The sequence below is a fragment of the Legionella resiliens genome, assembly GCF_021344005.1.
Taxonomy (GTDB): Bacteria; Pseudomonadota; Gammaproteobacteria; order Legionellales; family Legionellaceae; genus Legionella; species Legionella resiliens.
Genome location: NZ_JAJTND010000004.1, coordinates 1,498,623 through 1,613,965, shown reverse-complemented (window position 1 = coordinate 1,613,965; position 115,343 = coordinate 1,498,623). Strand labels below are relative to the sequence as shown.

Genomic DNA, 115,343 nt, shown 5'->3' with positions numbered 1-115,343 from the left:
TCGGCAAATTGTCGGTCAGTTTCTCGGTCTCCAATAACCCAGGTACATGAATTATTAATTGCTCTTTCTTTTAGGAATTGATTCACTAAGCCCGTGTTAGGCTTTCGGCACAAACAATTATCTTCGGGCATGTGCGGGCAAATAAAAACTTCATCAAAAAATATTCCTTGTGACGAGAAAATATCTAAGATGAATTCATGGCAAATCATAAAATCATCTTCAGGAAAAGCAGCGGTACCTATACCGTTTTGATTGCTCACCATAACAATGTGAAAGCCTTCCTTTTGCAATTGCAGTAATGCGGGAATAACACAAGGTGTGAGCTTAATTTTATCTAAAGAATCTACTTGATAATCAAAAGGTTCTTCAATTAAGGTTCCGTCACGATCGATAAATAAGATTTTTTGCATTTTAATATCCTGAAACATTATTTTGGAAAGAAGATAAAGCGTGCAGCAAAAGTTGATTTTGTTGATCATCACCTACTGTAATTCGTAAATGATCATGTAACGATGAATTAGGTGAAAAACTTTTGATTACTATGCCATGATGAGCAAGCCAAGAAACCAATTCGGATGTGTATTTGGTTTTAACAAGAATAAAGTTGGCTTCAGTCGGATAGACTTTCTTGATAAGAGGACATAATTGCAATTCCTTCATTAACTTGGCTCGAGACGCTTTAATTGTATTGATTGCCTGCAAAAACCACTCATTTTTTTCTAATGCACGGAGAGCTAAATCAATCACTACACTGGAAATGGGGAAGGGCGGCATAATTTTATTCAAGGCTTGAATTACATTTGCTTGAGCTAAAATGATTCCTAACCGAAGATTGGCTAAGCCATAAGCTTTAGATAGAGTACGTAACACAATTAAATTATCAAATTGAGAAATGAGGTGTGTTGCACTTTGAGTTTGAGCAAATTCAATATAAGCCTCATCAACAACGATAACAGAGCGATTTTTATACTCATTACACAGTGTTGCAATAAAGTCTAGATCAATTAAGTTACCTGTAGGATTATTGGGATTACACAAAAAAATGATCTTACAGTTGTTTTGCCAACTACTACGAATGTCGTGTAGAGAAAGTTGAAAATTATTTTGAGCATCTAGAGGACATTCAATAAGCTTGGCATGTTGTAAATAGATATAAAAAGAATACATAGAAAAAGTGGGCGGAAATTGTAGGCATGCATCTTGCCCTGCACTGAGAAATAAGCGTGTAATTAAATCAATTCCATCATCTGATCCCCGAGTGAGCACAATTTGCTTTTCTTCAACTTGATAGTACTTTGCCAATTGTTCTTGCAGTTGCTTCTGCAGGTATTTTTCTGGATAAAAGTTTAAATTAATATTCGTATTTAATGCAGACCAAGGAAGTTCGTTAGCATGCAAACGATGTCTTATGGGAGCACTACCTACACTATAAGGTTGATTGTCTAATAATTCAGGGCGTATTAAGTTAAGTACTGACATTTAAAGCTCCAGTGAGTTCAACCTGATTTCTACAGCGCGTGCATGAGCATCCAATCCTTCAATTTGAGCCAGAGCAATTGCTGCAGGCCCTAAAGCTTTGATTCCTTCTTTGCAAATTGATTGAATATTAAAGTGAGTGAGAAAATCGAGTGTTCCAAGGCCGCTGTGATTTTTGGCAAAACCATTGGTTGGTAGAACGTGGTTTGATCCAGTTACATAATCACCAAGTGTTTCAGCTGCCCAGGCGCCAAGAAATACTGTACCTACTGCATGTATTTCATCTACAAAAGTGTCTGCATCTTCACGGTTTATGATCAAATGCTCAGGAGCATAGGAATTAATCATATGTAATTGTTCGTTTTTTTCAGCACATACAATAATCAAGCTGTTTGCCAGTGATTGTTTGATTATTTGTGTTCTTGATAGACTATTATATTGTGCGTACAGCTGTTGGTTTACCTGTTCTGCGGTTTGAAGTGAGTCGCAAATCAGAATGACTTGTGAGTCAACTCCATGCTCAGCCTGTGCTAGTAAATCAGCAGCGATAAATGCTGGATTTGCTTGATTATCAGCAATGACCATGACTTCGGAAGGTCCCGCGGGCATATCAATTGCTGCGCCATAAGGATCTGAAGCAACTAGAGTTTTTGCTTCCGTAACATAACTGTTTCCCGGCCCAAAAATTTTGTCTACCTTAGTAACGGTTTCAGTACCATAAGCCATAGCCGCAATTGCTTGTGCTCCCCCAAGCGCATAAATGGTATCTATGCCGCATAATCTTGCTGCAACCAATAAATGTTCGTTAATTGAACCGGATGCATCAGGAGGGGTACAAAATATTTTTATAGGACATCCCGCGACACGGGCAGGGATGGCCTGCATTAATAATGAAGAAATTAGAGGAGTTCTATTGCCACCTGGGACATACAAACCAACTCGTTGAATGGGTTTGTAGATACTGTTAATAGTTACACCATCGGCTGTACCTATATTTTTATTTTCTGGTAAAAGAGCTTGGTGGTAGGTAGTAATCGTTTTAATTGCTTCAGTAAGGGCAGCAAGAGACGATTTACTAATGCACGCATTTTCAATTTTTTGTTTAGGGATTTGCAGACTGCTCAATCGAGCCCCATCAAATTGCTCTGTAAAGGTAAATAATGCTTGATCTCCAAGAGTCCGCACCTGTTTGATAATTTCTTGTACCTTGCCTTTTACCGAGGATGTTTGCATTGGGCGTGTTAGGCAGATTTCTTTTTCAGCTTGGGATAGGGATTGCCAATTTTTAATCGATAACATCATACTACTCCAACATTTTTTCTATAGGTAAAACCAATATAGAACTGGCTCCGAGGGTTTGAATGGTTTCTAAAGTATTCCAAAATACACGTTCACTGGAGACAACATGCACCGCAACTTTATTCATATTGCCAGGTAAAGGCAGAATTGTGGGTGACTCAGCGCCAGGCAATTTTTCTGCAATTGCATCAAGAGCTGATTTCGGAGCGTGAAAAACAATGTATTTTCTTTCCTGCGCTTGTTGTACTGCCTGAATTCTTCGTGCGAGCATGTCAAATAACTCCTGAAACATGTTAGAAAAGCTCCGATCGCTTTGGATCAATACGGCTTGACTGAGCAGTACTGTATCTACTTCATAGAGTTTGTTGTCTTCCAAAGTTTGACCACTTGAAACGAGGTCACAAATTGCATCCGCCATACCCATTCGTGGTGCAACTTCAATTGAGCCGGATAATACAAGACGTTCTGCACATATTTTTTTGTCACGTAAATATTGGTTTAGTAAATTAGGATAACTGGTAGCAATTCGTTTGCCATCCAGGCTTCCAGGACCTTGATACTCTGTGGATTCTGGAATAGCTATGGATAAACGGCAAGTGCACGTGCCTAATGCTGCTGTTGTTTTATATAATTTTTGTGGATTGGCAAGAGAAGCCTCGAGTAAGACATTCTCACCAACGATTCCGCCATCACATAAGCCATCAAATACCAAAGTAGGTATGTCATCATCACGGACAAAAAGTAAATCAATAGGAAAGTTATCAACATGAGTAAGTAAGCTATTCGTCTTAATACGAAATTTCAAACCACATTGCTGCAAAAGTCTCAAAGATTCTTCAGATAAACGCCCCTTCTTTTGTAAGGCCAAACGTAAACGATTTTTCACGACATCTCCAATCTCTTCGCGATTAGCTCATAACCGCCGGTACCAAAACTTAAACAGCGTGCTACACGAGTTATTGTGGTTACGCTGACCTCAGTTTGTTCATGAATAGTGCGATAGGGAATACCTTGTCGCAATAAAGGAACAACCTGCCAACGATCTGCCATTGCTTCGAGTTCTGCTGGGGTGCATAAATCGGTAAAAAATTGCAAGGCTTCTTCTTTGTTTTTAAGCAAACTAATGGCGTGCATTAAATCAGACAGAGCAGAATGTTTTGCTGTTGTATGTGTTTTCATATTAATGTATTAGCGTAATAGAACATTAACTCAATAGTACTGAATGTTTTTAAAACTGTCAACACCATGTACAAACACTGAAGATTGATAAATCTTGTACAATTTGCATCCCACCTCTCACTCTCACATCGCTGTCTACGTCCCGTGGCTTGCCGGCTGGGCTCAGTGTTTTAGGGCAGATCTTCTGGAAACGCCTCGGAAGGTCGAAGTAGCGATGTTTTTCAGGGATGTGTATCAGATTCACGTAGACAGGTTTGTTGGGTAATTTTGCTCTGTGGAATCGTCAGTTTTTCATTTTAAATTTCACTACGAACCACTTAAATTTCACTACGAACCGCTTAAACTCCTCTACGTACCGCGCTTTATGCGCGGTATCCAGAACAATATTTTAAGATGCCGCTGAGAGCATTTATATAGCAAGATCCCCTGGATACCGCGCATAAAGCGCGGTACGTAGGCGAAAAACTAAGAGGGGTACGTAGGCGAAGAAATTAAGGGGGTACGTAGGCGAAAAAATTAGCGGGGGTTTCTCATCAAAAAACTGACGATACTTCAGGTCATTCTGAACCAACCTACTCACTAAGCCACGATGTGCATTGAAAATGGATCCCTTGCCTGCGCAAGGATGACGGCTTTTTAAGCGGTATGTAGGGCGCAAAAAATTTGTGGAACATGAAATTCTGAAACCTGGGTCCGCTTCGCTTTCCCCAGGCTACAGTTCAGGGCGTTGTGGAATTAACACCCATATAATGCTTGATACGCTTCAAGCTTTTTTACTTGCTCGTTTTGATTTGTACTTTTCAAGTAATCGATTAAATCAAATAAAGTGATAATTGAATAAACATTGATACCTTGCGCCTTAATTTCTGCCAGTGCTGACTCCTGAGTTAATCCTCGCTCACATCGATCAAGAGCGATAATAACTCCAGTTAATTGACCGCCATTTTCCTTAATTAAGATCTGTGACTCTCGAAAAGCGGTACCTGCAGTAATGACATCATCAATGACAATTGTTTTCCCAGTTAAGGGGGCGCCAATTAATTGGCCTCCTTCACCATGATTTTTTACTTCTTTACGATTAAAAGTAACCGTGGTTTCCTGACCTAATTCAGCTAAGGCAATAGCTGTAGCTGTAGCAAGAGGCAAACCTTTATAAGCTGGGCCAAATAAGTGGTCGAATTCAGCTTGGTGCTCAAGTAATGTTTTGGCATAAAATTGGCCCAATTGCCGCAACGCGTTGCCTTGATAAAATAATCCTGCGTTAAAAAAATAAGGGCTGATGCGGCCAGATTTTAAAGTAAACTCACCAAATTTTAATACTTGGCAATCAAGTGCTAATTTTATAAAAGCTGATTTCATCTGATTCATTATGTATTTCCAATAGAAAAAAAAATTATAAAGATATCGATTTTTTTAAAAAATCCTTAACAATCAATAAAAAACTGCTATGCTAATCTATATGCAGGGAATTTTTTCTTGCATAAGTGTATGTTTATAGATACTCAGCGCTTTAATAGTAAATATTTTTGTGTTGAAAATAAACATCTGTAACAGTTGGATAGTAAAGCTTAAGACAAAGGGGATAGCTAATGTCGCAAAGAGAAACGGGCCATGTAAAGTGGTTCAATGAGAAAAAAGGATTTGGATTTATCATTAATGAAAATGGTGACGATATTTTTGTTCATTATAAAGATATCCAAGGTGTTGGATTTAAAACCCTTCATGAGAATGATCCAGTATCCTTTGTGCTTGATAAAGGACCTAAAGGACTAAAAGCACAAGACGTTACAATTATTACTGAATAAGTAAAGTAACGAATCAATATTCTCAGCTATCGCTGCGTGTTAAGTTTAGCCTGGGCTAGGGATTTGCCATAACCCGGGTTACTTTTCATGCAATGGACTTTTGGTTATGGTTGCAATCTAGATTTTGTTCCCGTAGGCTCTTTGCTGAGCGCGAGAAACCTTTTAAATCATAAGGATGTGACAATTAATCAATGTTCTCTTTTTGTATCTAAAATATTCCAAAAGAAAAAATAAAACCTCTTGAATTTCTCTAAAGCATCTTCATATATCTTCTTCTTGTTTATTTATTTTTACTTTAAGAGGTGGGGTATGAAAAGCTTATCTATGTATCAGGTGGATGCATTTGCATCTGCTCTTTTTGAAGGTAATCCTGCAGCAGTTTGTCCGCTAGAACATTGGTTAACCGATCAGGAAATGCAACGTATCGCTACAGAAAATAATTTATCAGAAACAGCTTTCTTTGTTCCTGAGGGAGATGGATTTTATATAAGATGGTTTACACCAAATGAAGAAGTCGCTTTATGTGGTCATGCTACGCTTGCGAGTGCGTATGTTATTTTTGAAAAATTAGGATTTAAGGGTAAGAAAATAACATTTAATTCTAAAAGCGGGGCGCTTATTGTTTATAAAAATGAGAATGGTTTAATGATGGATTTTCCAGAATTACCTTATCACCCAATTGAATTATCACCTGAGTTGCACCATTTAAATTTAAAAAAACCTCAAAAAGTCTTAAAAAGCCAGTTTGATTTAATGTTTGTTTATGAGGATGAAAACGACGTGAGGACAGCAGATCCAGATTTAGATGCAGTCGCACGTTTGGAATATAGAGGTTTGATCTTAACTGCTCCAGGTAAAAATACTGATGTTTATTCGCGGTGTTTTTATCCAGGATGCAATGTTCCAGAAGATCCAGTGACTGGTTCAGCGCATTGTGTGATTGCACCTTATTGGTGTGAACAATTGGGTAAATCTCGTATTGATGCGATACAAGGTGGAAACCGCCAAGGCAAATTGCAATGTGAGGTAAAAGAGGGGAGAGTTCTTCTTTATGGAACGAGTCATCTTTATTTAGATGGTACAATTTACTTGCCATAGACTTTAGAACTTCTACGCTCTTGGAGCGATCATATCGCTCCATTTGAATAATTTACCTGTCAATTCTTTGGCGAAATATTATTTATTTAAAGTAATAACTTATTTGATTCATTATGAGATGCCGTACATGATTTATTAGATGACATTATTCGTGGTTGTATTTATCATGTGTTATTTGGAACGCTCGTATTAGAAAAGGAGTATCTTATGACTATCTATATGTTTCCTGGACAAGGATCTCAGATAAAGGGGATGGGAATTGAATTATTTTCACATTTCCCTGAGCAAATAAAACAAGCTGATGAGATTTTAGGATATTCTATTAAAGAATTATGCTTGGATGATCCAAAGCAGCAATTGAGTAATACCGAGTATACGCAACCCGCATTATACGTTATTGAAGCGCTTTCTTTTTTAGTCAGGGCTGCTGAAGAACCGTCACCTCATTATCTCATAGGGCACAGTTTAGGAGAGTATGCTGCTTTATTTGCAGCAGGGGCTTTTGACTTTGTTACAGGGTTAAAACTTGTGCAGAAACGAGGTGAATTGATGGCTCAAGCAAGTGGCGGGGGAATGCTGGCAGTAATTAATTTACCTGAAGAGCGAATTAAATTTTTACTGAGGGTCAATGGATTGGATTCTGTAGATTTTGCCAATTTTAATTCATCGAAACAAATTGTTCTTTCTGGACTTGCTGCAGATATTGCCAAAGCTAATGAGTTACTTGCCAATGAAGCGCTGATGTGCGTACCTTTGAAAGTAAGTGGTGCATTTCATTCTCGTTATATGCAAGCAGCTGCCGACGAGTTTGCAAAATTTATCGCTCCATTTGAATTCTCCACACTTAAGACCAAAGTGATCGCTAATGTTACTGCAGAGCTTTATAGCAACAACATGATTAAGGAAAATTTAGTAAAGCAAATTACTCATCCAGTTCGTTGGACCGAAACGATTCGTTATTTGAAAAACCAAGGGGAAACGGTTTTTATAGAAGTAGGACCGGGAAATGTGCTGACTCGCTTAGTAACGCAAATTTAATTATTTCGAGCAAGGATTTACTGCATCTGTAGTGACAAATCAGAAAGATGAATTGCAAATTTGAAAATATCCCCCTGTTAGCTATTTTGTGTACCGTACTTTATGCCTGAAGAGTCCCCACAGAATTTTTTACTTTTCTACGTACCGCGCGCTTTATGCGCGGTATCCAGCAGTAGTTGTTTTTGAAATAGAACTCAAAGAACATCAAACATCGTTCTGGATACCGCGCATAAAGCGCGGTACGTAGAAGGGTGGAGTTTTGTGAGGGATATAAGTAATCCCCTTTCCTTTTTTAAAGAAAATCTTATAAGTCATTACATTCAAAAGAAAAATATCATCTACACTTAAATAGTGATTCAATTTACAGAGGGTGCAATATGACAATTCGACTGAAACATGACCATGGAAAGTTAGAAGAAATAGAGCTTTTTCAGTTACAACACCACTTGGCGCTTCCCCATCTTAAGAAATATTTACAATCAAAAGGTTCAAAGCAATGTAAATCAATAAAAAAAATTAGGGTTGATCATTCCAACTTGGATGACAAAGATTATCATGCATTACATGACATTTTTAAATTATCATCTAAAGTTGACGAAATTTCATTTTACTCAAATCATATTGATACTGAGCAAGTTACTTATTTATTTGAATCTTTACCCAGTAAAAAACTGAATAAAATCAAGTTTGTAGATAATTGGATAGGGGAAAAAATTCCTTCTGGTTTTTTCTCTTTTTTACAAAAGAAAAAATTGAAGGTTTTGGATTTATCATTAAATTGGTTGCGTGATGCTGGAGTGCAGCATTTGTTAGAAGCAATAGAAGCGAATACTGAATTGAATGAGTTGGTATTAAGCTGTAATGATTTCGGTTTGGGTGGAATGAAGGCATTACATCATTTTGTGTTGAAGCATTCAACATTAAAAACTTTGGATATCTCCTATAATAATTTGGATGAAAAATGTGCCAAAGAAATTTCCACCATGATCACTGAATCAAATTCTTTGACTCATCTGAATCTTAGAAGTAATAAAATAGGGGATGCTGGAGCCGAGCTTATCGCCCACGCATTAAAATCAAATAAAAATTTAAAATATGTTGATTTATCAGATAATAGAATTTCAGAAACAGGTTTGTCTCAACTCGTACGTGAGGCAGTTGCACATGATAAACTTGCAGGATTGATTTTAAAGCATAATCAGTTTCTTCCTCCAACATTAAAATCAAATCAATCAGACTTACACGTTTTTTATTGATAGCAAGTGCAGAATTATATAGCCGTTCAGTGTAGTATTCATCTTTTAGTGAATACATATGAACGGTTATATTAATCAATGGAGTTTTGCCAATGGGCACTGGTGCTTTTTACCTTTTAAAAGAACGTCGATTTTTGCCTTTTTTCCTTACTCAATTCTTTGGTGCCTTCAATGATAATGCATTCAAATTAGCGATGCTCACATTGATTAGTTACCATTTGACACATGACCAAGCTCAGTCAGAATTCTACCAAGCAATAGCGGGTGCTTTATTTATAACCCCTTTTTTTCTACTTTCTGCGACTGCCGGACAATTAGCGGATAAATACGATAAAGCTTTTATGACTCGGCTCATTAAAATATTAGAATTACTTTTAATGATTATTGGTAGTTTTTCTTTATATTGGGGCAACATTTTTCTGATGATGCTTACTTTAACTGGTTTAGGAGTGCATTCAACTTTTTTTGGACCAATAAAATATGCCATTTTACCTGATCATTTGCCTAAGAACGATTTACTAGGTGCAACTGGGTTAATTGATGGGAGTACTTTTATCGCTATTTTGCTGGGAACTACTATGGGTTCTTTATCCATAGGCATGAACAATCCTAAACCTTATATGGCGGTTTTCTTAACAGTGATTATTGCGCTAGCTGGTTTAACTTCAAGTCTATTTATCCCAAGCGCACCACCTAGCTCCGAAAAGATAAAAGTCGATATGCAGATTTGGCGAGTGACATATAAAATGTTGAAGCAAGTTACAGAACATTTTGGTATTTTATTGTCTATTTTAATTTTATCTTGGTTTTGGTTGCTAGGAACAGTAATACTGACAAAGCTTCCTGATTATACAAACTATGTTTTAGGAGCAAATAATGCTGTTTTTGCATTATTTCTTGCTTTATTTTCCATAGGAATTGCATGCGGTTCAGTGACAGTGAATTTTATTTTTCAAGGGCGGATTAGTTTGCCTATGGTTCCTTGGGCTATGTTTGCTTTTAGCTGCTTTGCTATGGATTTATATTGGGCTACCCCTTTTACCCCTTTAACAGATCAAGGTTCACTACTTACTTTAAATACCTTTTTTACACGGTTTAACTATTGGCGTATTGCTTTTGATTTATTTATGTTAGCGTTTAGCTCAGGCTTATTTGTAGTTCCTTTGTATACCTATTTACAGGTTGCCAGTCCCCCTCGATCTAGAGCCAGGGTCATTGCGGCCAATAATATTTATAATGCCCTATTTATGGTGATAGGGACGTTTATGATTATTGGTTTATTACACTTTAGTGCCGCAATTCCGAAAATTTTTTTAATTTTGAGTTTATTAAATGTTGGTGCTGCATGGCTGGCCAGGATTTATCTCAAGAGGGTGGTTGTGCCAGAAAAATAATAAATAAGTATAGCCTGGTGAAGTCAGCGGTACTGCCATTAAATTAAGAATAACTAAGTGTCTTGTCTACGTCCCGTGGTTTGTCCGCGGGATCCAGTGATAGTGCGTGATTTATGGATCCCGCGGACAAGCCGCGGGAAGTAGGATAAGGTAAGGACCAATAGCCTGATGAAGTCCGCTGCACTTCATCAGACTTAAACATTTGAGTTATGTTAACCAATCGCGTGGCGGTAGAAAATCAGTATAAAGTTTTGCTTCTGCACTATTGGCATCAGGCTGCCAATTGTATTCCCAGGTGACTTCAGGTGGTAAGGACATTAAAATCGATTCTGTTCTGCCATTTGATTGTAAGCCAAATAAGGTTCCACGATCATATACCAAATTGAACTCTACATAGCGTCCTCTTCGATAATGTTGAAACGCTTTTTCTCTTTCACCAAAAGGATGTGACTTACGACGCGACACTATTGGAGCATAAGCTTCAATATAATGATCACCGATGCTCTGCATCAGAGCGAAACTGTGATCGAAACTGATTTCATTATAATCATCGAAAAATAAGCCCCCAATTCCACGTGCTTCGTTCCGATGCTTGATAAAAAAATAATTATCACACCATTGTTTAAATTTAGGGTAAATCGATTGGCCAAAAGGTTGGCAGGCGCGTAAGGCGGTTTGATGCCAATGCGTGCAATCTTCTTCAAATCCATAATAGGGTGTTAAATCAAATCCACCACCAAACCACCAAACTGGCTCAGAACCATCTTTTTCTGCAAGAAAAAAGCGAACATTAGCATGCGATGTTGGCACATAGGGATTATCAGGATGAATAACCAATGATACACCGAGTGCATTAAAATTTCTGCCTGCTAATTCGGGGCGATGTGCACTTGCTGAGGCAGGAAGATGAGTTCCATAGACATGAGAAAAATTGACACCGGCTTTTGCAAAGACTGAGCCTTGTGTTAAAACTCGAGTAATTCCGCCGCCACCTGAAGGACGTTTCCAGGTATCTTCAATAAATTGAGCTTGGTTATCAAGTCGCTCAAGTCTCGAGCAAATTTTATTTTGTAATTCTAATAGGTAAGTTTTTACTTGTTCAATCGTATTTTCTGGAAGAGTATGATTCTTTGACATGTGGCTGATCTCCCCAATTTATAACACGCTTATTTTCTCACTTATTTGAAATTGGCACAATGTTTGCTTTTCTTGTTGTACTTACTTTAAGGGGGAAAATATGGCGTTAGATCTGGATTCGTATTTTGGAGTACATGCTAAAGCTTTAGTAGCACGTGACCATAGGGCATCACAATTAGCGAACAACTTAGCCAATGTCAATACACCCAACTATAAAGCTCAAGATATCGATTTCAACGAATTTTTAGCAGCCAGTATGGCTGGCGGTTCGCAAAAGATGGAGGTAACTTCGCCTAATCATATTAATGCAAACGCCGATTTTTCGGCGAATTTGAAATACAGAGTGACATCGCAAATGTCTTTAGACGGGAACACCGTGGATAAAGATTTGGAAACCACTGAATTTGCACGTAACTCCCTTAACTACCAGGCCAGTTTGAGTTTTCTTGATAGTAAAATCAAATCCATGATGCTTGCGCTGAAAGGAGAATAAGAATGACATTAAGTGCAATTTTTAATATTGCAGGCTCAGCATTGACCGCTGAAACAGCACGTTTGACCACTAGCGCCGAGAATATGAGTAATGCTAATGTAGAATCAGGGAGTGTTGATGAGGTGTACAAGGCGAAGTATCCGATATTTAAAGCAGTACAGGAACATGCAAATCAATGGATGGGGGAACACGTATCAGGAGGGGTACAACTTAAAGGAACTTATGAGAGTACTTTAGATCCTCAAAGACGTTATGCGCCTGATAACCCCTTGGCAGATAAAGATGGGTTTGTTTATACACCGAATGTGAACTATGTTGAAGAAATGGCAAACGTTATTTCTGCTTCCAGGTCATATCAAATGGATGTTGAATTGCTTAATACAACAAAACAACTATTACTACGGACTTTAAAGTTGGGTGAATAAGGGAGAAAAGTGAATGTCGACAAATTCAGTTAACGGAACTAACGCGTCTAACCCATCATTTAATAATCAAATGGATTCCACAGCGAAGAACAGTTTGGGGCAACAGGATTTTCTACGTTTAATGGTTGCTCAAATTCAAAACCAGGATCCGATGCAACCGCAGGTAAATGGTGAGTTTTTATCGCAACTAGCACAGTTTAGTACGAATGATGGGGTTGCCAAAATGCAAGAGTCGTTACAACAAATGGCAACTTCCCTGCAATCAAATCAGGCTTTGCAAGCCTCGGCTTTAGTGGGTCGTAAAGTTTTGGTCAACAGTCAGACCCTTCAGCTGAATAATGAGGGTGATGCAAAGGCAGCAGTTGATATTCCACCTGGTCTAAGTAATTTAAGTGCATCAATTTATTCGGAATCTGGGGAGCTGATAAAGACAATTCCTTTAGGACAGCCTGCTCCTGGATTTTTTCAATTTAGTTGGGATGGTACTGGCAGCGACAATAATCGGATGAAAGAGGGTAAATATAAAATTGAAGTACATGCTGTTTATGGAGGAAAAGAAGTATCTTTAAAAACAATGACTTCTGCCAATGTCGATAGCGTAAGCCTTGGCCAAAATGGAGAAGGTTTAAAATTGAATGTAGCAGGGATTGGACCAGTATCATTGGATCAGGTAAGACAAATATCAGTTTAAAAGCAGGAGGCTAAAATGATTTTTGACGCGGCACTAAGTGGACTTCAAGCAGCAACAAGTAATCTGGATGTTATAGGGAATAATATTGCAAACTCTTCAACTGTAGGGTTTAAGGGTTCTCGCGCTAATTTTGGTGATATTTATGCTTTTGGCGGTTACGGAAGCTTTGGTGCAGGCAGTACTTCTATAGGGAGCGGGGTGATGCTGACTCAAGTTCAGCAGTCGTTCGCATCTGGAAATTTATCCAGTAGTACAAACAGCCTGGATCTCGCAGTGAATGGTTCTGGTTTTTTTATTTTAAATAATCCAGGTGGCGGTGCAGTGTACACACGCGCAGGCCAGTTTAATTTGGATAACCAAAATTATATTACCAATGCGAATGGGCAATATCTTACTGGACTCCTTTCTGATGGCAATGGAAATATTACAGGAACTTCTGGAAAATTGCAGATAAATACAGAGAACATAAGTCCGCAGGCAAGTACCACGGTGACAACTGGCGTCAATTTGAATTCACAAAGTACTCCTCCAGCCATTGATTGGATAGGTGGAGCTGCGCCACTTAGCAGCTCTTACAATAATCCAACATCATTGACTATTTACGATAGCTTAGGAAATTCGCATGTGCTTAGCATGTATTTTATCAAAGCGGATTCTGCTGCTGCAGCGGGACAACCCAATGCATCAACTCCTCCAGGTACAGAGAATCAATGGTATGTTGCTTTTCAAATTGATAACCAAAATGTTCCAGCTAATGTTGGAACAGATAATACAACGAATTTGTTCGAAGTGAATTTTAATTCAGATGGATCATTTGTCGGAGTTGCGAGTCCAGGAGGAGCTCCCATAGGTAATAATCTGATCCCATTGTCACTTAATTTGAATAATGGTGCCAATCCTTTAAACTTAAATATTGATTTATCAAACAGTACGCAGTTTGGTAGTCCCTTTGGTGTCCAATCTACCGCCTCAAATGGTTATACAACAGGAAGCCTGGCAAGCCTGAGTATTGATGATACCGGACTTATTTTAGGAATTTATACCAACGGCCAATCTATGGCTATGGGACAGATTCAATTAGCTAATTTTGCTGATCCTACAGGCCTACAAAATATGGGGAATGTATGTTGGGCTGAAACTTCTGCTTCAGGACAACCTTTAATTGGTACTGCTGCATCCGGAGGATTTGGCGCCATTAAATCAGGTATGTTAGAGCAATCTAATGTTGATTTAACCAGTGAATTAGTAGACTTGATCAGTGCACAACGCGATTTTCAAGCCAATGCTCAGTCAATTCGTGCTGGTGATGCGATCACACAAACAATAATTAATATGCGTTAGGAGGTAACCCTATGGATCCTATCTTATATAATGCTGCTGGTGGGGGGCGGATCGGCTTTAAACGCCAGGAGATAATCGCCAATAATTTGGCGAATTTGAGTACTCCAGGTTTTAAAGCGGACATGTATCAAGCACAAACTATGTATGCAAGTACAGATGGATCCGGCAAAGGGCCATCCTTTCCAATACAAAATCAAAGTGCAGTTAATTTGAGTCCTGGGGAGATTATGACAACAGGGCGTAATTTAGATATAGCAATTGAGGGTAATGGTTGGTTTGCGGTAGGTAGTCAAGGTAAAGAGGCCTATACTAAGGCTGGAAACTTGCGTTTGGATATTAACGGCTTATTAACAACTGCTTCCGGACTTCCTGTTCTGGGAAATGGCGGCCCAATTTCGATTCCCCCAGCCCAATCTGTAAACATAGGAACTGATGGAACAATTACAGTTGTTCCATTGGGTGGCGATCCTAAAAGTGCAGCCATATTGGATAGAATTAAGCTAGTTACGCTCGATAAAAATAATATTGTTAAAAATTCAGAAGGTTTATTCCAATTAAAGAATGGTGGAACTCCAGCTGCTGCTGATGGGAGTGTCAAGATTAGAAGCGGAGCCATTGAAGGCTCTAATGTGAATGCTATTGATCAGATGGTAGAAATGATTACCTCAGGACGCGAATATGATGCGCATATGAAGGTGATATCCACAGTTGAAGACAATTTCCAAAAGCTGGCACAAGTATTGCAGGAATGATAACCAATTTAGTTGAAAAACAAGAATAATTGCGGAGGGGGCTCCATGGAACCAGCATTATGGGTAAGTAAATCAGGCTTGGAAGCACAAGAAAAAAATATCGCTACTATTGCTAATAATTTGGCAAACGTTAATACAACTGGATTTAAAAAGGATAGAGCAATATTTCAGGATTTGCTTTATCAGAACTCAAGCCAGGCTGGAGCCCAATCTTCAGAGAACTCTTTAATTCCAACGGGAATAAACTCAGGTGCAGGAGTCCATTTAGCTGCTACAGAAAAAATATTCGAACAGGGAAGTGTACAAAATACACGTAATCCTTATGATTTGATGATCCAGGGGCAAGGATTTTTTACGATTTTAATGCCTGATGGTACCCAAGCTTATACACGTGATGGTACTTTTACAGTGGATAACACAGGCCAGCTTGTTGATATCAATGGATATCCATTGCAACCTGCAATAAATATTCCTACTCAAACATTAGGGGTAACCATTAGTACTGATGGAGTAGTGAGTGCTACCGTGGTTGGAAGCAATACGCCAACGGTACTTGGAACCATCCAACTCGCTAATTTTACTAACCCTACAGGGCTTCAACCTATAGGACAAAACCTTTTTATAGAAACGGCTTCGAGTGGTGCTGCAACACTGAATAATCCAGGAAATTCGGGTGTAGGTACCTTGTTGCAAGGCTCTCTGGAGGCATCGAATGTGAATGTAGTTGAAGAGTTAGTCAATATGATTCAGGCTCAAAGAAGCTATGAAATTACAGCAAAGAGCATCCAGACAGTGGATAACATGTTGCAATACTTGAATCAAACGGTTTAAGAAGATTTCATTAATGAAATTATTTAATTTGCTTGTTGTAAGCTCGGTTGTCATTCTTATGAGTGGGTGCGAACTGTTTAATCCTCCCCAGCGCGGGAATGATCCTGAGTATGCACCTACATATCCTACGACACCTGATCCAAAGGAGTTGAGGAAGGAGTCTGGAGCTATTTATAGCGCTGAAACGGCATTGCCTCTTTTCGAAACACCAAGAGCTAGGCATGCTGGCGATATCATTACCGTTTTTTTGGTTGAAAGCACCAATGCATCAAAAAATGCAACGCTGCAACAGATGAAAACAGATACTAACGTAGTCAAAAACAATCTCTTTTTAGGCCGGCCAATATCCTTTGGTAGCGGTTACAGTATGGATTTTGACTTGAACAACCGGCGACAGTTCAATGGTTCTGCGCAGGCAGTACAGAATAATAAGTTAGCAGGAAGCATTTCTGTTACTGTGGCTCAAGTGTTGGCAAATGGTAACATGGTCGTTCAGGGAGAAAAATGGGTTAAAATAGACCAAGGTGAGGAGTATGTACGTGTTTCGGGTATTATTCGTCCTCAGGATGTTCGGGCTGATAATTCCATCACCTCGGATCGTCTGGCAAATGCTCGTATTGCTTATGGCGGCACAGGACAAGTGAATAACACGAATGCCCAGGGATGGTTAGCGCGAATTATGTGGGGGCCATTATTCCCAACCTAACCCTAACCTGTAGTCTTAGTAATGGTAAATATAATTTGCAATGAAGTATCTGCCTGACTCTACTTTGTCTTATCAGTTCGAAAGGGATTTGTATTTATAAAAGTGCTTAATTAAGGAATTGTAATGCGGCGATTGCTGATAATTACATGGATGTTTGCAATAAACTTGATATCAAATCATGTTTATGCCGAACGCATTAAAGACATTGCTACTTTGGCTGGTGTTCGCACAAACCAGTTGGTTGGTTATGGTTTGGTGGTTGGTTTAAATGGTACTGGAGATAAAACCGGAACTCGATATACCGAAGATACCTTTGCAAACATGCTCACTCAATTAGGTGTTAACATACAACCAGGAACCAAGCTTAATTCGAAAAATATGGCTGCAGTCATGGTGACAGCAAGTTTGTCTTCTTTTATGAAAAAGGGCCAGTCCCTGGATGTCAATATTTCGTCGATTGGCGATTCAAAAAGTTTATTAGGCGGCACCTTGTTAATGACCCCATTAAAAGGAGCGGATGGGCGAGTTTATGCAATATCTCAGGGAAATGTTATCGTATCCGGCGTTAGTGCTGCAGGAAGTGATGGTTCAAGTGTTACGGTAAATGTTCCCAGTGGAGGGCGAATTCCGAACGGTGCAACCATTGAGGCAGATATACCTAATCCTTTCTATTTTACAAAAGATTTGACCTTTAATTTGCATACTCCGGATTTTACAACTGCGAAGCGCATGAGCGATGCCATTAATGAAATGATGGGACCAGGAACTGCCAGAGCACTGGATGCCGCTTCAGTAGTTGTTACCGCGCCTAAAAAAAAGTCACAACGTGTGGATTATGTTTCAGTGTTGGAGAATATAGAATTTAAACCCGCTGAGGCTATGGCTAAAATTATTATTAACGCACGTACTGGAACCGTTGTTATTTCCTCTAATGTTATTGTTAAATCTGCGGCGGTTTCGCATGGTAATTTGGTAGTTAGTGTGACTGAGACTCCAGTGATAAGCCAACCTAACGCCTTTGCAGATGGAAGAACCGTTTCAACACAGCAGTCGCAAGTATCGATTGACCAAAAAAATAACCATGCTTTTGTCTTACCTCGTGGCGTGACATTAAAAGATATCGTTCGAGGTATTAATGCTGTTGGCGCAACTCCAGCTGATGTGATTGCGATCCTTGAAGCATTACAACAAGCTGGTGCGTTAAATGCCACATTAATTGTGATATAGGTGTGTATTTTGATGAACAATGAAGCATCATCGATTAAGATAAAGGATTAATATGACCGTACATGGAATTGCAACCAGTGATTTTAATGCATTAACTGAATTAAAAGTTCAAGCTCAAAATAATGCAAAAGAAGCGCTGCCTGATGCAGCGAAGCAATTTGAAGGAATATTCTTACAATCCATGTTAAAAAGTATGCGTATGGGGCAACATTTTCTTGATGAATCTAGTCCCTTTAGAGGTAAAGATCGGGAAACTTTTCAGGATATGTTAGATGCTCAATATGCGAGTACCATTGCAAATTCCAAGAGTATTGGTTTGGCTGACATGCTTGCAAAACAAATGGAACATAATCTGCCTACCGTGGAACAACCAGCAAAGAGTATTCCAGCTAAGTCGGAGATTTCTTCTTTCCCTGCTATTCCAGTCAAGGCAGCAAAACAGGAGATACCCGTAACTACTACAATTGATGAGTTCGTCAAATCAATTTGGCCCCAGGCAAAACAGGCTGCGTCACTTATTGGTTTGGATCCTAAAGTTTTAATGGCACAAGCAGCATTGGAAACAGGATGGGGAAAATTTGTCACTAAGGATGTTGATGGCACCAGCAGTAATAACTTGTTCAATATCAAGTCGAGTAGTGGTAACGAGCTTGATTCAGTTAATGTAAAAACAACAGAATATATCGCCGATACGCCGATTAAAATAAATGCATCGTTTAGAAAATATTCATCAATTGAACATAGCTTTAGTGATTATATTTCTTTAATCAAGGGTAGCGAACGCTATCAAAGTGCTTTAGCCAGTACCGGGAATCCAGAGGTTTATGTCAATGAGTTACATAAAGCAGGATATGCCACTGATCCTGAGTACGGTACAAAAATTTTATCAATTTATCGTGGCGAGGAATTAAACCAGGCAATTCAACGCTGTGAGTTATTGGAGCAAGTTTGATGGAACATTTGACTATTAGGTCAGGGAGTGAGTAACTATGTCAATACTAAGTATTGCTTATTCGGGGATGAATGCTTTTCAAAACGCATTGAGTGTTACTGGAAATAATATTGCAAATATCAAAACTCGAGGTTATTCAAGACAAAGTATTCAATTTACTGCGACCCCATCGCGCAAGTTTGCGGGTTCTTTTATTGGGACCGGAGTAGCAGTTAATAATGTTTCCCGTAACGTGGATCAATTTGCTAACGCTCAAGTGAGAAGCACTCTAAGCATTAAATCTCAATACGACACTTTTTACCAACAAGCGTTGCAAATTAATAAATTACTTTCTCAAGATGGCAGTAGCCTTTCCTCATCTTTGCAATCCTTTTTTGATTCACTAGGTCAACTAAATAATGCGCCAGACAGTGTTGCGTCGCGAAATGTTGTTATGAGTCAAAGTCAATTATTAGCGAGTCAATTTTTATTCTTACAGCAAAATCTCGATCAATATCAAGAAAACTCCACCGCTCAGATAAAAGAAATAGCAAATAAAATCAATCAATTGACATCAGATCTTGCTGCCGTTAACGGACAAATAATGAACTCGCCCAACTCACCTGAATTGTTGGATCAACGGGATGAATTACTCAAGCAACTGTCCGAATTCTCCGATTTAACTGTTGTGGAGCAGAATAATGGGATGGTAAATGTGGGTATTGGCAGTGGTCAAATGCTGGTGATTGGAGCAACGCAGCGCGCTTTATCTGTGAGTTATGATCAATTAACAGCACAAGGAACTCATATTTCATTGGATACAGGTGCAGGACAAACAGATATTACAAATCAATTAGCAAGCGGAACTTTAGGTGGTTTACTGGATTATGAAAGAAATATTTTATCTAAAACCAGTCAAATAATAGGTCAAATGGCGATTGGTTTAGCACAGACATTCAATGCTCAAAATCGTTTGGGTATGGATTTGAACAATCAATTAGGACAGAACATTTTTACTGATTATAACAGTCAAGCGTTACAGCTGAATCGCTCGATAGCCGCAGCAACAAATGCGGGGTCTGGAGTATTGTCGGTGAATATTTCTGATATTTCACAAACCCAAATAAGTGATTATCAATTAGTTGTTACCAATGCAGGAGCAAATCAGGTAACCCTCATTCGTGATTCGGATGGCTCTGCTGTAACATTAAATTGGAGTAGCAACCCGCCAGCCCCTCCTGCAGGACAAATTGTAGTTGATGGGATGATCATTACTGTAGATAACCTGGCTAATTTGGTAAATAATGATTCTTTTACACTGATGCCTACACGTGGTGCTGCCTCGAATTTTGCTCTATTGATGAGTGATCCTCGTCAATTGGCGCTTGCATCACCTGTACAAACCAGTGCATCACTAAATAATACGGGGCAGGGAAAAATCGATTTGGGAGCTGTTTTAAATACTACTGAGGTTACAAAACGATATACTATTGATTTTATTTCTCCAACACAATTCAATTTGATTAACGTTACTGATGGCATTACAACTGGCCCAATTCCGTTTGTTCCCAATACAGACAATGTGATCGAGATTCCGGATAATATCAATCCCTCTTATTCTATTACTTTATCTGGAGCTCCCAATACCGGTGATCAGTTTACAGCTCAGTACAACCAGGGGGGGTATGGTGATAACCGTAATGGATTACTTTTAGCTGGAATTCAACAACAAGATATTTTTTCTAACGGTACAGAAACGCTTTTTGACGTTTATTCTGATTTACTTTCTGATTCAGGCAGCCTAACTAATGAGGCTAAAAATCGCAGTGATGCATTTCAAGTTTTATATAAACAATCTGTAGACTATCAGGAAAGTATCAGTGGCGTTAACCTGGATGAAGAAGCGGAAAATTTATTGCAATTCAAGCAAGCATATGAAGCTGCAGGAAAGCTGATGGAAATAGCCAATCAAATGATGGAAATACTTTTTCAAATAATGAGGTGATAAATGCGCATTTCAACAAATCAAATTTATCAGAACAGTTTGAACAGTTTATTACTTAAGCAAGAACGCGTAGCGAAACTGCAAGAGCAACTAAGCGAAAATTTTCTAAAGGTGCGTTATTCATCCGATGATCCTATCGCTTTTGCGCAAATCGAACTAATGAATCAGCGTATAAACATCACGGAGCTTCTGCAAAAAAATCGTGAAAGTGCTGATAGTGCGCTGAGTATGGAGGAATCGATCTTAAATGATTGCACAACCAGTTTACAACGCTTGCGGGAAATTCAAGTTAAAGCAGGTAATGCTACATTGTCTGAACAAGATCGTAAGGCATTAGCTATCGAAGCGAATATCATTTTGAATGAATTGCTTGATTATGCAAATACAAAAGATATTAATGGTGATTATATGTTCAGTGGTGGGCAAACTACCACCTTGCCTTTTTCAATTAGTTCCTCGGGGCAATATGTATATAATGGAGACAGTACCCAGCGTTTTCAGCTTGTTGCAAGTAGTTTACAAATGGCTGTCAACGATCCAGGCGATGCTCTTTTTATGCGTATACCGAATGGAAATGGCAGTTTTACGATTAAACAAACAGGTACCCCTAATACTGGAACTGCATCAATTAATACGGGTTCGGTAACTACTCCTTCAGCTTATGTGCCTGATAATTACACCATGAGTTTTGCATTAAATTCACAGGGGCAGCTGGTCGTCATGGTCAGTGGAGCAGTAAGTGGGAATGTTATTCCTCCTACAGGGTTACCTGATGACGCCCCTTTATATGAAGAGGGGATGAGTATTAGTTTTAATGGTATGGAAATGAAAGTCTCAGGAATGCCAAATCCTGGTGATGCATTTTCAATTGCTCCATCACAAAATGAGTCGGTTTTTGCAACGATCCAGAACATGATTAATAATTTGAATCAACCCTATTCAAGTGCCACCGAAAAGGCAGCAGCAACCACCGTAAATAATCAAATATTAGCCCAAATAGATAGTTCTTTAACTACGATTTTGGATGCCCGGGCTAACTTGGGCGCTCGCCTCAATCAGTTGGAGCATGCTGAAACAGCGAACTCTGATTTAATTGAACAAAGCCAAATTATTTTAAAACGGCTACAAGAAGTTGACCCATTAGCCGCTGCCACTGAATTCAAACAGGAGTTGTATAATTTAGAGGTTGCCCAGCAAAGTTTTGTACTGATTCAGGGATTATCTGTGTTTAATTTTATTTGATTTTTTAGGCGCATGATAAATTCATATCGCGCCTACAAATCGCGATATGCTCCTGAGAGTTCTTCACAAAATCGGAATCAGGGCATTCATTATGGTCGGACGTGTAGGCTGGGCCTTGGCCCAACAACTTGATACAATTAAAATAATTTTTTAATAATTCTTATCTTAAGTATTGAAGAGAAGTTGGGCCAAGGCCCAAACCCACCTATCTGTCGTGCCTATATGGAAAAAAGCAAGCATTCGCTCGTTATTCAGGAGGCGATTTTTCCAACCAAAATTGAGCTATATCAATACGCCTTGCTATCCAGACATCTCGATACTGTGTTACATGTTCTAAAAACTGTTTTAACATAAGGCAACGATCGGGCTTTCCACCCAGACGGGGATGCAAGCCTACAGTCATTAGTGCGAGACGTTTTTCTTGATAAAGATAATGAAATGTATTCATTAATCGCTCGTAAAATGCTTTAGCGTCGGCAAAACCGGGTGTCGTTGTAAATCGGAAATCATTGCAGTCAAGAGAGTAGGGGATTATTAAATGCTTCTCACTATAATAAGGCAATTCATCTGCATAGCTGTCTGAATCATAAAGAAATCCCCCGATTTCAAGCAATAACTCTCGAGTGCTTTTACTTCGTCGTCCTGTGTACCATCCTCTGGGTCTATGTCCGGTTAATTTTTCCAGCGTTTCAATACATAAAAGAATATGTTTCTTTTCAACGTTCCTCGAGATGTTGGTGTAATTTATCCAGCGCCATCCATGCCCTGCTATTTCATGGCTTTGTTGTGCCAGATAATCGGCAAATAAAGGATTTAATATCAATGCTTGTCCAGTAATAAAAAATGTAAGCGGTATTTTATAATGCTCAAATAAACGCAGCAGCCGCCATATACCTACGCGGCTCCCATATTCATAAAATGATTCCATGCTCAGATGTCGTTGTCCTTTGGCTTTGGGTATAAAAGGAAAATCGGCGCCACTAGTCTCTGCTTGTGAATCACCATGGATAGGGCTTAACTCTGCCCCTTCTTCATAGTTAATCACAAAATTAATAGCAATTTTTGCTTTATTGGGCCAAAAAAATTTTTTTCCTTCTGATCCATAACCCACTAAATCACGCATGTTTATCCTAGTTCAAAGGTTGTAATACCATAAATGCCTTCAATAGATAGTTTAGGTGTTCCTTTTAAATACATTCGAGCAGTTGCAAATACTTTAGACATCTTATATTTGTTTACCAGATTAAGAGCTAAGGGATTATTTTCAGGAATATCGAGATAAACTGTTTCACCTTGAGCATATTCGACCAATTGCTCAAACAATTTTTCAGCGATGAAAGGGGTATCTGCAAATAGAGGGCCTATTTTATATCCTTCAAAACATTTTCTGATTACTCCATAACCTTTTAATTGTTTTTCCTGCACATAACCAAGAGCTAAAGCAGTATTTTGTTTTATCCACACTGAGAGAAATTTCGGTCTTGGTGCAGGAAAATAGTGACGATCATATTGTGTTAATTGCTCAAAAGGGACCGTTTTTAATTCAACCAGATTGGGATCAGGTTTAGGAGTCAGTCGAGTATGTCCTAAAGCATAGCGGGCGTTACTGTGTGCAAACTGATAACCAATACGCGCATAATTATCGACCATGTCGAGTACCCCATCAATTCCCGCATTACGCTCACCAACATACAGCAGACGAGCACGTGTTAATTGCATCCCATATCCTTGGGCCCGATATTTTTTATCTACCATATAAAATCCACAAAAGGCAAACTGTTGGTCATAAACTACTGCAGAACCAACAGCAATAACTTGGCCATTTAATTTGCCGGCGAAGAAACCATGCGGATCAGTATGATAAAAACATTCAGCATCATTTAATCCTGGATTCCAACCTTCCTTTCGTGCCCATTCTACAGCAATTGAAACCTCATCCTGTGTCATACGCTCGATACGGTATTGGGACATGATATTCACTTTTTTACGGGTTTATACAATAAATTAAATATTAAAGTAATCACTAAAGCAAATAGGTACTTCATTAGACTTCTTCGGAAAATCTCTACTGCAGAGGAGAATTACTTCGTCGATATAGGGTTCGAATCCTTCATGTGACTTTGTGTACACTGCGGTTCTGTGTTCCGATTCGAGTCTTCACATACTTTTCTTTATGGCGCAAATTTCCGAATAAGTTTATTTTATTATAGGGATAGCCTTCGTTATTCCTTGTTTCTGCTTTTCATCTTTTTATCAACTCTTAAAAGGATACTAAATGAAAAAAATTCCTGTATTATGATCTTCTTTAGACATTTTAAAAATGTAAGGAAGCATTTATGAATTTCAATATTAGGAATACCTTAGGCCCCTTATTTCTTATCCTTTCATGCCCTATTTTTGTAATGTTAATGTGGTATGCCAATACTCAACTTCAGGGGTCTTTATCTGCTTTATGGGATTTAATAACCCAAAACGGTTTTTTGCAAACAATAGTTACAGTATGGAAGCCTTACTTTTGGGGAACTTCTCTTGCTTGGAAAATTATTTTAGTTTTTGCTGTATTTGAACTGGCTTTAATGCGTATTCTGCCAGGAAAACCATTTAATGGTCCTATTACGCCTAAAGGAAATGTTCCGGTATATAAAGATAACGGTGTTTTAGCATTTATTGTCACTATGGCAACCTTTTGTATTGCATCGTTTGGCTTCAATTTATTCTCAGCCTCTATTCTTTATGACAATCTGGGGGGGCTTTTCGGAGCATTGAATTTGTTGAGCCTTATCTTCTGCATATTTTTGTATCTCAAAGGACGTTTTTTTCCTTCAACAACCGATTCAGGAATAACTAAGAATATATTATTTGATTATTATTGGGGAACAGAACTCTATCCTCAGGTTCTGGGATGGAGTATTAAAAAATTTATTACATGCCGCTTTGGCATGATGAGCTGGGGGCTATTTCTTATTTCCTATTGTGCCAAACAAGCAGAATTAGGTGGTTTATCCAACTCAATGTTAATTTCTGTTCTATTGCAATTTGTCTATCTGAGTAAATTTTACATGTGGGAAAAGGGCTATTTACGCTCCCTGGACATCATGCATGATCGCGCCGGTTTTTATATTTGCTGGGGGTGCATGGTATGGGTTCCTTGTGTTTATACTTCACCGAGTATGTACCTTGTGCTCCATCCGATTCATTTATCCTTTGTATGGGCAATTCTCATTTTGGGCTTAGGATTAGCAAGTATTATTATTAATTATCTTGCTGACAAACAGAGACTTGTTGCACGAGCGACTCAAGGAGAATGTAAAATCTGGGGTAAAAAACCGGTTACAGTATTGGCGGGATATGAAACTACTGAAGGAGATAAAAAACAAACCATATTGCTTGCTTCAGGTTGGTGGGGAATTGCCAGACATTTCCACTATATTCCAGAACTTGCAGGCACATTTTTTTGGTCTGTGCCTGCTTTATTTGATAATTTTTCCCCGTATTTTTATCTTTGCTTTTTAACTGTTCTGTTATTTGACAGAGCATTTCGTGATGATAAACGATGCTCTGCTAAGTATGGCAATGATTGGAAAAAATATTGTGAACTGGTTCCCTATAAAATTGTCCCACTTGTGGTTTGATTAAAAAGATATATCTAGTTCTCACCTACGATAGCGTTCTATGCGTGAGTATGCATACGACACTCTACCTACCTACCTACCGCGCTTTATGCGCGGTATCCAGAAGATCTTAAAGCGACCTTAACTTATTTTTAAGAGTGAAAGAAAATGGCTCACTAAAAATTAGGGATTGACGCATAACATGCCAATAAAATACCCCATAGATGAATATAATCCCCAATTAATATATTTTTAAGATACCATTTGGGTAAACGTTCATTTCTAATGTTGCTTTGTAAGCATTTGATTATGGGTACAAATGCAACAACAAAAAATAACATAAACACATGATAGAGAAACACCAGCTCTTGGGTATTACTGTATAAATAGGTTTTATATCGCATTTGCCAAGGTGTAATACAGATAACAATGAATGAAAAGAAAAATACTTTGATGGTACTGTTTAAATCAGTCATAAAAGGAAGTTTCTTTCTATTCGATACAATTTTTTGTTCCGCTAGGTCGAGTGCATTAAATGACATCGATTCAATCAGGGCACTTATTAAAAAAAACACGCAATAAATGTAAATGCTGGTTGTTGTTAACGAGGGCATGTGCAGTACGTATGTAAGAGTCTAAAAGCCAAAAAAATATGTATATAATTTTATCATAATACCTATTGGGCGTCGATCCAGAAACGTTATCTGTTTCTTAGTGTAAAAATTTCACCATTAAAATCTAAATAAAAAGAAAATTATATCAGTCAAGACTGTTTTTTTATTCTTTATTTGTTAAGATAACTATGTCTCATTTCTTTTTTCAAATAGCCTGTATCTGTGGATATTTATTTCAACTTCATGTCAAATCACCATCGTTCGACTATGAGAAAGTCTTTACCGCACTTATCTTCTTTTCTTTTAAAAACATCATAATTCTTTTAAGTTATTCACATTTTCTGTGGATAAGTCTGTTTATAGTCTGTCAAACCCTTGTAGACTTTTGATGTGAACGTGATGGTACATTTTATTCAATGTGCTTTTTTAGTATTTTTATAAGGATAGACGAAATCATTTTTCTTATTTAGGAAATATTTTTATTTATAAGCTCCCAATATTTGTTGAAAAGAGACAAGTAAAAACAACAAAATTTAAGTCTTCTCCTGTACAGGTAAATAAAACTCCTGTTGGTTCATTTGAATGTTCTGATATTAAGATTTTATGCATTAACTTCATCCCGCCAACAGAATGGCAGGTACTTGATAAAGTGCTAAAAACATTATTTATGGTTTTAATCTGGCCAGAGCTTTCATAAGCTTGCTCGCATTGAGGAGCTTGTCCGCTTGGCGGGGAAAGTGGTTTTTCAGCATAAGCGTTTTGATAAATTAACGAAAAGAGCAGCAATAATCCACGAAAAATTTTCATAAGAATCGTCCATGTAATATTAATTTCTTTTAGTATAGGTTTGAATTGAAAAAATGAGAAATACGTTTTTTCGGGATTGAATTGAAATGGATTTAGAAATATGAGGGGAAAGCCCATAGTTCGCTATGCAAAATACGGGCTATGTCTCGTTATAGAATCTGACTTCCTAGATAAATACTTGCAGCAGTTACGCCTGTTGTAACGATTACTTTTGTAAAGAAACCACACCATGATACTGTGGTTTGTTCTTTTTTTACTTCGTAATCTTTTGGCTGATGAGGATTTTCAATAGGTTTGCTTCCTAACTTACCACTTAGGAAAGGGCAGGCATCCATTGTTTCCAGTTCACAACTTGCTTTTTCCACCTTGGATTTTATTGGCAATACAGGAGGCGGAGGACTCTGGCTGGAAAGTCCATAATATAATGAAGGGGCAAGTTTTTGGATGACTAAACCTAATCCTCCATTAATTCCTCTAGAATTTGCTTTGACTCCTGAAATTCCTTCAAGTCGCTGTAGGGTTTCACCAATGGTAAATAATTTCTGAAGAGCGATCGTGGCATCAGAATTAATATCCATGGACTCATCGTTCTCTAATTGACGTATGACTTCAATAAGATGATTCGTACCGAGTTTTTCTCTGAGTTGAGCAACGATTTTTTCGCAGTAAGCAAATTGTAATCCTAAAATTGGCCCATTTTCATTAGTGGGTAAATGCAAGGCATCTTCTCTTAGGTTTAAAAAAAATTCGTCATCATTTAATATCGCTTTAAGTGCCCGTGCATTAGGATGTTCTTCTCCATAATGAAGTGTATCGCGTAGCAATTGTTCAAGTATCATTTGTTCTGAAACAAGAACTGCAATGGATAATAATGCGGCTGCATTTTTAGGATTTGTTAAATCAGGATCGGTCAATTGCCCATTAATTCGTACATCAATTAATCCTTCATCTGTGGTAATAGGCATCTCTCTATCTAAATAGAGAGCAGGACTACCATCTTTTTTTTGTAAATCAAAAGCATAAATAATTGCTTTCAGCGTGTTTTGATTTGTTGTGTAGGAATTAGTCAAATGTTTTAATAAAGGATGTCTTACACTTTGTTCTAAAGTTGTCTTTAAAGGTTGAACCATTTCAAATGCAAGATTCAATGTTAATAGATCTTCTACGATATCTTTTTCTTTTGCATCTCTTTGCATTTGATTATATACACGTTTTATGACGGTAGAGTCCATTAATTGTGAAGGATCAAAGCCATATTCCTTTTCTAAAATTTCAAGAAGAATATCCATCGCATTGAATGAGCGGTTTTGTGTATGCAGGATATGCTCATTACCTTTCATTAAACCAAGCATTAATAATTTTCCCTGGTTCTCAGGTAAGCGGCGAAAACCGCTTTTTGAAATTCGTATTACTCGAAGTATATCTTCTGCATGCTCTGGTTTGACTAATTTTTTATTATTTTCATTAATAATCCAACCCATGGGTGCAGGATGATCGTTTACATTAACTACAAAACCATTGTCTTGATATGTTTGAGTATGTTCAGGATCAAGATCGATTCTGGTGTTTGAGGGAATAGCAGATGTCTCTATTTCTATTCCGGAGTAAGTTTTAACAATTTTTTTATCATGTTGAGTGATAATTTCAAATTCGCCTTTATCTAACTCTTGAGTAATTAATTCATATTGCTGTGCATCAATTCTTTGAGGGTGACAAAGATATAGAAATCCTTGTTTCGATAGTTGGCTACTAAGACAGATTCCTGTTTGCCAAACTGAAAAATGAATGGTATCCCAAATTGATTCGCCACCACGAAGACCCTCTGTGTTGGGATATTTAAGTGCCTGGTTACGCTCATTTAATATTTTCCCTTTCCCAATACTATAATGGCTGGATTTTTCCAATAATTTCGTATTTTGTGAAACTGTTGAGCCTTCCTTGCAAAGACCAAACACATCAGACTGATTTTTTCCTTCGGCAGTATGCTCAATAGAGTTTTCCTCATAGTTTTCTTCGCATGCTGGCTCAATCAAAGCAGAAAACTGGGCTAAACTTAATTGGAATCGAATGGCCAATGCGCCCATTTCGGAAAAATTTTTTCGCAATGCTTCCATTCCATAAACAGAAACATCTTCATCTTTAAATTTTGTTCCCGTATATTTAAGTGTGAAACCTTTTATTGATTCTTGCTTTTGGAACATTATTCACCCGTTTTTAATTTAAACCAAAAGGCATTAAATTATACATATAGATTATTAACGAATTATTAAGTTCTTATTAAGAACACAAACTTTCTTTCTTTATTATTTTGAATATTTATTAAACAAATATAAAAGATTGTGAGGTTGTTCTAAAAATATAAAAATTGGGTATTCACAGCGGTTTCTTCCACCTCTTTGGAGAGGCGATTAGATTTGGTATTCTCCTGAGCTTTTTGGGGGGGCGTTTGTAGATTCTAGAAGTTTTGTTGATTCTATAGAGGGTGGTTCTGATATTTCCGCCAAATCATTTTCTGTTGTATTTGTAGGCTTCTCAGAAGTTGTGTCTTTTGAATCGAGTATGGGACGCATTGCGTTTGAGTAACTGCATCCATGGTCATATTCATATAATGCTTCTTCGAGGATTATTCCTTCATTCTCTTTTTCAAGTTTCCGCTTGAATTTCTCGTCTTGACTCGTCGCATAAAGTTCTATTCCCCATTTAACTACTCCAAATATTGCCAGCCCAATACCAAATCCAAATAAAATAGGGCCCATTATAGGAGGAGCGGCTACTGCACTTAGCAAAATCATTAAACCAATAGTTGACAAAATCACACCAGCCCCACCTAAAGCAAAGTTAGTAAAGGATTTGGGGATGGCTTCATTGGCTAAGAGATCATTTCGTTGCAATTCATGCAATGGTTCCGTTATGCTTTCAATCTCTTTATCAATTTGGGCAATTTGGTGTTGAAGCTCAGTTACTTGATCAATAAGTATTGAATGGCTTGTCTGATCGTCTTTGTCAATTATTTCTGTGATCTTCGCCAAATAACTTACCGCTATTTTACGCTCATCATATAAATTTGAAAGTTTGGTTATGGGAGGGTCATCAGAGGGTAATTTTTCCCATCCTATTTTACTGCGCATCGCATTGATAAACCGCAAAAGAGTGTTATCCATTTGGGGAGGCACATAAGGTTTTTTATTGCGAATCGTATTGATAAACTGCAATTCTTCGTTTTCTTTTTCAAGTGACGAACTGGTTGAGTGTTCAAGCAAGTGTTCTAGTTCTAAAGCTCGAATTTCCAATCGTTCACGATACTTATTATTTTCTAAAGCATCTGAATCAAGGGAATCTAATAAATGGTTAAACTCCTCTTTTTCTTTATAAGCGCTCCACGTTTTATATTTATTAAAAAGTGAGCCTATAAATGACATCCCTTCTATAACCGTAACCAAAGAAGCCAAAGCCAATCCAATTTTCGCAGCAACTAATCCCCCCATAACAAAGGCGGTGATACCTAAAGCGGTTAAGCCCAAAAGAAAACTTACTGCTAAAATTTTACCCAATATCGAACTGTTTTTGTCCGTTATCATGGCAATCGAAGCGGGAATAATGGCGACAATTTGAAACACAAATCCAATGTATGGGAGTTCTTTTGCCGATGAAAAAGCGGTGGCAGCCAGGCCAAAAAATTTTTGTGCACCTTCAAGTAGACGTTGGGATAACTTCCCCTTTTTGTGGGCAATTTCAATATATGACTTCTGTTCTTTCTTCCTTTGGTTTATTCTTTTTTTTAAATCATCCATTTCATCTGAAAGAACGACATGATTTTTGCGTGAATATGTCATAGTTGCTTTTCAAAATGGCATACATTAAGTATAGGGTAGCATTTATTATGTACACATTAAGTGCAATTCGCTATTTATTATCCATGTTGCTCTCATAAAAAACAATAGAGTAATGAAAATGACCAGGGGAGACATCGATGGTAAAAATAAGAAATTTATTTATAGTGCTCCTTTTCGGGTTCCAAGCTTCACTTTATGCATCTACGATTGAGCAACCTTGGCTTGATAATAAAATTCGATCATTTATAAAAGGCAAGCCTGTAAAAGCTATAGTTTATGGCCTGTGGATCGATGGAAAACCAATTAGTATTCAGGCTATTGGAAACTCCATGACTGCTGTACCCGCCACAAAAGACATGTATTTTCGTATAGGTGGAGTAACAGAAACATTACTAACAACTGCTTTGATGTTGTTAGTAGAAAAAAAAGATCTAAGTCTTGAGAATAAAGTGGCACGCTGGTATCCCGATTTGCCCAACGCAGATCAGGTTGATTTAAAAATGCTTGCTAATGGTACCAGTGGTTTTCCTGATTATGTTTATAATGAAGGATTTATTAAAGCAGTCATTGAACAACCCTTTAAACAGTGGTCTGATAAAGAGTTAATTGATTATGCGTTTATGAAAGAACCTTTATTTAAGCCAGGTACCAATCAACACTATTCTCATACTGACTACGTTATATTAGGGAGTATTTTAGCTCAGGCAAGTAATCAGCCGCTTAATCAATTATTTCGTTCATTAATTTTAAAAAAATTGGGCATGGAAAAGACCCGGTTTGATCGCACAGCAACGATACCCTGTCCTGTGTTACATTCATTTAGTCAAGACAGAGGGGTTTATGAAGATGCAACTTTTTGGGATCCATCCTGGACTGCAAGCTCGGGTGCCACGACTTCAACCATAGAAGATTTAGGAAAATGGGCGAATGCCTGGATGAATGGTAATTTGCTAACAGCCAAATCGACACAACAATTAAGAACTCCAGATACTGTTGGAAAGGGGAAAAATACAAATGAACTTTATTTTGCAATGGGGTTTGGCGTAGCCAATCATTGGCTTATGCAAAATCCTAGATTTGGTGGTTATAGTGGGGTTTTTGCTGTATTACCGGAAAAGCAAATCGTGTTTATTGCATTTAATACCTTAAAGCCCATAACGAATGAAACCAATAATTTAAGCATAGACTTATGGAAAGAACTAGCATCTGTTTTAGCACCTGATTATCCTGTTCCTGATTTCAATTAGGGATTTATCCAAAGAGCAAAAGAAGTGAAACTCGAATTATTGATGGTATGCGCTATGCTAATTAAAGAACCTTATCAATTGTGAGTTATCGTATGGAGTTTTATACGCCTTCAGGATTATTGCCTTTGATCCAAGAGCTTAAGCAATTAAATATTCTAGAACATGCTAATCATGAAAATATGGAAAAGGTTTCATTAATTTTAAGAAATTGGGTTAAAAAAACAGATTGGCTTGAGGAGCATTTTTATACTGTTGACCCAGTGAACGGATTTACTTCTTGGCTAATTTTTGAAGAGCCAGATCACTCCTTGGCTGTTAATATAGTTGCTTGGGAGCCTGGGCGAGAAATTACGCCACACGATCATAAAACCTGGGGTGTAGTAGGTTGTGTTGTAGGTGCAGAAAAAAATTTTTTTTGGATTCGTAGGGATGATGGTTCCCAACCTGAGTATGCGGATATTCAAAAACAAAATAAAGCCATTACCTGTTTTCCTGGTGATGTTATTGCTTTTAATCCCGATGACATTCATAGCGTAGTTAATGTCTCCGACTCAGTAGCAATTTCGTTGCATGTGTATGGGAAAAATTTAAATTATACCAATCGTTTTCAATATAACCCTCTGACCCACACTGCTGAACCTTTTATTGTTGATTTCAATTAATGCTCTATGAGTTGTGCAGGTTAAGTATTAAGAATTCGTTATGTACCCTTGTGGTGTGGTTTTCATGAATTTGACTATATTTTCTTATTTTTTGTAATAAAACTTATCTTTCCTGTACGTTCCAGGTAGGCTTCCTTTATTTGATCTAAATTATCAGTCTTTAACTTATCTCTTATGATTTCTAATAAATCCTCTTTAGATATCTGATTTTCTTCCAGCACCGCCCAAATAATTTTTCCATCTTTAATTAGAGTTCTTGGTTTGCCTTTTATTAATTTACCAAATGTATGATATTTAAAAGAAAGTTTAGCAAATGCCCAATGTAAAAAAATAAGTAAAGCACTACCTGCCATTGCTTGTATCAATGTCGAAGGACCGTTAATTGTTCTGCTTAGTACGGCTCCAATAATAATGATCAGTACGAAATCGATGGGTGTATCAAAATGAAATCGCTTGTTGCCTGTTCGGATTAAAAAAATAGCGTAAATATAAATTATAAACGTTCTTATAAGAATATAAGAAAGGTCCATACTTGAATTAATTTTCTCGAGATAAGAAAGCCACATTTATATCTCCCTAATACTCATTTGTCTGAGCGTTAATTAGAGGTATCCATATTATTTTTCAAATCAAATATGGATCGCTTCTTAATGAAATTAAGAAGCGATCCTGGTTCCGACCATCTAAACTGGCGGAGGAGGACCTCTGCGGCCAAGAACAATAAAAACTATAAATAGTACCAAAAATATAAAAAATAGTATTTGTGCAATACTCGCAGCGGCTCCGGCAATTCCTCCGAAACCAAAAGCTGCTGCAATAATCGCAATAATAAAGAAAAGAATAGCCCAACCCAACATACATCTTCCTTAGGAATATTTCCACTGGACTCATGATGAGTGTGTTTTGAGTATAGATTGCGTAAATTTAAATTCAAGATATATCAGAATAAAAATCCCCTTCTCGCTCTTGAAAAAGATTTTTTGTTTTTTTATAGCCCTAGTTTAGTGCAAGTATTGATTAGATTGACTAAAAAACGCTTACTTCTCCAGTTAAGCGTTCCCAGCTTATGATGCAACACTATCCCCCTTTTAAGGAAAATAGGGTGGTTATAGCAATCTACATGATAAAATTAAAGGAAAACCTTAGGTTGCCATGTTAAAAAGAAGGCTATAATTGATTCATCATGTGTAATTAGAGACTTGGTAAAGATCCACGCCATGCAAAGGTGATATTTTTAAATCAAAACCAGAGAAAAAGTTCCTGAAAAAGATAAACCAACAAAGCACAACAACATGCTAGAAAAGAAAATATTAAAAAAGCGCAAGAAGTCAAACATCATTAAAAGAGATCTATGATTTATTTGTTCATTTCTGTTTTCTGAAAAGCAAATTTAAAACAAGGAGAAAATCATGAAAGGAATAATGAAAATGATTGTTTTAAGCAGTATGTTTGCAGTGTCAAGTTATGTAATGGCTGATAATGCTTCTTCTACTCCAGCAAATACGACTACTACCACCCAGCCAGCAGCTTCAAGTGCCAATCAGCCAGCAGCAAATACGCATCCAGGCATGTGGATATGTACTACCAATGCGAGCAGCCCAACTTCAGGTTCTCCTGATGAGCAGGCCGATCAGACAATGGCTAAAAATGAGGCTCCTGGAGGTTCTGCATTTGATTTTGCCTTAAAAAATTGCCGTGACTGCACAAAGATTACCTGCGAGTTGCAAACAAAACCTGCGCAATAAGAAAGAGTATTCACTAAAAAACCCCAGTGTTTTCATGCACTGGATTTTTTCGCATGAACTTATATTTACAGGAGGTTATTATGCCATGGAGCAAATCGGATTATCCAGATGCAATGAAAAATTTGAGTTCATCTACTCGAGAAAAAGCGATTGAAATAGCAAATGCGCTTCTTAAAGAAGGATATGAAGAAGGCAGGGCCATTTCAATTGCAATCGATAGAGCAAAGAAAAAGAAATCCAATAATTAAAAAATACCTGCGAGAAAAGGAGCGTCCTATCTTAGCTGTTCGACAAGAGAATGGATTAGTTGAACAATTAATTCTGGCTGCTCCTTTTGTATATAATGTTCACTATCTTTTACATCAATACGTTTTGCTTTGGGTACAAAAGTATCAGCTACCAGATCATTGGCGTGAGCAATACCATGTATTATAGAATCCGCCATATCCTGGGTCACATAACTTGGCCAAAACCCACTTTTGACTACTTCGCTGGCCTTTGGAATCTTACCAGCGGTGAGTACAATAGCAGGCATATTTAATTTTTGGGTACGATAAGCATTTAATTGTTTGAAGCTTTCCTTAAAGTTAATTATTTCACCATTTTTATAATGGGAGCTTAGTGATTTAGAGCTGTTGTCTACACCAAAGTAAAATACTTCAATTTCTTTTTTTGTCCATGCCTCAAGTAGTTTTTCATTGGTTACATCTATAAGGATCATTCCTGCTACATCATTGGGGTATTTCAACGCATAGAGTCTTGCAGCCAATCCTCCTGCAGAATGTGCGACAATAATAAAAGGTTTATGAATTTTTGCGGCTTTAACCAGTTGATGTAAATCATCCACTATATCTGCAGCTGAAACGGGCTGCTGCACAGGATCGCTACGACTTTTTAAAAAACGCTCGTCCCCGATTATTTTGATTGTTCCTGGGCGATCATAATCGCATACTTTTGTGAATTTACTGACTCCAGTAAATACAGTTATCTTTTTTCCGGTTAGGGGCGTTTCCCAGCCCGCATCACCCCGATCAGGATAACCGGCAATGAATAATACGGTGGGTGATCCTGAGCCTTCACAATGCATAAATATTTTTCTTTCTTTTCCGATTGTAATGGAATTGTTTTCATCCAATGCGGCGGAGTCAGGTACCATTGATACATAGGTAAGGAGGCTTAAATAAAGCCATTTCACTATTTTCATAATCTGATTTTCTAACATTAGATATGCCCTATTTAGAGTATAACTGACTTTTTTCAGTCCACAGGATGAGGATGAGTTAAGGTAACACGATGACAGTTTAAGTATTTAGTGAAATTGTTACTTTATCTTGTTTTCAATTCGTTTATCAGGAATAAACCAGATTATCGCGACAATTACATAAAGTATTTGAGCGATCCATGTGTAAACATAAGCCAGGGGAATTGCTAGGACATATAAGAAGATAAAGATATTTCCTTTAAAGTCGTTTCCAATCGCTTTTGAAACTAACGACTCTTTTCCTTCATGTGAAATAAGAGTATGCACGAGTATCGAATAGGAAATAGCAGCCATTAAAAGCACTATCCCATAAAAGGAAGTCGATATCGCAGTTTAGTGATTTTCTCCCATCCATCCTGTTGCAAATGGGAATAGGGAAATCCAGAATAAAAGATTGAGATTTGCCCAAAGTATCTTACCTGAAATAGACTCTACGGCGGTAAATAAATGGTGATGATTATTCCAATAAATACCAATATAAATAAAGCTTAATAGATAACTCAAAAAAATGGGTCCAAGAGGGGAAAGGCTGGCGAAGGTATCTCCATGTGGAATTTTAATCTCTAGTACCATAATTGTAATAATGATTGCGAGCACATCATCGCTAAATGCTTCTAATTGCGTCGTTTTCATTTTTCTTCCTAATTGAATCCATAAATCCATTTAGAAACAAGCAATTGCCGCTTGAATAGAAGTAAGTTTAGTAAAAACAATAAGTTGCTTGCTTTATGATGGTGCATGTTTCTTCCTATTTTAGGGAGCAATTTTTTCTCACTATCTTTTTAGATGGATTTTGTATTTGGACCTATTGACGTTGATTGAAAAATATGCAAAATTTATATTTTATTTTCACATTATTCTAAAATGAGTATCTTTCTAAGGTAATTGATTATGGGTTCAAGATCTAAGCATGCTAAAATTTCATTATTTAGTGCAACAGCACTATCTGCTACTGCTATGGTTGGTTCAGGATGGCTCTTTAGTGCTCAGTTAAATGCTAAAATTGCAGGCAATTACTCCTTCCTTGCATGGGTTCTGGCAGCATTATTGGTCATGGCGGTGGGATTATGTCTTGCACAAGTTGCATCAATCTACCCAGTGCGTGGGGCAACTGCCCGGTCTAGCGCGTTGTCACACAATAGTATTTTTGGCATGCCTTTTGCCTTTGCCAATTGGTTTGGATTAATGGTTACGATTGGTACAGAAGCTCAAGCGACTACACAATATTTAGCGGCTGCAATTAAGAGTGATGTTCTAATCGCGAACAATGTGCTGACGATTTACGGCAAATTATTTGCATTGAGTATCTTGGTCATTTATTTATTTATTAATTATTTTGGTATTAAATTATTAGCCAAAATTAATAATACAGTGACGGTAATAAAAATTCTTAGTCCGATTTTTACTATCGTTATTTTCTTGATTATGCGTTTTGACACCAGTAATTTTACCCTGGATACAAATTCTCAATACGGAATTGGCTCAGCAATCACTGCAATCATTTCTGCTGGATTAATTTATTCTTACAATGGATTTCAATTAGCAGTGGCCTTTGCCAGCGAGATTGAAAATCCAAAACGAAATATTCCTCTATCAATCATTCTTTCAATTGTAATTGTGATGTTTGTTTACATGCTGTTGCAATTATCCTTTATGGGCTCTGTGCCCCATAGTATGTTAGCAAGTGGTTGGAGCAGTCTTAATTTTCATTCACCTTTAATTAACTTAGCCATGTTGCTTGGAGTAAATTTCTTAGCAATGATCTTGATTGCTGATAGTATCGTCAGCCCATCAGGCACAGGATATTCTTATTTAGGTGGTGCTTCACGAATGTTTTACGCCATGGCTAAAGAAGGCCAAATGCCAAAGAAAACCATTGGTAAATTACATCCTGAATATAATCTGTGTCGCCGCTCCTTGCTCATTAACTTCACGCTCACTGCGATATTTCTCTGGAATTCCGATAGTTGGGCCTCATTAATGGTCATAGTAACGGGGTATCATTTAATTGGATATATGGCAGCGCCGATTAGTATGGGAGCGATTAAGCCGAACACCAAATTATTTGGGTTAATCATCTTTTGTATTCTTGGACTCATGATGAGTACTTTACCTGCCAGTGATTTTCTAAAGATGAATTTGTCGATTTCTATGTTGATGGTAATTTATGGAGCAATACAGATTGCACGTCGAATGAAAGTAACAACATTATTAGTATTATCAACGCCTTTTCTAACTTATTTGTGGTTAATTTATTTCTATCAAAATATTTATTACATTCTGCTCGTGTCCGCTCTTTTCTATGCATTAATTACACATAAAGAATACGTCAAATTATGTAAAGAAACTCGATTCATTGCTGATGATGCAGCTGATATTGCCGTAAATGTCAATCAAGCTCAGCGAGCATAATATGCCCCGTCCGTATTAACCAGTTTAATACGGACGGTATGGATTAACATTTTTCTGCTACAACAAAGTACTTGTGCCAATGTTTCATAGAGTACTCTAATGCATCTGCTTCATCACGTTCTTCTTCTTCAAGCAATTCGATTTTAAATGGAAGAAATAACTGATGTAATTCTTTGTAACTCAGAAATGTCATATCGGCTCTTTTATTTCTATTCCATCCATCATTTATTCCAAAAAAGGTTCCAGAAAATAGTCCGCCTGGCTGTAGTGTTTTTAAAATCAACTTCCAAAATTTATAAAAAAGCTCAGGTTTTAAAAAAGGGAGACTATAACTTGCGTTAATTAATTGGGAAATCGGTAGAGAAGTGAATGACTCAAATGAAGCGACTTCTGTCTTTAATTTACTCTTTAATGATTGCGGGCAGGAGGATAATAAAATGGATATTGCTTCTGCTTGAGAATCAATCGCTAGAACGGACCAGTCATTTTTTAAAAGTTCAAGAGAATCTGAACCGGAGCCGCATCCAAGATCAATCGCTAATTTGGGAAGGTCGAATTTATTCCTACAATGAAACAATTCAATTGCTTTCATTAAAGTTTTTCTAGGAAGAGTCTTTTGCTTTGTAGTTTTATAATAATTTACCCAATTTTTATTATTCATATGATGTTCCATAGCTAGTTACCAATTAGTAACTAATTGACTGATTAATATCGCTTTTATATTCTCAAGAATGGAATTTGGAGCCCAAAAGGAGAACCATTATGAAAGAAAAAATTATCAAAAAAATTGTTCGAGAAAAAGTATTAAAGAAAAGTAAGGGATGGTGTGGCCCTGGTACCTGCATCGGATAATTAAAGCAGCATGCATCATATGCGACATGAAATATGATGCATGCAATAAAACTTAACAGGTCTAATTTATGTACTGTCCTAATCTTAACGAATTAATACATTATAAAAATAACAAAATTATTTATCGATACAATAAGGATTATCCTCATGCAAAAATGCATGCAGAAGTTGCTTTAAGAGAGCTAATGAAATTTATTTGGCTTTGTTTAAAGCACAAGTCAGATAAAAAAAACAATCCTGAAAACGAATTATTTGACTTTACTTGTGCTATTCATCCGGAAATGTGTGATATTGATAATATGTGGCATACATTTCTTTTATTCACGAAAGATTATCATGAGTTTTGTGGTAATTACCTTGGGGGCGTTTTCTTTCATCATGAGCCTATTGTAAATACAAATGACACTACCTTAGATGAAAACTATGAACAGAAGTTGACTCTATATTTATCCTATATATATGATAATTTGGGTGAAGAGACATTGATAAAGTGGTTTGAACACTAATTCACAAATCGCGCTTTTCTAAAAATTCACTTTCGGCAATCATAATTGCATCCATATTTTTTTCAGTCCATGATGTTAATGAATTAAGAATAATACCTAACTCGTTCCCTAATGGAGTTAATGAGTATTCAACTTTCATGGGTAATACTGGAAATGAACGTCTCACTATAAAACCGAAACGTTCTAATTTCATTAATGTTTGGGTGAGCATTTTAGGAGAAATTTCTCCTACTTCACGCTTTATCTCTCCGAAGCGAGAGGTTTTATTTAATAAGATGTTAATTATTAAAATGGACCATTTGTCACTAATTTTTTCTAGTACATTATGTGATGGACAGCGTTTGTTATATACAGAGAAATTTTTTTTAGACATGAAGAAGAACCATTAAAATAGAAGTAGATAGCAGGCATAACTCGTATCGTAAAAAAATATAAGTTATGCCATATTGTGAGTGGTTGCACCTAAGGACTATAACTCCCATTATCAGTTTGAAGTTGAGGATTGGTATGATCTGTTTTTCCCAAAATGACCGGCTTATCAAAAAATCCATCTTTTCCTCGCTGTTTCGGGCTTAAACTGGAGCTCTCCACCTTTTTTTGTTCCAGTAACAGATTTACAACTTGCGTGAGGCGAGAAACCATATTATGAATATCAGTAAACTGAGTATAGCCATAATGCGCAGTAACACGAATATTGTTAGGGGGACGTACATCTATTTCAAATTGTCCTAATTCGCTTGATTGTTTTAGCATAGTTTCTATCTGCCTGACATCGCTGATTCCTTTAACACGAAAAACCAGCATAGCGCCTCGCCGCTTAGGGTCGTCAGGAGTAATCCACTCAATTTTGTCACCCAAAAACTGTTGCAGGAGCGCATGCATATAACGAGTGAGGCATTCTGATTTAGCAATTAATTTATCCCAGCCAATTTGGCTCATTGTTTGCATATAGGTTTTTACTGGAGCAAGAGCGATAGGGGAGGGATTGCTGCATCTGAATGCCCAAGCACCTTTTTGCATCATAATTTTAGCATCAAAATCGTCGATTAATCCGAAGACTTTATCTGAAGCTGCTGCTTTCCAACCTTGAATTGGTGGGTATTTTTCCAAATCTGTATTCTTACTAACATACATACCAAATCCACTACCTGCCGAGCCACAAATATGTTTATAGCCACAACCTACAGCATAAGTAACGGGTAATTCTTTCAGATTTAAAATCCTATTTCCTACTGTATGAGCTAAATCGAGGCCCACAATAATCTGGTGCTTCGTGATTACATCCTTTAATTCATTTAAAATGTAGGTGATATCAAGTCGTTGTCCCGTACTAAATACCAGATCCGATAAGTGTAAAATTTGAATTTGGCCTGCATTTTTTTTGATAAAAGCAATAATTGCCTCTTCGCTATAGAGCCCTTTTTCATCCGGCAGAATTTTTAGGGTAAGGGATGCGGGATTAGGGATACGGCTGGAGGGGCTAAAAACGCCAAATTGTTTTGCAGTGTGTATTCCTCTTTTTAAGATGGATTCAATGATGGCTTGATCGGAGAAAAATTCTTTTCCTAAATGACAAATACCAGTTTTTCCTGATTGCCAATCAGTAAGGGTAGGGCGGTAAAAAGTATCAACCAGTCGACCTAGATTAGAAGATAAGCCTTCCTGAGTATAGAGAAATTCACAAGGCTCGGAAAAACCTAACATTGCCTGCATTGCTTTAATTGCGTCTTCCTCAATATCGCAATCAAACCAGTTACCGCCTCGTTCATGAGTTTCCGAAAAATGCCCTTCATGTAAATGAGTTGCCTGTAACTTAGTAATTCGCTTTATTTCTCTCACGGCAGGTTTGAATACCGGTCCCAAAGAATGACCAGCAAAAGGGGCTAAACCGCCATATTCGAATAAATCATGTAATTTTAAAGGGTCAACGGAATCCAAATAAGTAGCATCTTTTAAAGACAATATATCTAAGTTCTCAGAAATTAAGCGAATGAATTCATCAGGGTTAGATACCATAGCTTCTATTAGTTCCTTCATAAATACCTCTAAAATAGATTTTTTTAGGCACCCATATTAATCTTTTCTTTTATTTGATTCTATGGACTGTGCTAAAAAAATAGACTCTCGTCCAAAAGCAATTTGCTATTATTTGAAGAAGGATTTTATTGTAATTAACTTAAAATATGATTCCATTATTTCGCTGTTCGCTTTGGACTGATTTGTTATTTCTAATCCCTAATGTTTTGTGGTATTTAAAAAATAGGGGGGTTATAAAATACGTCCTACCTACCGTTGTGTTTTGGAGAGGCCTTTCACTAAGCTATTCCAATCTTTTAGAACTTTCAGATGAACGAGGAATTAAGCTCACAGATTATAGTTTGGATAATGTTTCTGATTATTATCGTAAAAACCAACTGGAGAAATTAACTCCTAAAAAAACAGTAGATAAAAATCAATTAACCATGAAAAAAATAGAGCACAAGATCAAGAAAAAATGGCTCTATTTATTAGTTGATTCTAATGAAACTGTTTATGATTTCTTATTTTTAGAAACTCCTAATGAAGAGAAAGCGAAGCAATTTTTTGAGCAATCGCTTGATTCAAATAGCTTGCCTCCTAAAATTAATTTATTAACTCTCGACTTACCTAAGAAGCTTCAAGCTCAATACGAGGACTAGGCCTGATTCTTACGTCGAGTTGAGGTTAAATGAGTTTCTCTTCAGTAAAAGGAGTGTGTTGTTGTGCTATATATAAACAATAAGCTTATTAAATCACGGTATCAATATGCCATCACTTCCACAAGAGGTATTAATAGAAAAAGCGAGCAAATGGCAAGGACGTTTTAGGGGGGATACTGCAAGTTTTAACAAGGAGGTCACTAACGAAGGGGTTTGCCTGGGGTTAGGAATTTGGCGATTGTATTGCACATTAACAGGAAAATATGGGGAATATGAAAAGATATTAAAACTCATTTATGACTCTGATCCTCTTGCAGAAAATATTAGCCCTGAAGTGCATCAGGCATATGAAACCTTTATTCAAAATACGTTATGGTTGCATCGAACTCTACGTATTGAAGCCGGGACGCAACAGGATCGCATGAAAGGGGCTTTAGAAGCTCTATTTGAACGGAAGGGGGAGCCATTTCCCCTAACTTATCATCAACAATTTGCGGGCATTATTACCGTTGAAGAACTCAAGGAAACCCTTGCAACCTATTTAACACTCGATCCAAGCAAACAGCAAGGTGTAGGATTTACTCTGAGTTGTAACAAACATTCTATATCGATAACACGTGTTGGCGACCAAATTGAAGTGATTGATCCCGCTTATGGGGAGTCCTGGATTATTAAAATACCTCAAAAAGAAACTGCAGAGGAAAATGCAGCAGCACTTAAATCAGCTGTAAGTAAAATGTTTGATGAGGCAATTCATAGTGCTTTACATTTTGATGAAGTAAAGTTTCAAGGGACGTACACGGGTGTACGTATGCATGTGTATTCACGATTACATGATCCAAATCCTGAAGTATTGCCAACTATTTATCCGTCTGCTACCGAATTAGTAACTTCCATTTATGAAAAAAGGAAAGACACACTGGATCAGCAGGATAATTTTACAAAGCTCGATGCATTAGCCTATGCCGTACAAAACGGGGATAAAAAGTTAGTTGAATATCTGGAACGAACGCTAGGATCGGTGAAACTTGAAGCAGCTAAAAAACAAGCATTTAAAAGCGCTGTATCCTATGGACAGCTAGAATTTGTAGGTCGCTATTATAAAAAAGAATACGTGGATCAAAACGTACTGATTCATGCGTTCTCCAGCGGTGACAAACAAGTAATTAATTTTCTACTTGAAAAAGGACACCGTCTTGAGAAGAAGGCATTTGAGCACGCACTTGCTGATGCTGTACGTCTGGATCAAGGATACACTTTTAATTTACTTTTAGAATACTATGATCAATTCCACAAAGATAAAACTGATTTAGTTAATCCTACTGAATTGATCTATTCCGGTGCATTAACTAAAACGCCCACTCCATTATTGAATATCGCTGCGCAAAATAATAGTGTCGAAGTGATGCGTATGTTATTAGGCAGAAAGGTCAATTTATTATTAACCGATGAAGCAGGGCGAAATTGTTTGCATTATCTTACTCTTCATCAACCAGAACTTTTTGTAGATATTGCATCACGCAATCCCTCTTTATTATTCGCCAAAGACAAACAAGGTGAACGTCCTATACATCGCTTGTATCGAGCAGGGGGAGCGTTGAGCGAAAAGATTTATCCCATACTCATAAAAGGGGAGCAATGGTATGAAGCATATGTCTTAGCGCTAAAAAATAATAACCAAAGCATGATTAAGCGGTGTCAAGAAAATATTACTTTTGCCGCAATGCTTCAGCATGAAGCAGGCACAGCGAAAAATCGGTTTGTTGAACTGTGTGAGACAGGAACATTTGATGACGGACGAACGCTTCCATTCACTCAAGCATTAGCGGGTATAAATTATACGGAACAAACTCAAGACACACTTCATAGCATCTATTTATTGGCACTCAAGCATGGTAATGTAGAAATCATAAATTCAGTGTTGCACGTTGTTGCACGTGATCCCAACATACTCTTTAAAAAAGGCTCTGTGGTTGCCTTATCTCCCTGGAAAGTCCTGACTCAAAAACCCGAATTATTTGAGCTTGTTGAAAAAAAAGTGGACATTAAAAAGCTAGCTCAAGAGCAGTTAATTGAATATTATCTCATCGCTTTACATCATAAAAAAATCGATCTGTGTAAAGAGATTGGTGGTTTTATTCTCGATAAAAATTATCTGTTACTCAAGAGTCCACAAAGTCAAACTGATCCCTTCATCCTTTTTGAAAAAGATGAAAATGCATTTAATCAGTTAATAAACCCCATCGCCTTAGATGGTTTAAAACCCGAGGCTTTAAACCAAATGTATCTATTAGGATTATTGCATAACAATGAAGAGGTATACATAAAGTGTATTAAAAAATTAAAAGAAGACCCTGCTTTTCTTGCACGCACTGATGATCTTGATTTGTATTATCAAAGGAACAATAACGTTTTATTTAAAGAGTTATTTTCAATAAAAAATGTCAGTGAAGAATGGTGCAAAAAAATCTTTATTAAATCCCTGTATGATAAGAACTACGAGATAGCAGATGCGGTTTTAAAGAAATTTCCTCAATTGGTCAATGCAGAAATCGATAATATCAATGGTGGGCGTCAGTATCCTTTGTGGGTTGCAATTCACCAGAGAAGTATGGATCGATGCCAATTTTTATTAGCGCATAATGCAAATCCTTACGCAATAAGAACAGGGATGCTTAGCGGTACATTAATGAAAGAGGCACAAAGATGTGGTGATCCTCTAAAAAAATTGTTCGAATCCTATGATGTAAATATTAAGATCATGCAGAATCAATTTTCAGAAGTATTTGAACAATTAATAGAACATAAAAAATGGAAGCTCACTAAAAAATATGGGCTTTTTGGTGATTATACTGATACGACTGTATTAAAAATTGGCGATAAATCAGTACATTTTCCCAAAGAATTAAAATCAATATTTGATGTCATACAAAAAGCAATTAAAGAAACCAGTATTCCGGCATTGAAAGAGCACAATCATAAATTGGCTGAAGGAATTAATTCAATGCCTGATAAGGTTTTACCTCCATCCTTAAAACTAAAGCTCATTGAAACAATGAACTCTGCCCAAACCCAACTAGTGGCAATCGACTCCTTGCAATTCGCTCCGAATCCTTTTCTTGTAGACGCTTCCGCTCATTCTTATAAGGGTTCTCTGCAGCAAATAAAGTTGAGTAGCGACAAACAGGACGCTGCGATGCATTCGCCAAGATAATGGACAGTGTGTCATCCCCTATTTTCTTTGCTTATAAAAATATGAGTTCAAGAATGACTTAACCAGTATGTTCTATAATTATACAAAATAATTGGTTTTAAGGAGGAACCCATGTCTAAAATCCAGCCTATGGATCAAATTGGACCCAATAATGCAGGGAAAATGATTTTGCGTGGATGTTTCATGAATGTTTCCCAACCCTGGTTGGAGGAAACCTCTGGACGAGTGGGAGAGTTGCTTTCTAACTACCTTGATAATCGCCACGAGGAGGCTACTAATATTAAGCTAAATTATGGGGAAGGTATCCCAAGCGGTCGTGAAGAAGGTCCTGATAAAATAGATATTGACTTTATGACAAGTGTGATTTCCAAATTAAAGGCTTTAGAAAAAAGCGGAGCTGAACTTAACGAAGCCACCGAAGAAGATATTTATGAACAAGTAACAGAGCAAATTATAGTAATCGAACAAGAAATAAAAAAGTATAAAACTCAATGTATTGAATCAGATTTAGAGCTCATGTTTACGGGTGCTCCAAGTGTGATTATTGAAAATGTGAAATCACGTGACGCAGTTACTCATGCTCAAAGTATGAAGTGGGAAGATATAGATTTATTTGAGGGAATGACTATTCATAATGAATCAACTTATGAGCCGCCTACTTTTTCCCCGAAATAACATGACAATTGTATTTTTGATTTAAATCAATGGGATTTGCTTTAGATCCCATTGATTTTTTATAAAATTTTATACTGCTTTTATCTACTTAGTAGGCTTTTACCAGTAATTGGTTGAGTATAAACTCCGCTATTATATTCTTGCCAGTTATCGGCAGGCCTGACGTCACATTTTTTTGAAACCATGTGCCATCCCGGTTCATTTTTATAGTCGAGTATGATGTGCAAATTTATTTGTAATAAGCAGTTGAAAAATAAGCTAATTTAAATCCCAATCTAGTTAAAAACTTTGCATCATTCCGGAAATCTGAAGGCATTGAGCCATTTTAGGGTTTTCTAAACGATTTTCATCATAAAATCCGACGTACAACTAACCAAATCTGCATCCAGATCCTTTGAAGGCACAATTCTTTTAACTTTAAAAGGCTTAGAGGCACCATGTTTAATATGTTCTACTGGTTCACTGAAGACAGCATCCTTTATGAAAACTGGAGCTGGTTCTGGCGGAGTTACTTTTATTTCAGGTAAATTTAAAGTTTTTTTCAAAATGTTTTTTTTACGCACTAATAAGTTAGATAATTGTTCTAAATATAATTTTTTATCATCCATTGATAATAGTTCTATGTATTCATCACGGATAATAAGTTTTTTAATGTAGGCATCATCTAAACTCGTAAATTTTGCTAACTCATATTTCAGTTTTTCTTTATCAATGTCATGAAAAAACTCACTAAAATGTAAATTGCCTAGTATGTTGTTAGGATTATTGCATACTTTGCTTAAGGAAAAGAGTGAATATATTAAAGGATTGTCCCATGATAAATTGGATTCAAACTTAGCCAGGGCAGCATCAATCCTATCTGATGGGATATCAAATATAGAATCACTGGGATCTATTTTTATAATTTGGTGTTTACCCGAAAACTTGATAAGACCTATGTTACGTAGACCCGCGCCTAGAACATCCAGATCCTCTAAGATAATCGCTGCGGCAAGTAAACTTTCTTTTCCGTTAATTGATAAATCACTTTCAAATTTTTTATAGGCGTTTACAAATTCATCAACTTTATTATATTGTTCAATTTCTTCTAATGCATTTTTGTTGTTAAGCCATTCAATAAGATCTTTGTAACCAGGTAAGACCTTTGATATTAAAGCAAGCATTTTTTGATAGTATCCAATATATAAATTTGCTGTACATACCCCAAGGACTTGATAAATAGAGTTGGAAATATGGTCGTGTATTGCATTTATCGCAGTGAGTTCTTCTGTTCCTTTTTTAAGTTTCACTACAAAATACTCTTCATCTGCTGCATCAGACCAAAATGAAAATTTTGTTCTTGCCATCCTTTCGCCTTAAAAAGGTAATGTCGATACAATCCTATGGTGAGCAATATTCTATAAAATGGCAACTATTAATCCTAAACCCTCCTGGGAAGCTATCGTTTGAAATAGTCATAATTCAAATGAATCCGCTGGATTTGATGCAAGTAAGGTGGTTTTTCCATTGTCTTCTCCATTTTTTAATTTGTTTTTCTCGTATACATTGTAAATGGATCCCTGCCTACACAGGGATGACCGACAACAAGTCGTGGGGTCAGGGTTGATGATTGGAAAATAGATGGGTTTATCCCGGTGTTAAGAGAAGCAGGACTATGCCTTAATAAAACCTTAATATTGAATGTATAAAATATATACTATGAATGCAATATTTGCTCATGACTTTTATTAATGACATTAAGGATGCAACGTGAATAAGATTTTAACTCTATCTTTTTTTATGCTCATTGGATTATTTTGTTCCCACGCCAATGCAAAAACAATTAAACTTAGTCCCAATGAATCGAAGATGCTCGCAAATAATACGATGTGGACATTGAATGCTACTTGTGTGGTTCAAAGCACGCACCCTACTAAGAGCAAAATCAAAATTAATGTAGTAAAAAATAGCGGTACCGTAAATGGGAAAAAACTATCTACTGGCCAAGGAACCCTAATCAAAGTAAAAAATAACAGCAGTTTATCTGTGAGTGCAGAATCAGGAACTCAAATTAATCTTATTAATTTAGGATCAGATGAATTGCAAGCTGTTTGTTCTACTTAAGTATTCACAAAATGTCTAATAGATCCGCACGTTTATCGCTCAATGTCCCGCGCGGGGACATTGAGCGATTTATAAAAATTTAATAGTTAGAAATGAATTCTTTTCATGTTTGTATTCATCAGCGCGGATCACTTCATAATTGCATACATTGATTTCTTTGTATTTTTTATGTTAAGTTGTTCAAATGAGCAAATATCGTTCGCTAATTCTGTTGTTACTCATGAGTGCTCTCTTTCTTGCGCCACTCAAGATGCCAACTTGCCTAAATAAACGTGTGGGTGCACCTGCTGCTCTTTCTTTTGCGCTAACTCCTTGCTCTGTTCAGCAAGCTATGAATAACGGCTGTTTCTCTGCTTCTTATTGGCTTCAAGATGAATTTCATTTGAAAGTACAATGGATAGCACAGTGGCTCATTGGTTTGCTTGGTTTTTTACTTGTTTTCTCAAAATATAACTCTCCTCGGGATGAAATATATCGTCCTCCTATTTGATTTCTCTTTTATTTAAATTCAAAAATAATTATTAGAGGAATCAAAATGAAAAAAATAATTTTGTCATTATTGATGACATTCACCTCATCTTCTGTTTTTGCTGCGGGTTTTAGCAGCGCTAATCCAGTCGATGCAATGATGTTTATTCAAAATCATAGTCCGATTTTTTATTTGGCTGCCTTCTTTGGCCTCGGTGTTTTGTTGGCGTTTACCCCCTGTGTTTTGCCTATGGTACCGATCCTATCCAGTATTATCACAGGACAAGGAGCCAGTACAGGACGCCATGCCTTTAAATTATCTTTAGGCTATGTAATGGGTATGGCAGTCACATATGCTGTAGCGGGAATGTTGGCAGCATGGTTTGGTTCAACGGTACAAACTTTAATGCAGCAGCCGATGATTATTGGGGGTTTCAGTATTTTATTTACTTTAATGGCCTTATGGTTGTTGGGTATTTTTGAATTACGATTGTCAATTTTCACACGGTTTACCCTCAAAAAATCACGTCGACATGGTGTTATCTCAGCAACTTTGATGGGGTCTTTGTCAACTTTGGTTGTATCTCCGTGTGTCACGGCACCCTTAATTGGTATTCTAACGTATATTGCTCAAAGCAAACATGTTGCTCAAGGCGGTTTGTTGCTTTTTGTTTTAGCTTTGGGAATGGGATTACCCTTGCTGCTTGTCGGAGCCGGTTATGGGCGTTTTTTACCAAACTCTGGACCTTGGATGGTTCGCATCAAACAAGTTTTTGCTATCATGATGTTTGCCATGGCTGTTTGGTTATTAAGCCGTGTTGTGCCACCATTTTGGATTGATGTGCTGTGGGCTATAGTCTTACTTATCGCTGCATGGGTTTTTGGTGCATTTCGTCAGGAACATCATTTGGGGGGGCGATTGTTACAAGGTGTGGCTTTGTTAGCCATGATGGGGGCAGGGGCTTTAGCTTACCAAGCATTCCAACCTGCTCCACTTGTTCAATCAGTAAAACATGCTCCATTCCTAATGGTGCATAGTCTTGAAGAGGTCAATGCTAAATTAGCTGAAGCAAAGGCAAACAACAAGCGCGTTTTTATCGAGTTTTTTGCTGGGTGGTGTAGTGATTGTCAGGCTATGGATAAGTATGTTTTTAACCAAGCTGCAGTCATCGATGCGATGCAAGACTTAGTAAGTCTTCGGGTTGATATCAGCGAAAAAACAGATGCAGTAGCCAAGATTCGTCAAGCGTTTCACATTTATGGTATCCCCACGATGCTATTTTATGATAAACAAGGGCAACAACTGACTAATTTAAGCTCTGTTGGACGGATATCTAAAGAAAAGACCTTGCAATTATTGGAGCAATTCCGGAAGTAACATGCCCGTTAAATCTGCAACTCCCAGATTCTTTTCTTGGGAGTTGCATCCCGTATTATGCTTGGCAAATACGGGAGCTTTTGTTCTATAGCCTCTTAGTTCAAAGTAATAAATTTCTTCGCGAAGAGGCTCCAAGATGATGAATTATCAATTTCGACTATATTAGAAGCTATATAATCCAAATTCATAAATACATTTACGATAACTTCAATTGCTTCTTTATCACGGGCAAGAAGATGTTCAAGCAGTTCTTTCAAACCAAGTTGGTTGTCCTGAAATCCCCAATACTCTGGGTTACTTATGATAAAGGCATCAACAGCGATTCCAGTCTTTAAATTTAAGGTGATTGAGAAAAAAGCATCGGTGGCCATAACCTCTTGGCGAGATAGATTTTCAGGGAGTTTATTGAGATCAATCTTTGTTGAGATCAATGCGGTTAATCCAGTGTAATTGCCGTCATTATCTTTGGTGGTTGAAGTAACTACTCCTTTGATAAAAATTGCATCACCATATTCTTCGGTATAGCTTTTCACAGTGGCTTCTAAAAGCTCAATCGCACTGGGAATCATTTCATTGCTTTCTTCACGAGTTAAAAACTTGGTAAGATCCAGACCAAGAGAGCCTTTTAGGACAGTCGTAGGAGATGTACCATCGCCATAATCATAACTGAGGTTGTCGACTTTTATTTCGAAACTATTTTTTGAACCGATTTTGCGATAAAGCCCATTAAAAGCGACTTTGGCTGCATGTTCATTGTTGATTTCTACTGCGTTAAACTTGAGATTTGCCACAGTGGCTTGATTTTGAAATGGAACCAGAATATTTGCAATCTCTGAGTTTAATAAATCAAGAGTGTTGCTTGCGAACACACTGGAAAAAAGGCTGAAACTTAAACAAAGGGAACAAAAAAATTTTTTCATTATAAACATCCTGTTTTTTAAAGTTTATTTGGGTTTATCAGTTTCATATTTTTTATTACAACATGAAGCAGAGCTTCAAGATTGCTTTTGTAAAACTGAGGGGGCTATTATGGCATTTTTTTGCAACAAAAAAAAATCTTCTAAATCGTTTTAGATGTAATGTATTTTTTATCAGGAGCGTTCAAAATGGATTTTACAATTAGGAAAATGATTAGGTTAAATCCATTCAAAAATTTTTATTAATAACATTCTCCGCGATGCTGCCTCTAACGGTTATCGCTTCTTTTTCAGCGAAATTAGCTTTGATTATTGTACATATAATACCTTAGTGAATTATATAATGTACGTTTATTTTTTAGGATTCCAGTTCTCATTCTGAATCGATAAATTGGTAAGACATACCCCCATAATCTTGGACAAAAATCAGGTACTGAGCTGGCTGCCATGTTGGGGTGCTTTAAAAGGTTCTGGCGTCGCGCCTACGTACCGTGCTTTATGCACGGTATCCAGAATGATGCATTGGGTTACTCCTGAGTTCTTTGTATATAGTAAGATCTCCTGGATACCGCGCATAAATCCTGAGAGTTCCTCACAAAATCGAAATAGGAAAATACCTATTCTACATCTACAGGGATGACAGCTTTTTTGACTTCGATATAGGGTGTCCATTCCTTAGAGTAGATGGATTCAAGCAACAAATGATCTTTACCTTGATTAAATTTTGTGAGGATCTCTAGGCATAAAGCGCAGCAGGTAGGGTGAAAAATTTTGGGGGAGATCTCTCAAGAAAAAGTTGTGGTACGTAGGCGCTGGCCATCCAAGTGTCCAAGAAAAATTATTTAAGTGATCTAAACCCTAACTCCCATTGAAAGCGGTTTCTACTGGTTTTAATCATAAATCCAGCAATAAATAGATTTATTTTTATACATCCTAATTGATAATGATAATCATTATCAATTAGGATGTATGTCGTTTTTAATAATTTTTATTAATCATGATTAAAATAATTGCAATGTTTGCTGCAATTTTGCTGATACCATTTCATGTTTTTGCAAAACCTGCAGTATTAGAATGGCGTCCTAAACGATTCTCCTATGAAGGGCATGTATTTTTTAATGCGACCAACTCAGCAGTTCAAGGAGAAAAGTATTTGCTTAACCAGCAATTATCAAACGTTAAATTAGGTTCTGAGTTGCAAATTAATGATTGGAATAAAACGAAAGGATTGCTGATTTACAATACGCTACCAACTCCCATCAACCCACAATTTTATTTTGATCAACTTTATCATGAGTTAAAAATTCCTAACTCACACTGGTACCTTGAGGGAGGGAGAAAATGGGTGGCTTTTGGCAACTATAAAAGTGATCTTATTTACAAGCCTCTGACAAAAGCTTTAGGGCAAACCAATGAATTAACAGCGGTGATGGGTTACGACGCAGATTATTATATGAATGTGTCTATATTTTCGCCTTACTCACGTATTAGTTACTCTTCTCTTCCTTATTACAATTTAAACGTAGGTATTCATAAAAGAACCTATGATATTGGCGGCAGCTATCTATATTCTTTAGCTGATAGCCAGCTTTTTCAATACAACAAAGGGTTTGGCGGTTTTTTGGAGAGAACCATCCACAGCAAAGTTCCTGGTTTTGCTGCTTATGTACATTTAAATTATAAAAAAGCGGGCGCTAGTTTAACTTATGTTACCGCGGTTCATCCATTCCAACTTTCGGAACTGAGCTATAATAGGAAGGGAGCTAAACCTCAAGCTTTTAGCCTTCAAAGCAGTTATGAGTTAATGATAAAGAAAACTCCCGTGAAATTGATTGGATTTTACGAATATTCTTATGACGCTTTAGCATTAAGAATACCAAAGAAGCGACTCGGTGTAGGTCTTGCTGCATATCCCAAACGTTATCTTACGGCGCAATTTCAATATTTCAAAGATTATGAATACAGTTCCCATGATGAAGCCTCGGGTCTTACTAAGACTATTGTGGGGTCGTCTGCAAAAGTAAATACGTTTGCTTTGCAACTCATAGTGAATTTTTAATTATTCCAGATCATTCTTTATAAAAATTCGTTCCTAATTATTGCAAATGATAATCATTATCGTTTATATTGCAAATGATAATGATTCTCATTTTGGTTGTCTTGAATGATTTTGGTCTGGGCAATCAGAAAGTTGTCTCAATAAATAACAACTTAAGCTATCAGACAATAAAGAGGGTGGTGCGTATGATTTTATCGAGTTCTCACATTAATGAGCTAAACGTTCAATTACGTTCATTATTATTGAATGCTGATTTTCCTGTTTCATCCAACCAAATGGAGCATTTTCTTTTTACCTCTTATCAGCAGTGTTTCAATCGGTTAAAAAGGGCGGCTTTTTCAGAAGGATTAATTGATAAAAAAGTAACGAGCCAATCTATTGCTACTTATCTTGAGCTCCTGAAGATTTATGCAAAAAATCGAAAGGTTCAATTTAAAAACTGGCACTCATTAAATGAAGAATTAAATGAAAGCATTGCGAACCAAGCTCTAGCTCTTGCATATCAATACCAGTGGCATAAAAAAATAAGACGCCAGGCAAAGGGGTATTCTAATTTGTGGTCTTGGCTAATCGAACAATTTGATCAGCAGCAAGTACTTAATTTCTTAGAACAATGGGGATGTATGGGGCATCCATCCCATCCTAATTTTCGTGCCAAAATAGGGTTTAACCGTAGAGAAGTTATACAGTATTCTCCTGAATTCAATTCAGAAGTCACTATTTGTTGGGCAGCAATCCATCATTCTCTTGCATTTACTTCGACTTCAAAGTCGGTTTTTCATTGGATATTTAGCAATCATTTTCCCAAGGAATACAGTTTGTGGAGTGAATCCCTGCGATTAAAGAAACTAAAATCGGAGGATTATTACCCATTACCCATTCACCCCTGGCAGTGGGCTAATAAATTACAGACGCTTGCAAAACCCTTGGTTGAGGAGCATCAATTTATACTCAATCCAGTATACCAACAAACAAAACCTTCGATGTCATTTCGTACCATGATGCCACTCGCAAAACATGGTCCTCATTTGAAATTGGCTGTAGGCGTACATACAACTTCATCTTTGCGTACGGTTTCCCCTGCATCTGTAAGTAACTCATCTACATTATCACAATGGCTCAATGAATTACTTGCACAAAATCAATATTATAGAGGGAAATTATTTTTGGCTCGTGATTTAGCTGGTATCAATGTGTTACATCCCTCGATTCCTGATAATGAAAAGAAACATTTGGCCCTCATAGTTCGTGAAAACCCGTTGCAATGGATTAGATTAAACCAAAAACTTGTTCCAGTGGCATCTCTCTTTAAACGATCACCTATAAGTCGAAGATCTTTATTGAGCGAACTCATTGAACTCAGCAAAAGTAATCCAGTAAATTACTTTACTGATTATTGCCGCTGCGTTTTAGCAAGTCAGCTGCATCTATTGTTATGTTATGGGATTGCATTGGAAGCCCATCAACAAAATACGTTAATTATTTTTCAAGCAAATCGTCCTTCGGGTCTTGTAATACGTGATCTAGGAGGGATAAAAATTTGCAATCATCCACTTTATGAGAAAGTAATTAAACCCACACTACATCCAGATTCAACCATAACCTGTACTGGACTAAGTGAACTGAGTAATAAATTTATACATGGTAATCTGCTGAGTAATTTGGCTTATGCTATTGATTGTTTAAGTGTCGATTATGAGCTATCTAAGCCTATTCTTTGGCAAAGGGTAAGACAAATTCTCGATGATATTTTAGAAGAACTTAGAACTAAAACTGAGTCCCAAATTCATCATTGGCATCGAACGAAATTGCTTGTTGAACCTTGGCAACAAAAATGTTTGCTGGCCATGCGTCTTCATGAAAATCAAAACGAAGATTTATTTTCTATGATTAGAAATCCATTGAGCAGAAATTATGCCTAAATCACTTCAGCCGCTCATTTTAGTAAGTCAATTTTTTATGATCCTGGCTTTAGAAATGACAAATCCCTTTTTGTCTTTGCTCATAGCCTCCCATAGTGAAGGAGCACTTCAGGAGGTGGTATTTTATAGTATGCTCAGTTTCGTATTGCCTATGCTTGCGAACATTATCATGGGACCAGTATGGGGGATTGCAGCCGATCGTTATGGTTATAAATCGATGTTAATGCGTGCAGCTTGGGCATTGGTAGTTACCCAACTGGCCATGATGTTTGCTCATTCTCTCGTCTGGATTTTAATCATTCGTATTTTGCAGGGGGCTTTCGCAGGCTTTATTGTATCCATGCAAACTTATTCATTAAGCCTTTGCGAATGGCATCATAAAAGTCGACAGCTGGCGCGTTTACAATCTATAAAGGCGATTGCTACTACTCTAGCTGGTTTCATAGGAGGAATAATCTTAGCTGTTACCAATTACCAAGGATTATATGGGATTGCTACGGCTATTTGCTTGGCTATAACACTTATTATGCAATATTACCTTCCGGCAACACCAAAAAAAGCGGATAAAAATCGGAATCAAAAACCCAATAGACTGTTGGTTGATTCGAAGCCTATATACTTTCTATGTTTTTTAATTACCTTAACTCAAATCATTAAGTTTTTACCTGATCCGGGATTGTCTTTATTTATAAACGATTCTTTTTCTCATAATTTAATTCTTATCGGTCTGCTTTATTCTCTCCCGGCTGCTGGAATGTTAGTGAGTTCTGAATGGTGTGGGCGTCAGTTTGATCAATGTCGAGGTGACATTTTTTTAGTACATCGCTATTTAGTACGTTACAGTGTAATCGGTTTAATTCTTATGTTATGTCAAGCAACTACAAGCAATCTCTTTCTCTTTGCTTGTTTCCGTAGCTTATGGGGAGTGGTTTTAGCTGCCCTATTACCTGCATTATGTGCTCTTTTAAGCGATCGTTATTCTTTACCTGGTTACGCACTTGGTTTAGCAAATTCTTTTGCCAAACTAGGAAATCTCATTGGCCTATTACTCGGAGGCATGCTGATGAATTGGCTCGCTTATTCGACACTGTTTGTAATTATTGCCAGCTTCTATGGCTTATTTGCTCTTTTTGTGGCGGGGTTTCATGGATTTTTTATCAATCCGGTACCTCGGATTTCCAATGCGTATTCAGATAGTACATCATGACCAATAAAGAACTTCTACTTATATTATTTACTTGGTTTTTTGGGAATTTGGATATTCATTTTATTACCCCAGCATTACCTAAATTAGCCAATTCTTTTTCAGTGAAACCGAATATTGCTCAATTTACCATTAGTCTTTTTTTACTGGGCAAGGCATTGAGTATGATTTTGTGGGGAGTTCTTTCTGAACATTATGGCAGGAAACCTATATTTATTTGGGGCTTGTTATTGTATCTGATCTCTAATCTTCTCGCTGCATTGAGTCCTTCTATTGGCGCTTTATTACTTTGCCGTTTTGTTCAGGGAATGGCTGTAGGAGCAACATTGCTTATGGGGAGGGCAATGATTAATGATACTCATGATGAACAGCATGCAACCCAATACTTTGCCTGGTTTTTTACTCTGGGAGGTTTTTTTATATGCTTTTTACCTTTTTTGGGAGGCTTAATTAATAGTCATTGGAATTGGCAGACTGCATCTATAATCATCGCATTGTATGCGCTGTTTCTATTTCCCTTGAGTATGAGGATACAGGAAACAAAACCAAATTATTCATTGAGCTTGAGTTTTAAAGAAATAATAACAACAGTTTTCCGACATCCTATTTTTGTTGGTTATTTATTGATTTCTGCATTAATGATGGCCGGTGAATCCGCTTTTAATACTTCTGCATCATTTATTTTGATTAAAGGGGCTCAATGGAGTTCCACCCAGTATGGTCTTGCTAAAACAGTTATGGCAATCATGCATTTATTAGGCACAGCATGCTGCGGCATCTTGGTTAAGTATTATTCGAGCAGGCAACTCACTGCATTTGGGGTTTATTTTTTTGCTTTTTCAGCAGTTTTAATGTGGCTGTTTAGTCTACTTTCTGACACGATTTATCTTATCTTTATTATCCCAATGCTGATCTATTATTTTGGCACCGGATTTATTGTGGCTAGTGCAACTTCCGTAGTCGTACGCCCGTTCCCGAAACAAATGGCATTGGCTTTAGCTTTAACCCTATTTTGTCAATTCAATTGTTCAGCCTTATTTAGTTTTATTACGAGCGCCATTGGTATTAAAGATGTAAGTTCTTTTATGTGCTTACTGTGCTTGATTGGTTTTTTCAGTTTAGTTACCTTAAGTCGGCTTAAGTTAAATGAGGAGAAATTATCCCAACACAGTATTGGTGTATAATAAAATGGTTATCCTACGTATCCTTCATACATCTTCATCCCCTCAGTATGAATTAATCCATCAGCATGTTTTAAGGAAGGTTCTTCATCTATTAACAGCGCTTGTAGTGTGTCAATCTGGTTCAATTTATTTTGCAAGCGGTTTGCAGACCTTGAAAATAAAAAGAAAATAGGCGCTTTATCTTCAGCAATTTTATCAAGTTCAATATTGACCTTTCGACGTACTATTTCGAGTATTCCATGAAGGTGCACTACCATCTCATGTTTATCAAGAAAAGAAGAATAATCGATGCATGGGGTTAACTCAAAAAAACCTTGCTCTCTGACCCAGGTACAATGATCACAAACTGCTTTTAAAAGTATTTTCTTTTCTTCTAAAGGTAATTCAATATTTTTTGTTAATTTTAATAAATGCCTTGCATCCGCTAATAATGCATGCATAACCGCTTGATTTTGTTGCCAGGCTTCTTTTTTAGCAGGTGATATTGAAGTTTCATAATTTCTGCAAATTTTTCTCAGATCACCTAAAATACGTTCGTCATCAAAAGGCTTTTTATTATTTAATCCTCCAATAACCCAAAATAAAAGAAATCGATAGGCCTCACTTCCTTCAAGAATATCTAATTGGGGTAATTTTTGATGTAAACGCGGCTTTTTCAAATTTAAAAGTATCTCTTGATATTGAGCACTATGCATTTCTATCTGTTCAGAAGAGAACAGATAGAGGTGCCGCATACATGTTGAAAGCTCGATTGGATTCATTCTTCGTCGAAACAATTCAAGTGAACACTGCTCACCTTTGGGTTTTTGATACTCAATAAGATGCAAAAGTCTTAATAAGCTAAAATTGATACGCATGTATTTATTCTCTATTTTTAACTGATACTAAAAATTAAAATGCGAAAATAACAAAAAATGACAATCGTGATTTTTTATATTACAGACAGTTGATTATAAAAAGCAACAATTTTGAATTATCCTGATATGAAGATATTTTTTATTCATCATCCATGATGATTAATTGACTATCAATCCAATTCGGTACTTTGAGAATGGCCCTCAATTAGCTTACTTCTCCACTTCGTTTTTTTCCTAATGACAAGCCCTGAAGCATATAAAACAACTCCAGTAAGGATAAGCGATAATGTCCGAATAATTGTTGGACTTGATGATGCATCATAAAGTAAGGCCTTTCCTGCAGCAAAAAATAAAACAAGGAGAACTGATTTCGCAATAAGGACATCATTGCGCAGTGTTGAAACGCGGAGGATAACAAGAACATACATAAGCCAGGAAGCAGACACAGCCAAGGTACTGGATTCGGAAGTTAGTTGATAAAGACTCATGATCGCAAGGAGATGTGCTGCTGCTAGTAATGCATAATAATATTCTTCTCTATAAACTATTTCCTGGCGATTTTGTATTAATAAATACCAAATGCTGGCAAAAGAAACCCAAGACACTGCAGACCATGACAATCCGCTGCCATTCACTAAGTGGCCTAATATACTTAAGTATTCAATCCCCAAAATAGCAGAGAGCGCCAAAAATGGGATTAAGAATGTAATATTCCATTGTATCCATTTAATTTTTTCATGGAAGAGGGTGTAAGCAAAAACAATTACTGCAAAAAGCCATGGTCTTAGATTTAACGGCAAAAGGCCAAGGTAAATAGAATGGAAACAGACAAGGGTTACAAAGGTCAGCAGTACATTACGGCTGTTAAAACGACGATCAGGAAACCATCTTTTAGCTGAGCAATAGAGTCCGACTAAAAGAGCTGCTGATGCTAGGGAAACACATGAGGCTAGAGTCTGATCAATACGACTTAGATAATAATACTCCATTGCATAGAAAATCAATAAGACTGGAAAAAGACTCCATGACTCTCTCTCAGTGAGCTGTTTTTTGGTCAATTGTGTAAAAAATAGAGTACCAATTGAATAAATAAGAAAATTAAGAGCAAGAACTGTAGCGATTAACACATCTTGATTAAGTTCTAGTCCAACGATTGCTGTTATTGATATTGCTAAGTAAGCAGAAATCATAGTTAAGGTACGCGACTCTACCCAAATAGCAAGTGTTGCAAAATTCAAAGAACAAATAGTGAAATAATACAAAGAAAAAATAGCATTATTTTCAACACCGGCAACAATGGGGGCAAAGTATGCACCTAATGCAGCCACAATCGCATAAATATCATGTTTAAACCGTAAATAAAACCAAATAGAAATCCCTGAGATAATGGTTGATACGGCAATGACTGTTTGAAATGAAATCAGCAAATAATATTGATATGCGGCATAACAGGTAAAATAAAGTACTATTGCTCCAGCAGCAGGTAAAAAGCATGCATATATTCTATCCGCATTGGAAATAACAATTCCTGCGGTAAATAAAGCCATTCCAAATAATGTCGCTACTCCAAGTTGCTTTTCATGAGTTAACCACCCAGATTCAATTGATAATTTAACAATGAAGCACGCTGCTAGAATAAAACAAACTGAAGCAACAAAACCTAACCAATTACCTGACATAGGCTTGGGTATTGATTTGTCCGTATTTTTTTTGTTTTTAATTGATTTAGATTGTTTTTGCGCGGTCGCTGATCCGATGCCATTAATCTTTTCAACTAGCGACATTCGTACTTCTAATGCGTGTATGCTTTTTTCAATATCCGATTTCAATAAAATACTACCCTATATATTCAAATATGGATAATTTTACATCATTTTGCGTATTTATTGCGAGAGTTCTTTTAAAATAATTATAAAATTTTTCATTTCAAGGGGGGATTATCTCAAAAAGGAAGGTGCAAAATTAGAGTCAGTGACTGCGGAGTGCTCTTTACTAAGCACGGATCATTCTCCTTGGAAATGAGCCAGCAAGCATCTGGGGGTGGGGATGCATTCCCAACCTGCAATACAGTTATTGTTTTACTTGGTTTTCAAGCCAAAATCTCAATAATGCAGTTACTGCTTGCGGTTGCTCAACATGAGGCATATGCCCACAATCCTCAATAATTGCTAATTTTGCTGAAGGAATACCAGATTTCATTGATTGCTGTGTTTCCAAAGTAAAAGCACTATCTTGTCTGCCATAAATAATTAATGTTGGGCATACTATTTTATGAAGTTGCAGTGTTGTTGGTTGACTATTTAGCATCGCTTTAGTCTGATTCAGAAATCCTTGTCTGGGAAATTTTGATTGTCCTTCAATAAGAGTGCTCATTAAGGTCCTGTCATTGCTGCGAGAGGGGAAAACACTGGTTGCATTGATTTCAATGAGTAATTTTTCGAGCCGGTCATTTTCAATTTCATGCTGCCACTGCTCAAAATATTGGCGTTTCTCGTGGTCTAAATCACCTGTCCAACTTCCCATGATAATCAGGTGAGAAACTCTATGAGGTGCTTTTATTGCAGCGAGTTGTGCTACCCAACCTCCCAAAGAATGCCCACAGATAATAAATTTTTCAGGTGCATCTTTAATGAGTTGTTCTGTCATTTCTTCTATGGTTTCTGCGTCGGGAAAATACGTGACAGTAATATCAGCGATGTCAGAAAGATGCTCGCTTTGATGTTTCCATAATAGTTCCGTTCCACCCCATCCAGGAACGATAATCAGGTTGTGTTTCATAGTTACTCCTTAGGTAAAACAATTGCATGACAGGCATAACCACCATCCACTCTTAGCGTTGAACCCGTCATATAACTTGATGCATTGGATGCAAGCAATAATACCGCTCCAGCTAATTCTTGGGGATCGGCAGCACGTTTTACTGGAATTGCTTTTCGCCATTTTTCACCTTCAGGTCCTTCTAAAATTTGTCGTACCATTTCAGTTGACATCCAACCGGGTGCAAGACAATTTACGCGAATCTGATAATCCAATAATTCGACTGCCATATTACGCGTTAAATGTTCAACGCCCGCTTTAGAAGTGGCATAATGGACACGATTAAGCTGGGCGTGATCGCCACAAGCCGAAGAAATATTAATGATGTTACCCTTAATTTTATTTTTTACCATATGCCTGGCAATTTCTGTAGACATCAGCCAAGTTCCTTTCAGGTTTGTGTTCAGTACTTTATCCCAATCATCTTCTTCAATTTCGAATAAAGGTTTATCAGCACCTAATATGCCTGCGCAGTTTACTAATATATCTATAGTTCCATAATTTGTTTCAATTTCAGAGATGGTTTTTAAAATTTGCGATTTATTGGTTACGTCGCAAGTTAAGGCAAAACAGGATTTTCCCTGGGACGTCATATCTTTTGCAAGCAAATCAATTACTGACTTATTCGTATCGATCATGACTATCGTAGCACCTGCTTGAGATAGAATATCAATAATAACTCGCGCTAAACCACCAGCAGCTCCTGTAACTACAGCCACTTTCTTGTCTAATGCATACAGAATTCCAATGTCCATATTTTTCTCACCTCAAAAACTCAGTTATAAGATAAATACTCCAATATCTTCTTCAGTTAACGTGCGTTTAGAAAAAGATTATAGAAGAAAAGGTGTTTTTTTTAAAAGTAAATTAAGATATTCCTATGATTTTCCATCCATTAGCAGGGGTAAAAGCAGGTTGATTTGCAAAAACATAGATACACCCTTTGGGATCAATTGCAAACAATGGGACGCTACGTATATTCAGATACTCCTCATAGGAAAACTGCCCTGTTATTAAGGTGGTTTTTATTTTGCAGCCTAGATTCAATAAATTCTCTATGCATTGATAAGTAATATCTTGTTTGAAAAGATTTCTACCACTATGTTTAAAACTAAATTTTTCTTCCCTTTGCCCTTCTTGAGGAAGTACTGTTTGAATGGCAAAAATTTCTCGCTCAGGAAAAAAATAGCGGTAATGTTTGGCTGCAAGAATGTTTAACTGCAAATAGGGCGTGAGAATTAATAAATGTTTGATATTGAATAAATTAAGATTGTTCTCGACATGTTGAGAAATTGGGTTTCCCCAAATCGTTGCCAATCCCTTCATTTTTGCGTTGCTAAGAGCTGACCAATCTTCATCAATAAGACATACGTAAAAATTGTTTTCCTGTAACTGTTTTGCGATTGCTAGGGCGACTTTATTCGCACCAATGATCAAAAAGCCTTGAGGTTCGGGTTCAGCGACTTTCAATTTTAGAGCAATTTTTTTCGCTGTAAGACTTTGTAGTATAATGGTACCAATAATCATAAAAAATGTTAAAGGGACAAGTTTTGATACTTCAGAAAAACCTAAGCTGCCTAATCGCATGGCAAATAAAGCAGATATCGCTGCAGCAATAATACCTCGAGGTGCAATCCATGCAATCATATGCCGTTCAGGCATAGTTAATGTAGAACCTAAAGAACATAAATAAACATTTAGAGGTCGAATTATAAATTGGATTACCAAAAACAATAAAAGTGCAGGGTACCCTAAATCAATAAATGAGGATAAATCAATCCGTGCAGCTAAGATGATAAATAAGAGTGACAAAAGGATTAAACTCAAACTTTCCTTGAAATTCAAGATATCATCTAATTCAATACCTTTAATATTGGTTAACGTAAGCCCCATCACGGTTACAGCAAGTAAACCGGATTCGGAAGTAATATAATTAGAACTGGCAAAAACAATACTGATAGCACTTAATACGGCGAAGATTTGTAAGTATTGAGGAATCCAGTATTTTTTAAATGCTACTCCTATAGACAGGGCACCAATAACACCTAAAGAGATACCACTTAAAATTATTTCTCCAAAAATAAAAGCACCAGAAATAAAACCATCGGATAATGTATTTGAAATAATAAATTCAAATACTAAAACCGCTAAAATAGCACCAATAGGATCAATTAAAATTCCTTCCCACCGTAAAACATTAGCAATATTTGCATTCGGTCGCAAAATTCGTAACATGGGTGCAATCACTGTCGGGCCAGTCACCACCATAAGTGAGGCAAACAGGAAAGAAATTTCCCATGAGAATTTAATTAAAAAATGGGTTGCAACAGCTACGGATAAAAAGGTAATGAGCGCTCCCACACTAATTAAATTACGGATTACAGAGCCCATACCGCTGATTTTAGAAAACTTTAAAGTCATGCTGCCTTCAAACAGAATAACTGCAACTGCAAAAGAGACAAAAGGAGAAAGTATTCCACCTAATTGCTCGTCAGGTCTGAGCCAATGCATTATTGGACCGAAAAAAATTCCACTAAGAAGTAAAAAAATTATTGCAGGTAATTTGAGGTGCGAGGCAACCCATTGGCATATAAAACCCGTGAGTAAAATTAAAGAGAATATAAGAACAATTTTTTCGGGCATGATTTCTATTCCAGTTTCATTTTGCATGACAAAATTGTCGATGAAAATTAAATAGTTACTTTTCTATTATTAAGTATACTACTAATGGAAATAACTAAGGTTTACATCATGTTTTGTTACAAATGCGCTGCAGAAAAATAAATCTTGAATACTTGGTTATGATGCTGCTGACTAATTGTATTGATTATTATTTGAGCATCCATGTGATACACTTATTACATTGAGAGCTCTAAACTGAGTCCTCCTGGAACACGCCGAGGAATGACTGTGAAATTACAAATTAAAGAAATCTTGTATCTTTTATCTGCTATGAAAGATGTTGCCACAGCTCAGGGGAAACAGGCTTTAACACCTTTGCAACAATCCTCTCTTAAAGCGGTATACGCTCATGTTTTTGGGCACAAAGATGAATTGCAATTCGCACAACTCCTTGAAACACCGCTTCCAAGTTTTACCCAGGTCTTTCCTAATGCAATAAAGGCAGAATATGTATTACGTTTTCTGGTAGTCACTGCATTGATGGATAGAACACTTGACGGGGAGAAAATTAAAACCGTTTTTGACTATGCTGAGGCGGCTCATATTAATCCTCATTATTTGAGTCAGTTAAAGAAAACGTTAGAAGGAGATTTTCAGTGGCTTATTAAAGATATTATGCGCAAGAATCTTGAAAGTTTTGATATTTTTCCCGATCTTGAAGATGAAAAAGATATTGATAATTGGCTTTTTCCTTACCGCGGTGCCAAAAAAAATCCGCAACTTGCGCAACGTTACGAAAATCTTCACCGTTTACCTAAAGAAAGTTTTGGGTATCATATTTGGATGCAATTTAAAAAGAATAATTACAAATTTCCTGGGGAAGAGGAAGGAGCGAACTATCAATTTATTATGCCTCATGACTCCCTTCATGTCCTAAGTGGATACGATACGAGTCCTTATGGAGAGCTCTTGGTTTCTGTATTTACCTCAACAATGCTGGAAAAAAATTCGATTGACGGTCACGTTATTCCCGTTATTTATTCTTTTTATTTGGGCATTAAGATCAATGAACTTGCCGGTTCCGCCCAGGTAGTAATCGATCCTTACGAGTTCTGGGATGCTTGGTACAGAGGCTCGCAAATGCAAATTAATTTATATTCTAAAGGATGGAATATTTGGGATGTTGCTGAAATCCCACTTACTCAATTAAGGGAACTGTATCATGTTTTACCTAAAGCAGACGAGCGTAAAACATATTAAAAATTACGAATTGATAAGGAAATAAGCGGATCCAGTATAGAGTATCATTCAGCAATTGGTTCGATTTTTAAGTTCCATAACTTTATGCGTGGTCTCAATTCCATATACAGGTAAATTATCGGAGTGGAGCAACCCTAATTGAACTAAAACAGAAGCTTGGTCCCAATAAACATGCTCACTCGCAATTTTCTCATCTTGAAAGGCAACTACAGCTACTAGAGGAATTTCTACTCGTTTCCCTGTTGGTTCAATGTCCTTTAACATCCAATCCATGCGAATCGAATGTGTAAATTTAAAAATGAGCTCATCAACAATCTGATTCATTCCGATAGTCCTTGATACAAGTGTCGTTTCCGTATCTTGGGGCATTTGTGGGATAAAAGACGTGCTGTAAAATTGTTCTACCTCTTTTTTTCCAAATCCTCCCATCATTGTAGGCACATGGTTTACATAGGGATTATCAATCATTGTTTCCATCGTTTGGTTAACATTTTTCGCTTCAAATTCATATCGAGTATGATTTTCCCAAATTTCAAGTAGTTTTTGTTGTTCATGAGTCAATTCATTCTGATTATTCATAGAGTTCCTTATCTATGCTTAGTTCTTATTTATTAATTTAAAATATAGAAATAAATATGAGGATATTCAAATGAGTTACTTTGATCTTAATTGTAATGGAATAAAATCAAATAGTTGGTTCAATAATAGAATGATCTCAGCATAATCTCCCACCACAAAATCAATTGAATCATTATTTAGCATTAATTGTCCTAAATGTGATAAACTTGCCCATGTTGAATTTTATGAAGGCAATAAAGGGTTTGTTATGAGAAAAATTTGCAATTTAAAACAGTCTTCAAAAAGCAAATTGGGGGCTTGTTATGGATACAGCTTCTTTTGGGCTAAAGGAAAATTAACGCTTCCTGAGAATGCTAAAGAGAAGGAACAAGAGATTCCACTCACCGAAGCGATTGAATGTGTTCAATGGAGTCAATTTATACCTTCTGCAAAGAGTGAATGGATTCCTGATGTGTATATGGATTGGAATGAAGAAGCGATAACAAAAGATATACAGAAGATGTTGGTGAATAATGGCGATGCTGTAATCTTGAAATATTTTGGACTTATTGCTGGCCATGCGCTTTCGATAAAAAAAATTGATGATGGCATCTATCACTATTTCGATTGTAATGATGGCATTTATGAGTTTAGTGATGAGGAATTTCCTGCAATCATTAAGAAAGTTACATGCAGTTGGTATAGTAAACTCTTTTACGGGTTTGGGTTGGAAAAAGTTTCTGCTGATACTGATTTTGAGCCAAGTATTATAAAAAATATCTTCGCGGTAGCATTCTTTTTTTGCGCAAAAATTCTTACTTCTCCAATTGGAGCAGGTAGGTTGGCGTTTACATTATATGAGATCTTGGCTGATCAATGCGATAAATTAATTAAAGGCTTGTCAGATTTTATCTCAACTAAGCTCGACAACCATAATACAGAAACCGTTGCTCCTTAGATTAAGAGAGTTAACCTCATTTCATTTACTTAAAAACCTCCTTCTTTGCTACTGATCAATAAGACTAGAGATCAGTAGTGCATCATATAAAAATTAATTAAATGAACAATAAATGGGGTGATGATCTAAAAATTATTAACATGATTAATTCATGTTAATAATGCCTTAATATTAATCATTTAGAATACCACCTCCAAATATAAGTCCAATTATTTTTAGAGGGTAGAAGTATGCAGTCGAAATATATGCCGGATATGGGGTTTGATTTAGATGATGCCATAGAAGATGAAAAGGTTTCTAGTATTAACGTTAGTAATCAATCATTAAGTGACTCGAGTCAAACACATGTCGAACCTAGCGAACCTTCTATTACCACCGCCGTTACTTTCTCAACGAGTCAAGAAAGCTTCGAATCATCTTCTGTGAGTTCTTATGAAACAGAATATAATGAAACAGACAAAAACCAAAAACTTTCTGGTGAGAGCGATGAAAGTACTTCATCAAATCCGTACAAAAGTTCTGAAAAGAGTAGCGATTCATGGGCGGGAGCAAAGTTTTTACTAAGCCCTATTGCTTTTCTGGCTGATATGATTACAACCCCATTTAGTGGGAAGAATCCAGTTTCCAGTACTGAATCAGATGAGATGAGTTCAAAACAGGTAGTAGATGAGAATTTTGATGAAGTGGACTATCTGGAGCACCAAAAAAGTGTTGATTCAACAAATAAAATTTTAGCAGCAGCGGTTGATACGGTTTATGGAGCGCTAATGACGAGTCGCGAAGAATGTGAACAGCATACGTTTCACTGTAAGGAGCGAGAGAAACTTGATAAAAAGACAGGAAATACAAAGAATGAAGAAATGGTGAATGTTAATGTATTTCTTGATAAAAAGCAGAAACCGTTATTACCTGGGGCTCGCAAAACCTTAAAGAAGCATGCGGAGGCAAAACAACAAGCGAAAAAAGACTGTGGAGGGGATTTGCCTCCACCCAGCGAAGCGGTTACCCATGCTAAAACTGAATTTGAAATTGCTCACGAGTTTGCACAAGGTGAGGATGACTATGACAAAGCAGGCAGCGTAATCCATACAGCCAAAGGAGTTGCTGAAATAAGTGCTCTTGATTTAGAAACATTTACAGGCGGTGTCACTGCGCAACCTGGTTTTGTCACTCCTCTGCCATCTAACAACTTTTTATACAATCTCATGATTGAAAACTCTAAAAAGGTAGTTGAACAAAAATTTAAGAAGAAAGTTACTGGTGAAGAGAATAGTGAAATCGTGACTAAGCCTTCATCGATGAAACAATAAAAATGCATTAAAGATGGTCTATTCAAATCCTTCTTTAAGTCTTCAATGCAGGGGAAATTGTACTGTTTATTTTTCCTTGCATTTATTTGAAACTGTAATGAGTTAAAAAAACTCTTTTTTGGCAATAAATTTTACATTATGATAATATTATTCTTTTTGCTATATGAATCATCAGGAGGAGATTAATGATGGATGATCCTTTTGGAGATCCTAATATTATTGAGGATATACAAGCTTCTCTTTTAGTGGATAAGCCTGCTTTACCTTCGGAATCTGATAATCAGTCCGGTGTTCCCTGGCAAGATTATTGTGATACGGATTACACCAACCAAATAGATAAAGAATTTCAGGAATATGAGACTTCTCCTGACTTTTATGAAACGAATCATGATGAAAAAGATAACTCATCAAATCCCGGTAACAGGGATAACGAACGAGTAGACTCTTGGGCAGGTGCTAAATTCTTGTTAACACCGGTTACATTCATTGCTAATTTTGCTGCAACTCAGATTACTGCTTTGAAAAATGCTGTTTCAAGTCGTTCGGATACCGAACACTCTCGCCAAGCAGATGAGACTACTAAATTAGATGAGCTGGGCTCACCGAAAAAAATCATGGCATCACTGTCTCGTGAAACACCTACTCGTTCTGAAACAGCATTTACAACTCAAGATGAACTCTTTGATAAAGTTGGTGCGCCTCCTAATGAGGAGGGTATTTGTTCTCCAATGGTCAATTTATATTTTGAGGAACAATTAGGCTATCGGGATCGTAGTTATAGAGAGGGTGATCCCACCCATATTTATGAAGAAGCAATAAAAGAAAAACAGCACCAAATTGATCTCATCCATAAAGGAAAAGACGGTGTTCACGCGGTATTTGTAGATCATCATATCCCTTATGATAAAAAAATAGTGAAAGCAAGCGAAAGTGAAAGTGAGGAAAAAGTAGAAACTTTGCTAAAAGATTATGATCAAATGCTGGTTACTTATCCTGTTGTTCGGGAAGATGGAGAAATGGATAGGCACCAAATTTATGTCGAAAAAGTGGATGACTCTCGTTGTGCTCGTTTTGATGTCAACAAACAGGGCGGTGTCGATGAAATGCCTTGTAAAATGTTTTACCAAAAACTTGCCAAGAAGATTGCAAAAACTCATGAAGGCAACACTGATGACGAGGAAGAAGTGGTTGTTGCTGGAATAATGAAAAGAAAATAGATAACTAAGTTTATCGCTTTTCGCCAAATAAAGTGACTTGAAGCGAACACTAAAATGTACCCTCTCCCTATTCGTATAAAATTCTGGGAGAGGGAATTTAAAATTCTTAATCTTTTGAGAGTGTAAATAAGCTCTGCGCTTCTGGAACTTCAATATCCTGCCTGGATTTATACTTGTTGAATAAAGTTGCTCTATTGCCGCTAACCACATGGATTTTTTTCCTGATATTCTCCATAGGTGATTCGATATCTTTAATCATCGAGAAACAGGCTCCTGCATAATGCATGACCGAGTCATCGCTGCTAACCTTAGGGGGAATCCCCGCATGAGCTTCATTTCCTGGAAACGACAATGAATCGCCACAAATATGTGTAGCAAAACTTTCTTCGGGTTGCGCTGCTAAGGGAGCACCAAGACAGGTATTGATCTCAATGGTTCTTCCATGCACATTGATCGATTTAGTTTCACTTCTATGGCCTATTAATAAAGCGTACTCGCGATCATCAGGATCGCTAAACTTATCAAGCGCAGAAGGAAAATTCATAAGATTAATTTTTTTAATTTGCGGTAAATCAAGAGTAGCCAGCGTTTCTTCCAGTGCTTCATGAAAAATATATTCCATTGGATATAATAATTCCTGAATTGCGAATGCACCCAAACTCATCCCTTTAATCGTAAGAACTCCTTCTTTGCTTAAACTGTGGTCAGCAAGGAGTAATAATTGATAGAGATTGTGGTTTAAACGGTTTTTATAAGCATCGACATAAAAAACACCTTTGCCAAACACAGGGCTATTAAAGGGTATTGTTTTGGATCGGGAATGATTTAAACGCGATAATGCATTGTCTTCACCATAAATAGAAGAAAGAACAGAAGAAAATCCAGGTTGTTGAACTGCTAAAGCTTGGCGCTCCCCAAAATGGATTGCCTCGCCGTTCGAACTCTCAAAACGAACGCAAGCTAATACATCGTATTGTAAACTCAGACAATTGCGAAACTCTGGTGCTGCAAGATAACTTACTGATACAGGGTAGGGATGTGCCTTTTCCCATTCATCAAACAGATTTCCTCCTTGTAAATTAAGCCCATGAAGCACGGGTGAAAATTCTGTTCGTCTTCCATCAGAAAGAGGTAAAAAATAGGCTTGCGGTACAATCAAAGGACTGACAGCTGCCTCTTCCAAAGATAAATACTCTTTATAGAGTAAATCATCTTCAGTGGTACCAATTACTTCCAGCAATTTACGCGATGAATTGTATTTTTCTTTTCTTCGTTGATAGGCTTGAGCAAATTCAGCAGTATGGTCGCGTGGCATTACTAATCGACCATCAGAATAAATAGCCTTAAATTTTTTAGAGATTAATCGAGATAAAAACCCTGGATAATCCATTTCTTTATACAAATTCCCAAGTGGGGAACTTTCTTTTTGTTTCGCTAAAAAAAATTGTTTTAAGACGTTATTATGCTTTTCAAGGATATAAAACTTGTTTGACTCATGCAGTTGTTGAACTAAGTTTAATTCTTCTCCATTAATATGCATTGCATGCAGTTCCTTTTTGGTTAAGGAATTTTTCATTATTGGAGCTAAAGGATGTTGAATCGGTGAAACAGGAAATAACTTTTGTATCGTTTTGGGAATCACTTTTGTCATTGTAAGATTTTTTGATATTTTAGTTCTTAGCGATAAAACCCTTTCTAATTTAGTGAGCATGAAATCCTATCCTTGTATTGTATTAAGACATGTCTTGAGAATTACTTTAACACAAAGTGGCTATATTTTATTGTGTAAATAAAAAATAAAAAGCCTTGAAAAGGGCTCAAGGCTTTTAGTAAGAATTGGATATTTAAACCAGTGCGAGTTTTTGATTGTCTTCCTGTTCAACAACACATTGTTCTAAACCAGTTTGACAAATCAAATCTTTATTTTTTCTAATTACTGACTCAGTTAAATAATTCAATGCAGAAGGAATCTCACCATTTTTTATCTGATCTAAGGTTAATGTTGGATCCTTTTCAAATAATGGAGCAAGACAGATTAGTGCTTCCATATTCGAGATAGTAATCGTAAGTACCCCACCGCTTTTTGCTGGCGCTTCAATAGTGAAACCATCTGTATGAGCCGAAATACAAGTATACGCTTTGGGAGCTACTTCTTTTGCTACATTTATCCATAACTCTCGTTCACAAATCGGCATATTCACTAGTGCAGCTTGTTCCTTCAATATGCTTTTATATTTCTCATATAATTCAGCTGCTTTTGCAGCCTTTATATCCTGGGGATCCTGACTTTCGCAGACGTAGGTAACAAAATCATCATAAGCAATTACTTTATCAATTTCTAATTGTTGATATCTTTTCATTTTCTCAGTCGGTATAACGCTTAGCTCGAGTATCGATGATTCTGAGACATCAAAACGTTTCGCTTGTCTTAAATCATCAAGCTGAATGATACCGGATTCTTTTTGGTTGACAACGATACAATGACTTATAGGCAAATGAAGATGAGGCACTATTGTTTCGCATTGATACGAAAATATCGAAGTACCACGCTCTTCACCATCAAAAGGCTGATCATACTCCACATCCCATGCCGTTTTGCTGCAGACTTTTGTTGCTATGCTGATTAATGAAATTTTTGGGAAGTATGATTTTTTGGCTGCATCAAGTCCAAAACCAAGAGCTACACTAGGGCAATAGGTAAATGAGTGAGCTGCTTTTGTGTTTCCTTTGAATAAGGAGAAACCGTGGACATGCGACTCGACAATTTCACTTTTCTCGGAAGGACTCAAATCGTCCACACAGGTATATCCTTTAGATTTCAGAAAACGGGCAAACTTAGGACGCATTGCTTTTATCCCTAAGCCAGGATAATCTAAACAACCAAGAAAATGCTCAACTGAGACTCCTCTATATATTATTGGCTTCTCGGTTACTTCAATAAATTTGAAATTATATATTTGCTTAAATTGTTGTAAAGCGGAGACATTGTGTGACTCATAAGCGCTTCCAATAATTTTAACAGCTTTTTTTAGACCACCTTTGCGGGCAAAGAGAGAAGCCCCAACTTCACATAAACCAAAAATCTTATTATACATCTTGAATACCTCTTGAGTAACAATTTGCAATCCTTTCTTGAATATCCAAATAATGCTCAAATACCGATCATTAAACATTTGTGCAACTAGTATATTAAATGAACATTAAGGAAAAATTAAATTATTAAGGTATAAATAAATTTTAGGTCACTTAGGGTTTATTTAAGATTCAAATTTTGTACGAATAACCTATTGATTATTTTTAGAATGGGGTTGGGCTAGTTAGGGTAATGGTAACTTTTTATACGAATGTAGCTGCTGGATAGCAAAAATAAAGCCTTGAACAGACGCAAGGCTTTTAGCTTGTAGCTTAAGTTATTTAACATAGATTGAGTTTTTGAATTTCTACTTCATCGACACATTTTTCTAAACCAGTTTGACAAACTAGCTCTTTATTTTTTCTAATTACTGACTCAGTTAAGTAATTCAAAGCGCAAGGAACCTTACCATTTTTTATCTGATCTAAGGTTAATGTTGGATCCTTTTCAAATAATGGAGCAAGACAGATTAGTGCTTCCATATTCGAGATAGCAATCGTAAGTACCCCACCGCTTTTTGCGGGCGCTTCAATAGTAAAACCATCTGTATGAGCCGAAATACAAGTGTACGCTTTGGGAGCTACTTCCCTTGCTACATTAACCCATAGATCTCGTTCGCACGGCGATAAATTCACTAGTGCAGTTTGTTCTTTGAAGATGCTTTTATATTTCTCATATAATTCAGCTGCTTTGGTGTCTTTTATATGCTTTGGATCCTTACTTTCACAGACGTAGGTAGCAAAATCATCATAAGCAATGACTTTATCAACTTCTAATTGTTGATATTTTTTCATTTTTTCTCTTGGAATAATGCTTAGCTCAAGTATCGATGATTCTGAGACATCAAAACGTTTCGCTTGTCTTAAATCATCAAGCTGAATAATACCGGATGCTTTTTGGTTGACAACGATACAATGACTTATAGGCAAATGAAGATGAGGCACAATAGTTTCGCATTGATACGCAAATATCGAAGTACCACGGTCTTCACCATCAAAAGGCTGATCATACTCCACATCCCATGCCGTTTTACTGCAGACTTTTGTTGCTACGCTGATCAATGAAATGCTTGGGAAGTTTGATTTTTTTGCTGCATCAAGTCCAAAACCAAGAGCTACACTAGGACAATAAGTAAATGAGTGAGCTACTTTTGTGTTTCCTTTGAATAGGGAGAAACCGTGGACATGTGCCTCGATAATTTCCTGTTTCTCGAGAGGACTCAAATCGTCCAAACAGGTATATCCTTTAGATTTAAGAAAACGGGCAAAGCTAGGCCGCATTGCTGATATTCCTAAACCAGGGCGATCGAAAGAACCAAGATAATGCTCAACTGAGATTCCCCTAAATATGGTTGGATCAGTTACTTCAATAAATTTAAAATTATGTTTTTGCTTGAAACGTTGCAACGCGACGACATTGTGTGAGTCATAAGCGGCGCCAGTAATTCGAACAGCATTTAGAGTAGCGCGACGGCTAAAGAGCGATACCCCCAATTCATATAAACCATACATCTTTAATACCTCTTGAACAAAAATTTGCAATCCTTTTTTGAATCTCCAAATAATGCTCAAATAAAAATACAATATCTGATCATTTAGTGTGTACAGTGTATAAAATATGTATTAAAGAAAAATTAAAATAAGCCATAAAAATTTTTTAGAACGATATAAATAAATTTTAGGCAACACTTAAAGTACAATTGAAATAACGAGCGAATACCCCATTAATTATCTTTAGGATAGGGCAGTGTTAATTAGGGCAGGCATAGTGTTGGCAGTATCTACCCCTAATATTTTAAGGATGAAAATTAGAGTCAGATAATGATTGATTATTTTCTTTATGCTCCATTATTTCTCATAAAATTATATTCTGGGGAAGTCGGGGGCGTAGGCACGTGAAAAAGCAGTTGAAATTTTAAATGATTACCAGAGCATAAGGTTAAAGAGTTAAAAAAATAGCTTGGGGAGAACAAATCAATCAAGTATCTGATGCGGTAATATAAAGGAGGGCGATTACGATTACGTATCTTCAAATAACCTTTGTAGCAGAGCTATGGGATGATAATGGGGTTAAGCTAGTATTGATTATTTTTAGTCACAAAATTTAAATTACCAACATTCCAAAATAAAAAGTAAAAATAGTTCGAGTCAAGACTATTTTTTTAAATTTTATTTGTATACCATAGATACGTGCCATTTCTTTTCTTCATCCCATTTCTGTGGATATCTAAAAAATACTAAATAATTATTAATTATCTTGATACATTGCATATCTCTTGCTGTGTCTAAGTTTAATAGCTTTTTAATAGCTTTTTAATCCCTGGTAGTTATACACATTTTCTGTGGATAAGTCTGTTTATAATCTGTCAAACTACTTGTACAATTTAGAAGTTAATTCGATGACTGATCATTTACCAAGGTATTTTCCAGCTTATTTCAATAATTCATCCATCCCCGGAAGATTTAAAATATTCTGGGTGATTTCGCTGGATATCATTTATTAAAAATCTCCAACTGTTTTTTGCTTAAAGAAAATTTTTCAATTTCTCCGGTACTTAAGGTTAATTTTGTTTATGCGACCCTAGAGTGGGATTTATAGTGTATTTCTTCAGTCTATGATATTTGTACGCAAATCAAAGGAAAGAATGACTATGTCATCAAGGGCGGAAAATGAGAAGGGGCATAACGACTTCTAGAGTAGCAATGTGTTTTTAGCCAGTAGTCTCATTAGGGTTAAATAAGCCACTCTCGTATTAAGAACAATTCATTAAATTCGAGGCCAATTTATGTTTGTATTCACATTAGGGTTATGATGGTTCTGACTCTTCTGGTCATTTTTAAATAATTTGGGTTGATATTGAGAAGGAGTCTCCAGGTATATCTTTTCATTATATTCTGGGCAACTAAACGTATTTAACAGCTGGATTTCAATTATTCCACTAATACAACTGCTTTGTTCTATAAGCTCAAGTCCATACTTGGTAGCAGATAGTTCTTGTTTGAGGAGATCTTTTAATTGAGTTAAGTTGAGAAGCAGATTATTTATCCATAGAGCATCAATTACTCCCCTTATAAAACCGCTTTGTGCCATTAAGGCAACCCCTTGGATGGACTTGGAGATTTCGAGTCCTTGGAGGTTTTCTGATTGAGTTAATTTGAAGAGCAATTTATTTATTAATTGAGCATCTATTGGTCCATTGAAGTGACCACTTTTCGACATTTGTCCCGCTTCATACAAAGCCAAGGATATTTGAAGAGCTTGATTATTTTCTGATTTAGCTATTGGGGAAAGCAAGTTATTTATGCATTCATCATTCATTATCCCCCTGGTAAATTGTTGTTTCAACCTAGGCTCTATGGAGTCAATGAATTTATTTTGACCTTCAGGATTGTCAAATTGAGTGAGGGTTAAGTATTTCTTCTCTATAGTCTGAATTATAATATGTATTAGATCATTATCTTTCATATTGCCACGATTAAATCTATAAATATTAAGGCCTAAATTTTTAAGCCAGAGGTCTCGTGTTTTATCTTTGCCACGCAGATTGCCGTTTTCCATGTAATGCTGCTTTCCATCAATTTCAACAATAATTTCCTGTACACCTTTTTCAGTTCGTATTTTGAGATAGAGATCTACAAAGAATGGACCTAATCTATATTCTGCTTCAATATAGTTGATTTGAAATTTATTTTTTAACTTTGAGACTAGCAGATTTTGAATCTCCTGAGACTCGGGTCGCATCTTATTTAACTTCATTTCAATCACCTCTGTCAGAGGGATTCCTAGATAACTACAACATATAGCAAAATGCATTACAGCCTTTGACCGGTTTAATGGGATTATTTTTAGTAGGTGCTCTACATTTGTTCTAGTAATTTTTTGAGTTAAGCGCTCATGTTGCATTAACAATCCAAGACCATGAAGTGTGTATAGAGCGATGGAGGGTGCTGGAACGTTCTGAATGCTGTCTTGAGAAAACTTATGAAGTAATTGAATTATCAATTCGGTCTCAATTGCTTCGCTCAGGCAATCACTTTGGCCGATTAACCCAAGTCCATAAGAAATATTAGATATCATCTGATTTGTAATCACGTTGCACCGTGTTAATCGAAACAGCAATTTATTAATCCATTGAGCATCAATTATTCCATTGAGACATCCAGCATGGGCTATTAAGCCCATGACATATATAACTTTTGATACAGCAAGTCCCTGTGGATTTTCCGATTGAGATAAATGGAAAAATAACTTATTTATAATTTGAGCATCAATTATCTTTTGAAACTTGTTATTTAGAAGCATCACCTCAACCCTGCCTAGAGCATCTAATATCTCCTGGCAATCAGAGTTGTCTGATTGTGCAATTTGATAAAGTAATGTATTGAAGTTTGGAGCATTAATTGTCTCATTGATAAAATTAGTTATTCTTTCTTCAGGGGGATAAAGTGAAGGGGCTATTAATTGTGCTGTAGTGGAAATAGATGAGTAAGTTCTGATATTTAACCAACGTTCAATTTTTTTTTTCATATATTTATACTATGTTCCAAAAATATAATAATATTAGCGTCTTGCAATGGCATTCACCATCGGGATTCTTCCTGATCGAGGAATATGCTAAAATTATAATGTAAACCTGAAGAAGGATTTTGTTTAAATTAAAACTAAATGAAGTAAGGTTACCAAAAATAGAATCTAATTTCTTCAATTAGCAGAAATGGGTAGTTACTTCAATAAAGTGATTTTCGATGATTGACCAATACATCCATCCGGTGTTGATGCCGTACATAAAAAATATACAACTAGTTGAAGCTCAGGAGCAAGCCGATCCCTACAAAGTATATCCTGGTCCCTTTGTAGTTATGGGGTTTCAATATCAAGGCGGTATTTCTCTTATAACAAAGGAAACGAAAAGGATTAAACTAAAAAATTGGGGGATTACTGGGTTATTAACGAACTATAGAACGTTTCAAGAAAATAGTTCTAATACTAAGTCCTTGCTAATTATTTTCTATCCATGGGCAATAGCTGGTTTGTTTAGAGAATCAGCACAGGCTTTTACTGATCAGTCCTTAGGTTTATCTGACATTATAAATGAATCAATACTAAAAATTATTGAGGAAAAAATTCAATCCATTCAAGATCCGAACATCATTATCCGGCTTGTTCAAAACTTTCTTATCGAGTTGCTTCAAAAGAATAATCATAATTATTCACCTCAACAGCGTATTATACATATCGCAAAAAATATAATTTTAAACCCATCCCAAGACACCATTTTGAAAATGGCGCAGAATTATGGATTTAGTCGACGTAGTCTTGAACGACATTTTCAATCCCTTATAGGTATAAGTCCTAAAAAATTTATGATGACTACTCGTTTTCAAAAAGCATTACAAGAAATAAGACAAGGAAAATCTTGGGACGTTTTTTCACAAGAATTAAATTACTATGATCAATCTCATTTCATAAAAGAATTCCAGCACCTGACGGGAATTTCCCCAAAAAATTTTCTCAAGCAAATTTAGGAATCCCAAACTGTCGCGTTTTTACAATAAAATCCCACACAGTCTACTTATAATTAAATGGTTACAGAGACCAATCTGGATTTAAAAAACAATTGAGGTAACCATGATGATTAAAAACACCGGAAACATTTCCAAAGGGGATAATGATCCACTAAAAACGGACTATCTTCACTCAAATTTTGTTGAGGTAAATGGGGCTCGAATACATTATATAGAACAAGGGAAAGGGAAGCCGATTCTATTTATCCACGGTATGCCTTCCTCTTCTTATCTTTGGCGTAATATTATTCCTCATTTGATACCTTATGGACGATGCATTGCACTCGACCTCATTGGTCATGGGCAATCCGAGTCCCCAGAGATTGAGTTTAATGTTCGAGATCATCTGGATTATCTAACAAAATTTATTGAAATATTAGATTTAGAGGATATTTTAATTGTAGGGCACAGCTGGGGAATAACACTGGGGATCGCTTATGCAAAAAATAATGAAAAAAATGTAAGAGGATTGAGTTATTTAGAACCTATGTTAGGGTCCTGGGATTCTTGGGAGGAATTTAATCCAGATAACCCGCAAGCCCAAGAAATGTTTAAGAAATTTCGTTCAAAAGAAGGATGGGATCTTATTGTTAACCAAAATATATTCCTTGAAAAAATATTTGTAAATGCTTCGGTACGAAAACTTTTACCTGAAGAAAAAGAAAATTACATAAAACCTTTTAAATCAATAGCAAGACGAAAGGCCGCTTGGAAGGCACCTCAAGAGTTACCAATAGCCGGCAGTCCAAAAGAAGTCGTTGAACTCGTAGATGATAATTTTATATGGCAAAAACAAACTCAAATCCCTCAGTTATTCTTTTATACAAAACCTGCTGCATTTTTTACGACCGATCAAGTCAAAGAGCTCGGCAAAATTGCTCCTTCAGTGAGCTTATACTACTTAGGTAAAGGGATATATAATCATGCTGAAGATTATCCTGATGAAATTGGAAAAGGAATTGCTGAATGGCTCATTAATAATTATTCCCTAGACAAGGCAATTCCAAAATTTAGCTTATATACCAATATTCATAAGGCAATCAGGAAAGAAATTTTCTTGATGTGTATTTTAGCTGGAAGTATTGATTTTTATGATAAAACCGATTCACAGATGTTTTTACAACAATTCAAAAGATTACTTTCTTTATTGAGGGATCATTCAAAACATGAAGATACCTTTATCCATCCTCTTTTAGAGAAAATAAGTCTCGTGAAATTTAATTTACTTCATAACGAGCATGAGGAGCTAGAAAAGAAATTGATTGATTTAGAGAAACTATTGAATCAATTACTAGATTCCAATAATAAAACAATTTGTCTTGAATACAGCAATAATTTTTATTTGGAATTTTGTCAGTTTGCTAGTAACTATTTACAACATTTGTATTTTGAAGAAATTGATGTGATGAACACTCTTTACAAAAATTATGACCAATTCGAACTACTTACTGTTCTGGAACAATTTAAAAAATCTCAATCACTAGAAGAAACCAAAACTTCTCTGGAGGGAATATTTTCTGCAATAAATCCTCATGAGACCCTATTTTTGTTAAGTAGCATCCAGAAAGCAGTACCATGTGATCTCTTCTCAGAACTATGTGAGTTAGCAAAAAAGAGTATAGCAGAGCGCGATTGGGAAAAAATAGATGCTACCCTCTTATCTACAACAAAAGCAACCAAATGAAAGAAGTTTGAGCAGAAACAAAACCAGGGCTGGCATGTTGTAACAATTAAATACATAGAGCTCTAAGCGAGTGATATGGCTCGCTTATTTTATGATATTGGATTGCTGGCTACTTTACTCTTGGAGTCTATCCGAAAAATACCATTCTACTTCAGAGCCCTATACTGAGATAATGGACTCCAAGAGTAAAGTAGAAATGGAACGAAAATCTTATCGCAGTGATTTAACTGACAATCAGGGGCTACTCATTGAACCCTATCTACCCCCAGAGAAAGAACGAGGAAGTCTCTAAACTTTAGGACTTTTCAAGAACAGCACGTTTCATCATTGTAACGCATCTACCGCGGTTTTATTCTTTGATAACCATCGTAGATTTCCTTTAAGTCACCTTCTCTAAAAACAGGATCATACTGTAGTGTATCATTATTTAGAATGCTTGAAATAATGTGCTTAGCACCTAAGATTTTATCTTCCTTTGTGAAACCAAATTGAATAGGCTTACCAAAAAAGGAATGCCTAGTTTCATATGAAGAGCGCTTTTCAACATACTGTGCCGCTTTGATTAGGGAACTTTCCAAGTTAGGATTATCTGTAAATAGATAGCGGTTTTCTATAGCTTTAGCAGTTTTTGCGCCATTTTCAAGGAGATAAATGATCATATCCACATCTTTATTATCGATTGCAAAGTGGAGCAAGTTATGAGAGTCGTATTCTTCATTTAACAATCTCTCTTTCTCTTGGGTAGACTTATTGTTGAGTAATAACTGCAGGGTATGAAGATCACGCTTCTTAACAGCAAGGCTCAATACAGACTCACCTTGATTGTCTTTTATACCTAAATTGACATTTTTTGGTTTAATTAATGCCTGTAGGATTTCATGTGCCCCCCGTCTAAAAGCGATATGTAAAGGTGTTTCTCCAGTATCTACAAGTCGATAATTGACACTGGCATTTTTAGTCAGCAATAAATTGACAATATCCAACGCGTTGTTAGAAACTGCAAAGTGAAGCGGTGTTTCTTTATTATGGGTTGCTGCATTAATTTTTGCGCCTCTAGCAATTATCTCTTTTGCTAAATCAAAGTAGCCGTTTTGAATGACCAGATGTAGCGGAGTAAAACCTTTTCCATCTGCTTCTGTGACATCTGCATTTTGAACGAGTAATTTTTTACACATCTCATATTGTTTATGTTTTATTGCATGTATGAGCAGCGTATCTTTTTCATAATTAAAAACATTGACATCCTTTTTATCGGCTAAATAGGCATTGAATTCTTCAGAATCTCCCAAGGAAATGGCAGAAAAAATTGGTAAATCAATCTGGATTGATTTTCTTGCTTTAGGAAAGGAAACAGCATCTCCTTCTCTAAGTTCGAGATCTTCTTTGGTTTTTTGAATCATTTGTAAAAAAGATTCTTTAAATGCAAAAGGTTGTTTGTTTAAAAATTCTATCAATAATTTTTCTGATTCGTTCCTAGCAACCCCATCTTGAATAGAATTTTCTAATTCTTCTAATATTTTTAAATTCTTAATATACTTAATTCCGTTTGCAAATCGGGAAGCTATTTCAGCTAAAATTTTTTCTTTAGGTATATCACTAAATGATTTGGCTTCTTGATTGTTAAAGGTTGTTAAAATCCCTTCCATGTAATTTAGTAAGGCCTCATTCGAAAATGACAGACTGGTTGAAGAGGGGTGAATAACGGGTTTATGATTCAGGGCAGCTGGACGTGCTTGTAAATTGAAGTGCTCAATAAAAATATTTTTTGAGGCATAATGGTCAGTATATCTTACAAACCAACTTTTAAATAAATTTTCCTCAGGAAAAACAAAAATTCCATAATTGGGTTCGAAAAACTCGATCCCGTTCGTCCCAGGAATTCTTCTAATCCCTGTTGCATGACCACCGACATTTGCCAAAAATGAAAGAGCATAAGTTTGATCCTCCTCTATACTATTTAATATTTTTTCTACTACTTCGGCCATTGTTATGTTTTCATTCTTGTAAGCAATTTTGTTTACATCCGATCGAGTTTTTGCTTGACCTTGAGCATTATAAACATCGCTAGTAGTTACAGGCATATACTGAAGTGCGCCAAAGCTAGCGATTTGCTCTTGCCAAAAATCGATATAACCACCGCAAGTCCCTTCCCAGTAATCCCAATCAATATTACTTCTGCCAATCAAAGGATCAAATGTCTGGCTAAGTGGTAAAAATGGGCAATTAAACTCTCTGGCAGTTATGTAATTAGCATCTTCATCAATCTTTTTTGCAAATTTTGGTAAAAAAATTTCAGCTGTTTCAATGAGGTGCTTCATCGTACCTATGCAGCATTCATTTAAATATCCTAATCTATCCAATGTGTCCTCATACGCATTTCTGCCCAAAAGTAAAGTAGGAAAGTTGCGATATTTTCCCAAATTAGATTTAGTCTGCACGTCTTTTTCGAATTCAGAAAAGGCATCATTAATCTCACCATAACGATCCATGATTTTTTTTTGTAATATCTCTAAAGCCCCTCTAGCCTCATAAAAAATTTTATATAAATTAGAAAGATAGAGTTCTTGATTATATTCAGTGCCGTAAAGCCTAGTGAGAGAGTAATAGGCTTTCATAGATTTACTGAATAACTGAAAGTCGGCCCTTAAATCATCAAAGATACTTGTAAGGGAATATAAATAATTGAAGTTACTCTTGTCATTAAGATAATTTTCTGCATCGGCTACAGAATAACTTCTTTTTTTGTGAAAATATAAAGGCATAACACTCTCTGTATATGCATAGTATATAAATAAGTATAGTAGATATTTTTTGAGCGTTTATTGGGCATGGAGATGCGGATTGGACCATCCAAGCAATATCTCCAGATGAGATTTTTTCAAAAATCTCCTTGCATTATCGTTTAGCGGGACACTTTGAATATTCGTAGGAATCCTGGTCATGTGGTAAAGTACAGTATGTTCTTCTTGAAGAATCTTAAGTACCAGATGGGCACCGACAATCCTGCTGCCTCTGTAATGACAACGCTTGAGCTATTTTCATTTCTACACTTACTTCAATTGTCATGACTTCACTTTTTCTTGATTCATCAGAAGCATGCGCAGGCTTCTGAAACTCCCATTATATGCGATCAAGACTATGCACTATGTACTTCTGCTCGTTGCTGCTAAAGACTTAATAGTAGCAACATGGCGTTCTTTCAGTTTATTAATTGCTTGAGCACGTTTTCCATGCTTTGTCTCTTTAAGTTGAGCTTCTGTTGGAGTGTCAACTTTAGCTATGATAAAAGGCTCTTGTCCTTTGCGAGTAAAACAAATTTGTTCACCATTGGAATTTTTAGAAGATCTCCATGTTCTATATCAAGCCTATCCTGATTATCAAAGTCCAAGTAGTTAGAAGCAATGTTGATAAAATCACTGGCATCTTTCTTTGCTTGTCTGGATATCCAGGCAAACAGCTTGAGTAGTACCAAGCCCAATGGCGAGGCTACTTTAACTGCCACTTTATCAATATCGATTTCAATTGCACTGTTATAAGCATCATCAAATCCAATTAAACTAAATTCAATATCATATTCAGGTGGCCATTTTAAATTTGGATTTTCTTCTTTTATATCCCGAAGGGTAGGATATCTAAATAACCAAATTTAGAAGACACCACTCGATGTTCATATTTATTGTCCGCGACGAAATCCGCAGTATGAATAAAAGCATTCTTGATTTTATAAAACTCATTCCAGTTTTTGCAGCAAATAGCCATATCAGTATCTAAGGTTGCTCGTTGCGCTGCGTTTTACCAAAAGTATTCGAGAAGTATGTCCCGTGCTTTAGCGCCAATTAAAAAATAAGCACAGTTATTGGAACTGGTCACTTCATTTATGGGCTTAAATAACTCAATATCCTAGAGAAAAAAATTATTCCATTTCTTTTTTAATGTATTGCTCATAAATAAGGCTCGCTGTTTCTTGATTTCTTTCATCAAAAGAATTTAATAAATCCGCATACACTAGAATGTGGGGCACAATAGTAGAGGAGTCTTCAGTGTCGAAGGCCCCAAATTTTTTTAATAGCTCAATATTGCCATGAGTATTTTTCTTAAGTCGAAATTTTAATTGTAATTGGGGCAAATCATTGTCTGCATATAAGGTGATGAGCTCAGGTTTTAAATAGCGGGTTAAATGGCTTGCTGCAATTTCACTTCCCCACAGGAAATTAAATTCCGAGGGTTTTACTTCTTTTAACTCATTAATTAAATCGGTAGAAAATTTCCCTAGAATTAATTTAGGACGTAATTTTCCTGCGTAGGCGATACATCATTTACTCAGCACCATTTTGTTTTATGATGAGGTAATTATATTTTTGGAGCATAAGAAAAGTTTTATTAATACTTCCAAGTGCTACATCACTCATTTTAGCAATCTCTCGATATGTGAGATTGATTGCGCCCTTAATCGCTAATAGGGCAAAAATAATTTTTATATTGGCGCTATTAAGATCAAAGGCAAGTTCATCATACGACGATACTTTTTGCGATAATTCACCTTTAATAAAGATAAATATTGGAGGCTCATTAATATAGGCATTTCCTGAATAATCAATAAATTGAATATTTGCCTGTTGCAATTGTTCTGCAAGTGCTTTGTTAGCATGATGAGTCATTAACAGACTATTTTTACTCAAATGCTTCATGTGGTTAATTACGGCGGCAATATTAGACTTATCAATATTAGCAATTTATTCGGGTTTGAAAATAATCTCATTATTTTTTTGTATAGAAATACCGAGTTCATTTGTGTTCTTATTAAATCTGCCATTTTTCAGATTATTACGCATAAAGATAGAGAAGACTTAAGTCGTAACTTGCCATTATTTTAGGCTCAAATTTTATTAATATTGCATGTATTTTATTTATAAGTTATCAAAACAATCACATTGGTCTTTCAATTAACAAATATTCTGAGATAATATAAATCACCTAAACAAAGTTAACTATTTTTGGCGACATTAGGGTAAAACATGAATCAAGCGAGCGTTAACAATCCTCTAAAATGGTACAACGAGGACATAATCAATGATGGAGTATCCTATATCCGTTATCTATCTGAAAAAGAACATGACCTGGTATTGAATGCTCTATCAGTGCTGGAACAAGACTCTCTATCGTCAGAAAATAAAGGCAGGGTTAATCAACTTCTATCTCAGGGTCTCAATCCGTTATATGAAGAAATCATGAATGCATTGCTTCATAAAAGAGGATTTATAACTCTAAAAGGGTTTCCTTCCTCTGAAGATAAATATGATCCAGAAATAATAAAAGATTTTTTTATCTCTTTATGCTTACCCTTAGGAGCGCCCCTGATACAGAACAGAAATCAGGACATTATATTCGACGTGAAAAGTATTGAAGGCATGAAACTTAATGCAACAAATTCACGAGGACCTTATGTTAAAGAATCATTACCCATGCATACAGATGCTGGTGCAATTCTTGGAATGTATTGTTTTGCATCTGCTGATGTTGGAGGACATACAATCCTGTCCAGTTCGCGTGCTGTACACGATGAAATAAAAAAGGTCCGACCAGATTTACTGGATATATTATATCAACCCTTTTATACCGACAGACGTGGCAATGAACCAGAAGGCTCATTACCCTATGATCTGAATCCTGTTTTTGCCATGTACGAAGATCAACTAAGATGCCAGTATCATCAGCCATTTTATGATGATGCTCAAACCAAATTTCCAGATATTCCCCGTTATACTCCTCAACAAATCGAGGCACTGAAATTATTTGACACGATTTCCCTTCAAAAGAATATTGCTTTCGAAACAAAACTAGAGCCTGGAAGTCTTATCTTTATCAATAATGAAGAAATTTTACATGGCAGAACAACCTTTGATTTTCCAGAAAACCAGACTGTACGTCATTTATTAAGAATTTGGTTGAATACTCCTGAAATTAAAAATACATTTCCCAGTTTCCTTGGTTATATATAGTGAAGAGTCAAAGATAGCTCTACTTTCTTTATCAGCTTACCAGTAAGGCCCATAGAGCACCTAAACCTGCTTGCCAGGCCTTATCGCCAAATTCTGTCTGAACCGCGGCCGGCCAAAATATATCACTGGCTTTATTGCGAGCTACACCTATGCCGCCCATTATATAGGGTTTGAAATTCATCGTGGAAAAATATAAGAACATGCCAGCACTCATCAGAATTTTTAACCATAATAAACACATTAACTCCAGGTAAATTACTGTGTCCTCCCCAAATTCTTTTATATCCTTTTACCAAAATGGGAAAACTTTCTTCTGCAGAAGGATCTGTTCTTTTTTTAGAGGTCTCATCAATTTAAACTTCCATAGCCAACAATATATTGTGGAAGATTAGGATTAATTTCTGGGTGACAGTCAAAAGCAAAAGAAGGGAAGTAGAATGACAATAAAATAATTGACCCAAACTTACACATACAACTTACTAATCCTTTGAGTTAAAACCACTAAGCCAATAAACCATTTTGGTTATTGCTTCTTACATCAGCATATATAGTTTTATAATTTACGCTATGCACATTCATTCAATTTGCACCCTGTAAACTAGAAAAATTGGGAGTATTTTACATAAATCCTTTGTCTACTGGCGTCCCGGAGAGGATTTGAACCTCCGACCTGCCCCTTAGGAGGCGCAATACTTTAAATTTTATATTGTCCGGTTGAATCCATTAATCTTTGTAAAATAAAGAATTGTTCTTGTTGTGTTGTTTTTTATTGTCCGCTAGAATACGCTCAAATCCACTTAATTATAGGTACCAGTTTAGGCACCTGAAATGATGCTTATCTTGATGTTATGGGGTCATAGTATTGGAGCAGGGAACCTCAAACTAAGTATTCATTATTAATTGCGGACAATTGTATAACGAGTCGCACATCAATTTGGTTTATCAGGAAAATGCATGGGAAAACTAACTACGAAAGCAGTAGAAAAAGCAGCTCCTCGTGATAAAGAATATAAGTTGCATGACGGTGAAGGTCTTTTTCTTCGGGTACGGTCAAGTGGCGCAAAAAGCTGGCTATTTTCTTATAGCTTGCCTGGTGATAAGCGCTTAATTCGCATGACTATTGGCACTCCAAAAGAGCTTAATTTAAAAGAAGCTCGCAATAAAATCAGGGAATTACAAGGTCTTGTGGATAATGGTATTGACCCACGCTCAGCACAAGCTGCGATTATTGCTGAAAATATGCAAGCAATCACAATGCAGGTTTTATTTGAACGTTGGATTGAATTTGAAAAACTCACTCAACGGGTAACTGATTTATGGATTAAACGCCATGAAGATCGTTGGCGACTGCATCTGCAGAAACCATTGGGCAGTCTCTTAGCCAAAGATGTAACACGTGCTCATCTATCAATGGCATTGGATGCTATGACCCGTAAGGGGATCAGAGAAGAAACCAGAAAAGCATTATCATCTCTTAATCTAATGATGGATTATGGTCTGACACGTCATTTAATTGATCAAAATCCAGCACGTTTACTGAAGCCCAAAGATTTTGCCGCAACAGCGAGTAAACCACGTGATCGCGTGTTGTCATTACTTGAGTTACGTAGACTGTGGCAGGCTTTAGAGCAAGCAAGTGATTTAAATCGACCGGATATGAAGATATCGGCAATGTCTATTGTGACTACAAGCGCCATTAAATTGCTAATTTTAACTGGTGCTCGTCGTGGTGAGATTGCTGCGATGCGTTGGGATGAATTAAATCTTAATGAAAGTGTTTGGTTATTACCATCAGAGAGAACAAAAAATCGTCAAGCACATACTATTTATCTTTCTTCTCTAGCAGTGGAAATCATCCAATCATTATTGCCTATCACAGGACATTCACCTTTTGTTTTTGATACAGGACACTATAGAGATGGTGGGCACATCCACACAGATACGTTGACAGGTGTTATTACGCGATTACGAGGAAAAGCTACAGGATTAAAAAAGAAATTAGCTTATGATGCCCCATTAGCGAATATGCCATCTTTTAGTGTACACGATCTCCGTAGATCAGCAGCTACGGCTTGGGGAGAGTATTTGAAAACAGAACCTCATGTGATCGAGCGGATGCTAAATCATCAGCCTCTAAATAAACTGGTTGCTACTTATCAACGAGCAATTTATGCGGAGGAACAAAAGTTAGCGTGGCAAGCATGGGGAGAAATGGTTGAGCGTCAAATAATTAGGAAACCAGATAATGTTGTGCAATTTATGAGAGCAAACCAATGATGATAGAAGCATATCAGTTATTTTACCGATACATTAAATACTTAACGCTGTCACAAATGATCGAGCAAATTAGAGTCAAATATCAATTTAGAGATGATTTTGATTTTTATTATTGTCTACGTGATATTAAAATCTGGATGAAACTGATCAAAGACAAAGAGGATATTACTGTTACTTCAGAAGCGAAAAAGCTGACTAAAGAGGTAAGCACGTTACTTTATAAAGCAGCAAATAAGCTTGAGACTTTATTAGCGAGACGTGACGATTTTTTAGGTTGTTTAGATCCTTTTAAGACTGAAGATTTACTTTATAGCAAAAAACAAAAACTTAGTTATGAAGAACTTATTGAGAACTGCTCCGACGCCAGTGCGACTTTGAGGAATTGCTCTGATTCCTTGCCTGCTACTAGAAAAGGCAGGCCTTTAAATACTTATTGTATGAGATGCGTGAATTTACTTATTGAAATGTTCATGGGAGGTTCAGATTTAGAATTGATATGCTATAAAAATGATGAACGATATTCCGGTAACTTTTACCATTTCATGATTGACATGATACCTATACTTCAGGAATTAGGGATTAATATTAATAAGATTAAACATGAATCGCTTGGCCGATATGCTGCTGAATTAATTCCTCAAAGACGTAAAGATAAACCTTACACAGGTATTATTTTTCAATCACAAATAGATGAGAGTGATACTGCAAATAAAACTATATCTACTTGTTAATTGAGAGTACTTATCAAATTGCTTCTAAGCAAGGGAATGAGTTGGGTAGATCAGGATTAAATTAACATTTTTTTTTTGAATTTAATCCTTTATTTTCCCGTAAAAGATCTTGGTAGGATAGCTACTGGATTTAACAAACCAGTAAAGGATCTACTATGAACTCATTACCGCATACAGGATTTGTTCGTCTGCCGCAAATAATTGGCAATAAAAAAGCAAATCCTCCTATTCCACCAATATATCCAATCAGCAAATCCACTCTCTGGAAACGAGTTAAAGAGGGTACTTTCCCAAAACCAATAAAACTGTCTGCACGTATAACCGCGTGGAGGGTGGAGGAGATTCGCCAACTAATTGAACAGGAGGCGCAATCATGATTAAAAAGAACAGCCCAGCCAAACAACTAGGCAATCCTAAATCTAAAAAGTCTTTGTATGGTAATTCAGCCTCGACTAAAAGAAAACGACTTTTAAGTTATCTGGAAAAAAATCATAGGCTATCGATCATAGAGTCTCGTGAAAAATTAGGCATCTTACATCTTGGTGCTCGATTTATGGAGCTTAGAAGAAAAGGCTATAAAATTGAGACTCATTGGATAAAAGAGCCTGATTCTAACGGTGTCTTGCATTGTGTAAGGCTGTATGTTCACAAGGGATGTAAGGAAATAGCTCATGAAAAATAATCGTTTAAAAATTCTCGAAGCGCAGCTTAAAGAATTGCAACGAGACCTTTCGCTTATACAGGCACGACGGGACAGTGATCAGGCTCTACCGGAGGAACTGAAACATCAGCTTTGGATAGAAGCAAAACAAGTAAATGAGTTGGTTGATCGTTTATTGGGAGGTCATCATGGCAAGAAATAGAATGATTAAACCCGAGTTCTGGACCAGCGAGCAGATTTTAAACTGCTCGCCTATGGCAAGATTATTATTCATAGGAATTTTAAACTATGCGGATGATAATGGAATTCATCCCGCTTCTGCTAAGACACTCAAAGCAGAGATTTTTCCTGCGGACGATATCCCCATAGAAGCAATCAAAGGTTTTGTAAATGAACTGATTCAGCAAAGTTTATTGCGAGAATATGCGGTTAATGACAAATCTTTTTGGCTCATTACTGGTTGGAAAACTCATCAAAAAATTGAGAGACCTAAATATCGTTATCCTTTGCCCCAATCGGATTTAATAAATCTTACTAATGGAGATAAATTGCCAACTCTTCAACAAACTTTCGATGAAGATTCGGCTATTAGTCGCCGATCAGTCGTCGACAAATCGACGACAACTCATCGATCAATCGACTCTGAAAATAAAATAAGAGAAATGAAAATAAAAAACATATGTGGAGTTGAAACTCCACCGGTTTGTGTTTCTACATATTCTTCTGATGCCTGCAGACAAATCTTTAAGTATTGGCAAAGCGTCATGAATCATCCACGTGCCAAACTAGACTCCAAAAGAAAACGAGTTATTGAAAAAGCATTAAAACTTGGTTTCACTATTGATGAAGTGAAGCAATCGATAGATGGATGTAAAAATACTCCCTTCAATATGGGACAAAATGATCGCCAACAAATCTATGATGACATTACTCTGATTCTTCGTGACGCAGAACATATTGAACGCTTTATCACTAATGCGAATAAGCAAGTAATTGAACAATCTGCCAAAGTCTCAAAAGATTTAAGGGCGGGGGTACTTTAACATGATGACAGCAAAAGAAGTATCACGCCAACTTGCTCTGCGTGTTGAAGAGATCAGCCATTATTTATTGCCTAATGGTAAGAAACAAGGTCATGAATGGTGTGTCGGTAGTGTTTTAGGTGAGAAAGGAGCATCGCTTAAAGTGCACTTAAGTAGCGATAAGGCAGGAGTATGGTGTGACTTTGCCTCGGGCGACAAAGGAGATCTATTAGATCTATGGGCTCTCACACGCAATTTAACGATCTCTGAAGCTATGAAAGAAGCTACCCGCTACTTAGGTATATCTTCTCCACATTTTGAGGCTCATAGGATCTCTCATTTTGTTAAACCGCAACAAAAAATTGTACCCCTACCTGAAAGCTCTTTACTGATGAATTATTTGGTAAATGAACGTCAGTTAAAACCCTCAACGATCCAAGTCTTTCAAATTGGTGTCCATGGTGATGAAATCGCTTTCCCTTATTGGCGTGATGGTAAAGTGATTTTTATAAAATATCTTAAACTTGCACGCACCAATGGCAAAAAACAAATGCGCGTTGAAGCCAATTGTGAACCTTGCTTATTCGGTTGGAATTCAATCCCACCACAAACTCGTTCAGTCATTATTTGTGAAGGCGAAATTGATGCTATGACTTTATGGCAATATGGTTTGCCTGCACTGTCTGTGCCTTTTGGTGCTGGGAGTGGTAATAAACATGCTTGGATTGAATATGAGTTTGAACGTCTAGCGGCGTTCGATGAAATTTATTTGTGTATGGATAATGACAATGAAGGTGATCTTGCCACTAAAGATCTTATCGAACGTTTAGGCTGTCATCGTTGCCGAGTCATGACGTTACCTTATAAAGATGCAAATGAGTGTTTACAGCATGGTGTTTTGAAAGAAACCATGCATGAATGTATGACTGAAGCAAAAAGCCTAGATCCCGAAGAACTGAAGTCTGCACAAGCCTTCACCAAACAAGTGATTGAAGAATTTTATCCGCCTGAAGACAAACTAATTGGCTATGAAGCCGCATGGAATAAGACCAAGGGTAAAATCTTGTTTCGTCCTGATGAGGTATCTGTGTGGACTGGTATTAACGGCCATGGAAAAAGCCAATTTCTTGGACAAGTTATTTTAAGTGCTATGAAACAAGGAGCCAAAGCATGTATTGCAAGCCTCGAGATTAAGCCTAAACGGTTACTCATGCGTTTAACAAAACAAGCCGGTGCATTAGCACAACCCTCGCGTGAATATATTGAAGCTATTCATGCTTGGTATGGTGATAAACTTTGGTTGTTTGATTTAGTAGGGACAGCGAAGTCACAACGTTTGCTTGAAGTATTTCGTTATGCAAGACAGCGTTATGGGGTGGATGTTTTTGTCATTGATTCATTCATGAAATTAGATATTGCTGAAGATGATTATAAAGCCCAGAAAGTCTTTATGGAGCAACTCTGCGACTTTAAAAACCAATACAATTGCCACGTTCACATTGTGATTCATCCTAGAAAAGGTGCTAATGAATCAACACCTCCTGGAAAATTAGATAATAAAGGTACTGGAGCCTTAAGTGATTTGGCAGACAATTGCTTTACCGTTTGGCGTAATAAAGAAAAAGAATCTTTAATGCAAAAGCAAAATATGGGAATGTCCCTTAGCCCTAAAGAGTTGAAGCAATTAGAAGATTCTGATTGTTGGTGGTGTTGTGATAAGCAACGTAATGGAGATTGGGAAGGAAAATTTGGGTTTTGGTTTGAAAGCAAATCACTTCAATATTTGGAAAAACCTGCTCAAACACCAAAGCGATATGTTGAATATTCCTCAAGGCAAAGGTTTAACGAAGTGTAGCAAGATTCATAAAAGGAACTTTTGATTAAGAATAATTCCTATTCAGAATAATGGACGAAGAGAAGGAGTATTACTCATGGGAAGACCAAAAATAGATTACAATCCTGAGTTGGCAAAGGAAATTTGCTATGTTGTTTCATGCTCAAGCAAGGGCATTAAACAACTTTGTAAATTAAATAAGCATTGGCCTAGCCATGATACAATTTATCATTGGTTAACAATGAAAAATGAATTTTCTGACCTTTACGCGCGCGCAAAGAGACATCAAATTGAAGTGATAATTGATGAAATATTAGATATTGCGGACGACACATCAAACGATATCATTATTAATGAAGATGGAAGAGTCACTATCAATCATGAACACATCAACAGATCTAAGCTTCGTATTGATACCAGAAAGTGGCTTGCAGCCAAGCTTTGCTCCCGTCTTTATGGTAATAAAGACGAACATGTGAATCTGAAATTCCCTAATGATATTACAGATGGTAGCTCGTTAGTCAAAATGAGCTCAGAAGTATTTAGAGCTTTGGCTAATGAGGAAATTTCTCCTGAGCAAGCCCGGACTTTAGTTGTAGCAATTAAAGATCATGGAAACAATATTGTCCTTAGTGATCTTAATGAAAGGTTATCCAGATTAGAGGATACAGCTAATAATCAAGCAATCATTGAGGAAAAATAAAATGCATGAGTATATCGATCAATTGATAATCAATGGGAAATATGAGGAGGCAATTCCTCTTATAGAGGAAGTATGGGAAAAAAGAGGAGAAAGCAGAGAAAGAGTTATAGCTGATTTAGCTCGGCGGTTGGATGCTTTAGAGGACCTTAGAAAAAGGAATTATCATGGCCATGAGTCATGGTAGTTTTCTATAGCATACCATTCGTTGACATGAACATATCTACTCTACTTTAGTGTTAAAAGCTCTGAGAAATAATATTGGCAAGATAGTTAATTTTTTTTAAAGATGTATTATATGAGAAGTTTTCATCTGTTTTATATTATGCTCTTTCGCAAGGTGATTAGATTGTGTAAAGATTTATATTAATTTGACGATATAACTTATAAATTAACAATTGAGTATAGCTATGACTAAAAAAACGGGACAACATATTGTTAAAAATCCAAGTGGTGGTTGGGCTGTAAAAAAAGGGGGCTCATCTAAGGCAACTAAAATATATAATACAAAGGATGAAGCAGTTGAGCATGGTAAACAAATTGCCAAGAATCAAAAAACTGAGTTATATATACACGGACAGGATGGAAAAATTCAAAATAAAAACAGTTATGGGAAAGATCCTTTTCCCCCAAAAGATAAAAAATAGTTGATTATTGGCATGTCAGTTGCATACAGCAAAAACATTTTTATAAACTGCCCCTTTGATGATGAGTATAAAGATATCTTTCTTGGAGTTTTGTTCACAACCATATATCTTAGATATACTCCCAGGTTAGCTCTCGAGTGTGCTGACTCAGGACAAATAAGAATAAATAAAATACAAACCCTCATAACTGAATCAAAATTTGGCATCCATGATTTGTCAAGAATGGTCTCATCGGAGGAAGGTGAATATTTTCGAATGAATATGCCATTTGAGCTAGGAATTGATTATGCTTGCCAAAATATATTTCCTGATAAATTTCCTTGTAAAAAAATTCTTATATTGGATAGTGAGCGATATAGATATCAAAAAGCCATTTCTGACTTATCTGGGTGTGATATAAAAGAACATCATAATGATGTTAGTAAAGCAATAATCGCAGTAAGAAATTGGCTTGTAAATGTAGATTTAAAAAGAGCCATAAGCGGAGAAGGAATATGGTCTCAATATAATTTTTTCCAAGCTTACTTATATGAAGAAGTAGTTGTTACTGATGGTCATCTTTCAGTTGATAATGTTCAAATTTCAGAAATAATGCATCATATGGATAATTGGGTAAATAAAATTCAACACACTAAAGTTCTTTGATTTAATTATGCAGGTATTTGATATTTATATATTTTATCTTTTTTTGTAATACTCTCAAGAAATTTATCATTTTGCCGATATTTTGTATAAATTTTGAGTGAGTTTTACTATGCTTAGTAAAAAACAAATAAAGAAAAACGTATTTAAATCCTGTAAAACTTTGGGCACTCTTGTTTTTTATATTATTATTTTTGGCTTTCCCATATTTTTAATAATTATGATAGGCGAAGGACGATATTACGATATTTTTCATACTAAAATAGGACAAAATCACGTTAGCGACTGGAATGATATTGTTATAATTTTTTTAACCCTTTTTATCGTGTGTGCGGGTTGGTTACAATTTAAAAACCTAAATAAAACTAGTACAGGTGATTTTTTACTAAGAATTGATGAGCGATTTGGTTCTCCAGAAATATTAAGGGCTAGAGCTATTATTCATGAGTTTTATTGTCTGACTTATGAAAAGGAAATAGATATTAATATCCATACTTATAAAATAGCTGAAAAAGTTTTGAGCATGAAAAATAAGGTAGAAGCATCCACTGATTTTATTTATTTATATAATTTTTTAAATTTCTTAGAAACAATCGCATATTTTGCTAATAATAAATATATTTCTTCCGATGAAGTAAATGAATTATTGGGAGGGTCACTTAAATATTATTATTTAGTATTTAAATTACTAATAGCTGATAGAAGAAAAAAATATCAGAGTAATTATTATTATTGTGAACTTGAAACCTTAGCGAAAGCTATACATAAAAAAAACCCGAGTCAACCACCATTTATAAATTATTAATTGTTACTATCGATTCTTTAATTAACTTTCTACTACTTTTGAACTAAATTCATACATAAATCACTCTATTTCTGTAAATGTGGGCTTCTGTGTTTCATGATGTAGGTAATTTAGAATACTTGTACAGGCTTGAATTGCATGATCTCCATTAAAATACTCCTCCAAGTTGTCTAAATCTTGTGATTCGCCTATTTTATAGACATCCCAACGTTCTTCGGCTATTAGATGAGGATTCACTAAAAAATGAGCGATATAGTCTAGGGACGAATCAATAGTGCCTAAATTATCATATAGTATCTTTATGTCAAAAGTGATGGGGCTAATGGCTATGCATTCAATATGAGCGGCGCGTTTGTTTCTGAAAAGCTCGAATTCTTTCGCTGTTTTGTTTAAAGCCTTAGTACCTTGTTTTAATTGACTATTTTTTATGAGTGCGATAGCTAAATCCTGAGGAAGGATTAATTTTAAGAAGTCTAAAATATATTTAGAAAGGCCTTCTGCAAGCCTGCAGCATGATAGCATTATTTCCGGACATATTGTTTCCATTTGAAGCCATCCCCAGAAGGGTTCACCATACATTGCCGTGCTTTTCTGTTTATAATCGACTATGAGCATAAAAATTTTAATTTTTCTAGCGCAGCTTATTATATGTCCTCGTAATTCATAAAACCGGGCTTCATGTTCTTGAAAAGCTGTTTTAACTTTTTTTAAGTCGAGGATTGTTGGATTTTCAGGTGTGGACATTGTATTTTTCCGAACTAGTAACATTTTTTTGCTTTTAAAGAGACATTTTAAAAAATTGATTAATGATTTCATTCTATAGTCATGACTATGGCGTTAACTTATATATCAAGTAGACATTTTTAGGTACCTATATAGGTACCAAGAAAAATATTTTTGCTTTAAAAATAAGATTTAACTTTATAACATATTGATTTCACTGGCGTCCCGGAGAGGATTTGAACCTCCGACCTGCCCCTTAGGAGGGGGCTGCGCTATCCAGCTGTGCCACCGGGACTTTTGATTGACGTCGTAAGTCTACCGTCATCATTGGAAAATAACAACTTCTAAGGTGGTAAATACAAGGTTTTCATTTTTCAATTATTCATAATAAATGAGTTAATAATAAGCATATTGCAGCCTTATTGTGGTATACTTTATCGACCTTTTACTTTGAGCAATATGATGAACACGTCGGATTTAAAATATCCATTTCATTCAGCGTGGAATTTTTTGTGGCAGGTCATTAAGCCTTATCGTTGGTGGTATGTCTTAATGCTTCAGGCACCAGTGCTCACTGCGTTTTATATTTTTGCCAATAATTACTCTTTTAAACTACTGGTTGATGCGTTTTCCAGTGAAACAATCACTTCATATCAACAGGTAGTGTTCCCTATGGCATTATTTATTACTGCACAAATTGTGTTGGATGTTGTTTGGCGAATTAGTGATTTTGCAGAGTGGAAAGCGGAGCCTTATGCGCGGCAAAGATTATTGTCATCTGCTTACAATTATGTGCAACATCATTCCTATAACTATTTTCAAAATACGCCCAGTGGTACGGTAATTAGTAAATTAAAAGGCCTTTTAGATGGTTATGATAGTGTTTTTGCCAATATCCATCACATTGTAGGAAAGCACTTTTGTGTGGTTGTTGTTTCTGTTTTTGTTTTGTTGATTGTCAATTTCAGTGTGTTTTGTTTCATGCTAGCCTGGTGCGTGCTCGTTATGGCAATTATGTTACCTATGGCACTCAAACTGAATCAGCTCTCTAATCATATGGCTGAGAGCAAACATCAAGTCATAGGTAGCTTTTCAGATAATATTACCAATATTTTTTCTCTGTTTTATTTCGCTAAACGACGCGCTGAACATCGGCGTGTTCATGAGTTGATGTCCGATGATTTTGTGCCTCGTCAAATTGCTCTTTATCGGTATGACTTTAAATTTAATATGATCGGATCAGTACTGTACTGGTTCATGTTGATTGCTGTTTTTATATTTATGATTTACCTGCGTACCCACGGGAAGATTTCTACTGGGGATTTCCTGTTTGTTATGCTGACAGCCATTACCATTTCTTTTGATTTATGGACGCTCATGAGTAGTCTTTGTAATTTTTTAAAAGAAATGGGGGATTTCAAATCATCGTTCAGTATTTTATCGATGCCTCATGATGAGGTGGATAAACCCAACGCACAAGAATATCAGATTACCCAGGGTAAAATTGAATTCCAGCAGCTTTCCTTTGCTTATAATGCAGGAACTGCTGTATTTAAAAATCTTAATCTGCTAATCAAACCTGGTGAGAAAATTGGGCTGGTTGGCCATTCGGGTGCTGGTAAATCGACATTGGTTTCCTTACTGTTAAAAAATTTCAGGCCTACTTCAGGGCAAATTTTAATTGATGATAAACCCATTTTAGAGATTACCTCGGATTCTTTGCGTCAACAAATAGCACTTATTCCCCAGGATATTATGCTTTTCCATCGTTCTATTGGTGAGAATATTGGTTATGCAAAAGAAAATGCGACTCTTGCAGAGATTAAACGCGCAGCTGCGATGGCGAATATCGATGAGTTTATTGAATCTCTTCCTGAAAAATATAATACACTGGTTGGCGAGCGTGGGGTGAAACTTTCAGGAGGTCAGCGCCAACGCATTGCAATTGCACGAGCATTTTTAAAAAATGCATCAATTGTTATTCTTGATGAGGCAACCTCAAGTCTTGATACACTTTCTGAGCAAGAGATTCAACAATCGATTAATGACATGTTGGAACAAAATAATGCTACGGTCATCGCAATCGCACATCGATTGTCTACTATTCGGCACATGGATAGAATTGTAGTAATGGAAGGTGGGATGATTATTGAAGAAGGTACTTTTAACGAACTGGTAAACAGTGAACAAAGTTATTTCAAAATGCTTTGGGACAGCCAAGTCAATGGGATGGTTTTATAAAATGAAAAAATGGGTTGTTTTTTTAATTACTGCGCTTTCAGTAAACACTATTGCTTTGGCAAATAATAATTGTTTTATTGCTAAAGAGGGCGGTGTGGTGCTTAAACAAGAAGGGCGATGTACCGAGCGCCATTCGCCTTGCTCCACTTTTAAAATTGCAATCAGTTTGATGGGGTTTGATAAGGGGATTTTGATTGATAAAACTCATCCTGAATGGCCTTTCAAAGATGGGTATAATGATTGGCTGGACATTTGGAAGCAACCGCATAATCCAACCAGCTGGATAGAACACAGCTGTGTTTGGTACAGTCAGCTGATCACTCAAAAATTAGGAATGGAACAATTTAAGCATTATATGCAGGTTCTTAATTATGGAAATCAGAATGTTTCCGGTGACAAGGGTATGAATAATGGATTAGTTCGTGCATGGCTTTCAAGCTCATTGCAGATTTCACCGCAAGAACAGGTCGAGTTTTTATCGAAACTGACTCACAACATGCTGCCTGTGAGCCATTTTTCCATGCAAATGACTCATGATCTTCTATTTGTTGAGGATTTGCCATCGGGTTGGAAACTGTATGGAAAAACAGGCTCGGGTAATCCATTCAAAGCAGATGGTTCACGTAATATGGACAAGCAACTCGGATGGTTTGTTGGCTGGATAGAGAAAGGTTCACGTACTATTTTGTTTGCTCAATATATTGAGGATAATGCCAAGCCTGATTATTCAACGGGAAAACAAGCAAAAGCTATCGCGAAACAGAAATTAATGCAATTGGCTCACTCATTAGATAAAAAAGATCTTGGATAAATTGGCGTTGTATTTATAACCTGGGTGCAGCGAAGCGGAACCCAGGTTACACTATTATTCAGCGTGATCTTTGAGGTTATTCTGGATAACAATAAATCTCACTGCCACCACCTACACCGGCATGGAATATCAGTGCATCAACTCCAGCTATATCCCTTTTCTCTTTTAAACAACGGTAGCCAGGATAAGTATAATAAAAATCACCTGTAGGAACTGGTCCTTCAACGGTAGTATAAGTATGAGCACTTGTATCTACAGTGATGGGGACACTTTTCCAGGATTTGGTTTCTGTTACGATCACGCTATCAGCTAAGGCTGCCGTTGTGACAGTTAGGAGTAAAGCTGTGAGTAGTGTTCTTTTCATTTGTGCATCCTCCTTGTACATTTTTCCATAAAGTCTTTATCTTCGTTAAAAAATAAAGATACTTGATTAAATATAGCACATTTAAATTAAAAAGATTTTTTAATCAAAATGATATGAATTTTGTAAGAAATAAGTATATGTAATCAAAGAGCTTTAGGGATTCAGTTTCCCCCAAATTGGGGGAAGGTTTATTAAAAATGACCATGTCTATGACTGCCGCCATGCTCATGCATATGACCGTCATCATGACTAGGTTCTGCTCCCCGGGAGCTAGGATGTCCATGGGAGTGATCATTATTTACGTATACGGTGGTGCCAGTATCATAGTGTCCGTCATAATAAGGATCGGAGGTTGTATAAAGGGGAGAATAAAAGCTATAACTACTGTAACCAGGTGCAGCGGTGGTTCTTACAGTAGTATAGGTATTATTGTTGCAAGAAAATAAAAAAGGTAATACAAAAACAAGTCCGATAGCAACGAGGGCAATTGGTAGTATCGGTGTAAAAATAAAAGCCGATGCAAGCAGGGGGTTCGTAGCTAATGCAGCTGTGGTTGCTGCAGCAGCAGATTTTAACGTTACTGCTGCAATAACTCCTGCCGTAACTATTGCAGCAGCGGTTAGTGCTGCCATACATCTGAGTAAAAAAGTATAATTGGTATCATCTTCCTGTTTTTTCTTGGTCATACGCCACCTCATGTGTTGTACCAGATTAATCAATTTTTTATTGAAATGCATTTAATATCAATGGTCGAAATTGCATTTTCGACTGTTTTAAGATTCTACTATAGGAAGGAAAAATGTCATCTTATTTTTATTCTGGATCCCGCGGACAAGCCGCGGGACGTAGAAGTATGTGCACTACTTATTGAATAGTGGCTCATACATCAACGTTTCTAATCAAAAGTTACCCATTCTCAGGGAATCCCTATTAATCCAGGTAGTTCTATAATGGAGCTCGATGTAGGAGTTATTATTCATCATCCCAGTTTAGAGTTCCGCCGGCTTGGTATTCAATGACCCGAGTTTCAAAGAAGTTTTTCTCTTTTTTCAAATCCATCATTTCACTCATCCACGGGAATGGATTTTCGGCACCAGGATACTGCTCTGGCAAGCCGATTTGGTTTAAACGACGGTTCGCTATGAAGTGCAGGTATTCTTCAAACATTTCTGCGTTCATTCCCAAAATGCCTTGAGGCATAGTATCCTTGGCATATTGATACTCCAATGCTACTCCTTGGCGAATGAGTTGAATCATTTCTTCTTTAAATTCAGGCGTCCACAGATGCGGATTCTCAATTTTAATTTGGTTGATGACATCAATACCAAAGTTCATATGCATGGATTCATCGCGTAAAATGTATTGGAATTGCTCGGAAGTTCCTACCATTTTATTTCGACGACCCATAGAGAGAATTTGCGTAAACCCAACATAGAAAAAGATTCCTTCAAAGATAACATAGAAGGCAATTAAATCACGCAATAAACGCTGGTCATTTTCTGCAGTACCTGTATGGAATGTTTCATCGCCTAAGCTTTGAGTAAAAGGTAATGCCCAGGCTGCTTTAGTTGCTACTGATGGGATCTCACGATACATATTAAAGACTTCTGCTTCATCAAGCCCCAAACTCTCAATGACGTATTGGTACGCATGGGTATGCAGCGCTTCTTCAAACGCTTGACGTAACAAGTATTGTCTGCATTCAGGATTGGTAATATGTCGATAAACAGCGAGCACTAGGTTATTGGCTACCAATGAATCTGCTGTTGAGAAAAATCCTAAATTACGTTTGATAATCAAACGTTCGGCCTCTGTAAGTCCTTTAGGATCTTTCCAGAGGGCTACGTCAGCACTCATATTGATTTCATTGGGCATCCAATGGTTTGCACAAGCAGTTAAATACTTGTCCCACGCCCACTTATATTTAAAAGGAACCAGTTGGTTTAAGTCGGCACGACAGTTAATGATGCGTTTATCATCAACGTGAATGCGTGCAGCCCCCATTTCAAGGGGCTCGTATCCTGTTGCACCAGGATGAATTATATCGTGTTGTTGTATTATTTCTGACATTTAAATTCCCCTGATTATTGGCATGCTTCGCAGTCTGGATCGAGTATGGAACAAACTTTAGGCTCCTCAGCTATTTTAACTGCATTGAGTGCTCCATCAGTCACAGTTGATTTTTCAGCATTGGATGCACCTAAACTGCGTAAGTAATAAGTAGTTTTTAGTCCGCGTGTCCATGCATGCATGTAGAGTTGATCCAATTTCTTACCAGATGGCTGAGCCATATAGATGTTAAGTGATTGTGCTTGATCAATCCATTTTTGACGGCGAGAAGCAGCATCCACTAACCAAATTGGGTCCATTTCAAAAGAAGTTGCATAACGTTTTTTCAATTCAGCAGGAATGCGGCTGATTGGTTGGACACTCCCGTTAAAGTATTTCAAATCATTGACCATTACTTCATCCCAAAGATTCAATGCTTTCAAATCAGCAACTAAATAGGGATTAATCACAGTAAATTCGCCTGACAAATTGGATTTCACATACAAGTTTTGGTACGTAGGTTCAATGGATTGAGCTACACCACAGATATTAGAAATAGTCGCGGTAGGTGCTATTGCCATCACATTGGAGTTCCGCATTCCTTGTGTACGAACTTTGATGCGTAAGCTTTCCCAATCCAAGCGTTGTGAACGATCTTGTTCCAGATATTTATCACGGGATTGTTGTAACAGATTAATTGAATCAATTGGCAATATGCCTTTACTCCATAAAGAACCTTCATAGCTGGAATAACTGCCTCGTTCTTTAGCCAAATCACAAGAAGCTTCAATTGCATAATAGCTAATTAACTCCATGGATGAATCAGCAAATTCCACTGCTTCTTGAGAAGCATAATCAATTTTTAACTCATATAATGCATCCTGGAAACCCATGAGGCCTAAGCCAATAGGTCTGTGTTTCAAGTTGGAGTTACGCGCTTGAGGTACGGAATAATAGTTAATATCAATCACATTATCCAACATACGAATAGCAGTTCTAATGGTACGTTTTAATTTTTCCGTATCCAGCTTGCCTTTTTTGATGTGTGCAGGAAGATTAACACTCCCCAGATTACATACGGCGATTTCTTCTTCTGAAGTGTTGAGTGTAATCTCAGTACACAAGTTAGAACTATGAACAACACCCGCATGTTGTTGTGGTGAGCGTAAATTGCAAGGATCTTTAAAGGTCATCCATGGGTGGCCAGTTTCAAAAAGCATTGATAACATCTTACGCCACAGTTTAACTGCAGAGAGTGTTTTTGCGTTTTTGATAAGGCCTTGACGGGCTTTTTCTTCGTAATCGCGATAAAGCGTTTCAAAAGATTTACCATACTGATCATGTAAATCAGGTACTTCATCAGGCGAGAATAAAGTCCAATCACCATTTTCACGTACACGTACCATAAATAAATCGGGTATCCATAATGCAGTATTCATATCGTGGGTACGGCGTCGATCATCGCCAGTATTTTTTCTTAACTCGAGGAACTCTTCGACATCTTTATGCCAACACTCCAGGTAAGCACAAACAGCCCCTTTACGTTTACCTCCCTGGTTTACTGCAACTGCAGTAGCGTCAGCAACATTCAAGAAGGGAACTACACCTTGTGACTTTCCATTGGTTCCTTTGATATGTGAGCCCATAGCACGTACTGGCGTCCAGTCATTACCTAGCCCCCCTGCATATTTTGAAAGTAGGGCATTATCTTTAATTGCACTGTAAATACCATCCAAATGATCGGGGACTGTAGTTAAGTAACAGCTGGATAATTGAGGTCTAATAGTTCCTGAATTAAACAGAGTAGGTGTTGATGACATGTAATCAAATGATGACAGCAATTGATAAAACTCGATGGCTTTTTCATCTTTATCTTGCTCGCGTATTGCTAGACCCATAGCAACACGCATGAAAAATGCTTGAGGCAACTCATAACGTACACCGTGATCATGAATGAAGTAACGATCATATAAAGTTTGTAAGCTTAAATAGCTAAACTTCATATCACGCTCAGGTAATAGTGCTTTGCCGAGTTTTTCCAAATCAAAATCAGCCATTTTTACATCCAGCATTCCTTGCTTGATGCCATGGGCGACATACACTTTAAAGTATGTAGGATAGAGTTTGCTCATTTCATCAAAAGTTGCATCTGCTTGAATTTCTAATTTATTCAATGCTTCCGAACGTAAACTGTCTAATAACAAGCGAGCACTGACGTAAGTATAATTTGGTTCTTTTTCAACCAATGTACGCGCAGCCATGATTAATGCTTTATGTACATCTGCAAATTTCGCTTGATTGTAAAGATTACGCATCGCATCTTTAATAACAGGTTCTGCTTGAACATGTTCTAAATTACGGCAAGCTTCTTGAACAATCGTGTTCATGCGTTCAGTATCTAATGGCTTTAATTCACCATCAGGCATTGTGATTAGCAGGATTTTACTATCACTGGCTTGTTGTTTTAATTCATTTTCGCGGGCTTTACGGTGTTCTTCTCGATATAATACGTAAGCACGAGCAACTTTGTAGTGCCCACTGCGCATGAGCGCTAACTCTACTTGATCCTGAATGTCTTCAATGTGAACTGCACCGCCACTAGGCAAGCGGCGTTTAAAGACTTGAGTTATTTGACGAGTAAGTTCTTCAATCTGTTGGTGAATACGATCTGAGGTAGAGGCGGTACCACCTTCATCAGCGATGAATGCCTTGGTAATTGCAACTTTAATTTTCGTATCATCATAATTTACTACTTTACCATTGCGCTTAATGGTTTTTAATAAACCAGGGGCATTAGCGGTCAATTCCAGTTGACTGGTTTGCGGCACATCATTTACCGGATCAAGAATTGCGGACATTTTTCCTCCACGCAGTTTTTATTGTTATTAACAGTCGAGTTAAATTTATTCACTATTACTTAGATTATAGCAGAAAACCCAACATATTGGGTTGTATTGGGTTATTAATAACAAGATAATGTGTTTTTGCACAATGGTCAAGAGAATAATATGGGAGTATTTTGTGGATAAGTTGTGGGTTTATTCACAATTGTTTTTATGAGTAAACTAAGTAGCGTTAGCAGCGACTAATGGAGGAATCCTTCTACCTTGGAATCTATACCTTCAAGAAGCTCCTCTGACGTAGTTTTAATATCAAATGCTTCTTCAATTACTTGTATTAATTTCATAAACCAATTAAAAATCCATTTATCATTAATAGAATGTGTGTTCAAAAGGCCTCTGTCTGGAGCAGTTATCTGTTTTATATTGTCCATTAATGTATTTATTACAGCATTACATTCTTTTTCAGATAATTCATCAATAAAGTCAAAAAGTTGTTGTTTATTGTCTTTTAAAGATATTTTTTCTTTATTCACTGACTTAATTATTTTGTCAGAAAAAGATTTAAATATATTTTCTATAATCCTCTTTCTTTCATAAATATTTTTAGCATCCTCTCCATAGAAAAAGAAACTGCCTTCTAAAATTTTTTGCCCTATTAAGGTACTGGCATTCCCAAGTTTCTCTAATTCATCTAAGAAATTCTGAGCAATTTCTTTTAAAGTGTTTTTCTTGAAATTAGGTATAAGATAATTATTGGCAGCGAGATTTAATGCATGAAATGCGTTTATATCTTTTCCTTTCTCATTTCCATTCGCGATTTTAATAGTAATCACTTTTTCGCTTTTCTGAATCACAGCTGCTGCTTTCCCTAAATCCTTAATGAGGATTTCCAGGAGAATTTTTTGATGAGCGTTGATGTGGATGTCTTTTAAAAGAGACTTTAAGATTTTATCTAGTTTGGCGATTATCCTATCGGTATCGAAACCTTGTTCAGACACAACACTTTTATAAAGAGTGCTCGATGCATCGATTAAGTTTTTTTTATTTTCTGAATAAGGGAGTTGCAAAAAACGTTCTAAGGTAATTTTAAATTGTTCACCTGCCATAATGCTATCTAAAACCCCTTCGTTTCGTCTGTTCTGTTGCGCCTGAGGGGAATGTAACGTGAGAGTTGCTTTTATTTCGAGATTGTCATCGAGTAAATCATCCACCAAATAAATAAATTGATCTTTGATTTGTTCATCCAGAACATTAAAAAACTGATGGCGAAACTCAACCTTCCCTAAATCATGAATAAGCTCATCAATAGAAGGATTGGATTTTGTTCCATCACTTACTGCATGCAAAGCCTGAGAAATATTGTGAATTAAAATATACCGTTTATCTTCTTTTGAGATACTAAATAATTTTGCATATTTTGTGAGTAGGTATTCAGCCCCGGCTTTAGTTATCATGTATAAGAGCTTAATATTAATATTTAATAATTATACATAGCGACTATTAAGAGAGCCTTAGCACACGTTAAAGCGTAGAGTTTTAGCAAAATTTGGTTGTTGCACCTGACTCATGATCCCATCATTGTTCAAGTAACGTGTCAGCTGCATGGTCCAGGCTACAGCTTTGTTATCACCGAATTTCTCTTTTTTTCACAATAACAGCATCACTGACATTAGAAAATCCATGAACATTTAATAGAAACGAACCAATATGGGCATACAGTTGACTTGAGCTGCCTCCGTCCAGATTGATTGCATCAATACAGGATAGAGGAGGGGATCTGAGTAACTGGGCAAGCTTGTTGGTCGTCATTGCTGCATTGGTTGAAACAAGAATAATTATTTTTCCGTCCTCAGTGATTCCCAGGGCAGAACGTTCGGCAATACCCGGTTTAAGGGATGGAATTTTTCGTTTAATGAGCAACCGAGGCCCACTTTGAATGGCGAAATCAATATCACTATCATGATTAAAATGTTTTAAGCTGGAAATATATGCTTGATTATTTTTTATATAAAAAATTCCCCACCAGCTAATTCGTTTTAAAGGACTAATCAATTTTTTATTATTAATTCTAAGTCCAAGAGGATTAAATTCATGATCAAAAAAACCTCCATTAATACTTAAAAGAGCTTTACTGTGCTCAGCAAATTGATCTGCAGAGGCATTTTTCAGGGATAGTTTTTTTGCATTAACCAAGGCGAGTTTATTTTTATTGAGGTCAATACGAAATACATAAATATGTGCCCAGGGTGAAAGGATTCCACCAGCTAGATCCTGATACTCAATACCAGGGCTTAATGTTCGCCAATATCCCTCAGCATAGGAATGAAGAGGGACGAATGTAAGACAAAACACAAATAATAAACCGAACAAATATGATTTGTTTGCAGGATAATCATTGGTTTGTGAAGACATGTTATTGTATCCTTATGTACTCATTCAACACCACGGAATCTCTTATGCAAATTAAAACGCAACATAACAATAGTGAAGTACATAAGTCAACAACAGATTTAACCCGTCTTATGAACGAGGTGCTTGAACTTGCAAAAAAGGAAGGTGCAAGCAATGCTATGGTGGCAGTGAATAACGATAAGGGTTTTTCAGTTGATGTGCGCATGGGCGAAGTTGAAACAGTAGCATTTAGCGAAGATAAAGGTGTTGGCCTAACTGTTTATATTGGGCAGCGTAAAGGTGGTGCAAGCAGTACTGATACCTCACCTGCTGCTTTGGAAGCTATGGTTAAAGCTGCCTGTGATATAGCAAGGGTAAGTGCAGAAGATCCATGCTTTGGCTTGGCTGATAAAGAATTAATGTCTAAGAATCATCCCAATCTTGATTTATTTCATCCATGGGAGATAAGTCCCCAACAAGCTATAGAGATGGCTTTAAAATGTGAGAATTATGCATTATCGCTGGATAAACGAATTACTAACTCAGATGGAGTAAATGTATCTACATATGAATCACATAATGGATTTGCGAATACGTATGGTGGTTCAGGATTTACCCACAGCACACGGCATGGTTTAAGTTGTTCTTTGATTGCGAAGGATGGTGAGGAAATGCAACGGGATTACGACTATACAACGGTTCGTAATCCACAGGATTTGGTAGATCCCCATCTAATTGCTAAAAATGCTGTTGATCGCGCTATAAGTCGTTTAGGCGCGCAACAAATTGCAACACAAGCAACACCGGTTATTTTTTCATCACGAATTTCCAGTGGTTTATTTTTAACTTTTATTAATGCAATTAGTGGCTCAAATCTTTATAGAAAAAATACTTTTTTGTTGGATTCTATAGGACAACACGTTTTTCCAGAGTTCATCCGCATTTATGAACAGCCCCACTTGTTAGGTGCCTTGGGAAGTTCTCCATTTGATAGTGAAGGGGTTCCAACTCGTCCAAATCTTCTTGTTGAAAAAGGATGTGTGAAACAATACGTATTGGGCAGTTATTCAGCACGCAGAATGGGATTAAAAACTACTGCTAATGCTGATGGAGTTCATAATTTAACGATTGATCCTACAGCAGGTGATCTTGCTGATTTATTAAAAACTATGGGCAAGGGATTATTAGTTACAGAATTAATGGGGCAAGGAGTAAATATTATTACCGGTGATTATTCACGAGGTGCCAGTGGTTATTGGGTTGAAGATGGTGTAATCCAATATCCTGTTGATGAGATTACAATTGCTGGAAACTTAAAAGATATGTTTAAAAACATTCTTGCAGTGGGTCATGATATTAATCCCAATATTGCGACACGATGCGGCTCTGTATTAATCGAAAAAATGATGGTTGCAGGAAAATAAAGAAAAGTGAGGATCCCTGCAGAGCAGGGATCTGTTTTTAAGACGATTCATATGAGTTTAAAATGCCAAGTAATCCCATCTAGAATTAATGCCAGAATGCAAATACCCTAATAAGACAATGGAAAGGCAGAGGGATTTTATATAATCAAAAACTCGAGCAGACATCGCTAGTGTTATTCGTTTTTTACTGAATATTCAAAGAATATCATGTTTTCTATCAAGGCAGTGTACTTGCTTTGTTAATTCTTTATTCTACTCTTTAGGTAAGAGGATCGATTTGGAGTCGGCATGCGCAGGGTGATTTTAGCAGCATTGCTGGTAGTGAATACTGCTTTCGCAGGTGATGAGATTGTTGGTTTCGCAGCATATGAAAATGGAGATTATACCACTGCATATCCTTATCTAACGAAATCAGCAAGGGATGGAAATGTTGATGCGATGTATTTACTTGGCCGTATGTTCCAATATGGGGAAGGGGTCACTAAAAATTATACTGAGGCAATGAGTTGGTACCAAAAATCAGCAGCTAAAAATAATGCCTTAGCACAACTAAGCCTGGGGTTTATGTATGATTTAGGGCAAGGGGTTCCGCAAAATTTCCCGGAGGCATTTAAATGGTATATGAAATCAGCAAAACAAGGTAATGCAATTGCACAAAGAAATATTGGTTTAATGTTTGCATCAGGCGATGGTGTTAAAGCGAATAAAAAAACTGCATTTGAATGGTTCGAAAAATCTGCAAAAAAAGGGTACAGCAAGGCACAAGTAAACGTTGCTTATGCGTACATTATGGGAGAAGGGACTGAAAAGGATGTCAATAAGGCCTTCTATTGGTATCAGAAAGCAGCTGATCAGGGTGATGTTAGGGCTGAGTATAGCTTAGGTCTACTATATACAGGACAACAAGAGGGTATTGCTCAAGATGACAAATTGGCAGTTTATTGGTTTTCTCAAGCAGCAAATCAAGGCCATGTGAAAGCACAAGCTTATTTGGCTTATTATTACCTTAAAGGATATGGAGTCGAAGCAAATCCACAAAAAGCAGCTTATTGGTATCAGTCTGCAGCGCAAAGCGGATTACCTGAGGCACAAGCTGAATTAGGCCAGCTACTGCTGACAGGAACTGGTATTTCAAAAGATTACGAACAGGCTGTGTATTGGTTTACTAAGTCCGCTTTACAAGGAAACCCAGCAGGGCAAGCCAAGTTAGGTTATATGTATCTTGCAGGACTAGGTGTAGAAAAAGATTGGATTAAGGCATATGCTTTATTTAAGATTGCTGCCCAGAATCAAAATGACGAAGCAATCAGAGAACTTAAAATGTTAAAAAATAAACTGTCTGATGCGGATATTAAAGCAGGTGATGAGTTATCAAAAGAAATTCTTCAAAAGAATGCTAATACTCAATCTTCAAACAATGAAGAATAACAGTTCTTAATATTCAGATTAGAAAACATTGAAGCTTTCCCTGAGAACGTTAACTGAGATTTTTTGATTTTTATCACGACTTCGTTTAAACACAGTGTATACCGTTAAAGTAAGATTATCGCTGGTGGCAGAAGCAATACTGAGAAAGTAAGTACTCTCTATGGTAATTTGGTCATTAGCAATATTAAGTTTTTTAAGTATATCAGAGACTTTGCTTAGGTCTTTAATTCCATTTTCTTTTCTTGCCTTAAGTAATTCATTGAGCTGAGTTTCTTTCATTGAGCTGCTTAATGACTTGAGAACTTTTATCGGTGCTGTATTGATATTTATAGGCGTAGACTCGGGTAAAGTTGTAATTAAAGGCTCTAGAGCTAAATAAAGAGGAGCACTCACATCTTTGACCAGACGCAATTCAGATTTACTGCTCATCAGTTGATGACTAGGATAATAAGGTGGTTTTTGACTCATATAATAGGATAGGTAATTGTCTTTGCCGCGTGCCAGATCATATGGTGAGAGCCAATCATTAACTGCAAGAGTGAGCTTAACTCGTTCTGCTTCAGGAATTTGTGGCAAGGCTACCCCAATAAGATTTATAAATCCTAACATGGATTTTCTATTTTCCAAGTTATTAATATTGTATTGGGCCTGTAGATCATAAAGTGCGCCTCTTAAGGTAACGGTGCTATCGATATGTTCCATGTCATGGGGGATAACGCTTACTATTCCTTGTGCATCGGCTTTGGCAAATTTATTGTTTTTATTGTTTAACTCACCAAGTGCCCAAAAAGTGACTGCTTGTGATGCAAGATAAATTTTATCATGAGTGAGTATAAGTTTTGTACGGTAAATATCTAATTGCACTTTCGTACTCATGGCGGTGGCTACAATTGCAACCAAAGTCATAATAAAAAGTGCAGTGAGTAAGGCGCTTCCTTTTATGGTTTTAATTTGAAACATAAAGCGCACCCGGTAGAACAAAAAGTAAATTCAGTTCACCCTGATCCTGCAAAGTCATATTAAATTGTATGGCTTTGGGGAATGGCTCTTTACGCTGATTTAAGGTTACCGCTTGTTCTCTCCATTCAGGAAGTATTTGCAAATTTTGATTTAAATAACCAAAGTGGCAGTTAGTAAGGCGATTCAGCAAGAGCTTATCTTCATAGCTTTTTTGATTGATTATGTCGAGACTACTCCAGGTTCTACGGATTAAAGTTCCTTGTTGGCAAACATATGCAACTCGTTTGAGTGTACTGCGTTTTTCAATATTGCCAGGATTTATATTACCATCCCGCGTAAATTCCACATAATTTGTTTGTCCTATAAAAGCAGGTAGTAACTGCATTTCATTACTTCGAATAGGGCGCTCTACAGTTTGACGCGTATCTTGTTGAATAAGGCTTATTGCAAGCTGCAATTCGTTGAGACGTTCACTTTGTTCATTAACTCGAGAACGTGTTGTAAATGCATTATACAATACAGAGCTTGTAATTGTTGCCAGAATAGCAAATATGGCAAGTGCAATTAAAATTTCAATCAAAGTAAAGCCATTCAGTTTGTCGGATGTTGCATTTTTTTTCATGGTACATACCTGAAAGCTTGCAGTTCCTCTCTAAAAGGGCCTATTTTTTCTGGACTGACTGAAATAACTATTTTTTGAATGTTTTTTAGTGGTGTCGAGCTTACTTTAGCTCTCCAGTACCAGTGTTCATTCAACATGGTTGTATCTTGGGTTGTTTCCTGACTTTGATTAATCTGGAGTAAATTGAGCTGAATCATTGCCACACCTTGCATGGCAACCCAATGACTCACTGTTTTTTCTTTTATACGTCGGGTAGTTTCTACATTTTGTGATATCGCTTTCAGCAAAGCAGTCAATGCAATCGCTATTATGGAAAGTGCTAATAGAACTTCGATTAGAGTGAATCCTGACTCATTAGACCCCTTGTGAAACGTTACTTCAGAATTCGAATCCTCACGTACGGGTAGGTACATTGTGGTTTTGCGTTTCATGTCTCCTCGCACTATTTAGTGTTTACCACGTTAAATTGGAGTTCCCCATTACGTTTGCCAATAAGCAAGGCTAAATTGTTATCTTGCTTGCTACCAAAATTTAAAGTAAACGGTGTCATATCTCCAGAGGCAGAAATAATGATAGGTGGGACTCCCACTGGGGTTGAACTACTGGTTTTCAAAATAATACGTGTATCTTGGGGAAAATAAGTCATTTTAAACACTCCTTTATCGGAAATGGGTTTCCATTGAGCGTTGTTGTACAGTTGAAACACTTGATAACCGTTGTTATCAATACGCAGGCCCAGAGTGCTGGTTCCCAAAATAGCCTGCTGTTGGGCTAGGCGAAGCGTATTAACTAATTGTTCTGCAGAAAATAAAATACGCCGACTTTCACCAAAATCCCCAAAGGCAACTAAGGCAAAACCAACAGTTATGCCGATGATCACCAGAACAATCAAGATTTCAATCAGGGTAAAACCTTGATTCGACTTCTTGGGAACTTCTACTACAGAGGAGAATTGCTTGGTCCATACGGTGCGCAAATTCTCATGTGACCGCGTGCATGAAGCAATTCTGCGCTTCGTGCCTCCTCGCGTTCCTCTCTCTGTAGGGAGCTTCCGAAGAAATCTATTGTTTTTTCTCATCCCAGTTACCAATTTCGGCATTAATCCCTGTACCTCCGGGTTGTCCTTCAGCGCCGTAGGTGAAAACATCAACATCACCGTGTTGACCAGGATTTAAATAAAGATAATCTCTCCCCCATGGGTCAGTGGGAAGTGACTTGAGGTATTGTTTCCAATTGTTGGGTACAGGATTTGATGTCGGTTTCTCAACGAGGGCCATCAAGCCTTGATCCGTAGTGGGATAATTACCATTGTCTAATTTGTATAAATCCAATGCGTTTTGTATGGCAAGTACATCTTGTTTGGCTTTAACTTTGCGCGCCTCATCAGGACGACCCATTATTTTAGGCACCACTATAGAGGCGAGAATGCCCAATATAACGACTACTACCATGATTTCAATTAATGAGAATCCTTTTTGTCTATTCATTTTTACTCCGATTTAAATTCGATTGGATGAAAGTGAAGCAATTAGCTGCACCACATTTGGCTTTAAGTTATTAATTGCTCCATTGAAAAAATAGGTAATAAAGTAGCTAAAACAATAAATAAAACGATTGCACCCATCAATAGGATCACCATAGGCTCCAGTAAAGTCAATGATGTATCAATTAGCCGTTTGACTTCATTATCTAAGTGAGCTGCAGCGCGTTCCATCATGTTGGACAATTGGCCGCTTTTTTCACCGCTGCCAATTAAATGAATTGCCATCGGACTAATATAACCTGTTTCTTTTAAAGCCTCATTAATACCACATCCTTCTCTAACTTTTATTGTAGCAGTATCAAAAGCTTGTCGCATAACGACATTGGTTACTAGGCTTGCTGCAACGCGCATTGTTTCTAGAACACTTACTCCTGCTGCGAAAAGTATACCAAAAGTATGTATATAACGCGAAACATTAACTGTTTTTACCAAATATGAAATTATAGGAAGTTTTAATAACAGACGATGCCAAGTAATTTTAATCTTTTCATTGTTCAGGCTTTTCTTAAAGGCAAAAATTATGAGGATAAGTACAATTAAGGTATAAAGGCCATAATCTTTAACGAAGTGACTAATATTAATTAATAATAGAGTCATTTCAGGCAGAGTTTGTCCGCTGCTGGTAAATACTTCAATAATTTTTGGAACAACAAAACTTAGCAAAAAGCTAATAATGGCAATTGAGACAATAATCATAATGAGTGGATAAATCAGCGCCTGCTGAATTTTCTGTCTTGTCTGCTGCTGATTTTCAGTATAATCCGCTAATTTTTCTAAAACCACATCAAGGCGACCCGTTTGCTCTCCTGAACCCACAGTAGCGCGATATAACTCGGGGAATGCGGATGGGAATTGAGCCATGGCCTGTGCTAATCCATAACCTTCAAGGACTTTTGCACGCACACCAATAATGAGTTCTCTGACTTTGTCTTTTTCTGTTTGCTCGCTCACTCCACGTAATGATTCCTCAACAGGAATCCCCGCAGCAAGTAATGTAGCTAACTGACGTGTAAATAGGGCAAGATCTGCTGCAGAAATTTTGCTTCTGGCATGACTCCCTGCACGCTGTTGACTCAATATACGAACTTGAGTTGGAATTAATCCCTGATCACGTAAGAGTTGGCGTGCGTGACGCTCGGAATCTGCTTCCAGTACACCTTTGGTCGCATTGCCATTTTTTTGAAGCGCCTGATATTGGTATGCACCCATGTTTTTTATGGTTTATGTTAAAACATAGAGTTTAATCTATTGGGTTTAATAAGTCACTTAAGGTACACTATACAACCAGACTATCCTGGAGAGTAATAATGAGCAAAAATACAGTACTTGAGGCGATTAAGGAACATGATGCCAAATTAGTTGACCTGCGGTTTACGGACATACGGGGTAAAGAGCAACATATAACCATCCCAATTTCATCAGTGGATAATGATTTTATTGAAAATGGAAAAATGATAGATGGATCTTCTTTTAAGGGTTGGCAAAAAATTCACCAGTCCGATTTGGCTTTGATGCCTGATTTGGAAACAATGAAGCTCGATCCATTCTTTCAGGACAACACTCTATTCATTCGATGTAATGTAGTCGATCCAAAAACTATGATGGGATATGAACGTTGTCCCAGATCATTGGCGTTACGTGCTGAAGCTTACTTGCAATCTACTGGTATTGCGGATACAGCCTATTTTGGACCCGAGCCTGAGTTTTTTGTCTTCGATAGCGTACAATGGGAAACAACCATTGGCGGTGCTTTTTATAAAATTGATTCAGAAGAAGCCCAATGGTATTCAGGAAAAGAATTAGAAGGAGGTAATATTGGACATCGCCCAGCGATAAAAGGTGGTTATTTCCCTGTTCCTCCAGTAGATTCTTCTCATGATATGCGTTCTGCAATGAGTTTGATCCTCGAATCATTGGGAACTGTTGTCGAAGCGCATCACCATGAAGTAGCTACAGCAAACCAATGTGAAATTGCTACTCGGTTTAATACATTGACCAAAAAGGCCGATGAATTACAAATTTTAAAATATGTAGTTCATAACGTTGCGCATAATTACGGAAAAACAGCTACTTTTATGCCCAAGCCTTTAGTTGGTGACAACGGAAGCGGTATGCATTGCCATCAATCATTAGCCAAAGACGGTGTGAATCTGTTTTCCGGTGATCAGTATGGCGGTCTTTCCGAAATGGCACTTTATTATATAGGTGGAATAATTAAGCATGCACGTGCTTTAAATGCGTTTACTAACCCATCAACCAACAGTTATAAGCGTTTAGTTCCTGGTTTTGAAGCTCCGGTTCTATTGGCTTACTCAGCAAGAAACCGATCTGCTGCAATTCGCATTCCTCATGTGAACAATCCTAAGGCACGTCGTATTGAAGTCCGTTTCCCTGATCCTACTGCGAACCCCTATCTGGCATTTGCCGCCATGATGATGGCAGGGCTGGATGGTATCCAAAAGAAAATTCATCCAGGTCAAGCTATGGATAAAGATCTCTATGATTTACCACCAGAAGAACTTGTTGATATACCTACAGTATGTTCGTCTTTAGAACAATCTATGGAATATCTGGAAAAGGATCATGATTTCTTGTTACAAGGTGATGTGTTTACTAAAGATTTTATTATGAATTACATCAAAATGAAGGAAGAAGAAACAACTAGGATTAGAAGTTTGACCCATCCTTATGAATTTGAGTTGTATTACAGCCTATAGGAACAATGGTGATGAGTAAATTTTTTGTCTCTCTATCCTTTATGATGGTAATTTGCGCGTCCTATGCGATGCAAATTTACAAATGGACTGATAGTCAAGGAAATGTTCATTTCAGTGATACCCCGCGTAAGGGAGCTGAAACCGTGACAATTCCCGAGACACAAAGTTTTTCATCACCAACTCCTTCGTCTCCTCAAACTCCAGCACAAAAACCTGAGCAAGAAGATCAAGATGATACGATAAAGTTAAAG

General features: G+C 36.8%; 110 protein-coding genes and 1 tRNA gene (2 of these 111 cut by a window edge). 59 read left to right on the top strand and 52 right to left on the bottom strand.

The window, feature by feature from the left end:
- The 6 genes from hisB to pyrE form a co-directional block, all read right to left on the bottom strand.
- Window positions 1-410, bottom strand: the 5' portion of a protein-coding gene (hisB, locus tag LXO92_RS12615) for a bifunctional histidinol-phosphatase/imidazoleglycerol-phosphate dehydratase HisB (RefSeq protein WP_182349921.1). 649 nt of this gene lie to the left of the window's left edge; the window shows 410 of its 1,059 coding nt (coding positions 1-410); its start codon is at window positions 408-410; the stop codon falls past the left edge of the window.
- Between the two features lies 1 nt (window position 411).
- Complete coding sequence (gene hisC / locus LXO92_RS12610; protein WP_232891094.1) at window positions 412-1,479, bottom strand: histidinol-phosphate transaminase; 1,068 nt, start codon at window positions 1,477-1,479, stop codon at window positions 412-414.
- Window positions 1,480-2,775: a histidinol dehydrogenase gene (gene hisD / locus LXO92_RS12605; protein ID WP_182352836.1), complete on the bottom strand. Its 1,296-nt coding sequence runs from the start codon at window positions 2,773-2,775 to the stop codon at window positions 1,480-1,482. It abuts the gene before it with no gap.
- Between the two features lie 4 nt (window positions 2,776-2,779).
- Window positions 2,780-3,661 (bottom strand): ATP phosphoribosyltransferase, encoded by an 882-nt coding sequence (gene hisG / locus LXO92_RS12600; RefSeq protein WP_232891093.1) that lies wholly within the window; start codon window positions 3,659-3,661, stop codon window positions 2,780-2,782.
- On the bottom strand, window positions 3,658-3,954 hold the full coding sequence (locus LXO92_RS12595) for a YerC/YecD family TrpR-related protein (RefSeq protein WP_182349918.1): 297 nt from the start codon (window positions 3,952-3,954) through the stop codon (window positions 3,658-3,660). Before LXO92_RS12595 ends, hisG begins: the two co-directional genes overlap by 4 nt.
- 735 nt (window positions 3,955-4,689) lie before the next feature.
- Window positions 4,690-5,322 carry an orotate phosphoribosyltransferase gene (pyrE, locus tag LXO92_RS12590; protein ID WP_182349917.1) on the bottom strand — a complete coding sequence of 211 codons (633 nt, stop codon included), beginning with the start codon at window positions 5,320-5,322 and terminating at the stop codon, window positions 4,690-4,692.
- 221 nt (window positions 5,323-5,543) lie between these two features.
- Here pyrE and LXO92_RS12585 point away from each other — a divergent pair, with 221 nt between their 5' ends.
- From LXO92_RS12585 to LXO92_RS12565, 5 genes are all read left to right on the top strand, one after another.
- A complete protein-coding gene (locus tag LXO92_RS12585; protein ID WP_003631957.1) occupies window positions 5,544-5,759 on the top strand; it encodes a cold-shock protein in 216 nt (71 codons plus the stop codon).
- A gap of 309 nt (window positions 5,760-6,068) precedes the next feature.
- Entirely contained in the window at window positions 6,069-6,857 is a 789-nt protein-coding gene (locus LXO92_RS12580; RefSeq protein WP_182349916.1) for a PhzF family phenazine biosynthesis protein, read from the top strand.
- A 207-nt stretch (window positions 6,858-7,064) separates the two neighbouring features.
- Entirely contained in the window at window positions 7,065-7,895 is an 831-nt protein-coding gene (gene fabD, locus LXO92_RS12575; protein ID WP_182349915.1) for an ACP S-malonyltransferase, read from the top strand.
- Window positions 7,896-8,272: 377 nt separating this feature from the next.
- A complete protein-coding gene (locus LXO92_RS12570) occupies window positions 8,273-9,151 on the top strand; it encodes a leucine-rich repeat domain-containing protein (protein ID WP_232891092.1) in 879 nt (292 codons plus the stop codon).
- Between the two features lie 92 nt (window positions 9,152-9,243).
- Window positions 9,244-10,545, top strand: coding sequence for an MFS transporter (locus LXO92_RS12565; RefSeq protein WP_232891091.1), 1,302 nt, complete (start codon window positions 9,244-9,246; stop codon window positions 10,543-10,545).
- A 207-nt stretch (window positions 10,546-10,752) separates the two neighbouring features.
- Here LXO92_RS12565 and hemF read toward each other — a convergent pair whose 3' ends face one another.
- Window positions 10,753-11,682, bottom strand: a complete 930-nt coding sequence (gene hemF, locus LXO92_RS12560; RefSeq protein ID WP_232891090.1) for an oxygen-dependent coproporphyrinogen oxidase — start codon at window positions 11,680-11,682, stop codon at window positions 10,753-10,755.
- A 100-nt stretch (window positions 11,683-11,782) separates the two neighbouring features.
- On the opposite strand from hemF, the gene flgB reads away from it, so the two are divergent.
- From flgB to flgL, 11 genes are all read left to right on the top strand, one after another.
- Window positions 11,783-12,175 carry a flagellar basal body rod protein FlgB gene (flgB, locus tag LXO92_RS12555; RefSeq protein WP_182349911.1) on the top strand — a complete coding sequence of 131 codons (393 nt, stop codon included), beginning with the start codon at window positions 11,783-11,785 and terminating at the stop codon, window positions 12,173-12,175.
- 2 nt (window positions 12,176-12,177) lie between these two features.
- On the top strand, window positions 12,178-12,600 hold the full coding sequence (flgC, locus tag LXO92_RS12550; protein WP_182349910.1) for a flagellar basal body rod protein FlgC: 423 nt from the start codon (window positions 12,178-12,180) through the stop codon (window positions 12,598-12,600).
- A 13-nt stretch (window positions 12,601-12,613) separates the two neighbouring features.
- Window positions 12,614-13,291, top strand: a complete 678-nt coding sequence (locus tag LXO92_RS12545) for a flagellar hook assembly protein FlgD (RefSeq protein WP_182349909.1) — start codon at window positions 12,614-12,616, stop codon at window positions 13,289-13,291.
- Between the two features lie 15 nt (window positions 13,292-13,306).
- Complete coding sequence (flgE, locus tag LXO92_RS12540) at window positions 13,307-14,632, top strand: flagellar hook protein FlgE (RefSeq protein WP_182349908.1); 1,326 nt, start codon at window positions 13,307-13,309, stop codon at window positions 14,630-14,632.
- A gap of 11 nt (window positions 14,633-14,643) precedes the next feature.
- Window positions 14,644-15,384: a flagellar basal-body rod protein FlgF gene (flgF, locus tag LXO92_RS12535; RefSeq protein ID WP_182349907.1), complete on the top strand. Its 741-nt coding sequence runs from the start codon at window positions 14,644-14,646 to the stop codon at window positions 15,382-15,384.
- A gap of 45 nt (window positions 15,385-15,429) precedes the next feature.
- Complete coding sequence (gene flgG / locus LXO92_RS12530; RefSeq protein ID WP_058458823.1) at window positions 15,430-16,215, top strand: flagellar basal-body rod protein FlgG; 786 nt, start codon at window positions 15,430-15,432, stop codon at window positions 16,213-16,215.
- 13 nt (window positions 16,216-16,228) lie between these two features.
- Window positions 16,229-16,921, top strand: coding sequence for a flagellar basal body L-ring protein FlgH (locus LXO92_RS12525; RefSeq protein ID WP_182349906.1), 693 nt, complete (start codon window positions 16,229-16,231; stop codon window positions 16,919-16,921).
- Window positions 16,922-17,044: 123 nt separating this feature from the next.
- Window positions 17,045-18,148 (top strand): flagellar basal body P-ring protein FlgI, encoded by a 1,104-nt coding sequence (locus tag LXO92_RS12520; protein ID WP_232891089.1) that lies wholly within the window; start codon window positions 17,045-17,047, stop codon window positions 18,146-18,148.
- Between the two features lie 52 nt (window positions 18,149-18,200).
- Window positions 18,201-19,100: a flagellar assembly peptidoglycan hydrolase FlgJ gene (gene flgJ / locus LXO92_RS12515; RefSeq protein ID WP_182349904.1), complete on the top strand. Its 900-nt coding sequence runs from the start codon at window positions 18,201-18,203 to the stop codon at window positions 19,098-19,100.
- A 37-nt stretch (window positions 19,101-19,137) separates the two neighbouring features.
- Entirely contained in the window at window positions 19,138-21,084 is a 1,947-nt protein-coding gene (gene flgK, locus LXO92_RS12510; protein WP_232891088.1) for a flagellar hook-associated protein FlgK, read from the top strand.
- A gap of 3 nt (window positions 21,085-21,087) precedes the next feature.
- Window positions 21,088-22,326, top strand: a complete 1,239-nt coding sequence (gene flgL, locus LXO92_RS12505; protein WP_232891087.1) for a flagellar hook-associated protein FlgL — start codon at window positions 21,088-21,090, stop codon at window positions 22,324-22,326.
- 247 nt (window positions 22,327-22,573) lie between these two features.
- On the opposite strand, the gene LXO92_RS12500 is transcribed toward flgL, so the two are convergent.
- Both LXO92_RS12500 and LXO92_RS12495 read right to left on the bottom strand, forming a co-directional pair.
- A complete protein-coding gene (locus LXO92_RS12500) occupies window positions 22,574-23,449 on the bottom strand; it encodes a polysaccharide deacetylase family protein (RefSeq protein WP_182349901.1) in 876 nt (291 codons plus the stop codon).
- Between the two features lie 2 nt (window positions 23,450-23,451).
- Window positions 23,452-24,297 carry a GNAT family N-acetyltransferase gene (locus tag LXO92_RS12495; RefSeq protein ID WP_182349900.1) on the bottom strand — a complete coding sequence of 282 codons (846 nt, stop codon included), beginning with the start codon at window positions 24,295-24,297 and terminating at the stop codon, window positions 23,452-23,454.
- A 365-nt stretch (window positions 24,298-24,662) separates the two neighbouring features.
- On the opposite strand from LXO92_RS12495, the gene LXO92_RS12490 reads away from it, so the two are divergent.
- Window positions 24,663-25,958 (top strand): phosphatidylethanolamine N-methyltransferase family domain-containing protein, encoded by a 1,296-nt coding sequence (locus tag LXO92_RS12490; protein ID WP_182349899.1) that lies wholly within the window; start codon window positions 24,663-24,665, stop codon window positions 25,956-25,958.
- A 155-nt stretch (window positions 25,959-26,113) separates the two neighbouring features.
- Here LXO92_RS12490 and LXO92_RS12485 read toward each other — a convergent pair whose 3' ends face one another.
- From LXO92_RS12485 to LXO92_RS12470, 4 genes are all read right to left on the bottom strand, one after another.
- Entirely contained in the window at window positions 26,114-26,479 is a 366-nt protein-coding gene (locus LXO92_RS12485; RefSeq protein ID WP_232891086.1) for a hypothetical protein, read from the bottom strand.
- Window positions 26,480-27,034: 555 nt separating this feature from the next.
- Complete coding sequence (locus LXO92_RS12480) at window positions 27,035-27,358, bottom strand: hypothetical protein (protein ID WP_182349897.1); 324 nt, start codon at window positions 27,356-27,358, stop codon at window positions 27,035-27,037.
- Between the two features lie 149 nt (window positions 27,359-27,507).
- Window positions 27,508-29,559 (bottom strand): Dot/Icm T4SS effector Ceg17, encoded by a 2,052-nt coding sequence (gene ceg17 / locus LXO92_RS12475; protein ID WP_232891085.1) that lies wholly within the window; start codon window positions 29,557-29,559, stop codon window positions 27,508-27,510.
- 207 nt (window positions 29,560-29,766) lie between these two features.
- Window positions 29,767-31,191, bottom strand: a complete 1,425-nt coding sequence (locus LXO92_RS12470; RefSeq protein ID WP_232891084.1) for a T4SS effector SidA family protein — start codon at window positions 31,189-31,191, stop codon at window positions 29,767-29,769.
- A 137-nt stretch (window positions 31,192-31,328) separates the two neighbouring features.
- Between LXO92_RS12470 and LXO92_RS12465 the strand changes: the two genes are divergently transcribed.
- Together LXO92_RS12465 and LXO92_RS12460 are read left to right on the top strand one after the other, a co-directional pair.
- Window positions 31,329-32,438: a serine hydrolase domain-containing protein gene (locus tag LXO92_RS12465; RefSeq protein ID WP_232891083.1), complete on the top strand. Its 1,110-nt coding sequence runs from the start codon at window positions 31,329-31,331 to the stop codon at window positions 32,436-32,438.
- A gap of 92 nt (window positions 32,439-32,530) precedes the next feature.
- On the top strand, window positions 32,531-33,100 hold the full coding sequence (locus LXO92_RS12460; protein ID WP_232891082.1) for a cysteine dioxygenase family protein: 570 nt from the start codon (window positions 32,531-32,533) through the stop codon (window positions 33,098-33,100).
- 74 nt (window positions 33,101-33,174) lie between these two features.
- On the opposite strand, the gene LXO92_RS12455 is transcribed toward LXO92_RS12460, so the two are convergent.
- Both LXO92_RS12455 and LXO92_RS12450 read right to left on the bottom strand, forming a co-directional pair.
- A complete protein-coding gene (locus tag LXO92_RS12455) occupies window positions 33,175-33,666 on the bottom strand; it encodes a DUF421 domain-containing protein (RefSeq protein ID WP_182349892.1) in 492 nt (163 codons plus the stop codon).
- Between the two features lie 117 nt (window positions 33,667-33,783).
- Window positions 33,784-33,957 (bottom strand): DUF1328 family protein, encoded by a 174-nt coding sequence (locus LXO92_RS12450; RefSeq protein WP_182349891.1) that lies wholly within the window; start codon window positions 33,955-33,957, stop codon window positions 33,784-33,786.
- Between the two features lie 552 nt (window positions 33,958-34,509).
- On the opposite strand from LXO92_RS12450, the gene LXO92_RS12445 reads away from it, so the two are divergent.
- Together LXO92_RS12445 and LXO92_RS12440 are read left to right on the top strand one after the other, a co-directional pair.
- Window positions 34,510-34,845: a hypothetical protein gene (locus LXO92_RS12445; RefSeq protein WP_232891081.1), complete on the top strand. Its 336-nt coding sequence runs from the start codon at window positions 34,510-34,512 to the stop codon at window positions 34,843-34,845.
- 80 nt (window positions 34,846-34,925) lie between these two features.
- A complete protein-coding gene (locus LXO92_RS12440; protein WP_182349889.1) occupies window positions 34,926-35,093 on the top strand; it encodes a DUF2188 domain-containing protein in 168 nt (55 codons plus the stop codon).
- Between the two features lie 26 nt (window positions 35,094-35,119).
- Here the strand turns inward: LXO92_RS12440 and LXO92_RS12435 are convergent, their stop codons facing one another.
- From LXO92_RS12435 to LXO92_RS12425, 3 genes are all read right to left on the bottom strand, one after another.
- On the bottom strand, window positions 35,120-36,049 hold the full coding sequence (locus tag LXO92_RS12435; RefSeq protein ID WP_233291542.1) for an alpha/beta fold hydrolase: 930 nt from the start codon (window positions 36,047-36,049) through the stop codon (window positions 35,120-35,122).
- 117 nt (window positions 36,050-36,166) lie between these two features.
- On the bottom strand, window positions 36,167-36,400 hold the full coding sequence (locus LXO92_RS12430; protein ID WP_232891079.1) for a hypothetical protein: 234 nt from the start codon (window positions 36,398-36,400) through the stop codon (window positions 36,167-36,169).
- Between the two features lie 39 nt (window positions 36,401-36,439).
- Complete coding sequence (locus tag LXO92_RS12425; RefSeq protein WP_232891078.1) at window positions 36,440-36,739, bottom strand: TMEM175 family protein; 300 nt, start codon at window positions 36,737-36,739, stop codon at window positions 36,440-36,442.
- A gap of 258 nt (window positions 36,740-36,997) precedes the next feature.
- Here LXO92_RS12425 and LXO92_RS12420 point away from each other — a divergent pair, with 258 nt between their 5' ends.
- Complete coding sequence (locus tag LXO92_RS12420; protein WP_232891077.1) at window positions 36,998-38,518, top strand: APC family permease; 1,521 nt, start codon at window positions 36,998-37,000, stop codon at window positions 38,516-38,518.
- A 43-nt stretch (window positions 38,519-38,561) separates the two neighbouring features.
- Here the strand turns inward: LXO92_RS12420 and LXO92_RS12415 are convergent, their stop codons facing one another.
- A complete protein-coding gene (locus tag LXO92_RS12415; protein WP_232891076.1) occupies window positions 38,562-39,179 on the bottom strand; it encodes a class I SAM-dependent methyltransferase in 618 nt (205 codons plus the stop codon).
- 259 nt (window positions 39,180-39,438) lie between these two features.
- Between LXO92_RS12415 and LXO92_RS12410 the strand changes: the two genes are divergently transcribed.
- Window positions 39,439-39,876, top strand: coding sequence for a glycine-rich domain-containing protein (locus LXO92_RS12410; protein WP_232891075.1), 438 nt, complete (start codon window positions 39,439-39,441; stop codon window positions 39,874-39,876).
- Window position 39,877: 1 nt separating this feature from the next.
- Here the strand turns inward: LXO92_RS12410 and LXO92_RS12405 are convergent, their stop codons facing one another.
- Together LXO92_RS12405 and LXO92_RS12400 are read right to left on the bottom strand one after the other, a co-directional pair.
- The gene (locus LXO92_RS12405) at window positions 39,878-40,249 is read right to left on the bottom strand and encodes a winged helix-turn-helix transcriptional regulator (RefSeq protein WP_182349884.1); all 372 of its coding nucleotides are present in this window, start codon (window positions 40,247-40,249) and stop codon (window positions 39,878-39,880) included.
- 89 nt (window positions 40,250-40,338) lie between these two features.
- Window positions 40,339-41,913, bottom strand: a complete 1,575-nt coding sequence (locus LXO92_RS12400; RefSeq protein WP_182349883.1) for an aminotransferase class V-fold PLP-dependent enzyme — start codon at window positions 41,911-41,913, stop codon at window positions 40,339-40,341.
- A gap of 146 nt (window positions 41,914-42,059) precedes the next feature.
- Between LXO92_RS12400 and LXO92_RS12395 the strand changes: the two genes are divergently transcribed.
- From LXO92_RS12395 to LXO92_RS12385, 3 genes are all read left to right on the top strand, one after another.
- Window positions 42,060-42,554 (top strand): hypothetical protein, encoded by a 495-nt coding sequence (locus LXO92_RS12395; RefSeq protein WP_182349882.1) that lies wholly within the window; start codon window positions 42,060-42,062, stop codon window positions 42,552-42,554.
- Window positions 42,555-42,660: 106 nt separating this feature from the next.
- Entirely contained in the window at window positions 42,661-45,768 is a 3,108-nt protein-coding gene (locus tag LXO92_RS12390; protein WP_232891074.1) for a hypothetical protein, read from the top strand.
- A gap of 111 nt (window positions 45,769-45,879) precedes the next feature.
- The gene (locus LXO92_RS12385) at window positions 45,880-46,443 is read left to right on the top strand and encodes a hypothetical protein (RefSeq protein ID WP_232891073.1); all 564 of its coding nucleotides are present in this window, start codon (window positions 45,880-45,882) and stop codon (window positions 46,441-46,443) included.
- A gap of 335 nt (window positions 46,444-46,778) precedes the next feature.
- Here the strand turns inward: LXO92_RS12385 and LXO92_RS12380 are convergent, their stop codons facing one another.
- Window positions 46,779-47,789 (bottom strand): hypothetical protein, encoded by a 1,011-nt coding sequence (locus tag LXO92_RS12380; protein ID WP_182349879.1) that lies wholly within the window; start codon window positions 47,787-47,789, stop codon window positions 46,779-46,781.
- A 403-nt stretch (window positions 47,790-48,192) separates the two neighbouring features.
- Here LXO92_RS12380 and LXO92_RS12375 point away from each other — a divergent pair, with 403 nt between their 5' ends.
- From LXO92_RS12375 to dsbD, 3 genes are all read left to right on the top strand, one after another.
- Window positions 48,193-48,546 (top strand): cupin domain-containing protein, encoded by a 354-nt coding sequence (locus tag LXO92_RS12375; protein WP_182349878.1) that lies wholly within the window; start codon window positions 48,193-48,195, stop codon window positions 48,544-48,546.
- A 184-nt stretch (window positions 48,547-48,730) separates the two neighbouring features.
- Window positions 48,731-49,036: a hypothetical protein gene (locus LXO92_RS12370; RefSeq protein ID WP_182349877.1), complete on the top strand. Its 306-nt coding sequence runs from the start codon at window positions 48,731-48,733 to the stop codon at window positions 49,034-49,036.
- A gap of 45 nt (window positions 49,037-49,081) precedes the next feature.
- Window positions 49,082-50,392: a protein-disulfide reductase DsbD gene (gene dsbD / locus LXO92_RS12365; protein ID WP_182349876.1), complete on the top strand. Its 1,311-nt coding sequence runs from the start codon at window positions 49,082-49,084 to the stop codon at window positions 50,390-50,392.
- 95 nt (window positions 50,393-50,487) lie between these two features.
- On the opposite strand, the gene LXO92_RS12360 is transcribed toward dsbD, so the two are convergent.
- Entirely contained in the window at window positions 50,488-51,312 is an 825-nt protein-coding gene (locus tag LXO92_RS12360) for a hypothetical protein (protein WP_182349875.1), read from the bottom strand.
- Between the two features lie 994 nt (window positions 51,313-52,306).
- Here LXO92_RS12360 and LXO92_RS12355 point away from each other — a divergent pair.
- The 4 genes from LXO92_RS12355 (at window position 52,307) to LXO92_RS12340 (ending at window position 57,678) form a co-directional block, all read left to right on the top strand.
- Window positions 52,307-53,368 carry an LbtU family siderophore porin gene (locus LXO92_RS12355; RefSeq protein ID WP_304599221.1) on the top strand — a complete coding sequence of 354 codons (1,062 nt, stop codon included), beginning with the start codon at window positions 52,307-52,309 and terminating at the stop codon, window positions 53,366-53,368.
- A gap of 185 nt (window positions 53,369-53,553) precedes the next feature.
- A complete protein-coding gene (locus tag LXO92_RS12350) occupies window positions 53,554-55,290 on the top strand; it encodes an IucA/IucC family protein (RefSeq protein ID WP_232891072.1) in 1,737 nt (578 codons plus the stop codon).
- Window positions 55,283-56,497: an MFS transporter gene (locus tag LXO92_RS12345; protein WP_232891071.1), complete on the top strand. Its 1,215-nt coding sequence runs from the start codon at window positions 55,283-55,285 to the stop codon at window positions 56,495-56,497. The genes LXO92_RS12350 and LXO92_RS12345 overlap by 8 nt, the downstream gene beginning before the upstream one ends.
- Entirely contained in the window at window positions 56,494-57,678 is a 1,185-nt protein-coding gene (locus tag LXO92_RS12340; RefSeq protein ID WP_232891070.1) for an MFS transporter, read from the top strand. The genes LXO92_RS12345 and LXO92_RS12340 overlap by 4 nt, the downstream gene beginning before the upstream one ends.
- An 8-nt stretch (window positions 57,679-57,686) precedes the next feature.
- Here LXO92_RS12340 and LXO92_RS12335 read toward each other — a convergent pair whose 3' ends face one another.
- The 5 genes from LXO92_RS12335 to LXO92_RS12315 form a co-directional block, all read right to left on the bottom strand.
- Window positions 57,687-58,535 carry a hypothetical protein gene (locus tag LXO92_RS12335; protein ID WP_182349872.1) on the bottom strand — a complete coding sequence of 283 codons (849 nt, stop codon included), beginning with the start codon at window positions 58,533-58,535 and terminating at the stop codon, window positions 57,687-57,689.
- Between the two features lie 170 nt (window positions 58,536-58,705).
- Complete coding sequence (locus LXO92_RS12330; RefSeq protein WP_232891069.1) at window positions 58,706-60,319, bottom strand: DUF2339 domain-containing protein; 1,614 nt, start codon at window positions 60,317-60,319, stop codon at window positions 58,706-58,708.
- 286 nt (window positions 60,320-60,605) lie between these two features.
- Window positions 60,606-61,313, bottom strand: a complete 708-nt coding sequence (locus LXO92_RS12325) for an alpha/beta fold hydrolase (protein WP_232891068.1) — start codon at window positions 61,311-61,313, stop codon at window positions 60,606-60,608.
- A gap of 2 nt (window positions 61,314-61,315) precedes the next feature.
- Window positions 61,316-62,107 (bottom strand): SDR family NAD(P)-dependent oxidoreductase, encoded by a 792-nt coding sequence (locus tag LXO92_RS12320; RefSeq protein WP_182349868.1) that lies wholly within the window; start codon window positions 62,105-62,107, stop codon window positions 61,316-61,318.
- 112 nt (window positions 62,108-62,219) lie between these two features.
- The gene (locus tag LXO92_RS12315) at window positions 62,220-63,995 is read right to left on the bottom strand and encodes a cation:proton antiporter (protein ID WP_232891067.1); all 1,776 of its coding nucleotides are present in this window, start codon (window positions 63,993-63,995) and stop codon (window positions 62,220-62,222) included.
- 267 nt (window positions 63,996-64,262) lie between these two features.
- Between LXO92_RS12315 and LXO92_RS12310 the strand changes: the two genes are divergently transcribed.
- Window positions 64,263-65,234: a ubiquinone biosynthesis protein COQ4 gene (locus LXO92_RS12310; protein WP_232891066.1), complete on the top strand. Its 972-nt coding sequence runs from the start codon at window positions 64,263-64,265 to the stop codon at window positions 65,232-65,234.
- Between the two features lie 48 nt (window positions 65,235-65,282).
- Here the strand turns inward: LXO92_RS12310 and LXO92_RS12305 are convergent, their stop codons facing one another.
- A complete protein-coding gene (locus tag LXO92_RS12305; RefSeq protein WP_182349864.1) occupies window positions 65,283-65,813 on the bottom strand; it encodes a nuclear transport factor 2 family protein in 531 nt (176 codons plus the stop codon).
- Window positions 65,814-66,060: 247 nt separating this feature from the next.
- Here LXO92_RS12305 and LXO92_RS12300 point away from each other — a divergent pair, with 247 nt between their 5' ends.
- The 3 genes from LXO92_RS12300 (at window position 66,061) to LXO92_RS12290 (ending at window position 69,277) form a co-directional block, all read left to right on the top strand.
- Window positions 66,061-66,750 carry a hypothetical protein gene (locus LXO92_RS12300; protein WP_182349863.1) on the top strand — a complete coding sequence of 230 codons (690 nt, stop codon included), beginning with the start codon at window positions 66,061-66,063 and terminating at the stop codon, window positions 66,748-66,750.
- Window positions 66,751-66,980: 230 nt separating this feature from the next.
- Window positions 66,981-68,060 (top strand): hypothetical protein, encoded by a 1,080-nt coding sequence (locus tag LXO92_RS12295; RefSeq protein WP_182349861.1) that lies wholly within the window; start codon window positions 66,981-66,983, stop codon window positions 68,058-68,060.
- Between the two features lie 185 nt (window positions 68,061-68,245).
- Window positions 68,246-69,277, top strand: a complete 1,032-nt coding sequence (locus LXO92_RS12290) for a hypothetical protein (RefSeq protein WP_232891065.1) — start codon at window positions 68,246-68,248, stop codon at window positions 69,275-69,277.
- Between the two features lie 106 nt (window positions 69,278-69,383).
- On the opposite strand, the gene LXO92_RS12285 is transcribed toward LXO92_RS12290, so the two are convergent.
- The 4 genes from LXO92_RS12285 to LXO92_RS12270 all read right to left on the bottom strand — a co-directional run bounded on the left by LXO92_RS12285 (window position 69,384) and on the right by LXO92_RS12270 (window position 76,937).
- On the bottom strand, window positions 69,384-70,988 hold the full coding sequence (locus LXO92_RS12285) for a hypothetical protein (protein WP_232891064.1): 1,605 nt from the start codon (window positions 70,986-70,988) through the stop codon (window positions 69,384-69,386).
- Window positions 70,989-71,121: 133 nt separating this feature from the next.
- Complete coding sequence (locus tag LXO92_RS12280; protein WP_232891063.1) at window positions 71,122-72,372, bottom strand: hypothetical protein; 1,251 nt, start codon at window positions 72,370-72,372, stop codon at window positions 71,122-71,124.
- 319 nt (window positions 72,373-72,691) lie between these two features.
- Window positions 72,692-73,921, bottom strand: a complete 1,230-nt coding sequence (locus LXO92_RS12275; protein ID WP_182349856.1) for a hypothetical protein — start codon at window positions 73,919-73,921, stop codon at window positions 72,692-72,694.
- Between the two features lie 1,255 nt (window positions 73,922-75,176).
- Entirely contained in the window at window positions 75,177-76,937 is a 1,761-nt protein-coding gene (locus LXO92_RS12270; protein ID WP_182349855.1) for a DUF559 domain-containing protein, read from the bottom strand.
- Between the two features lie 218 nt (window positions 76,938-77,155).
- On the opposite strand from LXO92_RS12270, the gene LXO92_RS12265 reads away from it, so the two are divergent.
- From LXO92_RS12265 to LXO92_RS17300, 3 genes are all read left to right on the top strand, one after another.
- Window positions 77,156-77,935 (top strand): helix-turn-helix domain-containing protein, encoded by a 780-nt coding sequence (locus tag LXO92_RS12265; RefSeq protein ID WP_182349853.1) that lies wholly within the window; start codon window positions 77,156-77,158, stop codon window positions 77,933-77,935.
- Window positions 77,936-78,038: 103 nt separating this feature from the next.
- Window positions 78,039-79,658: a haloalkane dehalogenase gene (locus tag LXO92_RS12260; protein WP_232891062.1), complete on the top strand. Its 1,620-nt coding sequence runs from the start codon at window positions 78,039-78,041 to the stop codon at window positions 79,656-79,658.
- A gap of 196 nt (window positions 79,659-79,854) precedes the next feature.
- Window positions 79,855-79,950: a transposase gene (locus LXO92_RS17300; RefSeq protein ID WP_425600748.1), complete on the top strand. Its 96-nt coding sequence runs from the start codon at window positions 79,855-79,857 to the stop codon at window positions 79,948-79,950.
- Window positions 79,951-79,996: 46 nt separating this feature from the next.
- Here LXO92_RS17300 and LXO92_RS12255 read toward each other — a convergent pair whose 3' ends face one another.
- From LXO92_RS12255 to LXO92_RS12240, 4 genes are all read right to left on the bottom strand, one after another.
- On the bottom strand, window positions 79,997-82,420 hold the full coding sequence (locus LXO92_RS12255; RefSeq protein WP_182349851.1) for an ankyrin repeat domain-containing protein: 2,424 nt from the start codon (window positions 82,418-82,420) through the stop codon (window positions 79,997-79,999).
- A 515-nt stretch (window positions 82,421-82,935) separates the two neighbouring features.
- The gene (locus LXO92_RS12250; protein ID WP_232891061.1) at window positions 82,936-83,160 is read right to left on the bottom strand and encodes a hypothetical protein; all 225 of its coding nucleotides are present in this window, start codon (window positions 83,158-83,160) and stop codon (window positions 82,936-82,938) included.
- Between the two features lie 411 nt (window positions 83,161-83,571).
- On the bottom strand, window positions 83,572-83,907 hold the full coding sequence (locus LXO92_RS12245) for a type IV toxin-antitoxin system AbiEi family antitoxin (RefSeq protein ID WP_232891100.1): 336 nt from the start codon (window positions 83,905-83,907) through the stop codon (window positions 83,572-83,574).
- Window positions 83,908-83,974: 67 nt separating this feature from the next.
- Complete coding sequence (locus tag LXO92_RS12240; protein WP_232891060.1) at window positions 83,975-84,346, bottom strand: hypothetical protein; 372 nt, start codon at window positions 84,344-84,346, stop codon at window positions 83,975-83,977.
- A 327-nt stretch (window positions 84,347-84,673) separates the two neighbouring features.
- On the opposite strand from LXO92_RS12240, the gene LXO92_RS12235 reads away from it, so the two are divergent.
- On the top strand, window positions 84,674-85,657 hold the full coding sequence (locus tag LXO92_RS12235; RefSeq protein WP_232891059.1) for a TauD/TfdA family dioxygenase: 984 nt from the start codon (window positions 84,674-84,676) through the stop codon (window positions 85,655-85,657).
- A 31-nt stretch (window positions 85,658-85,688) separates the two neighbouring features.
- Here LXO92_RS12235 and LXO92_RS12230 read toward each other — a convergent pair whose 3' ends face one another.
- Window positions 85,689-85,859, bottom strand: coding sequence for a hypothetical protein (locus LXO92_RS12230; RefSeq protein WP_182349848.1), 171 nt, complete (start codon window positions 85,857-85,859; stop codon window positions 85,689-85,691).
- A 752-nt stretch (window positions 85,860-86,611) separates the two neighbouring features.
- Between LXO92_RS12230 and LXO92_RS12225 the strand changes: the two genes are divergently transcribed.
- From LXO92_RS12225 to LXO92_RS12170, 12 genes are all read left to right on the top strand, one after another.
- Window positions 86,612-87,934: a tyrosine-type recombinase/integrase gene (locus tag LXO92_RS12225; RefSeq protein ID WP_232891058.1), complete on the top strand. Its 1,323-nt coding sequence runs from the start codon at window positions 86,612-86,614 to the stop codon at window positions 87,932-87,934.
- Window positions 87,931-88,665, top strand: a complete 735-nt coding sequence (locus LXO92_RS12220) for a hypothetical protein (RefSeq protein WP_232891057.1) — start codon at window positions 87,931-87,933, stop codon at window positions 88,663-88,665. Before LXO92_RS12225 ends, LXO92_RS12220 begins: the two co-directional genes overlap by 4 nt.
- A 155-nt stretch (window positions 88,666-88,820) precedes the next feature.
- Window positions 88,821-89,042 (top strand): helix-turn-helix transcriptional regulator, encoded by a 222-nt coding sequence (locus tag LXO92_RS12215; protein WP_232891056.1) that lies wholly within the window; start codon window positions 88,821-88,823, stop codon window positions 89,040-89,042.
- Window positions 89,039-89,347: a helix-turn-helix domain-containing protein gene (locus LXO92_RS12210; protein WP_232891055.1), complete on the top strand. Its 309-nt coding sequence runs from the start codon at window positions 89,039-89,041 to the stop codon at window positions 89,345-89,347. Before LXO92_RS12215 ends, LXO92_RS12210 begins: the two co-directional genes overlap by 4 nt.
- Window positions 89,337-89,528, top strand: coding sequence for a hypothetical protein (locus LXO92_RS12205; protein WP_232891054.1), 192 nt, complete (start codon window positions 89,337-89,339; stop codon window positions 89,526-89,528). The genes LXO92_RS12210 and LXO92_RS12205 overlap by 11 nt, the downstream gene beginning before the upstream one ends.
- Complete coding sequence (locus LXO92_RS12200) at window positions 89,515-90,369, top strand: hypothetical protein (protein WP_232891053.1); 855 nt, start codon at window positions 89,515-89,517, stop codon at window positions 90,367-90,369. Before LXO92_RS12205 ends, LXO92_RS12200 begins: the two co-directional genes overlap by 14 nt.
- 1 nt (window position 90,370) lies before the next feature.
- Window positions 90,371-92,203: a bifunctional DNA primase/helicase gene (locus LXO92_RS12195; protein WP_232891052.1), complete on the top strand. Its 1,833-nt coding sequence runs from the start codon at window positions 90,371-90,373 to the stop codon at window positions 92,201-92,203.
- A 76-nt stretch (window positions 92,204-92,279) separates the two neighbouring features.
- Window positions 92,280-92,885, top strand: a complete 606-nt coding sequence (locus LXO92_RS12190) for a terminase small subunit-like protein (RefSeq protein WP_232891051.1) — start codon at window positions 92,280-92,282, stop codon at window positions 92,883-92,885.
- A gap of 1 nt (window position 92,886) precedes the next feature.
- On the top strand, window positions 92,887-93,069 hold the full coding sequence (locus tag LXO92_RS12185) for a hypothetical protein (RefSeq protein WP_232891050.1): 183 nt from the start codon (window positions 92,887-92,889) through the stop codon (window positions 93,067-93,069).
- Window positions 93,070-93,292: 223 nt separating this feature from the next.
- Entirely contained in the window at window positions 93,293-93,529 is a 237-nt protein-coding gene (locus tag LXO92_RS12180; RefSeq protein ID WP_232891049.1) for a DUF2188 domain-containing protein, read from the top strand.
- 12 nt (window positions 93,530-93,541) lie between these two features.
- Window positions 93,542-94,174: a hypothetical protein gene (locus LXO92_RS12175; RefSeq protein WP_232891048.1), complete on the top strand. Its 633-nt coding sequence runs from the start codon at window positions 93,542-93,544 to the stop codon at window positions 94,172-94,174.
- A gap of 109 nt (window positions 94,175-94,283) precedes the next feature.
- Complete coding sequence (locus LXO92_RS12170) at window positions 94,284-94,976, top strand: DUF4760 domain-containing protein (RefSeq protein ID WP_232891047.1); 693 nt, start codon at window positions 94,284-94,286, stop codon at window positions 94,974-94,976.
- A gap of 60 nt (window positions 94,977-95,036) precedes the next feature.
- On the opposite strand, the gene LXO92_RS12165 is transcribed toward LXO92_RS12170, so the two are convergent.
- Entirely contained in the window at window positions 95,037-95,720 is a 684-nt protein-coding gene (locus tag LXO92_RS12165; RefSeq protein WP_232891046.1) for a hypothetical protein, read from the bottom strand.
- 197 nt (window positions 95,721-95,917) lie between these two features.
- Window positions 95,918-95,994: transfer RNA gene (locus tag LXO92_RS12160), tRNA-Arg, on the bottom strand.
- 164 nt (window positions 95,995-96,158) lie between these two features.
- On the opposite strand from LXO92_RS12160, the gene LXO92_RS12155 reads away from it, so the two are divergent.
- Together LXO92_RS12155 and blaOXA are read left to right on the top strand one after the other, a co-directional pair.
- Window positions 96,159-97,940 (top strand): ABC transporter ATP-binding protein, encoded by a 1,782-nt coding sequence (locus tag LXO92_RS12155; protein ID WP_232891045.1) that lies wholly within the window; start codon window positions 96,159-96,161, stop codon window positions 97,938-97,940.
- Window position 97,941: 1 nt separating this feature from the next.
- A complete protein-coding gene (gene blaOXA, locus LXO92_RS12150; RefSeq protein ID WP_232891044.1) occupies window positions 97,942-98,751 on the top strand; it encodes a class D beta-lactamase in 810 nt (269 codons plus the stop codon).
- 76 nt (window positions 98,752-98,827) lie between these two features.
- Here the strand turns inward: blaOXA and LXO92_RS12145 are convergent, their stop codons facing one another.
- The 6 genes from LXO92_RS12145 to LXO92_RS12120 all read right to left on the bottom strand — a co-directional run bounded on the left by LXO92_RS12145 (window position 98,828) and on the right by LXO92_RS12120 (window position 106,419).
- The gene (locus LXO92_RS12145) at window positions 98,828-99,115 is read right to left on the bottom strand and encodes a hypothetical protein (protein ID WP_182349844.1); all 288 of its coding nucleotides are present in this window, start codon (window positions 99,113-99,115) and stop codon (window positions 98,828-98,830) included.
- Between the two features lie 191 nt (window positions 99,116-99,306).
- On the bottom strand, window positions 99,307-99,801 hold the full coding sequence (locus LXO92_RS12140) for a hypothetical protein (RefSeq protein WP_232891043.1): 495 nt from the start codon (window positions 99,799-99,801) through the stop codon (window positions 99,307-99,309).
- A gap of 286 nt (window positions 99,802-100,087) precedes the next feature.
- Window positions 100,088-101,185 carry a ribonucleotide-diphosphate reductase subunit beta gene (locus LXO92_RS12135; RefSeq protein WP_182349842.1) on the bottom strand — a complete coding sequence of 366 codons (1,098 nt, stop codon included), beginning with the start codon at window positions 101,183-101,185 and terminating at the stop codon, window positions 100,088-100,090.
- 14 nt (window positions 101,186-101,199) lie between these two features.
- The gene (locus LXO92_RS12130) at window positions 101,200-104,022 is read right to left on the bottom strand and encodes a ribonucleoside-diphosphate reductase subunit alpha (RefSeq protein ID WP_232891042.1); all 2,823 of its coding nucleotides are present in this window, start codon (window positions 104,020-104,022) and stop codon (window positions 101,200-101,202) included.
- Window positions 104,023-104,249: 227 nt separating this feature from the next.
- Window positions 104,250-105,461, bottom strand: coding sequence for a hypothetical protein (locus LXO92_RS12125; protein ID WP_232891041.1), 1,212 nt, complete (start codon window positions 105,459-105,461; stop codon window positions 104,250-104,252).
- Window positions 105,462-105,633: 172 nt separating this feature from the next.
- On the bottom strand, window positions 105,634-106,419 hold the full coding sequence (locus tag LXO92_RS12120) for a phosphodiester glycosidase family protein (RefSeq protein ID WP_182349839.1): 786 nt from the start codon (window positions 106,417-106,419) through the stop codon (window positions 105,634-105,636).
- A gap of 44 nt (window positions 106,420-106,463) precedes the next feature.
- Between LXO92_RS12120 and pmbA the strand changes: the two genes are divergently transcribed.
- A complete protein-coding gene (pmbA, locus tag LXO92_RS12115) occupies window positions 106,464-107,822 on the top strand; it encodes a metalloprotease PmbA (protein WP_182349838.1) in 1,359 nt (452 codons plus the stop codon).
- A 288-nt stretch (window positions 107,823-108,110) separates the two neighbouring features.
- Entirely contained in the window at window positions 108,111-109,250 is a 1,140-nt protein-coding gene (locus tag LXO92_RS12110) for a tetratricopeptide repeat protein (protein WP_182349837.1), read from the top strand.
- An 18-nt stretch (window positions 109,251-109,268) separates the two neighbouring features.
- Here LXO92_RS12110 and gspK read toward each other — a convergent pair whose 3' ends face one another.
- From gspK to lspF, 6 genes are all read right to left on the bottom strand, one after another.
- Complete coding sequence (gene gspK / locus LXO92_RS12105) at window positions 109,269-110,210, bottom strand: type II secretion system minor pseudopilin GspK (protein ID WP_182349836.1); 942 nt, start codon at window positions 110,208-110,210, stop codon at window positions 109,269-109,271.
- Complete coding sequence (lspJ, locus tag LXO92_RS12100) at window positions 110,197-110,832, bottom strand: GspJ family T2SS minor pseudopilin variant LspJ (protein WP_182349835.1); 636 nt, start codon at window positions 110,830-110,832, stop codon at window positions 110,197-110,199. Before lspJ ends, gspK begins: the two co-directional genes overlap by 14 nt.
- A complete protein-coding gene (gspI, locus tag LXO92_RS12095; RefSeq protein ID WP_370529164.1) occupies window positions 110,829-111,263 on the bottom strand; it encodes a type II secretion system minor pseudopilin GspI in 435 nt (144 codons plus the stop codon). The genes lspJ and gspI overlap by 4 nt, the downstream gene beginning before the upstream one ends.
- 11 nt (window positions 111,264-111,274) lie before the next feature.
- Entirely contained in the window at window positions 111,275-111,808 is a 534-nt protein-coding gene (gene gspH / locus LXO92_RS12090) for a type II secretion system minor pseudopilin GspH (RefSeq protein ID WP_232891099.1), read from the bottom strand.
- A gap of 85 nt (window positions 111,809-111,893) precedes the next feature.
- The gene (gene lspG / locus LXO92_RS12085; protein WP_182349833.1) at window positions 111,894-112,319 is read right to left on the bottom strand and encodes a GspG family T2SS major pseudopilin variant LspG; all 426 of its coding nucleotides are present in this window, start codon (window positions 112,317-112,319) and stop codon (window positions 111,894-111,896) included.
- A 62-nt stretch (window positions 112,320-112,381) separates the two neighbouring features.
- Entirely contained in the window at window positions 112,382-113,584 is a 1,203-nt protein-coding gene (lspF, locus tag LXO92_RS12080; protein WP_182349832.1) for a GspF family T2SS innner membrane protein variant LspF, read from the bottom strand.
- A 98-nt stretch (window positions 113,585-113,682) separates the two neighbouring features.
- On the opposite strand from lspF, the gene glnA reads away from it, so the two are divergent.
- Both glnA and LXO92_RS12070 read left to right on the top strand, forming a co-directional pair.
- A complete protein-coding gene (glnA, locus tag LXO92_RS12075) occupies window positions 113,683-115,092 on the top strand; it encodes a type I glutamate--ammonia ligase (RefSeq protein WP_182349831.1) in 1,410 nt (469 codons plus the stop codon).
- Between the two features lie 11 nt (window positions 115,093-115,103).
- Window positions 115,104-115,343, top strand: partial view of a DUF4124 domain-containing protein gene (locus LXO92_RS12070; protein ID WP_182349830.1) — the 5' portion only. The gene runs 318 nt beyond the window's last position; 240 of the gene's 558 nt are visible here — the first part of the coding sequence; it begins with the start codon at window positions 115,104-115,106; its stop codon lies beyond the right edge, outside the window.

Bases quoted from the DNA above. Each gene is read 5' to 3' on its own strand.
- hisC (WP_232891094.1), bottom strand. From the start codon at position 1,479: ATGTCAGTACTTAACTTAATACGCCCTGAATTATTAGACAATCAACCT.
- hisD (WP_182352836.1), bottom strand. From the start codon at position 2,775: ATGTTATCGATTAAAAATTGGCAATCCCTATCCCAAGCTGAAAAAGAA.
- LXO92_RS12595 (WP_182349918.1), bottom strand. From the start codon at position 3,954: ATGAAAACACATACAACAGCAAAACATTCTGCTCTGTCTGATTTAATG.
- pyrE (WP_182349917.1), bottom strand. From the start codon at position 5,322: ATGAATCAGATGAAATCAGCTTTTATAAAATTAGCACTTGATTGCCAA.
- LXO92_RS12585 (WP_003631957.1), top strand. From the start codon at position 5,544: ATGTCGCAAAGAGAAACGGGCCATGTAAAGTGGTTCAATGAGAAAAAA.
- LXO92_RS12580 (WP_182349916.1), top strand. From the start codon at position 6,069: ATGAAAAGCTTATCTATGTATCAGGTGGATGCATTTGCATCTGCTCTT.
- fabD (WP_182349915.1), top strand. From the start codon at position 7,065: ATGACTATCTATATGTTTCCTGGACAAGGATCTCAGATAAAGGGGATG.
- LXO92_RS12570 (WP_232891092.1), top strand. From the start codon at position 8,273: ATGACAATTCGACTGAAACATGACCATGGAAAGTTAGAAGAAATAGAG.
- LXO92_RS12565 (WP_232891091.1), top strand. From the start codon at position 9,244: ATGGGCACTGGTGCTTTTTACCTTTTAAAAGAACGTCGATTTTTGCCT.
- hemF (WP_232891090.1), bottom strand. From the start codon at position 11,682: ATGTCAAAGAATCATACTCTTCCAGAAAATACGATTGAACAAGTAAAA.
- flgB (WP_182349911.1), top strand. From the start codon at position 11,783: ATGGCGTTAGATCTGGATTCGTATTTTGGAGTACATGCTAAAGCTTTA.
- flgC (WP_182349910.1), top strand. From the start codon at position 12,178: ATGACATTAAGTGCAATTTTTAATATTGCAGGCTCAGCATTGACCGCT.
- LXO92_RS12545 (WP_182349909.1), top strand. From the start codon at position 12,614: ATGTCGACAAATTCAGTTAACGGAACTAACGCGTCTAACCCATCATTT.
- flgE (WP_182349908.1), top strand. From the start codon at position 13,307: ATGATTTTTGACGCGGCACTAAGTGGACTTCAAGCAGCAACAAGTAAT.
- flgF (WP_182349907.1), top strand. From the start codon at position 14,644: ATGGATCCTATCTTATATAATGCTGCTGGTGGGGGGCGGATCGGCTTT.
- flgG (WP_058458823.1), top strand. From the start codon at position 15,430: ATGGAACCAGCATTATGGGTAAGTAAATCAGGCTTGGAAGCACAAGAA.
- LXO92_RS12525 (WP_182349906.1), top strand. From the start codon at position 16,229: ATGAAATTATTTAATTTGCTTGTTGTAAGCTCGGTTGTCATTCTTATG.
- LXO92_RS12520 (WP_232891089.1), top strand. From the start codon at position 17,045: ATGCGGCGATTGCTGATAATTACATGGATGTTTGCAATAAACTTGATA.
- flgJ (WP_182349904.1), top strand. From the start codon at position 18,201: ATGACCGTACATGGAATTGCAACCAGTGATTTTAATGCATTAACTGAA.
- flgK (WP_232891088.1), top strand. From the start codon at position 19,138: ATGTCAATACTAAGTATTGCTTATTCGGGGATGAATGCTTTTCAAAAC.
- flgL (WP_232891087.1), top strand. From the start codon at position 21,088: ATGCGCATTTCAACAAATCAAATTTATCAGAACAGTTTGAACAGTTTA.
- LXO92_RS12500 (WP_182349901.1), bottom strand. From the start codon at position 23,449: ATGCGTGATTTAGTGGGTTATGGATCAGAAGGAAAAAAATTTTTTTGG.
- LXO92_RS12495 (WP_182349900.1), bottom strand. From the start codon at position 24,297: ATGTCCCAATACCGTATCGAGCGTATGACACAGGATGAGGTTTCAATT.
- LXO92_RS12490 (WP_182349899.1), top strand. From the start codon at position 24,663: ATGAATTTCAATATTAGGAATACCTTAGGCCCCTTATTTCTTATCCTT.
- LXO92_RS12485 (WP_232891086.1), bottom strand. From the start codon at position 26,479: ATGTCATTTAATGCACTCGACCTAGCGGAACAAAAAATTGTATCGAAT.
- LXO92_RS12480 (WP_182349897.1), bottom strand. From the start codon at position 27,358: ATGAAAATTTTTCGTGGATTATTGCTGCTCTTTTCGTTAATTTATCAA.
- ceg17 (WP_232891085.1), bottom strand. From the start codon at position 29,559: ATGTTCCAAAAGCAAGAATCAATAAAAGGTTTCACACTTAAATATACG.
- LXO92_RS12470 (WP_232891084.1), bottom strand. From the start codon at position 31,191: ATGACATATTCACGCAAAAATCATGTCGTTCTTTCAGATGAAATGGAT.
- LXO92_RS12465 (WP_232891083.1), top strand. From the start codon at position 31,329: ATGGTAAAAATAAGAAATTTATTTATAGTGCTCCTTTTCGGGTTCCAA.
- LXO92_RS12460 (WP_232891082.1), top strand. From the start codon at position 32,531: ATGGAGTTTTATACGCCTTCAGGATTATTGCCTTTGATCCAAGAGCTT.
- LXO92_RS12455 (WP_182349892.1), bottom strand. From the start codon at position 33,666: ATGTGGCTTTCTTATCTCGAGAAAATTAATTCAAGTATGGACCTTTCT.
- LXO92_RS12450 (WP_182349891.1), bottom strand. From the start codon at position 33,957: ATGTTGGGTTGGGCTATTCTTTTCTTTATTATTGCGATTATTGCAGCA.
- LXO92_RS12445 (WP_232891081.1), top strand. From the start codon at position 34,510: ATGAAAGGAATAATGAAAATGATTGTTTTAAGCAGTATGTTTGCAGTG.
- LXO92_RS12440 (WP_182349889.1), top strand. From the start codon at position 34,926: ATGCCATGGAGCAAATCGGATTATCCAGATGCAATGAAAAATTTGAGT.
- LXO92_RS12435 (WP_233291542.1), bottom strand. From the start codon at position 36,049: ATGAAAATAGTGAAATGGCTTTATTTAAGCCTCCTTACCTATGTATCA.
- LXO92_RS12430 (WP_232891079.1), bottom strand. From the start codon at position 36,400: ATGGCTGCTATTTCCTATTCGATACTCGTGCATACTCTTATTTCACAT.
- LXO92_RS12425 (WP_232891078.1), bottom strand. From the start codon at position 36,739: ATGAAAACGACGCAATTAGAAGCATTTAGCGATGATGTGCTCGCAATC.
- LXO92_RS12420 (WP_232891077.1), top strand. From the start codon at position 36,998: ATGGGTTCAAGATCTAAGCATGCTAAAATTTCATTATTTAGTGCAACA.
- LXO92_RS12415 (WP_232891076.1), bottom strand. From the start codon at position 39,179: ATGAATAATAAAAATTGGGTAAATTATTATAAAACTACAAAGCAAAAG.
- LXO92_RS12410 (WP_232891075.1), top strand. From the start codon at position 39,439: ATGTACTGTCCTAATCTTAACGAATTAATACATTATAAAAATAACAAA.
- LXO92_RS12405 (WP_182349884.1), bottom strand. From the start codon at position 40,249: ATGTCTAAAAAAAATTTCTCTGTATATAACAAACGCTGTCCATCACAT.
- LXO92_RS12400 (WP_182349883.1), bottom strand. From the start codon at position 41,913: ATGAAGGAACTAATAGAAGCTATGGTATCTAACCCTGATGAATTCATT.
- LXO92_RS12395 (WP_182349882.1), top strand. From the start codon at position 42,060: ATGATTCCATTATTTCGCTGTTCGCTTTGGACTGATTTGTTATTTCTA.
- LXO92_RS12390 (WP_232891074.1), top strand. From the start codon at position 42,661: ATGCCATCACTTCCACAAGAGGTATTAATAGAAAAAGCGAGCAAATGG.
- LXO92_RS12385 (WP_232891073.1), top strand. From the start codon at position 45,880: ATGTCTAAAATCCAGCCTATGGATCAAATTGGACCCAATAATGCAGGG.
- LXO92_RS12380 (WP_182349879.1), bottom strand. From the start codon at position 47,789: ATGGCAAGAACAAAATTTTCATTTTGGTCTGATGCAGCAGATGAAGAG.
- LXO92_RS12370 (WP_182349877.1), top strand. From the start codon at position 48,731: ATGAGCAAATATCGTTCGCTAATTCTGTTGTTACTCATGAGTGCTCTC.
- dsbD (WP_182349876.1), top strand. From the start codon at position 49,082: ATGAAAAAAATAATTTTGTCATTATTGATGACATTCACCTCATCTTCT.
- LXO92_RS12360 (WP_182349875.1), bottom strand. From the start codon at position 51,312: ATGAAAAAATTTTTTTGTTCCCTTTGTTTAAGTTTCAGCCTTTTTTCC.
- LXO92_RS12355 (WP_304599221.1), top strand. From the start codon at position 52,307: ATGATTAAAATAATTGCAATGTTTGCTGCAATTTTGCTGATACCATTT.
- LXO92_RS12350 (WP_232891072.1), top strand. From the start codon at position 53,554: ATGATTTTATCGAGTTCTCACATTAATGAGCTAAACGTTCAATTACGT.
- LXO92_RS12345 (WP_232891071.1), top strand. From the start codon at position 55,283: ATGCCTAAATCACTTCAGCCGCTCATTTTAGTAAGTCAATTTTTTATG.
- LXO92_RS12340 (WP_232891070.1), top strand. From the start codon at position 56,494: ATGACCAATAAAGAACTTCTACTTATATTATTTACTTGGTTTTTTGGG.
- LXO92_RS12335 (WP_182349872.1), bottom strand. From the start codon at position 58,535: ATGCGTATCAATTTTAGCTTATTAAGACTTTTGCATCTTATTGAGTAT.
- LXO92_RS12330 (WP_232891069.1), bottom strand. From the start codon at position 60,319: ATGTCGCTAGTTGAAAAGATTAATGGCATCGGATCAGCGACCGCGCAA.
- LXO92_RS12325 (WP_232891068.1), bottom strand. From the start codon at position 61,313: ATGAAACACAACCTGATTATCGTTCCTGGATGGGGTGGAACGGAACTA.
- LXO92_RS12320 (WP_182349868.1), bottom strand. From the start codon at position 62,107: ATGGACATTGGAATTCTGTATGCATTAGACAAGAAAGTGGCTGTAGTT.
- LXO92_RS12315 (WP_232891067.1), bottom strand. From the start codon at position 63,995: ATGCCCGAAAAAATTGTTCTTATATTCTCTTTAATTTTACTCACGGGT.
- LXO92_RS12305 (WP_182349864.1), bottom strand. From the start codon at position 65,813: ATGAATAATCAGAATGAATTGACTCATGAACAACAAAAACTACTTGAA.
- LXO92_RS12300 (WP_182349863.1), top strand. From the start codon at position 66,061: ATGAGAAAAATTTGCAATTTAAAACAGTCTTCAAAAAGCAAATTGGGG.
- LXO92_RS12295 (WP_182349861.1), top strand. From the start codon at position 66,981: ATGCAGTCGAAATATATGCCGGATATGGGGTTTGATTTAGATGATGCC.
- LXO92_RS12290 (WP_232891065.1), top strand. From the start codon at position 68,246: ATGATGGATGATCCTTTTGGAGATCCTAATATTATTGAGGATATACAA.
- LXO92_RS12285 (WP_232891064.1), bottom strand. From the start codon at position 70,988: ATGCTCACTAAATTAGAAAGGGTTTTATCGCTAAGAACTAAAATATCA.
- LXO92_RS12280 (WP_232891063.1), bottom strand. From the start codon at position 72,372: ATGTATAATAAGATTTTTGGTTTATGTGAAGTTGGGGCTTCTCTCTTT.
- LXO92_RS12275 (WP_182349856.1), bottom strand. From the start codon at position 73,921: ATGTATGGTTTATATGAATTGGGGGTATCGCTCTTTAGCCGTCGCGCT.
- LXO92_RS12270 (WP_182349855.1), bottom strand. From the start codon at position 76,937: ATGAAAAAAAAAATTGAACGTTGGTTAAATATCAGAACTTACTCATCT.
- LXO92_RS12265 (WP_182349853.1), top strand. From the start codon at position 77,156: ATGATTGACCAATACATCCATCCGGTGTTGATGCCGTACATAAAAAAT.
- LXO92_RS12260 (WP_232891062.1), top strand. From the start codon at position 78,039: ATGATGATTAAAAACACCGGAAACATTTCCAAAGGGGATAATGATCCA.
- LXO92_RS17300 (WP_425600748.1), top strand. From the start codon at position 79,855: ATGGAACGAAAATCTTATCGCAGTGATTTAACTGACAATCAGGGGCTA.
- LXO92_RS12255 (WP_182349851.1), bottom strand. From the start codon at position 82,420: ATGCCTTTATATTTTCACAAAAAAAGAAGTTATTCTGTAGCCGATGCA.
- LXO92_RS12240 (WP_232891060.1), bottom strand. From the start codon at position 84,346: ATGAAGCATTTGAGTAAAAATAGTCTGTTAATGACTCATCATGCTAAC.
- LXO92_RS12235 (WP_232891059.1), top strand. From the start codon at position 84,674: ATGAATCAAGCGAGCGTTAACAATCCTCTAAAATGGTACAACGAGGAC.
- LXO92_RS12230 (WP_182349848.1), bottom strand. From the start codon at position 85,859: ATGTTCTTATATTTTTCCACGATGAATTTCAAACCCTATATAATGGGC.
- LXO92_RS12225 (WP_232891058.1), top strand. From the start codon at position 86,612: ATGGGAAAACTAACTACGAAAGCAGTAGAAAAAGCAGCTCCTCGTGAT.
- LXO92_RS12220 (WP_232891057.1), top strand. From the start codon at position 87,931: ATGATGATAGAAGCATATCAGTTATTTTACCGATACATTAAATACTTA.
- LXO92_RS12215 (WP_232891056.1), top strand. From the start codon at position 88,821: ATGAACTCATTACCGCATACAGGATTTGTTCGTCTGCCGCAAATAATT.
- LXO92_RS12210 (WP_232891055.1), top strand. From the start codon at position 89,039: ATGATTAAAAAGAACAGCCCAGCCAAACAACTAGGCAATCCTAAATCT.
- LXO92_RS12205 (WP_232891054.1), top strand. From the start codon at position 89,337: ATGAAAAATAATCGTTTAAAAATTCTCGAAGCGCAGCTTAAAGAATTG.
- LXO92_RS12200 (WP_232891053.1), top strand. From the start codon at position 89,515: ATGGCAAGAAATAGAATGATTAAACCCGAGTTCTGGACCAGCGAGCAG.
- LXO92_RS12195 (WP_232891052.1), top strand. From the start codon at position 90,371: ATGATGACAGCAAAAGAAGTATCACGCCAACTTGCTCTGCGTGTTGAA.
- LXO92_RS12190 (WP_232891051.1), top strand. From the start codon at position 92,280: ATGGGAAGACCAAAAATAGATTACAATCCTGAGTTGGCAAAGGAAATT.
- LXO92_RS12185 (WP_232891050.1), top strand. From the start codon at position 92,887: ATGCATGAGTATATCGATCAATTGATAATCAATGGGAAATATGAGGAG.
- LXO92_RS12180 (WP_232891049.1), top strand. From the start codon at position 93,293: ATGACTAAAAAAACGGGACAACATATTGTTAAAAATCCAAGTGGTGGT.
- LXO92_RS12175 (WP_232891048.1), top strand. From the start codon at position 93,542: ATGTCAGTTGCATACAGCAAAAACATTTTTATAAACTGCCCCTTTGAT.
- LXO92_RS12170 (WP_232891047.1), top strand. From the start codon at position 94,284: ATGCTTAGTAAAAAACAAATAAAGAAAAACGTATTTAAATCCTGTAAA.
- LXO92_RS12165 (WP_232891046.1), bottom strand. From the start codon at position 95,720: ATGTCCACACCTGAAAATCCAACAATCCTCGACTTAAAAAAAGTTAAA.
- LXO92_RS12155 (WP_232891045.1), top strand. From the start codon at position 96,159: ATGATGAACACGTCGGATTTAAAATATCCATTTCATTCAGCGTGGAAT.
- blaOXA (WP_232891044.1), top strand. From the start codon at position 97,942: ATGAAAAAATGGGTTGTTTTTTTAATTACTGCGCTTTCAGTAAACACT.
- LXO92_RS12145 (WP_182349844.1), bottom strand. From the start codon at position 99,115: ATGAAAAGAACACTACTCACAGCTTTACTCCTAACTGTCACAACGGCA.
- LXO92_RS12140 (WP_232891043.1), bottom strand. From the start codon at position 99,801: ATGACCAAGAAAAAACAGGAAGATGATACCAATTATACTTTTTTACTC.
- LXO92_RS12135 (WP_182349842.1), bottom strand. From the start codon at position 101,185: ATGTCAGAAATAATACAACAACACGATATAATTCATCCTGGTGCAACA.
- LXO92_RS12130 (WP_232891042.1), bottom strand. From the start codon at position 104,022: ATGTCCGCAATTCTTGATCCGGTAAATGATGTGCCGCAAACCAGTCAA.
- LXO92_RS12125 (WP_232891041.1), bottom strand. From the start codon at position 105,461: ATGATAACTAAAGCCGGGGCTGAATACCTACTCACAAAATATGCAAAA.
- LXO92_RS12120 (WP_182349839.1), bottom strand. From the start codon at position 106,419: ATGTCTTCACAAACCAATGATTATCCTGCAAACAAATCATATTTGTTC.
- pmbA (WP_182349838.1), top strand. From the start codon at position 106,464: ATGCAAATTAAAACGCAACATAACAATAGTGAAGTACATAAGTCAACA.
- LXO92_RS12110 (WP_182349837.1), top strand. From the start codon at position 108,111: ATGCGCAGGGTGATTTTAGCAGCATTGCTGGTAGTGAATACTGCTTTC.
- gspK (WP_182349836.1), bottom strand. From the start codon at position 110,210: ATGTTTCAAATTAAAACCATAAAAGGAAGCGCCTTACTCACTGCACTT.
- lspJ (WP_182349835.1), bottom strand. From the start codon at position 110,832: ATGAAAAAAAATGCAACATCCGACAAACTGAATGGCTTTACTTTGATT.
- gspI (WP_370529164.1), bottom strand. From the start codon at position 111,263: ATGAAACGCAAAACCACAATGTACCTACCCGTACGTGAGGATTCGAAT.
- lspG (WP_182349833.1), bottom strand. From the start codon at position 112,319: ATGAATAGACAAAAAGGATTCTCATTAATTGAAATCATGGTAGTAGTC.
- lspF (WP_182349832.1), bottom strand. From the start codon at position 113,584: ATGGGTGCATACCAATATCAGGCGCTTCAAAAAAATGGCAATGCGACC.
- glnA (WP_182349831.1), top strand. From the start codon at position 113,683: ATGAGCAAAAATACAGTACTTGAGGCGATTAAGGAACATGATGCCAAA.